Source organism: Gilliamella sp. B3127, from assembly GCF_026536935.1.
Taxonomy (GTDB): Bacteria; Pseudomonadota; Gammaproteobacteria; order Enterobacterales; family Orbaceae; genus Gilliamella; species Gilliamella apicola_E.
In genome coordinates this window covers 1-102,950 of record NZ_JAFNNI010000007.1, presented here as the reverse complement: position 1 = coordinate 102,950, position 102,950 = coordinate 1, and the positions used below count along the sequence as shown (strand labels likewise).

Below are 102,950 nucleotides of genomic sequence, written 5' to 3'. Positions count from 1 at the left end.
TATTACCCATGTGAGAGTAGGGTGCCGCCAGACTTTTAAATTAGAGCGAAAGCCCAGCAGCAATGCTGGGCTTTTTTGCATTCTACAAATAGTAAAAGTATATTCATGAATCATTTATTATTCAGATCCATTTGTCTAAGGAGTAAACAGTGGATAATTTAAACTTTTTATATCAATTTTTTGGTTCAGATTTTATTGAAAAATACACAACAGTTCCTCAACTAATTGGTATATTAGGTTATCTTGTCGGTGTTAGTGCCTTTTTGCAACGTAATGATAATGCATTCCGATGGCAATTAACGATTGTTAACGTCATTATGACGCTGCATTTTTATTTATTAGGTCCTGAATCCTATCCTGCTGCTATACTCAATATTGTAAATATTTTTAGGAATGTGACTTCTACTTATACTAAGAATTTTTTAGCAATGTTTTTCTTTATTGCATTGATGTGGATATTTTATTTTTTTACAACGCCGGATTGGAAGCAATTCATTAATTATTTCTCGGTTATAGGAACGACATTAGTAACCATTGCGCTATTTCGATTTGAACAACAAAAAATGCGATTACTTATATTATTGAGTAGTGCTTTATGGATCATTTATAGTTTATGGATAGGCTCTTTAGGAAGCTTAGCGATAGAGATTACATTTGCGCTAATTAATATTATTACTATTATTAAATTATCCCAAAAATCTCGCATATAATATTAGATTTAGACGATTAATATCATTTTTCTATTTATTTATTAGTGTATGTATGAAACAATTCAGCTATATAAAAAAATAAATTTTTGAGGTAGTCAGTGATCGATAATGATGGCTACCGTCCAAATGTAGGAATCGTTATTTGTAACAGGTATGGTCAAGTACTTTGGGCTCGACGTTATGGGCAAAACTCTTGGCAATTTCCTCAGGGCGGAATAAAACTAAACGAAACACCTGAACAAGCAATGTTTCGTGAACTTAATGAAGAAGTAGGATTACAACCCAAAGATGTAAGAATTTTGTCGGTTACCAATGGCTGGCTAAGGTATAAACTACCTAAACGAATGATTCGTTGGGATAATCAGCCTGTATGTATCGGCCAAAAGCAGAAGTGGTTTTTATTAGAATTAATTTCTGATACATCGGTAATAAACTTAAATATTTCACCAACGCCAGAATTTGATGATTGGAAGTGGGTAAGTTATTGGTATCCTATAAGGCAGGTTATTGCTTTTAAGCGTGATGTATATCGTAAGGCGATGAAAGAGTTTTCTTTGCCTGTTTTTACTATACAATCTGACATAGAAGATCCTATAACAAATCTTTCTAAGAAAAAACGATTTAACTTCTTTACTCATAAACGAAAAAATAAACAGCGTGTTAAAAAATGAATCAATTTTTACAATTCCCCAATTTTGATCCAATTGCTTTTTCAATCGGACCTATTTCCTTACATTGGTACGGTGCAATGTATTTATTTGGCATACTTGGCGCTTTATATTTAGCTAAGCGACGAGCTAACAAACCAAATAGTAATTGGACATCGCAACAAGTTGAAAATTTACTATTCTGGGGATTTTTAGGTCTCTTCATTGGTGGACGATTAGGCTATATATTATTTTATAACTTTGATGCTTTTATTGATGAGCCTGCAATCTTATTTCGAGTTTGGGAAGGCGGCATGTCTTTCCATGGTGGATTGATTGGTGCAATTTGCGTTATTGCTATATTTGCTAAAAAGACCCAAAAAACATTTATGCAAGTAGCCGATTTTGTTGCACCGTTAGTTCCGATCGGTTTGATGTTTGGCCGTTTTGGTAATTTTATCAACGGTGAACTTTGGGGACGTGTAACTAACTCATCAATTGGTATGTTATTTCCGACTTCGACTCATGCCGATTTTATGTTTGTACAATCACATCCCGAATGGTTTTCTTTATATAGCCAATTAAATGGTGTTTTACCAAGACACCCATCACAACTTTATGAAATGGTATTTGAAGGCATAGTCTTATTTATTATTTTGAACCTTTTTATCCGTAAACCACGTCCAACAGGTGCTGTGTCAGGGCTATTTTTGGTTTGCTATGGAATATTCAGATTCATCATAGAGTTCTTCAGACAACCAGATGAACAGTTAGGATTATTTTTGAATTTTATTAGTATGGGGCAAATTCTCTGTCTACCAATGATTATCGGTGGAATTTTGATCCTTTTATATGCATATAGATTTAACAATAAGGTTATCTCAAAATGAAACAATATTTAGCATTAATGCAAAAAATTTTAGATGAGGGAACACCTAAATCAGATCGAACAGGGACAGGTACATTGTCGATCTTTGGTCATCAAATGCGATTTAATTTGCAAGATGGCTTTCCGTTGGTAACAACAAAAAAATGTCATTTACGTTCAATTATCTATGAATTGCTTTGGTTTCTTAAAGGTGATACCAATATTAATTATTTAAAAGATAATAAAGTAACGATATGGGATGAATGGGCGGATGAAAATGGTGATCTTGGCCCAGTTTATGGTAAACAATGGCGTGCTTGGGGAGCCGCCGATGGTCGTCAGATAGATCAAATCTCTCAAGTAATTGAACAAATTAAACATGATCCTGATTCAAGACGAATGATCGTTTCTGCATGGAATGTTGGCGAACTTGATCAGATGGCATTAGCGCCATGTCATGCTTTTTTTCAGTTTTATGTTGCTCAAGGTAAACTATCGTGTCAACTCTACCAGCGTTCATGTGATGTATTTTTAGGATTACCATTTAACATTGCCAGTTATTCGTTAATCGTTCACATGATAGCTCAGCAGTGTGATTTAGAAGTCGGTGATTTTGTTTGGACTGGTGGAGACACACATCTTTATTCTAATCATATGGAACAGACCCATTTACAATTAAGTCGTGAGCCGAAACCATTGCCTAAACTGGTTATTAAACGTAAGCCACCTACAATTTTTGATTATGAGTTTGAAGATTTCGAAATTGTTGGCTATGACCCTTATCCTGCAATTAAAGCGCCAGTAGCTATTTAAAATTAAAAAAAGTTGAGGAGCGGCCTTTTTGAGCATGTTTCAATTTAACAATTACTAAAAATTATAGAATAGGGATTAATCAATTTAATCCCTAACATCTTTTTTAAAACATTATCTTTACAAAAAAATCTATTAATAAAATGATGTTCCATCATGCTTAATTATTTTATTTTTCTGCCGCTTAATTCAAGATTGGTATATAATAATTCACTTTGTTTAAATTGTTATTTAATCTTAATATGAGTCAAGAAATTCATCCTACTTTTACAAAACGGTTATTACATCCTCGTTACTGGTTAACGTGGTTTGGTATTAGTGTTTTATATCTAATCGTATTGTTGCCATATCCAATAATTTATCAAATAGGAAAAGGCTTGGGATTGATTTCAATGAAATTAATCGGTAAGCGTAAAGAAACCGCAAAACAGAACTTGAAACTATGTTTTCCTGAAAAAACCGATCAAGAACGCGATAAAATATTAAGAGATAATTTTATTTCAACTGGACTTGCTATATTTGAAACGGGTATGGCTTGGTTTTGGTCAGATAAAAGACTTGCTAAACACTCTTCAATTGTAGGTGATTCGCATATCACTCGCATACAACAATCTGGACAAGGTGTTCTATTAATTGGGATTCATTTTTTAACGTTAGAACTAGGTGCACGTATTTTAGGAATGAGTCATCCTGGTGTTGGTGTCTATCGACCAAACGATAATCCGGTTATGGATTATATTCAATTAAAAGGGCGTTTAAAATCAAACAAATATATGTTGGATCGCTATAATACTAAAGGCATGATTAGAGCACTAAAAAATGGTGAATTGTTATGGTATGCTCCTGATCACGATTATGGACCTAAAAATAGTGTATTTGCTCCACTTTTTGCTGTCGAAAAAGCCGCAACCACAATAGGGACTCGAATTTTAGTTAAATTAGGCCAACCAGCAATTATACCTTTCACCCCTAAACGTGAAACAAAAGGTCATTATACCGTTTATGTGACTCCTGAACTTAAGGGATATCCTATCGATGATGATGTTCAAGCAGCCACGTTTATGAATAAAGCAATTGAACAGGAAATTCTTAAAGCACCAGAACAATATATGTGGTTGCATCGACGATTTAAAACTCGTCCCAAAGGGGATGCACCTTTATATACTGATAAAGTTCAATCAGATTAATTTAACAAATTCGATTGTGAAAAACGATAAGATACGATATGCAAAAACTAAATAAAATAATTTTGTATTGCCGGCCTGGATTCGAAAAAGAATGTGCGGCAGAAATAACAGATAGGGCCGCACAAAAAGAGATATTTGGATTTGCGAAAGTTAAAGAAAATAGTGGTTATATAATATTTGAATGTTACCAAGATGGTGATGCTCAATTATTGATTAAAGAAATTTCATTTCGAACACTGATTTTTGCCAGACAAATGTTTGTTGCAGGTGATTTATTAGATAATTTACCAACAGAAGATCGTATCACTCCTATAATCGAGGCATTATCTGGTATTGTTGATAAAGCAGGTGATTTGCGTGTCGAAGTTGCTGATACGAATGAAGGTAAACAATTAGCAGGATTTTGTCGGAAATTTACAGTTCCTCTTCGACAAGCTTTACGAAATAAGCGCATCCTTTTAAAAGTTCAGAATCCATCACGGCCAGTAATTCATCTATTATTCATTAACAATAATAGTTGTTATGTAGGATATTCCTTAAGTCAAAATAATTCGCCTTTTTATATGGGAATACCAAGATTAAAATTTCCTGCTGATGCCCCAAGCCGTTCCACGTTAAAACTAGAAGAAGCTTTTCATATTTTTATTCCTTATGAAGAGTGGGATGAACGACTGAAAGGTGGTTTAAATGCAGTTGATTTAGGTGCGTGTCCTGGAGGATGGACTTATCAATTAGTCAAAAGAAGCATGATGGTATATGCTATAGATAATGGTCCGATGAATGAAAAACTTATGGAGTCAGGGCAAGTTAAACATTATCGTGAAGATGGCTTCAAATTTATACCTAAAAAGCATAATATTTATTGGCTAGTGTGTGATATGGTTGAAAAACCAGCCAAAGTAACAGAATTAATTGCCAAGTGGCTTATTAATGGTTGGTGCCGAGAGACAATTTTTAATCTCAAGTTGCCAATGAAAAAACGTTATGAAGAAGTAAAACAAAATTTACAATTACTAATAAAAGAACTAAATAATAATCAAATCAATGTACAAATTCAGGCTAAGCAGCTTTATCACGATCGTGAGGAAGTTACTGTTCATGTGCAACGAATTTGGGGATGAAAATTTATAAGAGAATGGGTATGAAATTAAAACAATCCTTTTATGCTATTGTTATGTTAGCATTATTTTCGCTTTTAATTGGCTGTAATCTCAGCTTATCGAAAAGTGGTAAATATGATGAGACTAAAGATTCCAATTATTATTTGTCGCAAGCTGAATCAAGTTCAGGAAATGCCAAAATCGATTGGCAATTGTTAGCTGTGCGGGCTTTAATAAATGAGAATAAATTGTCTCAAGCAAACAAATTATTATCTGAGCTTCCTGCGAATCTTAATGCTGAACAACAAAAAGACCAATTGTTATCTCAAGGCGAAATAGCGGTCAGAAAAGGACAGCCATTTAATCTTAATCAACTATCTGTTGATAAATTAAATGATTCACAATCATATCGTTATTATTCAATAAAATTAGCTTTAGATCGCAAAGCTAGAAATATAAATGAACAAGCTCATGATTATTTATCTTTACAAAAATTTGCCCCTGAGAAACATCAAAAGCAGATATTAAATAATACTTGGAAATTCTTTAGCAAACTATCTGCAAGTCAAATAAGTCAAATTTCTGCTGCTGATAATGAAGTAATATTAAGGGGTTGGATTGATTTAAGTTATACATATAAAAGTAATAATAAAAAAGCATTAGCTCAGTCAGGTGATAGTACTGATGTTGTTGATGCAACAAATAGTAGTCAAAGTGCACAATTAAAACAAGCTATTGAAGATTGGTCATCAAGATATCCAAATCATCCAGCCCAAGAGATTGTTTCGGCGCTAGTAGGTGGCCAAAAGCTTTCTGTTGATAATGTAAATACGAAAACAGTTGCTTTATTATTACCTTTAAATGGTTCTTCTCGTATATTTGGTAATACAATTCGTCAAGGTTATGTTGATGCAGTTAAATTTTATCCACAAGAACCGCAACAAAATGTTGTTGTTTTAGATACCACATCATTGCCAATGGAAAGCTTAATTGAACAAGCTCAAGCACAAAATGTTGAATTAATTGTTGGTCCATTGTTGAAAGAAGAAGTCATTAAAATAAAACAGTTAGCACCGTCTATTCCTGTTTTAGCATTAAATAAAGTGGATGATGGTACTGTTTCCTCTAATAAGATGTGTTTCTTCGCATTATCGCCAGAAGATGAAGCAAAAGATGCGGCTGACCATATTTTTGCTCAAAATAAGCAAAAACCACTGTTAATTGTTCCACAAACTGATTTAGGTAGACGAGTTGCTAAAAGTTTTGCTAAACAATGGTCACAAATTGCTAATGGTTCTCAAGCTTATGTCCAATATGTCGGTAGTATCGGTACTTTGAGGGGCAATATGAATCATAATAGTGGAATAAGTTTAACTGGCCGACCAGTCTCTTTTGATGATGGTAATGCTACAACATCATCAAGTTCCGCTGGTTTTGACGCGATTTATGTTTATGCCTCATATGACGAATTAACGTTAATAAAACCAATGCTTGATTTGGGAGCGGGCAAAACTATTGGTAATGGATCATCATCAGTTACGCTTTATTCTAGTTCTAAAAGCCATGTAGCAAGCGCTTCAAATGATTTTAATTATGATATGAATAAAACTGAGTATGCTGATATCCCATTGATTATCAATTCATCTGATAGAACGTCTTCCCTTATCCCTGGCAATATTCAAAAAGATTATTCTTTAACTCGATTATACGCTATGGGTATTGATGCATGGAGACTCGCTAATCGTTTCAATCAATTGGATTCTTATCAACCTAATTTTTTAGATGGTATGACCGGTAAATTGTCAACAAGTAATCAATGCGAAGTAACGCGATCACTTTCTTGGCAAGAATATGTTTATGAAGCATCTGATCAGTCCTCACAGCAAAGCGAATAGTAAAAAAATTGGTAAGTATTATGAACAATTAGCTTGCCAATTTTTAACCAAGCAAGGACTTGTATTATTGGAACAAAATAGCCTATACCAAATTGGTGAAATTGATTTAATTATGCGAGACAAAACCTGCTTGGTCTTTATTGAAGTTAGATATCGAAAAAATGCCCATTTTGGTGAAGCTGAAATGACAATATCGTTTAATAAACAATCTAAAATTAAACAAGCTGCACAACTTTGGATGTTAGAGAATAACTTTAATATTGAAGAAACAGAGTTTAGATTTGATGTTTTTGCCATAACGGGCAAAGATCAAAAATGGATAGTTAATGCGTTTTAATGGTTAGGTGAAAAACGTGCAAGATTTAATAAAAAATTATTTTACTGAAAGTATTCAAACTCAAATAGTGATGGCGGAATCACTAGGCTCTTCAATTGAAAAAGCAGCTAATATTATTGTTGGTGGATTACTTAATGGTAATAAAATTATGGGATGTGGTAATGGGGCTGCGGCAGCGAATGTACAAAGCTTTACTTCACGCTTAATTACAAGTCTTGACATTGAAAGGCCAAGTATTCCTGCTATTGCTTTAGTTTCGGATAATGTTTTGTTAAGTGCGATATCAAATCATGAAGAGATATATGCGCGGCAAATTCAAGCTTTAGGGCAACAAGGTGATATTTTGATTATATCCACTTGTGAAGGTAATAGTCGCTCAATTATTCGTGCCGTCCAAGAAGCTGTGATAAAAGATATGAAAATTGTTGCATTAACCGCATTTGATGGCGGTGAAGTAATCGGTTTGCTTGGTCAGAATGATATTGAAATCAGAATTCCATCTTACAAAAAGGTGATGGCCTACGAAATGCACACAATGATTTTGAACTGTTTATGCCAATTAATTGAAAATACTTTGTTTATTCACACAGAATAAGTTGAAATAAAAACAGTTTAGTTCTGCATTAATAGCTATTTTTGTGCTATAATTATAAGCTATTTTAAGATTTAAATTAATAAGAGAACATGGTGTTATGACCGAACTAGCCAAAGAAATAACTCCCGTCAATATTGAAGACGAATTAAAATCCTCTTATCTTGATTATGCAATGTCTGTTATCGTCGGGCGTGCTTTGCCTGATGTACGTGACGGACTAAAACCCGTCCACAGACGAGTTTTATTTGCTATGCATGAAGCTGGATACGACTGGAATAAACCTTACCGAAAATCTGCTCGTGTTGTCGGGGATGTAATCGGTAAATATCATCCACATGGTGATTTTGCTGTTTATGAGACTATCGTTCGTATGGCACAACCATTCTCATTACGTTATATGCTTGTTGATGGTCAAGGTAACTTTGGTTCTGTTGACGGTGACTCTGCTGCTGCAATGCGTTATACCGAAATTCGTATGCAAAAATTTGCAGGTGCATTGTTGACAGACCTTGATAAAGAAACCGTAGACTTCTCGCCAAACTATGATGGATCAGAAATGATCCCTGATGTCCTTCCAACTCGAATTCCTAATTTACTCATTAACGGTTCATCGGGTATTGCAGTTGGTATGGCAACTAATATTCCTCCTCATAATTTAGCTGAAGTGATTAATGGCTGCTTGGCATTCATTGAAGATGAAAATATCTCTGTCGATGGTTTAATGGAGTATATTAAAGGTCCAGATTTTCCTACCGCAGCATTAATTAATGGGCGTAAAGGTATTGAAAATGCCTATCGAACTGGTCGTGGTATCATTTATATTCGTTCTAAAGCAACGGTTGAAGTTGATGATCACACTGGTCGTGAAACGATTATTGTTAATGAAATTCCTTATCAAGTTAATAAGAAAAAATTAATCGAGAAGATTGCAGAGTTAGTCAAAGATAAAAAAATTGAAGGCATTTCAGCACTGCGTGATGAATCAGACAAAGATGGTATGCGTATTGTTATTGAGATTAAACGCGATGCCGTTGGTGAAGTTGTTCTAAATAATCTTTTTTCATTAACTCAACTACAAGTTTCTTTTGGTATTAATATGGTGGCTTTACATAAAGGCCAACCAAAACTATTAAATTTAAGAGAAATGATCGAAGCGTTTGTTCTTCACCGCCGTGAAGTGGTAACGCGTCGAACTATTTATGAACTTCGTAAAGCTCGTGAACGTGCGCATGTATTGGAAGGTTTAGCTATTGCATTAGCTAATATAGATCCTGTAATTGAATTAATCCGTGCCGCGGCTACGCCTTCGGAAGCTAAAGCTAAACTATTATCGCAAGCTTGGCAACTAGGTAATGTTGCTGCAATGCTTGAAAAAGCTGGTAATGATGCTGCTCGACCGGAAGATTTAGCGCCAGAGTTTGGTATTCGAGATGGCCATTATTATCTTTCAGAAGCTCAAGCTCAAGCTATCTTAGATCTTCGTTTACATCGATTAACCGGACTTGAACACGAAAAAATTCTTGATGAATATAAAGAGTTACTAATTCAAATTAGTGGTTTACTCCATATTCTTGCAAGCCCTGAAAGATTAATGGAAGTTATTCGTGAAGAGCTTGAAGCGGTTCGCGATCAATTCCAAGATGCAAGAAGAACAGAAATTACTGCAAGCAGCGCTGATATCAATATTGAAGACTTAATTGCTCAGGAAGATGTTGTAGTTACACTTTCTCATCAAGGTTATGTGAAATATCAACCGCTATCTGATTATGAAGCGCAACGTCGAGGTGGTAAAGGTAAATCGGCAACAAAAATTAAAGAAGAAGATTTTGTTGAGAAGTTATTAGTTGCTAATACTCACGATACTATACTTTGTTTCTCTAGCCGTGGCCGTTTATATTGGATGAAAGTGTATCAATTACCAGAAGCCAGCCGAGGTTCTCGAGGTCGTCCAATTATTAATTTATTACCGCTAGAAGCTGATGAACGCATTACAGCAATTCTACCTGTTCGTGAATTTGATGATGAACATTGTGTATTCATGGCAACAGCACAAGGTACGGTTAAGAAAACCTCTCTAATTGAATTTAGTCGTCCTCGAAGCGGTGGCATAATTGCTATTAACTTACGTGATGATGATGAACTTATTGGTGTTGATTTAACAAGTAATGAAACATCTGATATCGTTGATGATGAAGAACTAAACGATGATGTGGTTGTTGAAGAGACAGATAGTGATGATGAAGTCTCTGAAATCTCTAACACCGAAGACATTATGTTATTCTCTGCTAATGGTAAAGTGGTTCGATTCCCAGCGAATAAAGTTCGTTGCATGGGCCGAACAGCGACAGGTGTTCGAGGTATTAAATTAGAAGGTGATGATAAAGTTGTATCACTAATTGTTCCTCGAGGAAATGGTGCAATCTTAACTGCAACTCAAAATGGTTATGGAAAACGTACTGAACAAGAATTATATCCAACTAAATCACGCGCTACAAAAGGGGTTATCTCTATTAAAGTGAGTGAACGAAACGGTGCAGTAGTTGGTGCAGTACAAGTTGAAGAAACTGACCAAATCATGCTTATTACTGATGCTGGTACCTTAGTACGTACTCGTGTATCTGAAGTAAGCATAGTGGGCCGAAACACTCAAGGGGTAACCTTAATTCGAACAGCCGAAAACGAAAAAGTGGTCGGATTACAACGAATTGCTGAAACGGAAGATGATGATGAATCGGAATTGTCCCAAGAGGCTTATGATAGTGATGATTCCGCTCAAGAATCCGAAGAATAATTTTTAATTATAGAAAAGGATTAGCCACACAGACTAATCCTTTTTTGTTTTCGAAAACCACGACAAGGAATAGAATTACATGTCTTTCTCTATAAAAAAAGTTGTAACTAATCTTGCTTGGCAAATTTTAATTGCCTTGGTCTTAGGTGTAGTGGCTGGTGCTTTTCTATATGAATTAGCTGATCCTAATCATGAATTACATTCATATTATCAATTTGCAATTGTTAATATTTTCCAACCAGCAGGTGATATCTTTATCCGCTTAATCAAGATGATTGTATTACCAATTATTCTTAGTACGTTAACGTTAGGTATAGCAGGCATTGGTGGTTCAAAACGTTTAGGAATGCTTGGTTTTAAAACTATTCTTTATTTTGAAATTATTACTACTATTGCTATTTTGTTAGGTCTTTTTTGGGGAAATTTCTTTGCACCTGGCGCGGGAATTGATTCTTCAACGTTAGCCTCAGCAGATATTAGTAAATATACTAAAGCAGCTGAAGAACTTAGCGGTAAACCTCACGGTTTAATTGTTATGATTTTAGACATGATTCCAGCTAATATCTTTAAAGCAATGTCTGATGGTGCAGTTTTACCTGTTATCTTCTTCTGTGTCTTTTTTGGCTTAGGCTTAATGTCGCTACCGGATAAACAGCGTGATCCATTTTTATTCTTGTTAAAAGTGGTATCAGATACAATGTTTAAAGTCACTAATATGATTATGCGTTACGCACCTATTGGGGTATTTGCATTAATCACGGTAACTGTTGCCAAATATGGATTCGCTTCATTATTGCCATTACTGAAATTGATTTTAACCGTTTATTCAGCAATGATTATATTTACCTTGGTCATATTAGGTTTAGTTTGTAAATTGTGCCGATTTAATATTTTTACCTTATTAAAAATATTGAAAGAAGAACTCGTCATTGCGTTTTCAACTGCAAGCTCCGAAACAGCTTTGCCTAAGATCATTGAAAAAATGGAAGCTTATGGTGCACCGAAAGCAATTACGAGTTTTGTTATCCCTACTGGATATTCATTTAATCTTGATGGTTCAACACTATATCAAAGTATAACTGTTATTTTTCTCGCGCAATTATTTGATATGGATTTAAGCATTCTGGATCAAATTATCATTGTTATAACATTGATGATAGCATCAAAAGGGATAGCTGGTGTACCAGGTGCTTCAATTTTAGTGTTATCAGCTACACTTGGTAGTGTTGGTATCCCAATCGAGGGTATTGGTTATATTATGGGTGTTGAGCGTATTTTAGATATGGGTAGAACAGTAGTTAATGTTGTGGGTAATGCATTGGCTGCTATCGTTATAGCCCGCTGGGAACATGCTTTTGATGATAAAAAAGCAAGAGCATATGAGCAAGAATATTTAAAATAAGACATCATTTAATTTATAAGGCTTCAGTTGATGGAGCTTTTTTATTAATTTAATCTAATTATCACAATCATAGATATAAAAAAACCCAGCTAAGCTGGGTTTTTTATTTAAAAGTAAAATTATTTAATTTTAGCTTCTTTATAAACAACGTGCTGACGAACAACAGGATCGTATTTTTTGATCTCCATTTTTTCAGGCATTGTTCTTTTATTTTTGCTAGTGGTATAAAAATGACCGGTACCAGCAGAAGAAACTAATCTAATTTTCTCACGTACACCTTTAGCCATGATATGGTTTCCTTATTAGTACTTTTCACCACGGGCACGAAGTTCAGCTAAAACTGCATCAATACCCTTTTTATCGATAGTTCGCATACCTTTAGCAGATATACGTAATTTTACAAAACGTTTTTCACTCTCAACCCAAAAACGGTGAGTTTGAAGATTTGGTAGAAAACGACGTTTAGTAGCATTCATCGCATGAGAACGATTATTTCCCACTAAAGGACCTTTTCCTGTTACTTGGCATACTCGTGACATGTCAATAATTCTCCGAAATTTCTATGCTTAAGCCTTGGGCGTAATATGTTAATGGAATTAACCTCGTCAGGCTTTTAGTTTGCTGCAGTTCTATTTGAGAAGCAGTCTAACCTCTCACACTACACCCATAATAATGAGGTAGCGAAGTATACGCTTTTACAGGTAAATTCTCAAGCATTATCTTATCTAAGCTTAAAAATAAGTTTTTAATTGAAAAAGATTAATAATTCTAAATGCATTATTATGACGAAATAATTATCTCATAATTTAGATTGTTTTTGTTCAATATAAAACGATTTAATCTTATAATAACTGTGTTTTAATACTATGGATTTTAAATTTCATCTATTAGTCTGAATTTATTTACTTTCAAGGAGATAGTATGAGTCAGTTTACGCCATATAGCATCTATGGCATTATCGGTTATCCTTTGGGGCATAGTATGAGCCCACTTATTCATACTACATCTTTCCAAGATTATGGTATTCCTGCCGTACTTGTACCTTTTCCTACACCACCAGAGGAAATTGCGACACTTTTTAAATCAGTACGATTACTAAATATCCGTGGTTTGTGCGTTACGATCCCTCACAAACAAACTATTATTCCTTATTTAGATGAAGTCACTGAGCATGTTAAAAAAGCGGGTGCAGCTAATTTAGTTTATTGGGATGGTGATAAGCTTTGTGGCGATAACACCGATATTATTGGTTTTATGCAACCACTAGCGCAAAAAAAATTACCAGCTGAATATAAAAAAGTGTTAATACTTGGGGCAGGCGGTGCAGCACGTGCGGCGGTTGTTGGATTACAAGATCTTGGATATAGTGATATAACAGTTACCGATATTGTCACTGATTTACCCGAAGCATTAGCTAAAGAATTTAATCTTAAAACGGTAGCGTGGTCGGATAGAGATAAAGTTGAAGCACAAATTATTGTCAACTCTACTCCATTAGGTATGCAAGGTAAATTTGAAGATCAAACGCCTTATGAACAAGCATGGTTTAAAGGTAAAGGCATAGCTTACGATATTGTGTACACACCATATAACACGAAGTTTAGACAAGAAGCTGAAAAAGCAGGATGGGAATCGATTTCTGGACGTGAGATGTTTATTGGTCAAGCAAATGCTCAATTTAAAATTTGGACAGGAAAAGAGCTTTCAGATAGGGCAAAACAAGCTGTGATTGATGCTTTATCAGGTAAATAAAAGCTAAAAATTAACCATCTCATTCAATTGGGATGGTGACTGAATATTTAATCTTCATCTTAAAAATTTATTAAATCGACTAAGATTGTTAAAGTGATTAATAAATTTAAAATGTGATTAAAAGGGAGTATTTATGACTAATTTAGAGTTACAAGCATTTCGCCGTTTTCTGATGCTAAAAGTATCAGAGGCAAGTGAGTATATCGGTAAAACGGACGTAAAAACTTGGCATGATTGGGAAAACGGAGTTTTACCGGTTCCTGAAAATGTCGCAACTACAATGAAAGAATTAAAAAATCTTCGTAGTGAAAAAATAAAACTGATTATCAATAGTATTAATGATCGTGTTGGAAGTAATACCATTCGATATTTCATGACATACCAAGAGTTTAAAAAAGTGAATCCTGAATTAGATGTGATTCAATGGCGATTGCATCAATCGATTGCTACTGAACTTTATTTTAGAGGTTTAGAAAAGTTGTGTTGATTGTTATGCTCAACGCTAGATTATGTTTAAAGAATGCTAGGTAAATTGCATTAAATTATTTACACTTTTTTGGATATTATTATTCATTAAATCATATGGATAATAAAATCAAATTGTAAAAAAATATTGCAAAAATAAAAATGAATCACTAGCATACATAAATAACTTATTTTAAGATCTGTATATCAAGAAGGGCCCAAAATGAAAAAAATAATTTTTTTAGTTGGCGCAAGAGCTGCTGGCAAAACAACAATGGGTAAAATGTTAGCCAAAGAGTTATCATTTTCTTTTATCGATACAGATTGTCATTTACTTGAAACCACTCAAAAAACGGTTGCTGAGATTGTAGAAAAAGAAGGTTGGGAAGGTTTTCGTGCTAGAGAAAGCCAAGTCCTTATTGATACCGCTAAGCCAAATCGCGTTATTGCAACTGGTGGCGGTATGGTATTAGCTGAGAAAAATCGACAGTTTATGAAGCAAAATGGTGTCGTCATATTTCTATCTGCGCCTGCTGAAATATTAGCAGCTCGTTTGATGAAAGATCCTAATATTGCTCAACGACCATCATTAACGGGTTTATCAATTTCTGACGAAATGGAGAAAGTTCTTGCTGAACGTTTACCTTTATATCATGATGCTGCTCATCATATTGTAGATGTTGATCAAGATGAAAATTTAATTCTAAATCAAATAATTGAGAAACTGAAAAATCATTAACTCTACTTCTTTCATTTCCTTCCATTAACTATTCGCTAAGCTATTTTTATAAAATAGTTTTATCTATTTTACGTTCTTGAATTTTTCAAAAAAGACTTGCCATTGGATAAAAAATAAATAAAAATACAAAAAATATGAATAAATATTCATTTTGGATGGTGGTGCGATGAAAGAAAGAACAACTGAACTCGTTGATGGTTTAAGGCATTCAGTACCTTATATTAATGCACATCAAGGCAAAACATTCGTTATTTTATTAACTGGTGCAGTTTTAAAAAGTAATAATTATGCAAGTATCATTAGTGACATTGGTTTATTACATAGCTTGGGTATTAAACTGGTCATTGTTAATGGTGCGCGTAACCAAATAGATGAATCACTGAAAAATCATAATATTAAACCTAAATACCATAAAAATACTCGGATCACTGATGGCCCAACTCTAGATGTAGTTAAACAGGTAACAGGGTTATTACAACTTAATATTACCGCCAGCTTATCAATGAGCTTAAATAATACACCTTTGCAAGGCGCACATATTAATGTGGTTAGTGGTAATTTTGTTATAGCACAACCATTAGGTGTTGATGATGGTGTAGATTATTGCCATACAGGTAAAATACGTCGAATTAATAACGAAGCAATAGATGAGCAATTAAATCGTGGTTCGATTGTACTATTAGGTCCTGTAGGTGTGTCAGTTACAGGTGAAAGTTTTAATTTATCGTCAGAAGATGTTGCAGCCGAAGTAGCTATTCGACTTAAAGCCGATAAACTAATCAGTTTTTGTGCAGAACAAGGTGTACTTGATGAACAAAATCATGTAATAACTGATCTGTTCCCAGTGGATGCTGATAATTATGTTAATCGCAAAGAAGAATGTGGTAAACACCTATCTAGTGAGGCTCGTTTTTTGCGTGCGGCATCCAAAGCATGTCGTAATGGCGTCCGTCGTAGCCATTTAGTTAGCTATTTAGTAGATGGCTCTATTTTGCAAGAACTGTTTTCTCGTGATGGTATTGGTACACAAGTTGCTATGGAACATTCAGAGCAAGTTCGCTTGGCAACAATCAATGATATAGGTGGAATATTGGAGCTGATTCGACCACTTGAAGAGCAGGGTATCTTAGTTAAACGTTCACGAGAACAATTAGAGATGGAAATTGATAAATTCACTATTATTGAACGTGATAATATGACAATTGGCTGTGCTGCGCTTTACCCTTATCCAGAAGAAAAAATGGGTGAAATGGCTTGTTTGGCGATTCATCCACAATATAGAAACTCATCACGCGGTGATTTATTATTAGAAAAAATTTCAGAAAGTGCTAATAATTTAGGATTAGAAAAAATCTTTGTGCTTACCACTCGAAGCATTCATTGGTTTCGTGAAAAAGGTTTTAATCCAGCTGAAGTGGATGATCTGCCGATTAAAAAGAAACAACTCTATAATTATCAAAGAAATTCAAAAATATTAATGTTTGATTTAATTTAAATTTATCGAGAAAAAGTCCGTTATAGCAACGGACTTTTTGATTAACTAAATAGCTTAACAATAAATTCAGTGATTAACGATAAGGATGTGAAATCAGGATCAGCAAAGGTTACACCTTCAACACCTAAAAATTTAAAGAGAGGTAATGCGAGGGCTGGCAACACACATAAAAGTAAACCATTAACGAAAGAGGCAATAACCGCTCCTCTTGCTCCACCTGTTGAGTTACCAAATATTGCTGCTGTTCCACCAGTGATGAAGCTTGCCATAATTCCGGGAATGATAATAGGTAAACCAATAAAAGGGAAAACGACCACACAAGCTATTTCAGTAAAGAAACTCACAATAAAACCAACTAATACACAATTTGGTGCTTTATCAAATAACACCATTGGATCGACCGCCGGCACACAACCAGGTGCGACAACTTGGGCAAATCCTTTAAAAGCTGGGATGATTTCTTCAGTAAAAATAGCGACCCCTTTTTTGGCAATATAGAGGCCTCCGGCAAAAATAGCTGATTGTTCCAACGCAAAAATAATAAACGTATTGTTTTTAAGTATCTCTTTCAAATACTCAGCGGATGAAAAAGCACCGGATAAGCATAGTAAAACAAACATGGTAATAAAAGTCGCAACATCTGATTGCCTTAAAAAGCTAAAACGATCATTTATTTTAATCTTTTCGATATCATTTTTTTTATTTCCTAGCCATTTACCTAAATAGGAACCTAATAAGTATGAAACTGTACCAGCATGGGCAATACAATAATCATTGTTCCCTATTATTGTACGGCTAAATTTAGAGAGTAAAGTTGGAAATATCGCCATATAAAGGCCAATAATCATTGCGCCAGTTGCAACAATGATATAGCCATTATAGCCCATACCTTGTAAAACTGCGGTAAATGAAAATGCCATGAATAGCACTAAATGCAATGATAAATAAATCGATTTAAAGCGGGTAAATCTTGCTAATAGTAGATTAATTATCATCGCAAAAAAGAGGATAAAGGCGGCACTAGTACCAAGTGATTCCATCGTCAATGCGGTAATGGCTTCATTACTTGGTACGACCCCATGCATTCCAAATGCATGAGTAAACATGTTACTGAACATAATTAACACGCCACCTAAGATTTTTCCACCCGTTTTAATTAACACAAAACCAATGAATGAAAGTAGTGTGCCAGTAATAATTTTAGAAAGTTTTGCTCTCTGTAGTACCAATCCTATGAACGCAACTAATGCAATAATGATAGCAGGCTGACCAAATATATTTAAAAAAAGATCCATGTTTTTGCTCCAAATTTAATAACAAAACTAAAGATCATTATAATTAAAACAACGTTTCAAATTGTGTTTTGGATCACAAATTAACAAATGAAATATGCAAATAATCAATTGGTAGCAAATTATTGATCTTGATTATGAAGCATTAATTGAACTTTTTAGTTGATGATTTTCTGGGTTGATTGACGTTTATTTGTAAAAATAATTGAGGAGTCTATACCATTTCATTAAGTTTTAAGTTCTATATTGAATTACTTAATTTACATTGAACGCATAAAAATCATTTTAGAGGCGAGCTTTTAAAGTCAAAACAATTAATGAGAGATCACGTTGTGGTAAAAAGAAAAATTAAAAAACAGCATAATGAACAAAAGTGTGATGTCTTGCTTGCGCTTAGTCGATTTTGATTTCACGGAAATTAATGATAGATAATGCATTTTTTAGCGAAGATCAATGAAATATTCTGTAGTTCTTCAAGTAAATTTAATAAGACTATTTATTGCGTTAATTTTGAGTCAGAAATATAAGCGTTACCTGTTTTGTTTGTCGGTTTGACAGTTTCAATTGGTAACGCTCTAGTTTGTGAATTTTTTATTAGCTCAAATCTGAGCCACTAAATTACTATTTATGAGTAATATGACTTCCTTTTTCTTTAATAATATCTGCTCCTTTTTCTACATTAATTTTAGTGTGACTAAACTCAACTGATGCGTTACGAATTTTAAAACCATTTTCCGCTTCAATATTGATGTTTGAAAATCTAATATTATTGAATGGCTTTTCTGGTGTTCCAATAATAAAACCAGCGTAATTACTTTTACCTTTTACAGTAAGATTATTGAAGCTAATGTTATTGAAGTATGGGGTTTGTTTATGCTCTTTTGGTTGTTCAGTATCCGCAGGATAAATCTGATCGCCTAACATAAATCCACCAGCAAATTCACCTTCTTGTAACGCTTTAATTTTTGCATCTTTTGTTGTTGGGCCGCCTTTATAATAAGCTGACAAAACAATTGGCGTTTTTACATTGACCATTGTTGTATTGTTATACTCAATATCTTTAACTTCACCACCTTTGCCTCTTGGCGATTTGATTCGAATACCATACATCGCATCGGTAAAGGTATTATTTTCTGCCAGTAAATTGCTCACACCGCCATATGTTTCTGAACCAATAGATAATCCACGACCGAGCATAAAGTTATTATCTGCAATATAAAAATCATGGCTAAGGTTGTTTACAGTTGATTTAATGGCAACATGGTCATCACCCACACTTATTGTGTTTTTTGTAATACTGACTCTTCTACTATCCATTGGATCAATGGCATCCGTGTTTTGCCACCAAGCTGGAGCGGATATTGTTGTTTTATTAATTGTAATATCTTCCACATTTTTAAAAACAATATGAAAACTTGGCGAATTTTGTATTGTGACGCCTTCAACTAAAATATTGTTAGCGTTTTTAAATAAAAGTAGACGTGGGCGATTTGTTGGTCCCTTTTTTCCGGCTTGACGAGTCTCGGCGCGGTATTTTTCTAAAAGCGTTGAACCTTGCCCATCAATAATTCCTTCACCGGTGATAGCAATATTTTTTTCTTCTGCAATATTAATAAACCCAATCCATTGTTTTGTTAGTGGTAATGATTCATCTGATGATGACCATTTTTTTTGTTCTTCTGAAGGATGATATGCACTTTCCTCTGCTGAAGCTTGTACTACCGCCCCTTTTTCTAAATGAAATTCAATATTACTTTTTAAAAATAGAGGTTCAGATAGGTAATAACCCGCAGGAACAATAACTTTACCACCGCCATTTTGCGCACAATCATTAATAGCGGTTTGAAATGCTTTTGTATCATACCAAATACCTGTTGCTTCAGCGCCATAATCTCTAACATTACATTGTTTATTAGGAATATTAAGTTTGTCCAAAGTAACTGGAACAAATGGTGGTGAAGCTATAACAGCGAAACTAGCGGTAAGCGTGAGTAAACTAATAGATAATCCATTTTTTATAATTAAACGATACATGTTTTTTCCTTAATGAAGAATAAAAAAGATGAAGTATAAAAATGATTATCTAGGTTAATAGTCTAAGAATCTGTTAATAGAGTCACAAATTTAAAAAACAATTTATAAAAATTGAAATGACGTTTTAATTTACGCAAGTGTCAGCTTTTTTATGAGATCAATTAACTAATTGATTTGCCATTTCATCACTAATGACTAATACATCAATATAATTTGCATTTAATGCAGCGATTAAACTGTTAAGTTTTTCAGCGTCGCCACTTGCACATATTTTTAGAGGGATTTTTTTTAAATTTTCTAACGTCACGCCAATAATTTGATCATGGAATGGCGTTTGTAATTCTTTACCATTTTTGTCATAAAATCGCGATAAAATGTCGCCGACAATTTTTCTGTTAGTAATTTTTTGAAAAAGTTCACCATAAAAACCATACCAAATTGAGCTTTTGGATATAGCTGGACAACCAATACTAAATAAAGCAACTGTGATCTTATTCCACCAATCATTGAGTTCTTTCATGTGTTGAGTTTTTTCAATTTCAGTTTTTAAATTAGCGGTATCAACGATAGCGGGGTAATCAATTAATATTGCTTTACTTTTAAGTTTATCGGAAAGTTTACAAGCTATATTATTTACGTGGTATTTTGTTTCGATCTTGCCAGAAGGGCCACCAATCATTGGTACGATGGTAACATTTTCAAATGTAGCATTATCATTTTTTAAACTATTCACAATATAATTGATCGAGCGTCCCCAGGACACACCAATCACATCATTATCGGTAATATTTTTGAGTAGGACACTTGCTGCCACATTACAAACAATCTGATTTTTACTTTCATTGTCTATATCAGTGTTGACGGGTACAACAATGACTTGTTTTAAATGATATTTATTACAAATTTTTTCTTCTAACGCTATATCAGGTAACAGATTATAATTAATCGAAATTGAAACAATGCCTAGCTCGCGTATTGTTTTTAACATTCGACTAATGCTTGAGCGATGTATGTTAACTATTTTTGCTATTTCGGACTGTGTTTTATTCTCTTCATAATACAATTGAGCAATCTTAATTAACATCTTATGCTGTTCAAACTCGTCGTTGCTAAAATTTTGATTAATCATAGTAGCGTTATCTTATTATCTTTAGTTATTAAAAAACTCCATATTTTTATTCAAATCAAGATGTCACAAATAAATGTCATCTTGATTTGAATAAAGTATAAATCAAGAATCAATATCAGGAAAATAATTTAAAACATAATCTTCAGCTTCTTTTGACCAAATACCATTATTTTTAGAGAGTATTTTTTGTAAAGTGATATCATCCGCATTTTTATCTAATGATTCTATGCATTTAAGATCAAACTTTTTGTGGGTATAAACTAATTTTTTTCCACCTTTAATCTGATCCTGTATTTGAGTGACTTTACTTGCTTGGTCTATACCCATAATGTGAGTTACGATTTTTGCCACATCTACCGAACCTGATTCGATTAGTTTCACCGCTTCTCGCATATCATTAGTATTACCGCCTGAAGTGCCAACGATATGGGTAAAGTTATAATGAACATCGTAGAAATTAATTTCAGCCAAAAAGTTTTTATCTTGGGGTCCAGCAAAAAAGTTAAGGCAACCGTCAATCGCTAATAGTTGAGAGGCGAGTTGAATTAACTCTTGAGAAGGTAAGAAAACAAAAACATCATCAAAACTTCCTGTGGTGGATTTATCTTTTAATAATTTCGCTTGATCATCGACATTAGAAATATCTACAAATTCTAATTCAATACCATTACGAGATTGATAAAGGGTTTTTAGATGTTCTATTTTCTCTTTGCTACGCCCAGTTACGACAACCTTTTTAGGTGCGATGGGTCCCCCTAATGCATAATCTATTGCTAGCATACCCATAGGGCCCGTACCACCTAAAATAATCAGATTACCATTAGGCTTTATGCCCATAATATGTTCATAACTATTTGGCTTTAAATGAAAATTAGCATTGAATGCCCCAATGATACACGACAATGGTTCAATTAATGCACCTTCGAAATAAGTTTGTCCATCATAAGGAATCAAACAGTCTTGTTTTAGTACATCATGGTTAATTATCATGTAAGTTGCACAACCACCAGTATAAGGATAAGAATAACCTACGCAATATGGGCTATCAGAAAGTTGTAAATTGGCCTGAACGACATATTTTTGTCCTGGTTTGAATTTATGTTGCCATTTTTTACCCACTTGTATAATTTCACCGCAGCATTCGTGTCCAATAATAATGGGGTTATTTTTTAAGTCGGGTGGCGTTTTTTTATGATTTTCACCTTGATTGACTAATTTTAATGAAGACATACACATACTATCTACAATGACTGTAACTAGAATTTCATCATCAGTAATTTCAGGAAGTTGAAATGACTCCAATCGCAAATCATTTTTTCCATACAGTCTAACTGCTTGAGTTTTCATATATTCCTCTAATTCTCTAATTTGGTTAAATTTATTTAGGAAAAGGTTTAAAGCGTTTTTATTTTAAAAAATCAAATTACTATTAATAAAGTTCTCGGTAATTGCTTTAAACCTTTTTATTCATTTTCAACGATCAATTTTTTATTTCTTTAACGCTTTAACCTTAAGCAAGAATACCTAAACCATAGCCAATAATACCTACCGCAAATAATGCAAAGATTAAAATTATTGGACTGACTTTTTTCCTTAACAATTTCATCATCAAAAGTGTTAACGCTAATGGCAATAATCCTGGTACAAGGTCATTGAGAATGCCTTGTACTGTCATAATGACCTCTTCTCCATTCATGCCGGTCGTTTGGGATACAATAAGTGGGACATTTATGGAGGTCCATTTTGTGACTAAGACACCCATGATAAATAGGCCTAAAATTGTTGCGCCTTCTGTTAATTTTGGAAGAATATTACCTGAAAGATCTTTAACAATTCCGATTCCTTTAGATAATCCATACGTTAATCCATACCATTTCATGGCAAGTCGAATTAAGTTAAATAAGACAAAAAACAGTAATGGCCCAGCTATATTTCCGGTTAGTGCTAGTGATGCCCCAAGCGCTGCAGTTATTGGACGTAAGGTTCCCCAAACTAATGGATCACCCACTCCCGCTAACGGTCCCATTAAACCAACTTTTAAACTGTTAATTGTGCCATCAGAGATATCAGCACCATTTGCTCGAGCTTCTTCCATTGCCATGGTAACGCCTATAACGGGTCCACACATTGCTGGAGTCGTATTGAAAAACGTTAGATGTCTTTTTAATGCTTCACGTTGCTCCTCTTTGGTTTTGTATACTCGTTTGATTGTAGGAATCATATCCACACAAAAAGCTAAGGCATGAATTCGTTCATAGTTGAAAGATGCTTGTTGAAAATTAGATCGAATAAATGTACTAACAATATCTTTCTTTTGAATGGTATTTAACATTTCTTTCATAATAGAATCCTTATTTATTAATCGTCTAACTCGTCATCAGCAATGATTGAATTTGCCACAATACTTTTTTCGCTATTTTTAGTCGTGTTAAACTTTGAATTTAATTGGACATAAATGGTGGCAAAAATAACGCCTAAAATACCGAATGAGAGTAAACTGAAGTTTAAGTAACCTCCAAGAACAAAGCCTAAATAGAAGAAAGGTGCTAAATATTTAACCATCATCATGTTTAATACCATTGCATAACCAACTACCACAATAAATCCACCCGCAACAGCAAGACCACCAGTAACAATATCTGGCAACATGCTTAATAAGGTGTTAACGGTATTGGCATCAACATAAATGGCGACCAATGTTGCTGGTATTGCTACTCGTAAAGCTTGTACAAAAAGCGCGCTATAATGTAAAAGTTCTATTTTTTTGAATTGAACTTTTTCTGCGGCATTATCAGCTTCATGTTGGAAGACAACCGTGATTGTTCTTGCAAATACCGTTAGAACTTGACCCGCTGCTGCAACGGGGAGGGCGATTGCGATTCCAGTTTGAATATCTTGTTTACCTACTACAACTAATATCGCGGATATAACACTAGCCAGTGCTGAATCAGGTGATTGTGCCGCACCAATATTCATCCAGCCTAATGCAATCAATTCAAGCGTACCACCTAAAATGATACCTGTTTTTATATCACCTAATATTAAGCCTATGACGGTACAGGCAATTAATGGGCGATGAGTTTGAAACTCATCAAGCACACTTCCCATACCTGCTATACAAGAGAAGATGAATATTAATACAATTTGAAATAATGAAATTTCCATTTTTTGCCTCCTTGTTTATTCCTATTAATTAATAGGGAATTCTTGTTCAAGTAGCTTGATAAAATCGACGTTAGGATCGGTAATTACCACTTTTAAGCAAAGATCAACTCCCATCTCATGCATCTTTCTAAATGCCGATACATCGTTTTCATCCACTGACACCGCTTTAGTAATCTGCTTTTTACCTGCTTTGAAAGACATACCACCAATATTGATACTCTTAATTGGTACACCTTGTTCGATTAATCGCAGAATATCGGTTGGATTGGTAAAAAGATAAAACACGGTATCGTTTTCATATTTTGGGTTTTTATAAACCGCTGCCGCTTTTTCAATACTCACAACAGAAACTTTAATTCCAGGAGGTGCAGCTTGTTTAACTAACGTGGCTCGGATTTCGTCATTAGCAACTTCATCACTAACAACAATGATTCTTTCTGCTTTTGCTTCTTTGGTCCAAACTGTTGTGACTTGACCATGTATTAAACGGTCATCAATGCGTACTAAATTTATAATCATTTAAAGTTCCTCTTCTTCAGCGATATTTTTAGCTATTTTTTTGAAAGATTTGATGAAATCGGATTTCATGTCATTAAGTTGTTCAAAAGTTTCTTCAAGGCTAATTGAAGAGTAATCAAGATGTAATAACGCTAAACAAAGTGGTAAAGATAAACCACTGATGACTTCGATGTTTTCTGATTGCATTGCCAACATTGCCGCTGCGTTATAAGGGCTACCTGAAAAAATATCAGTAATAATGATGAATGGTTGCTCAGTTGATTGATTAATAATTTTTAGATATTTGTCTTTTAATGTCTCAATACCATCACCTAACTGAAAAGTGATAGCCCGTACATTTGGATACTCACCAGCTATCATTTCAATGCTATTTTTCATTTCCACGGCAATGTTTCCATGACCCGCTAATATAAAGTTCATCTCACACCTCTTTCACAAATTCTCTTGTTGCTTCACAAATGTTTAAATGAATTTATATGCACAAATGCTCAAAGTAAATCACTAATGTGCAAAAATGTGACGTAGATTTGATTTTCTTGCAAAATAAAAGAAATGGTTTTTTTCTTAACGAAAAAAGGAGTATTTTGTAAGGCTAAAAAAATAAGGGTGATCGAAATTAAATGATCATTTCTTCTTAACTTAAATGATCAATGGAATTCTGTAGGATTTGTGAAGTAAATGACTTTTTAAGATAGAACCCTCTTGGGCGAGTTAAAATAATCTCGCCATTTTCACCAATGGCTTCAGTTAAAGCTTTTCCATTGGCAGCTTTAGGTCTGATCTGTAAATAGGTGCCATAACGCGCGGTGATTTTTTCAACTTGACCAAGAGCTATCATATCCATTAATTCTTGCCAATCTTGCTTAAGTTGTTGCTCTTGTTCTAAAGTTGGTGTCCAAAGTATTGGTTTTCCAACTTTTCTTTCTGCAAGAGGTATACTTCTTTCCCCTTCAATAGGGATCCAAAGTACTTTGCTAAGCTTGTATTTAACATGGCTGGTTTCCCAAATCACACCGTGATTAGCCATTAAAGGAATAACACTAACAAAAGTAGTTTCTAATGGTTTACCTTCTTTATTGACTGGAATTGTTTTTAGTTCAATGCCTAAATTAGAAAAGTCTTGTTCTGCTTTACTGCCGGCATTCGCACCAAGATAAGTTTCAATCAGATTGCCTACCCATCCTTTTTGTTTATTAAGATTAGCAGGGATAGGAATATTGACATATTGAGCTATCTCAGCAAAGCTATAGCCAGCGGCCATTTCTGCTCGATTCAATAACTCTTGTTCATTAGAAGGATAAAAGTTTAGCATCTGTTTCGAATAAATTTAATAATATCCACAATCAATTATATTGGTTGTGGATATTAAAATAAATCATTATTAACTTAGCTGTTCAACCCATTTAGCATAACTTTCAATGATTGATGAAAGAAAAGACTTGGTTTTTTCGTTAATATTGCCACTTTTATCAAAAGCTGTACCAATATTACCGATATAAGCTTCCGGTTGTTGTAGGGTAGGCATATCAAGAAAAACTAAAGATTGTCGTAAATGATGATTAGCACCAAAGCCACCAATAGCGCCTTGTGATACTGAAACCACAGCGGCTGGCTTTTTAGACCAAACACTTTTACCATAAGGGCGTGATCCAACATCAAGTGCATTTTTTATGACAGCGGGTAATCCGCGATTGTATTCTGGTGTAACAAAAATCACACCATCACAATTGGCAATTTCTTGGCGAAAACGATTATAGGATTGTGGCGGTGTATCAGTATCAATATCTTCGTTGTATAAAGGTAAATCACCGATTTGGATGATATTTAGTGAAAGTGATGATGGCGCAATTTGTTGAAAAACTTTGGCTACTTTTAAGTTATAGGAATCTTTACGTAAACTACCAACAAGTACTGCAATTTTTTTACTCATTTTTGGTTCCTCTTAAATTGAAAATAAGAGACACCATGAATGTCTCTTATTTATGATAATTACAGAACTTCACAGAGCTTTAGTGTCCTGATGAGTCCATTCTACGACCTGTTTCAAATAGGAACCATGCGCGTCTTTCAGTTTGATCAATCCACTCTTCAATTAAACTAGCTGTTGCGGTATCGTTATATTTGTCACAGATATCATGTGCTACGCGCATACGTTCTGTAAGTTTGATGTTATCTTGACAAAGTTCAGCAAGCATATCTGATGGTTCAACAAAATCAGCATTGTTGTCTGAAATACTTTGTAATTTAGAAATATGACCAATTGAACGTAAAGTCGTTCCACCTAATTTACGTACACGTTCAGCAATTGGATCTGTCATTGCAAATAGTTCTTCACCATGGTCATCTAACATTAAATGGTAATCACGGAAATGTGGACCGCTGACATGCCAGTGGAAGTTTTTAGTTTTTAAATATAGAGCAAACACATCTGCTAATACAGAGTTCATTGCGCCAGAAATATCTTTTGAAGCTTTTTGGCCTAAATCAGTTGGAAATAAAATTGCAGATTGCTGTAATCTTTTGGCAGAACTTACATTTTTTAAAACTTTTGGAGCTGTTGATGATTTCGAAGCCGTTGTGCTTTTTTTTGTAGTACTTTTAGCCATGTAATATTCTCCTATAGGTGAATTAAATGATTATTTAACTAACACCAAATTACGCCAACTCTTTATTAAAGTCCAATCAAAATGAGCTATTTTTAACTATTACTGCTATATCAACTATCTATGAATGATTAATTACCCTATTTTTTTCTATTGTTTAAAATATTTCTTTCAAAATAAAAGAAAATGTTTCAAATTGTGATCTAGTTAAAGTTTTTTTTATTTCATAATTGTTAATATTTCTTTGCAATTTAAATCAATAGGAGAAAATATGATTGATACAATTTCATTTGGAGCCGAGTGGTTTATCGGTTTATTCCAAGAAGGCGGTAAAGTGTTAGTCGGGATGGTCACCTCGATTTTACCTTTATTAATTTCATTGTTAGTAGTTATGAATGCGGTCATTAAATTTATTGGACAAGACCGCATTGAACGTTTAGCTCAAGCTTGTGCGGGTAACCCTGTTTCACGTTATTTATTACTTCCTTTAATTGGTACATTTGTATTTTGTAATCCGATGACACTAAGCTTAGGCCGCTTTATGCCAGAGTTTTACAAACCTAGCTATTATGCAGCATCCTCTTATAGCTGCCACTCAATGAATGGTTTATTTCCACATGTAAATCCTGGCGAACTTTTTGTTTATTTAGGGGTTGCTGCTGGATTAACTACATTAAATTTACCATTAGGTCCATTAGCTGTTAGTTATTTCCTTGTCGGTTTAGTTACTAACTTCTTTAGAGGTTGGATTACTGACTTTTGTACAGCCATTTTTGAGAAAAAAATGGGAATTAAACTAGATAGAAAAGTTCATTTATAACAATTATCTATCACGATATAAGGAAAATAAAATGGCTAAATATATTCATATTGAAAAAGGTGAAGCAGGTTGGGGTGGTCCATTAGAGCTTCCAATCGTTGCTGGTAAAAAAATTGTTTACATTGCAGCTGGTACTAGACCAGCAATAGTCGATACTTTAGTTGAACTAACTGGTTGGGAAGCAATTGATGGTTTTAAAGAAGGTGAACCACCAAAAGACGAAATAGGCGTTGCTGTAATTGACTGTGGTGGTACTCTCCGTTGTGGTATTTATCCAAAAAATCGAATACCAACTATCAACATCCACGCAACTGGTAAATCAGGACCACTTGCACAATATATTGTCGAAGACATTTATGTTTCTGCTGTTAAGCCAAACAATATCAAACTAATTGAAAAGGAAGGTGATGTTGTAGGAGAAACAGCTCAAGCAAATACTAAAGCGTCAGAATTTAAAGATTATGACAGTAGTAAAAAAATCACTGAACAAAGTGATGGCTTATTAGCCAAAATTGGTATCGGTATGGGGTCTGGTGTAGCAGTTTTTTTCCAAGCTGGCCGAGATACTATTGATACTGTTCTCAAAACGATTTTACCTTTCATGGCATTTGTTTCAGCCTTAATCGGGATCATTATTGCATCTGGATTAGGTGACTTCATTGCCCATGGATTAGTCCCTTTAGCAGATAATCCACTTGGTTTAGTGATATTAGCATTAATTTGTTCTTTCCCATTACTTTCACCGTTCTTAGGTCCTGGCGCGGTAATCGCGCAAGTTATCGGTACATTAGTTGGCGTACAAATTGGGTTAGGTAATATTCCACCTCATTTAGCACTACCAGCATTGTTTGCCATAAATGCTCAAGCTGCATGTGACTTTATCCCTGTCGGTTTATCACTAGCAGAAGCAAAACAAGATACTGTTCGTGTAGGTGTTCCTTCGGTTCTAGTAAGTCGATTTTTAACTGGTGCACCAACCGTATTAATCGCTTGGGCAGTGTCATTATTTATCTATCAATAGACATATTTAAGTATTTAGGGATGAACATCATCCCTCTTTAGCAAACAGTGAAATTTGAAAATTTCGCTTCAACTAAAAATTAAAGAAGGTTAACGATGTCGAATGTTATCTATCAATCAAAAATTAATCAAATTGGTGAGTTTGCCCCAGATGCATTGGCTGATGGCATGCTAATACTATTTAAAAATGGCGCGCCATCAGACTTAGCTGATTACTGTTTTGTACATAGTCATGATGATTTAAAACAAGATCTACAAGTAGGGCAAGTATTTCAAATTGGCAAATATACTTTTCAAATTACCTCCGTTGGCGATGTTGCTAGCACTAATTTTCGTGAATTAGGGCATATCACATTAAGGTTTGACGGTAGTAGCCAAGCAGAATTACCGGGAACTATCCATGTAAAAGGTGACATTCCAAATCAACTTTTTGTGGGTGATGAAATTAAAATTTTAACTAATTAAGGAACAAAGAATGAAAAAAGTTGCAGTTGTTGTAGGTGGAGGACAAACTTTAGGTGAGTTTTTATGTAAAGGGATTGCTGATGCTGGTTATAATGTAGCTGTTGCTGATTTAAATATTGAAAATGCAAATAAAGTAGCAGATGCTATCAATCAGAAACATGGAGCCGGTACCGCAAAAGGCTTTGGTGTTGATGCAACAAATGAAGAGAGTGTGATTAAACTTGCACAAGATGTTGATAATACATTTAACCGAGCTGATTTAATGGTTTATAGTGCAGGTGTTGCTAAAGCAGCTCCTATTACAAACTTTGCTTTAAGCGATTTTCAATTATCAGTAAATGTTAATCTTACTGGTTACTTTTTGTGTGCTCGCGAGTTTGCTAAATTAATGCTCAAACATAAAACGGCTGGACGAATTATTCAAATAAATTCAAAATCAGGTAAAGTTGGTAGTAAACATAATTCTGGTTATAGTGCTGCTAAATTTGGTGGTGTTGGTTTAACTCAATCATTAGCACTTGATCTTGCAGATTATGGTATTACTGTAAATTCATTAATGTTGGGTAATTTATTAAAATCACCAATGTTCCAATCATTAATTCCTCAATACGCTAAAAAATTAGGTATTCCAGAAAACGAAGTTGAGCAAGTTTATATTGATAAAGTGCCACTTAAACGTGGTTGTGATTATCAAGATGTGCTTAATGTCTTATTATTTTATGCAAGTGATAAGGCTTCATATTGTACTGGACAATCAATTAATATTACTGGTGGTCAAGTAATGTTCTAATTAAAATAAAGTGCGAAAGTGTTTGTTATCACTTTCGCATTTTTATTTAGCCTAAATTATTAATGGAGATAGCCATGAACATGACGACAACTTTAATTATTTTTGCGCTTATGGCTTGGTGTGTCCAAATCGTATTTAGTTGGTTGCAAATTCGCCGATTTAATCAAGCCTTTTTAGCGATGAAAAAAGGGCGATATTTGGGGGTTGGTCGTAGCCAAACTAAATGGTTTAAGCCAAGAGTCTTAATTGCTATCTCATTAGATGAAAACCAAAATGTAATTGATTCAGTAAAAATGAAGGGCATTACAGTATTTGCATTACCTAAGACTATTCCTCAATTACATGGACTTAATGCAAAAGAGATTATACCTGAAACGATTTACCCAAACGATCCTGCTTCGCGAAGTGCATTATCAGTTGCGTTAACCGCGAGCAATAAATAGTATTTAACTTTTATTTTGAAAAGTATTTTCTTTTATATTGAAGTATACTATCTTGCAAAGTAAATGATCTTATTTACTGTGAAAATAATGGAATCTTGGCATGAAAGTTAAACAAAGGCAAACCGCAATTTTAGAATATTTACAAAATCATGGACAGGTTAGTGTAGATGAATTAGTCGCACATTTTCGGACTACTGGAACCACTATAAGGAAAGATCTTACTCAACTTAATGAGAGTGGATTAGTTTTAAGGACTTATGGTGGAGCAATGCTAAATCGAGAAATCGGTGACAGAGCTATTGATCATAAAACCTACATTAATACTGCTGCTAAAAAAGCGATTGCTCAAGAAGCCGCTAAATTGATCCATGAAGGTGATTCAATTATTTTCGATGCAGGCAGTACTGTCGCACAGATGATTCCAATGTTAGCCCAGTTTAATAATTTAACTATTATGACCAATAGTTTACATATGGTTAATGAACTGGTAGCTAATGATAACGATCAAACCATTATTTTAACAGGTGGCACTTTTCGCAGAAAATCAGCTTCCTTCCATAGTAATCATGCATCAGCAATTGCGGCCTTTGAATCTTATACTTTTGATAAATTATTTATGGGTGCTGATGGTGTTGATGTAGTTGGTGGTGTGACAACATTCAACGAAAGCTATCATGGTAGTGTGGCGATGAGTAAAGCTGCTGCAAAATTGATTTTACTCGTTGACTCAACCAAATTTGGTCGACGTAGCCCAAATGTCGTTTGTGATATAGAATCAGTTGATACGATTATTACAGACAACAATTTAGATGATAAATATTACGACGCATTAATTCAAAAAGGTATTAAAGTTATAAAAGTAAAACCTTTAGATAAGTAAAAAATATTAAAATCTAAAAAAAGTTGAGGAACGGGGTTTTTGACGTTAATAATGGTGGTAATTTTATCAAAATTGGTTTGATATTAACGATCTATCTGAAAAACTCGAATAATTTCTAAACCTAATATTATGCGTTCGGACATGGAAATAATTGCCCGAACGCCTTAGCAAAGTGGATTAGAACAATAATCTTGCTCGAATTGTACCAGCGACATTTTTTAGTTTAACTAATAACTCTTCTGCTTTATTTTGTTCTACTCTATCAATATCAATCACAACATAACCAATTTTAGAATCAGTCTGTAAATACTGAGCTGAAATGTTTAGACCTTGTTCTGCAAATAGCGTATTTATTGCAGTCAACACGCCGGGTTGATTGTGATGAATATTAATAAATCGACTAGATCCTTTTGCCGGAATCGGTAATGATGCTTCAGGGAAGTTAACCGCTGAAAGTGTTGCGCCTGTATCAGAATATTTTGCCAACTTGGTTGCAACTTCAATACCGATATTTTCTTGAGCTTCAGTAGTTGAACCGCCGATATGTGGGGTAATAATGACATTATCAAATTTACACAGTGGTGATTCGAATGGATCGCTATTAGTTGCCGGTTCACTAGGGAAAACGTCAATAGCAGCACCACTAAGTTTATTGTTTTCCAACGCTTGAGTTAAGGCTTCAATATCAATCACACTACCGCGAGAGGCATTAATCAATATAGAGCCTGATTTCATCATGTCGATTTCTGATTTGCCAATCATTTTAATTGTGGTTGAGTTTTCTGGAACATGCATACTTACAATATCACTCATGGCAAGTAATTCTTTCATGGATGAAATTTGTTTGGCATTGCCTAATGGTAATTTAGTTTCGATATCATAAAAATAAACATTCATGCCTAATGATTCAGCCAATACGCTTAATTGACTACCGATATGGCCATAACCAATGATACCTAAATTTTTACCACGCGCTTCATGAGAACCTGTGGCTAATTTATTCCATTTCCCCTGGTGAGCTTTGGCATTAGCTTCAGGTACTCGGCGAAGTAATAAAATCGCTTCAGCCAATACTAGCTCTGCAACAGAACGCGTATTAGAAAACGGTGCATTAAAAACAGGAATTCCTTTAACGGTTGCAGCATCAAGTTCAACTTGATTGGTTCCAATACAGAAACAACCAATTCCTGCAAGTTTTGGGGCAGCATCGATTATATCTTTTGTTAAATGTGTTCTTGAGCGAATACCAATAAATCTTGCATCTTTAATTGCCGCTTCAAGTTCGGATTTGGATAGCGCACCTTTATGATATTCAATGTTGTTAAAGCCTGCCGATTTAAGTGTTTCAATCGCGCTAGGGTGGACACCTTCAAGTAATAGAAACTTGTTTTCATCTTTGGTTAACGCTTGAACAACCATTTCTTCCTCTCTATCTTTAATATTTAAAACAATTTGTCATGCAAAGTTATCAATTAAAAAAGTAATTTATTATTTTTTTATTTCTTTCACACCAGAACTCGTGCCTACTAAAGCGATATCAGCGCCTTTATTAGCGAATAATCCTACTGTGACTACACCGGCAATACTATTAATCCTATCTTCTAATTCCATTGGTTTTGCAATTACAAGGTCGTGAACATCTAAAATAACATTGCCATTGTCAGTGACCACTCCTTGACGATAGATAGGTTTGCCGCCAAGTTTGAATAATTCTCGAGCAACATAAGAACGGGCCATCGGAATGACTTCTACTGGAAGTGGAAATTTCCCGAGAACATCGACCACTTTTGACTCATCAACGATACATATAAATTGTTTTGTCAGAGCCGATACTATTTTTTCACGTGTTAATGCGGCTCCTCCGCCTTTAATCATTTGCATATTATGATTAATTTCATCTGCTCCATCGACATAAATATCTAAGCTATCAACGTCATTACAGTCTAAAACTGGAATACCATAGCTTTTTAATTTTTGGGTTGACGCTTCTGAACTAGAGACAGTTCCTTTTATCTGATCTTTTATTGTTGCAAGAGCATCAATAAAGTGAGCCGCAGTAGAACCTGTGCCTACGCCTACTAATGAATCTGGTTTAACAAATTTAAGGGCTGACCAACCTACTGCTTTTTTTAGTTCATCTTGTGTCATGATATCACCGTGCGTAAATATAATTTTGATCAAAAAATTAAAATTTTAAAAGCAAAATTGTTTAAGATATGGCATAGTACCCAATTGGGAAGCAAAAATCATTAGTATTTTAAGAAAATCTATAAGGTTTTAGATCTATTTCAAATTTTTTGCAAAATTAAAATAGCTTGAATGACCAAGCGAAGATCAAATCATTAGTAAAGAGATTATGAAGCGTCCAGATTATAGAGCATTACAAGCATTAGATGCAGTGATAAAAGAACGAGGATTTGAACGAGCAGCTGACAAATTGTGTATTACGCAACCAGCAGTATCGCAACGCATTAAGCAATTAGAAAGCTTTTTTGGTCAGCAACTATTAGTAAGAACGATTCCTCCAAAAGCGACTAAACAAGGTGAACATCTTTTAGGATTATTGCATCAAGTTGAATTATTAGAACAACAATGGTTAGGTGACAATGAGCAAAATACTACGCCATTGTCATTATCAATTGCAATTAATGCTGACTCTTTAGCAACTTGGTTTTTACCCGCTTTAAAACCAGTTTTAGATAAAAATATTTTACGCTTTGATATTCAAGTCAAAGATGAAGAGCATACGTTAGAACTTCTACGCTTAGGTACTGTCGTTGCTGCAATTAGCATTCAACCCAATCCTTTACCGGGATGTTTATCTGATTTATTAGGTGCATTGGATTATATTTTTGTTGCTTCTCCCGAGTTTGCTAAAAAATACTTTCCTAATGGTGTTACTCGTTCATCGCTTTTAAAAGCGCCTGCAGTGGCATTTGACCATTTGGATGATATGCACCAAGCCTTTTTGCAAGAAAATTTTAGTCTTACACCAGGTAGTGTTATTTGCCATATTACTAGTTCATCTGAAGCTTTTGTCCAATTGGCTAAACAAGGTTCTGCATGTTGTATGATACCAATGTTACAAGTTGAACAAGAGTTAAAAAATGGTGAATTGGTTAATTTAACGGAAGGCTTATTTCAAAGACGTATGCTGTATTGGCATCGCTTTGCTCCAGAAAGTAGCGTGATGCAAAATATTTCTGAAACATTGATTTGTTACGCTCAACGTATATTGTCGCAGCCTCAAGATCGGAAATAATTGTCAAATTAGCTATTTTGAGCTAAATGTAGATCTGTACCATTTACCCTATCTCACAATTTATAGAGCTAAAAAGATGAGCCAATTGAAAAACGATCGTTATTTACGTGCATTACAATGTTTACCTGTGGATTACACGCCAATTTGGATGATGCGCCAAGCCGGTCGATACTTACCTGAATATCGGCAGCTTAGGGCTAAAGCTGGTGATTTTATGACGATGTGCCAAACACCAGAACTTGCCTGTGAAGCAACTTTACAACCCATTCGGCGATTTGATCTTGATGCTGCTATTATTTTTTCAGATATTTTAACCATTCCCGATGCAATGGGACTTGGTTTATATTTTGAAACAGGCGAAGGGCCTAAATTTAAAAAAACGATTTCTTGTTTAGATGATATTGCACAATTGCCTATACCAGATCCAGGACAATCTCTCAAATATGTAATGGATGCTATTGGGTTAACGAAAAAAGAGTTAGGTGGCAAAGTTCCATTAATTGGCTTTTCTGGTAGTCCATGGACTTTAGCAACTTATATGGTTGAAGGCGGTAGTAGTAAGACCTTTACTAAAATAAAAAAGATGCTTTATTGTGAACCTAAAGCATTACATTTGCTGCTAGAAAAATTAGCTAACAGTGTAATATTGTATTTAAATGCTCAAATTGAAGCTGGCGCCCAATCGATTATGATATTTGATACTTGGGGCGGGGTGCTTAGCCATGAAAGTTATCGAGCGTTTTCTTTGTATTATATGGAACTTATCTTATCTCAACTAAAAAGGGGTAAGAAAAGCCAGAATATCACTTCTTATGTTCCTGTGACGCTATTTACAAAAGGTGGTGGTTTATGGCTCGATACTATTTCTAAATCAGGGGCTGATGCCATCGGTGTTGATTGGACAGTGGATTTGAATCAGATAGAACAAAAAGGTAAGATTGCCATACAAGGTAATTTAGATCCTTCTATATTGTATGCCAATAAGGAAACGATTGAGTCTAACGTTGAGTCGGTTCTATGTGAATTTGGCTATCATAATGGTCATGTCTTTAATTTAGGACATGGTATTCACCAAGATATTCCCATTGAGCATGTACAATATTTAGTTGAATCAGTACACACACGGTCAAAAAGGTTTCATTCATGATTAAAAATCCTATTCAATTAAGAATAGCAAAATTGCCAGTTTGGAAGCAGCGTTTATTTATGGTTTGTCTATGCGAACGAATGTATCCAAACTTTATTTATTATTGCAATTTACAACAAGATGAACAATCAGCAGTAGGATATAAAAAAATTCTAGATCTTATTTGGGAATCACTATTGGTTGAGAATGTGAAAATTAATTTTGATTTACAACTTGAGAAACTTGAATCGTTAATTCCAGTCATCAAGGAAGATAGCCCATATATGGTTTACCCTGCTATTGATGCTTGTCAGGGTCTTAGTGAAATTCTACACTCTTATATAAGTGGTGAAATAGATGAACACTCAGCCAAAGTTAGCTCTATTTCCGCAACTACTGTAGCTGAATTTGAAATGACAAAAGATAATATTGAACTTTCAGAAGATGAACAAGTAACTTTGCCTAGTGTAATTGATGAATTTGATTTGCAGTGGGAAATTTTTCGCTTATTGAGTGATGAAAATAATGAAATGTTAGACTTGATTAAAGGCTTGAAAATGGACATTCGGTCTGCAGAAACTAGCAATATTGGTGTTTTTTTGAGCAATTAAATCGGTTAAAGCGTGATTTTTTTAATTTTTATTAAATTTTTCTTTAACATTAGGCAAATATAGACTACATTTAACAACAATGTAATCTAAATCAAGTTTACAGAAGCAAAGTTGGGTTTTAACTTTGTTTATTAATGTTAACTTTAACAATAAAATAAATATGTAAGGATATTCCATGAATAAAACAGAACTTGTAGATGCTATTGCTAGCAAAGCTAATATTACTAAAGTTGCAGCAAAAACTGCTTTAGAAGCAACTTTAGCTTCAATCACTGAATCATTAAAATCTGGTGAGCCAGTTCAATTAGTTGGTTTCGGTACATTTAAAGTTAATGCTCGTAAAGCTCGTACTGGTCGTAACCCAAAAACTGGTAAAGAAATCAAAATTGCAGCAAGCAAAGTACCAGCATTTGTTTCTGGTAAAAGCTTAAAAGAAGCAATCAAATAATTTTATTGCTTTCTATTAGAGAATTTTTTAAGGCCATAACTCATCGTTATGGCTTTATTTTTAACTCCAACTTTTTAATCTATTTTTTCTTGAGTTTTTAGAAATGATTTTACTTATTATCTAAACCGTTAATTTAGCAAATTTAGCATTTAATTGATCAGCTAAATCTTGTGGTGATATTTCGATTTCTAATCCTCTTTTACCCCCTGATACCATCATCATTGAATATTGTTTAGCACTATCATCAATGAGTGTTGGTAATAGCTTTTTTTGTCCGAGAGGACTTATCCCACCGACTAAATAACCTGTTGTTTTTTGTGCTAGATTCGGGTCAGCTAATGCTACTTTTTTGCAATCAAGAATTTTAGCGGCTTGTTTAAGATCCAATGTACAATCAACCGGTAATACACAGACTGCTAATGATTTATTGTCCCCATTTATGCATACAATCAGTGTTTTAAATATCTGACCTGAAACAACATTTAGTTCTAATCCAAGTTTATCCGCAGCTTCTTGTCCATAATGGGTTTGTTGTGCGTCATGTTGATATTGATGGATATTAAATTTAATTTTATGCTTTTTGAGCAATCTAATGGCTGGCGTCATAATAGTAAGAATTATTATAAGTGAGAATGATGATCCCTATTAATTGCCATTAATAGGGATTTTTAGGATTAAACTAAACTAAACTATACTACATAAAAAAATTAAGAGATGATTTGTTGATTGTTTTGATTATTATCATCTAGTTTCGGTAATTCAACATTATTAGATACGTTGTATAAGCGATAGAAGAAGCTATATACAAAGAAACTAATAAACATAGATACTATTGAAATAATAGTCGCTACAATAATATTATTACCCAATAAATAATTAATAAGCCCTAGAACGATAGTAATCCCAAAAGAAATTAATACCATTAGTAAAGGTGCTTTCCATTTTGTTACAGCTAATTTATGGCTTCCAGCAAATCTTTGAAAAAATCCTATTGAATCTGGAACTATTAATGAAGCACAAAAGTAATTCACAATGATGCTTAAGATAAGATATATAGCAAAACCTATCAATATAGTTAATAATACAACTAACTTTTGGGGTAATATCATTCCGATAATCCACATAATTAAAGAAAGCAAAATTCCTGCTATAATAAATATAATAAAATAAATAGCGGTAAATCCTGCAAGATTTAGAAAAGCAGGTAATATGCGTTGTGACACTAATTTCGTATCTAATTTGTCACTAGCAGTTAAATTATAAATAATACCAATTGCCACGGCACCAATAAAGATGAAGACAATTGTTAAAAGCAATAATCTTCCAAATAATGCACCAAGAACTTGAGCTGGATTTGAGTAATAGACCATGCTAGCTACAAGAGCAGCTGGATCAAAAATAAGATACGATAATAATGAACTAGCTAATGCAAGCACTACGCTTGCGATTGCGATTAGTGGGAATCTATTGCGAATAAAGTTAACTGTTTTTTCAAAAGTAACTAAAAATGATAAATTGTTTTGTGAGTCCATCGTTTTTCCTTATGGGTGGTAATACTAGTATTACCACGGTCTTTATATTTAATTCAAAAGTTATGATTGTAGTATAGAAATATCGGCAACCTTCAAAAATAAATTTTGTAATTTTTTCAAAAGAGCCAATCGGTTTAGTTTAATTTTTTCGTCATCAACCATTACCATTACTTTCTCAAAAAATGTATCAATAGGTGCTTTAAGTGATGCTAATTCAATTAAGGCATCTTGATATCGACCTTCAGTAAAGTAAGGTGCTAACTTATCTGTCAATATTGCTATTTGCATAGCTAATTCGCTTTCAGCTCCCGTTTCAAGAAGTGAAGCGTTAATATTTTCAGGGATAGCGTTTTCAGATTTAGACAAAATATTTGATACACGTTTATTTGCTTCTGCTAATGAAGAAGCTTCAGGTAACGTTCTAAAATGTGTTACCGCATTAACGCGGGTATCAAAATCTGCAGGCTTGGTTGGATTAATTGCCAAGACAGCCTGAATGGTATCTATCGCAAATCCTTTTTCTTGATACCATGCTCGGAATCGACCTTGCATAAAATTAACAATATCTATAACAACATTGTTGTTGGTTAATTTATTTCCATATAAAGATGTGGCAAAACTTGCTAGCTCAACTAAATCAAGAGGTAAGCTTTTTTCAACAATAATACGTAATACACCAATAGCTGCACGGCGAAGTGCAAATGGATCTTTATCACCTTTAGGATGTTGACCAATACCAAAAATACCGGCTAATGTATCCATTTTTTCGGCAATAGATACCGCACTAGACACAGGAGTACTTGGTAGTTCATCGCCTGAAAAACGAGGTTTATATTGTTCTTCAATAGCGGTAGCGACTTCAATACTTTCACCATCTTTAATCGCTATATATCGACCTATGATGCCTTGTGTTTCAGGAAATTCAAACACCGTGTTAGTAACTAAATCACATTTAGTTAATTTCCCTGCACGTTTGGCTTGTTCAGTGTTAGCACCAATTTTTTCAGCGATGAATCCAGATAAGGCCTCAATACGAAGTGCTTTATCTTTAACTGTACCAAGTTGTTGTTGAAATAAAACCGTCTCAAGGCGAGGAAGGCGATCTTCCAAACGTTGTTTTAAGTCTGTTCTATAGAAAAATTCGGCATCAGCTAAGCGTGGACGAACTACTTTTTCATTACCAGAAATAACAACTTGAGGATCTTTCGATTCAATATTGGCAACGAAAATAAAGTTTGGTAATAGTTTTCCTTGTTTATCATAGACAGGGAAATATTTTTGATCGCCTTTCATCGTATATACCAATGATTCAGCTGGAACTTCTAAAAATCTTTCTTCAAATTTTGCTGTTAATACTACAGGCCATTCAACCAATGATGAAACTTCCTCAAGTAAGCTTTCAGTTAAATCTGCTTTACCATTAAGTTTTTCAGCAGCTTCTTGAGCTTGCTGCTTAATGATTGATTTTCGCTTGTTATAGTCAGCAATAACTTTGCCTCGTTGTTCAAGGATTTCAGGATATTGGTCAGCATTATCAATGGTAAATTCTTGTTCACCCATAAAGCGGTGTCCGCGAATAATACGATCTGATTGAATGTCTAAAATGACGCCCGGTACGAGTTGATCACCATATAGCATAGTTACAGTATGGCTTGGTCTGATAAATTCAACTTGGCGAGCTGCCCAGCGCATAGGTTTAGGAATAGGTAATTTATTTAATGCATTTTTAACCATATCACATAATAAATTAACAACAGGCTGTCCTTTTTGATTATGAGTATAAGATAACCATTCGCCTTTATCTGTTTGAATGCGCTCTGCTTGAGAGATATCGATGCCACACCCTCTAGCCCAGCCTTCTGCTGCTTTTGTTGGTTTACCATTTGCATCAAATGCGGCACTTACCGCAGGACCGCGTTTAACAACTTGGCTATCTGGTTGAGTGTCATTTAAATTCAATACTTTTAAAGCTAAACGGCGCGGCGATGCAAACCAAAGTACCTCACCATGTTCTAAGTTAGCATTATCAAGTTGTTCAATAAAATTAGCTGCAAAGCTTTCAGCCAAAGTGCGGAGTGATTTCGGTGGTAACTCTTCAGTACCGATTTCTACTAGAAATGTTTTTTGCATAATATATCAATTCCTACTTTGATGCATTTTGGTTAGAACGTTTATTTTGGCACATTGGAAATCCAAGTGCTTCACGAGAGGCGTAATATGCTTCAGCAACCATTTTTGTTAATGTTCTGATACGCAATATGTAACGTTGTCGCTCAGTTACTGAAATAGCTTTGCGGGCATCAAGTAAATTGAAGCAGTGAGCTGCTTTTAAAATACGTTCATAAGCAGGTAGCGGTAGAGGTTTTTCTAATTCAAGTAACATTTTTGCTTCTTTTTCATGTTGTTCAAAACAATAAAATAAGAAATCAATATTAGCGTACTCGAAATTATAAGTGGATTGTTCAACTTCGTTTTGGTGAAAAACATCACCATAAGTGGTTTTACCAAATGCGCCATCACTCCAGATTAAATCATAAACGCTATCTACGCCTTGAATATACATAGCAAGGCGTTCTAAACCATAAGTAATCTCGCCAGTCACCGGTTTACACTCAAGACCACCAACTTGTTGGAAATAGGTAAATTGGGTCACTTCCATACCGTTTAACCAAACTTCCCAACCTAATCCCCATGCACCTAATGTTGGATTTTCCCAATTGTCTTCTACAAAACGGATATCGTTAACAGTTGGATCAAGACCAAGCTCTTTTAGTGATCCTAAGTAAAGTTCTTGGATATTATCTGGTGATGGTTTTAAGATAACTTGGAATTGGTAATAATGTTGTAACCTATTAGGATTTTCACCATAACGACCATCAGTAGGGCGACGAGAAGGTTGAACGTAAGCAGCATTAATCGGTTCAGGACCAAGTGCTCTTAAACAGGTCATTGGATGAGAAGTCCCTGCGCCGACTTCCATATCTAATGGCTGAATCACTGTACAACCTTGATTAGCCCAATAATCTTGTAACGTAAGTATTAAACCCTGAAAGGTTTTGACATTAAACTTTTGCATGATGTTATCTTTGTGGTTAAATTAATTTTTACTACAAATTAAATAGTGCTACATTTTATACTTTTTATTAGTGCTTGTGAAATGCCTAATTACTTTTATTAATAAAGTTACATAATATAGTTTTCATTTTGCATCTTTACACATTTGTAGGTATAGTAAAGTTATCTTTATTGCTTGGTAATAAATCATAAATAAAAAGGCCATGTCTATTTATCGTAATCTATTGATTATTTTATTTATTGGATTAATGAATACACATTTTGTGTATGCTGATGATAATCAACAATTAGAATCATTGCGTCGTTCAATTAAAGAGCATGAAAAGCGCCTAGCAGAACAAACAAAAGAACGGACTCAATTGGTCAATGATCTTAAAAACCAAGAAACTGAAATTGCTAATTTACTTACATCGATTGAAAAAAATGGTCTTACGCTAAAAAAATTAGATGGGGAAATTACTAATTTAATCAAGCAAATTGATGAATTAACCATTAAACAAAATCAACAACGAGATGAGTTATCCAAACAGCTAGAAAGCGCATTTAAATTAGGAAAAAATACCAATTTTAAGTTGATCTTTGCTAGCGAACAAAGTGAGCGTAATGAACGCCTTATTACTTATTTTCGTTATATTAATGAAGCAAGACAACAACAAATAAATAAGCTTCGTGAAACGCAATTACAACTCAATGAAAAGAAAAATGCTTTACAAAAAAAGCAAGCCATTCAAAAAACACTACATAACAAGCAAAAACAAGAGCAAATAGCCTTAGAAAAAAATCACCAAAAACGCCAAAAAACTATCAATTCTCTTGAATCATCAATGCAAAAAAATCAACAAAAATTAGCTCAACTTAAAGATAATGAAGCGAAATTACAGGCTAAGATTGCTCAAGCAGAAAGAGAAAACCGTCGAATTGCGGAAGAAGAAGCAAGACAAGCCAAAAATATCCAAGAAAAACAAAAGAATACAAATTATACACCTAATGCGGATGAACGTGCATTAATGGCTCGAGTTAGTGGTATTGGTAAACCACAGAATCAATTTCTTTGGCCTGTAAATGGTAGTATTGCTCATCGATTTGGTGAGGCTTTGCAAGGTGAACTTCGTTGGAAGGGAATGGTGATAAATGCCAAAGATGGCACACAAGTCAAAGCAATTACTGATGGTCGAGTTATCCTAGCCAGCTGGCTGCAAGGTTATGGTTTTGTGGTTGCGCTTGAGCACGGTAAAGGCGATATGAGTTTATATGGCTATAACCAACGTGTTTTAGTAGAAGTCGGTGATAATGTTAGGACAGATCAGCCGATTGCAATTGTTGGTTCAAGCGGAGGTCAAAATACTCCTGGGCTTTATTTTGAAATTCGCCGAGATGGTAAAGCATTAGATCCTAGTGGTTGGTTAAAATGATTAAACGTATATTATATATAGGGATATTATTATTAAATGTAAATAGTGCATATGCAGCGAAACTAGCGTTAGTTATTGATGATTTTGGTTATCGTCAACATAATGAAGAACAGATTATTTTATTTTCACCCAACATTACAATTGCTGTTTTACCACATTCACCAAATGCCAAACATATCGCAACCTTTGCTCATCAGCATGGTAATGATGTGATTATTCACTTACCTATGGCTCCTATGGGGAAACAACCTTTAGAGAAAGATACTCTATTTCCTTATATGGATGAAGCAGAAGTAAAAAGAATTGTTGATGATGCAGTATCCCTAGTTCCATATGCAATAGGTGTAAATAATCATATGGGCAGTTTGATGACATCAAATTTCAATGGTATGCACAATGTTATGAAAGCATTAAGTCATCACTCAATGTTTTTTTTGGATAGTAAAACGATAGGTAAAACTCAAGTAAAAAACGCCGCAACTGATTATAATATAACTGTAATTGGGCGTGATGTATTTTTAGATGATCAGCAGATAGAAAGAGCCATTAGTCAGCAGTTTGACCTGGCAGTTAAAATTGCGCAAAAAAATGGTTATGCTATCGCCATTGGCCATCCACATCCTCAAACCGTTAATGTTTTAAGAGCAAAATTAGCTAATTTGCCTGACAATATCGAATTAGTTAAAGTCAGTGAATTAATTAAACCGGCTAAACCTAAGCTAACTCTGAAAGATATTTTTGAAAAATATAAAAAACGATTTGAGGAGTTACCAAATTTTGAACTTTCAGAGTAGTAGTAATTATTTTTTTTCAAGTGTTCGATGACGAATTTGCACTTGTTTATTTTGCGCTTTAAAAAACCCGGCTAATTGTTCTGCAATAAAAACAGAACGGTGTTGCCCGCCTGTACAACCGATGGCTATCGTTAAATAGCTACGATTATTTTTTTCTAACATTGGTAACCACTGTTGTAAATAATTGGCTGTTTGATAAATGAAATTGGTAACTTCATCATGTTTTAGTAAGAAATTTTTAACAGGCTCATCTAAGCCAGTTAATGGACGTAATGATATATCCCAATGCGGGTTAGGTAAAAATCTTACATCAAATACGAAATCAGCATCGACAGGTAAACCATGTTTAAAGCCAAATGATTCAAAAATCATGGTTAATTCCCGTTCTTTTTTTCCTAAAATCCGTGAACGAAGAATATTAGATAACTCATGAACTGAAAGATTATCAGTATTAATAACTAAACTTGCGTGTGATTTTAAAGGCTCTAAATACTTCTCTTCAAGATCAATGGCTTCTTCTAAAGAGTATTTTTGATTGGTTAGTGGATGTATTCGTCTTGTTTCGCTATAACGTCGGATCAGAGTATTACGACTACAATCAAAAAAGATGATTTCAGGAGTAACAGAGGATGGTAATCGCTGAAAAATATCATGATCAAAATTAAAGTTAGCTGGTAAATTGCGAATATCGATACTAACCGCAACAGGTGTATTGTTATCTTTTAATGATTCTGCAAGTTGCGGTAATAATGCGACGGGAATATTATCAACGCAATAAAAACCCATATCTTCTAATGCGCGTAATGCAATTGATTTTCCTGAACCGGAACGGCCACTTACTATCAACAATATCACAATATCGACTCCAAAATAATTGGTGCACTAGTATATACTGTTTAGTTCAACATGTGCAATTCATGAAAAGAAACAATAAGCTAAATAAATTCTCTAATAATCTGTTTTTATTTTAGCTATTAACTGTTTTAAAGCCTGTCCACGATGAGAAATTTGGCTCTTATGTTCTTTAGTTAGCTCTGCTGCACTGCAATTAAGCTCAGGAATATAGAATAATGGATCATAACCAAAACCACCACTTCCATGAGGTTCATTCATAATTAATCCATTCCATTTCCCTAAACAGATGATTGGTGTAGGATCATTTTCGTGTCGCATAAAAGCGAGTGCACAATAAAAGTATGCTGTCCTTTTTTCTTTAGGCACATCTTTTAATTCAAGTAATAGCTTTTCATTATTGCTTTTGTCATTACCATGTTCTCCCGCATAACGAGCGGAATAGATACCAGGTTGCCCGTTTAGTGCTTGAACAACTAAACCTGAATCATCTGCTATCGCCGGTAGTTGAGTCACTTTTGCGGTATGTCTTGCTTTTAAGATGGCATTTTCAATAAATGTTAGGCCTGTTTCTTCTATATCAGGAACATTGAAGGTATTTTGGGCTATAACATCAAATCCAGCATCGGCTAAAAGCGTTTGTAATTCATTGACCTTTCCTTGGTTATTAGTGGCTAAAACAATTTTCTGCATTTAATGACTCCATGATAATAGTTTTATATCGTAATTAGTTAATCAAGTATAGCAAGTAGATGTACGCTTAAATTTTAAAAATCAGGTTCACAACGGAATGTCAGAGTTTCACCGGTTTTAGGATGATTTATTGTTAGATGTTGAGCATGTAACAATAACCTTTTTGACATTGAAAATGCTTCAGGATGAGCATAAAATTTATCGCCTAAAATAGGATGCCCTATAGCTTGCATATGCACTCTTAATTGATGAGAGCGCCCTGTAAATGGAAACAATGCCACCCGAGTTGTATTATCATTATTGCGTGAAATAACTTGATAATGTGTTAATGCATATTTGCCATTTTCATGATCTACCATCTGTCTTGGGCGATTAGGCCAATCACAAATTAATGGGAGTTCGACTTGGCCTGCGTCATCCTTAAGGTGACCGTGGACCACAGCAATATATGTTTTTTTAGGTATACGCTCTCTAAACTGCTTTTTAATTTCTCTATCTGCTAATTTAGATAAAGCAGCAACCATAATGCCACTCGTAGCCATATCTAGACGATGGACTGATTCAACATAACTATATTTTTGTTGTAAACGATGAATAATACTATCTATAAATTGTGGTTTATTTCCTGATACCGACAAAATACCAGGTTGTTTGTTAACCACAACAATATGATCATCTTGATATAAAATAGTTAACCAAGGATCAATGGGGGGATGATATTCCAAAAGCATTTAGTGTGATAATTTGTCAAATTAAATTGTCACACATTCTAACAAACTCGGTAAAAAGTGCCAGTTGAAATAAACTTATTTACTCCAGATTGACTTTTTATTAGCTGAAAACAATTGGCAAAATAGTATGATTAAACTAACAAAAAGATAGCAAGCAAAAATGATTATCATCCATTGCGACATTTCAATAGTTAAGAACGACCAAATTTTTTCTGAACAAGAACCATAAGCATTAAACATGCTTGGTAACCATTCATTTAATGGTAACCAAGAAGGGAATTGGACATTAATTGCACAGGTATCACTTAAATCCGGTTCGAACTGCAAATGGGCATGAAAAGTTGCTAATTCAAACCCCTTAAAAGCGCTAAATAGCCAGATTAATATGCCAGCTAGTCTAAATATTAATTTTTTGGGGTTGATAAGTCCAACGATGCTGCCAAACATAATACCGTAAATTGCACATCGCTGATAAATACATAAAGTACAAGGAGCTAGGCCTAAACCATGTTGAAAATAGAGAGCGGTCAATTCAAAAATAGCGGTGGAAAGAAACAATAAAAACCAAGCAAATCTTCCTCGAGAGTATTGGTTGAGTAAATACAACATACTATTTTATTCCTCCATATTCCGCTATAATCATTTTATATTAAGGTTATTAAAATTAACCAATCTTATTCTTATTACCATTAGTGTAGTTTATTTTTAAGTAATGTAAAACGACTTTTATTTATTAAGGGTGGATTAATCTTTTCTTATGGACTCAAACGTTCAACAAACAAAATTACAAGTCTCATTTGTCACAATCACTGAAGAAAATGTGACACAACGAATTGACAACTTTTTAATAACATACCTTAAGGGTGTGCCTAAAAGTATGATTTATCGCATACTTAGAAAAGGGGAAGTGCGTGTCAACAAAAAACGGATTAAGCCAGAATATAAATTAACCATTGGTGATGAGGTTCGAATTCCACCTATTCGTGTTTCAGAAAAAACAGTTCCTGAAATTTCAAAAAAACTGAATAAAGTTGCTGATTTAGAAAAATCAATTATTTATGAAGATGATGTGATTCTTGCGATTAATAAACCATCTGGCATTGCCGTACATGGTGGAAGTGGCTTAAGTTTTGGCGTTATTGAAGGATTAAGAGCATTAAGACCTGAAGCCAAATTTTTAGAATTAGTACATCGTATCGATCGTGAAACATCTGGTGTTTTACTTATTGCTAAGAAACGTTCTGCACTAAAAGCATTACATGAACAACTTCGTTTAAAACAGATGCAAAAAAATTATTTAGCTTTAGTGAAAGGTAATTGGCCTTCTGAATGTAAAGTTGTACAAGCACCACTATTAAAAAATGTACTCAAAAGTGGTGAACGTGTGGTTAAGGTAAATGCAGAAGGTAAGCCATCTGAAACACGATTCAAAGTGGAAGAACGCTTTGGTTTTGCAACATTAATAAAAGCTAGTCCCGTAACTGGACGAACGCATCAAATTCGTGTACACACTCAATATGTTAATCATCCAATAGCATTTGATGATCGTTACGGAGATAGCCAATTTGATGAATTATTAGCTAAAAGCAAACTTAATCGATTATTTTTACATGCAGCTAATGTGAAATTTATTCATCCAAAAACTTTACAAGAGATGCAATTACATGCCCCGATGGATAATATATTGCAAAACTGTTTAATCCAGATTAGAAATGATAAATATCAACAATGATTTAAATGAGAAGGTAATCAACAATAATGAAAGATCTTAATTTATATTTAATTAGACATGGTCAAACCGAATGGAATATTAAAGATCAAATGCAAGGATCGAAAAATTCGCCTTTGACAGAAAATGGTGTTTTAGGCGCTCAAATCACTGGAAAGCATCTGAAAAATATACCTTTTATACAAGCCTACTCAAGCCCACAACAACGGGCTAAAGAGACTCGAGATTATATCATTCATGAAAATGACAATGTCATTCCGACTTTTGAACTTGATAATCTAAGAGAAATGGATTTTGGTCTTTGGGAAGGCAAACATGTCCCTTCATTAAAAAAAGAAATACCTGAATTCACGACTTATTTAACCGATCCTGAAAACTTTGACTCATCTATTAACCAAGGTGAAAACTATCTTGATATACTTTCTCGAATGAAAGAAGCTTTAAATGTTATCGTAAAAAATGCACCGCAAGATGAAGGCAATATTTTGGTTGTATCACATGGTACGGTTTTAAGAATATTACTATGTGTTTTAAATGGTGGAGATTGGCGTAGACATCGTGATGAAGATTATTTCCCACGAGTGTTAAATACCAGTATAAGTGTAGTTAACTATAAGCAAACTGATGATAAGCCTGAGGGGGAATTTTCAGTTAAGTTTTATAATAATGTCGATCATTTAAATAATTAATTACCGTTAATTCTGTCATGTATACTCGGCTAATTAAGTTATTAGCCGAGTAATATTCAGACTACCTTCTGCTATAAGCAGCATAACGTTTTTGTAATTGTTTCAATTGATTAATTCTTGCGTCAATTTTTGAAATTAATGTTTGATTACCTTTAGCTTGAGCTCTAGCATTGGTTAATAATTGAATTGCTTCAGGGAAACGTCCTTCAAGCGCGATTGATTCTGCCCTTGCACTCATTTCTTGAGCTCTCGATTTTATTCCCCCATAAGCGGTAACCAGTAAATCCCAACCATTAGTATCATCATTGTGATCAAATGTATAACGATGTAATAAACTCACTGCTTGCTGATATTGGCCGTCTTTTATATAAGCATTAGCAAGATTTAATTGTAATACAGCATTATCCGGTGATCGTTTTAAGGCAGATTGTAAACGAGCTATGGCTTCTTTATTATTATTACTTTCTAAATTGATATCTGTCATTAAATCAATATACCAAATATTATCTGGATCATTATCTAATAACGGTTGCAATTGAATTTTTGCTTGAACAAGATTTTTACTTTTGTAATTACTTAGTGCGACGGCATAGGTTAGCGCCTTTTTACCCTGATCGGTATTCAATTTGCGATAATTATCAAGTAATAGTTTAGCGGTATTATTATTTCCCATAAGTATTGCTATTCGGGCCTTAGCTAAATAATAACTTAATGAGGAAGGTACATTTTTTTTAGAATATTGCAAAGAGCGATTGCGCATATCCGATAAACGGCTATTCGGTAATGGGTGAGTCATTAAAATTTCAGGCGGTTTACTACTGAAGCGACTTTGATCAGCCAGTTTTTGTAAAAATTCAGAAGATGCATGAGGATCAAATCCGGCTTTCGCTATGGTTCTAAGCCCAACTCTATCGGCTTCTTGTTCATTTGATTGAGTAAAACTAATCATACTCTGTGTCGAACTTGCCATGGTGGTTGTCATTGCCGCCATACCCGCTTCTGGATTAGCTAATGTTAATAGTAATGAACCTAAGGCTCCTCCCCAAACATAAGGACTATTTTTATTTTGAGCCTCCATAGCGCGAGCTAAATGGCGTTGAGTAACATGCCCAATTTCGTGAGCCATAACCGAAGCTAATTGGCTTTCATTATCAGTATCCATAATTATTCTTGAATGAATGACAACATTACCGCCAAAAAAAGCAAAGGCATTGAGCACATTACTTTTCATTATATAAAAATGGAAAGGGGTTTGAACTGATTCAGATTTAGAAACTAATTTTTTCCCTAAATTATTAATATATTGATTTAAGACAGGGTCATTGGCTATAGGAGCACTGCCTCGTAACAATCGCACATAATAATCACCCATCTCTTTTTCTTGCCCGATGCTTAATGTGGTTGCAGCTGCGGTTCCCATCTCAGGTAGTGTTATATTATCTGCTGCATAAACAATAGGTGTATTTTGTAAGAATAGTGATGTTGATAGTACCAATGCGATTGCTTTTTTTAACATATTTATGACTCATAAAAAAATTTGATTATGAAACATTTTAGCTTAAAAAAAAGACAATATCACTTTGAATTTTTTATCAAATTGAGCTATTTATTTGATAAAGACTATTTAGTTTATTAAATTAAATAATGAAATTATTCAAATACAGCATGGCGAATATATTCTACGTCAACGTTTTCAATGTATTTTCGTATGTTAGGATAAACATTGTAGTGATGACCAAATTCAGTTTGCATTAACTCATTAATTGCTTGAGATTTAGTCCAATTCTCAAAAACCAAACGGTACATAGCAATAGTGACGCCGGTACGATCACTGCCTTGCCAACAATGGATTAATATCGGTTTAGGAGAGGTATGAATCGCTTTCATTACTTGGATCATTTTCTCATCAGTAATATCACCTGCCCGCATTCGAATCCAAACTTCTGATATCTGTGCATTTTCGACTAACTCTCGATCGCTGTGAAATAGCCGTAAATTTATAATGGTTTTAAAGCCAAGTTTATCAAGCTGCGCTATCTGCTCTACAGTGGGTTGCTCAGAGCGATAGACATCATTAGAAACTTGATAAAAATTATCGGGGAGATGTAAAGAATTGATATTAGATTGGCAACCACTAATGATAAAGCACAAGTAACACAATAAGAAAATATTAGTTATTTTGGATATTTTATTACAGGCCATTTGTGCTCCAATATTAAAATCTAATTCTTAAATTTATTGTTGACGTTTTTTAATAAATTCAACGATATCATCAACTTTAATTAATTCTTTATCGCCACCCGCACGATGTTTGTATTCCACTTCACCATTATCAAGGTTACGTTCACCAATAACGATAGTATGAGGAATACCAATAAGTTCGGCATCTGCAAACATCACACCTGGACGCTCTTTGCGATCATCAAATAATACTTCAATACCCAGAGCTTGGAGATCGGCATAAAGTTTTTCAGCAGTAGCTTGTACTTTTTCTGATTTATGCATATTCATTGGAATAATGACAACACTAAATGGTGCAATCGCTTCTGGCCAAATAATCCCTCGATCGTCATGGCATTGTTCAATTGCAGCTGCAACAATTCGGCTAACCCCAATTCCATAACAGCCCATGATCATCACATGGTTTTGTCCATCTTCACCTTGGACAGTTGCTTTCATTGCTTCTGAATATTTAGTACCAAGTTGGAAAATATGCCCAACTTCAATACCACGTTTAATTTGTAATGTCCCTTTACCATCTGGGCTAATATCGCCTTCAACCACATTACGAATATCTTCAATGCGAGGTAAAGCGACATCTCTTTCCCAATTGATATTGAAATAATGTTTATGATCAATGTTGGCGCCAGCACTAAAATCACTCATTACTGCCACATCACGGTCAATGATGATTGGCATATTAAGGTTTACTGGTCCTAAAGAGCCAGGTCCTGCATTCACTACCGCGCGAATTTCTTCTTCAGTTGCAAATTCAAGCGGTGATGCCACAATATCAATTTTTTCCGCTTTGATTTCATTCAACGTGTGATCACCACGAACTAATAAAGCTACAAGTTGGTGCCCACTCTCTTTAGTCGCCTTGACCATGAGTGTTTTAACTGTTTTTTCAATCGGTAAATTGAATTGTGCAACTAATTCATCAATTGTTTTGGCATCAGGAGTATCAACCAGTTCCATTGCCTTAGTTGGTGCTGATCGGCTTTGCGTTGGTGCTAATGCTTGTGCCATCTCAATATTAGCAGCGTAATCAGATTCAGTTGAAAAGACAATATCATCTTCACCACTATCGGCTAATACTTGGAACTCATGCGACCAGTTGCCACCAATAGAACCCGTATCAGCACGCACAGCTCTAAAATTTAAGCCAGCACGAGTAAATACCGCACTGTAAGCCTTATACATATCATCATAGGTTTCTTGTAAAGATTCTTGTGAAGTATGAAACGAATAAGCATCTTTCATAATAAATTCACGCGAACGCATTACCCCAAATCGTGGGCGGACTTCGTCGCGGAATTTGGTTTGAATTTGATAAACATTAAGCGGTAATTGTTTATACGAACTGACTTCATTACGAAGTAAGTCAGTGATCACTTCCTCATGGGTTGGGCCTAATACAAAATCACGGTCACCACGGTCTTTGATACGTAATAGCTCTGGACCATATTGTTCCCAACGACCACTCTCTTGCCAAATATCAGCAGGTTGCACAACTGGCATTAACACTTCAATTGCCCCTGCTTTGTTCATCTCTTCCCGAACAATATTTTCAACTTTTTTAAGTACACGATAGCCAGTAGGTAGCCAAGTATATAATCCTGCGGCAACTTTACGGATCATGCCGGCACGTAACATTAATTGATGGCTTATCACTTCAGCATCAGCGGGTGTCTCTTTTAATGTAGATAGAAGATATTTACTGGTTCGCATAAATTTATCCTGAAAAAAATAATGTACTAATAATATACTAAAATGTGAGCTAGTTTAGCAGTACCTAACGTAACACTAAAGTAATTTTATTGGTTATTGTTGTTATGAGTAAAAATATAGAGTAAATTTAGATAATTATAAGATTAGAAAAATAATAAGGTTGAATATTTTTGAAATTTTTATCTCGTATTGCTCTTATTTTGTTCTGCATGATTCTACTTTACTATCCATTCAAAATCGCCAAATACCATTTAATGGATATGAGTTATGATGAAATTTCAAATGTCGGTTGGCGCTTTGATACTTGCAAAACTAAAGATGATGATTTAGTAAGCAGTGCTGATTGCCCGTGTGGTGGATTAATCGAACCGGATGATGATGTTTACATTAACAACGACGGATACATGTACTTTGGTAATAAACTCTATGGTAAGGTGACTTTGATAGAAAAACCAAGCTATTTTCAAATGGATCTTTTGACGGGGGGATTTTTAAAAATTGAACATATAGATACAGGGTTCATTTGTTACTACGACTCTGTTATGGATTAAAATAACGGGTATTATAAAATTGTTACTATGATTCTATATAATCATTTTGACATGTTTTTAAACCAAAATTAGGTGTCAAAAACCCCGCTCCTCAACTTTTTTTTAATTTATTTAAGGATAAAAATTTAATCTCAATTATTAGCTTGATTAGCTAATACTTATCACCATAATATAGCACTATATAAGTCATTTTTTATTCATAACTACGTGCATGTCAAAGATTATAAAAGGGATAAAATGGGTTCAGTTTTTGAGATATTTAAAATTGGTATAGGTCCTTCAAGTTCACATACAGTTGGTCCAATGCGAGCGGGTAAGGCGTTTATTGATCAACTGATTGATAATGGGCAAATGCCATTAGTGACAAAAATTGTGGCAGATGTTTATGGTTCTTTATCACTGACCGGCAAGGGGCATCATACTGATGTTGCAATTATTCTTGGATTATCTGGCGAAAAGCCTGATACCGTTAATATTGACCAAATTCCCCATTTTATTCAAACCATGAACCAATGTGGTAAATTACCGATATATAATGGTAAATACCAAATTGATTTTTCAAACGAAAGCATTATTTTTCATTCAACTTTTTTACCATTACATGAAAATGGTATGACGTTAAGCGCTTATCATGATAATGAACTCATCGTCCAGAAAACCTATTATTCAGTGGGTGGAGGAAAAATTGTTGAAGAGGAGCAGTTTGGACAACAACAGCAGAATTCTGTTGATGTGCCTTATCCTTTTTCAACAGCAGCGCAATTATTGAAGCATTGTGATGATAATTCGTTGTCGGTATCGAGTATTGTGTTAAAAAATGAGTTACAACTGCATAGTTATGATGATGTTGTAAATTATTTTTCTTTAGTTGGACAAACAATGCTTGATTGTATTAAACGCGGCATGAATACTGAAGGATTATTACCTGGTGCACTTAAGGTTCCACGTCGAGCAAATGCACTTTATCGCCAATTATTGACTAGCAAAAATAATAATGATCCAATGATTATTATTGATTGGATAAATATGTTTGCGTTAGCAGTCAGTGAAGAAAATGCCGCAGGGGGAAGGGTAGTGACGGCTCCTACCAATGGCGCTTGCGGCATAATACCAGCCGTTCTTGCCTATTATGATAAGTTTATCGATCCGGTCTCGCCCGATATTTTTATTCGCTATTTTTTAACTTGTGGAGCCATTGGTTTACTTTATCAAAAAAATGCATCTATTTCAGGTGCTGAAGTTGGTTGTCAGGGTGAGGTCGGTGTTGCTTGTTCAATGGCGGCTGCTGGTCTGGCTGAATTGTTGGGGGGTAATCCTCAGCAAGTTTGTATGGCAGCCGAAATTGGTATGGAACATAATTTAGGTTTAACCTGTGATCCTGTTGATGGTCAAGTACAAGTTCCTTGTATTGAACGTAATGCGATTGCTGCAGTTAAAGCAATTAATGCGACACGCATGGCATTAAGACGCACTACTGCAGCTATCGTTTCGCTTGATAAGGTGATTGAAACTATGTACGAAACCGGAAAGGATATGAATGCAAAATACCGAGAGACTTCGCGCGGTGGGTTAGCAATTACTGTTCACTGTAGTTAATAATAAAGAGCTAATTATTTGAGACTTCAGCTGTACAATGTAAGTAATCACTCACCGGCGTTAATTTAGTGAGTGATAAATGTTAAGTTATAAGTCTTACCGAGTCACTGTTAAAACATTACCACTATTGCTCGATGCCACTATTATGTGATTATAAATAAGAGTGGCATATCTAAGTATTACAATAATCTTTTTTGCATCTTTTAATATGCAGATGCATTTAGGAAAATTAATTATTTAGTGCGATTAATCGTTATGCATCTAATTGTTTTCTTAATTGTTGTTTTTTCAAGCTTTCTAAAATCTTGTTATGAATTCCACTAAAACCACCATTACTCATAATCAAAATGGCATCGGTTGGTTTGGCTGATTTTGTTATCATTTCAACTAATAAGTCAATATCAGCTGTCCAATAAGCCGGTTGGATACAGGCATCGACTACATCAGCAACTAACCAAGGTAGTTGTTCTGGTTGGAACATATATATTTCATCAGCGCGACCTAATGATGGAGCAAGTTCATCTTTTGAAATCCCTAACTTCATTGTGTTAGAACGAGGCTCTAATACTGCTAAAATTCGTCGATTTGCACCAATTTTGCTGCGTAATGCTTCTAATGTTGCTAAAATTGCCGTTGGATGATGAGCAAAATCATCATAAATTTCAATGTTATTGACCTCACCATATAGCTCCAAGCGTCTTTTAGCATTTAAAAATGATCCTAACGCTAAACAAGCATCTGCTGGATCTATACCAACATTGTGTGCAGCGGCAATTGCCATTAAGGCATTATGCATATTGTGTTCACCAACTAAAGAATAGTTAACTGTACCCATCTTTTTGTTGTTGTAATAAACATCAAACTGACTAGCATCATTAGCAATCTTTTTCGCTAACCAACCGTCTTCAGATTCGGTAAAAGATTGTTTACTCCAACAACCTTTTGCTAATACTTGTTTTAAATTGACATCTTCTTGAGGAGAAATTATCAATCCTTTACTTGGTACTAAACGAACTAGATGATGGAACTGTTTTTGGATAGAACTAAGATCATCAAAAATATCTGCATGATCGAACTCTAAATTATTCATAATCAGTGTTTTTGGACAATAATGCATGAATTTAGAGCGCTTATCAAAGAATGAACAGTCATACTCGTCTGCTTCAATAACAAAGAAGTTACCTTCACCTAATCTTGCTGATACTTCAAAATTACCCGGAACACCACCAATAACAAAACCCTGTTTATAGCCTTGTTTTTCTAAAATCCAGTTAACCATTCCAGCCGTTGTTGTTTTGCCGTGTGTACCTGCCACAGCAATAACCCAACGGTCTTTTAGTACATTATCATGTAACCATTGTGGTGCAGAGACGTAAGGAATGTTATTGTCCAAAATGTATTCAACACAAGGATTTCCTCTTGATAGAGCATTACCAATGATGACCAGATCAGGAGTTGGCGTTAATTGTGAAGGATCGTCTCCTTCAATAATATCAATATGCTCTTTTTGTAACAGCGTACTCATTGGTGGGTAAACATTTTTATCTGATCCTGTTACTTTGTGACCTAATGAACGAGCTATTAATGCAATACCGCCCATAAATGTGCCACAAATCCCAAGAATATGAATATGCATTTTTTGTCCTTAATGTTGTATAAAATGTACTAATGATAAAACTATTGTATTGCTAATTTTATTTTTATGATTAACTGATCTGATTTTACAGAATCTAGTAATTATAGTCGATCTTAATCGCTTATGCGATAGGCCAAATATGTCTTATCATTAATTTTAGGGTTTGATTTCCTCGAAACTCATTTACATCTAAGTGATAAACAATTTTTGCTTCTTTTATCGTTTGGTCTGGCCACTTTGTTAAATTAACATTAAAACAGATCCCTTCAATTATTGGTCCCCCATTTTTGGGTTCTAATACTAATTTAAGGTGTTTTTCAGCAAATATGCGTTGCTGATGAATAATAAATTCGCCATCAAATGTAGGTTCGATAAATCCTTCACCCCATGGACCAGAGTCTTTTAGTAGTTTTGCAATTGAATAATTAAAATCTCCGTTATTTATCTCGCCATCGGTTTCAATCGTTTGTTCAAGTACCTTCAAATCAAGTTGCTCAGTTATCACTGTTTCTAAAAGATCCCTAAATTTATCTAAATCTTTTTCTTGGATACTTAATCCAGCAGCCATGGCATGACCACCAAAGCTAACCAAAATATCTGGATATCTTTGATTCAATTCATAGAGTACATTTTGTAAGTGAATACCATCTATTGATCTTCCAGAACCTTTCAATAATCCATCTTCTGTCGAAGCGAAACATATCACAGGACGATAATATTTGTCTTTCAATCGTGCTGAGACTATACCAATAACACCTTGATGCCACTCAGGATGATGTACCACTATTGAATTAGGGAAAGAAGTTTTATGTATCTGTTCAACGTGGGATAAAGCTTCTTGATACATCGTTTGCTCAATTAATTTTCGATCACTATTAAGCGTATCAAGATCGGCTGCTTGATTGACTGCACTATCATAGTCTTCACATAGCAATAATTCTACGCTCAGAGACATATTATCCATTCGTCCAGCAGCATTTAGTCTTGGGGCTATATAATAAGCAAGATCTGTTGAGGTGAACGTAAGGGGATCTCGTCTGGAAATATTTAATAATGCTTTAATTCCTTCACAACAATAGCCTGCTCGGATACGGCTAACACCTTGATGGACTAGTATTCGGTTATTTAGGTCGAGTTTTACCACATCGGCAATAGTGCCAAGGGCAACTAAGTCTAATAAGCTAGCAATATTAAATTCTTCTAAATTATGTGTGGTGAACCAGTTTTCCTTGCGTAATTTTGACCGTAATGCCAGCATAAAATAAAAAGCTACACCAACACCTGCTAAATGTTTTGAAGGAAAAGTGCAATTTGGTAAATTAGGATTGATAATTGCATCCGCAGGAGGTAGTTTTTCTGGACATAAGTGGTGATCGGTAATAATGACGGTTAAATTCGACTGTTTTGCAAATTCAACCGCCTCAACAGCAGAAACACCGTTATCAACAGTAATAATAAGATCCGCTTTTTGTAGGATTGCTTTCTTTACGACATTAATACTTAAGCCATATCCATCATCAAAACGATTTGGAATAATATAATCGACAAATTGACACCCCATTTTTTTTAACGCTTTTACCGTTAATGCGGTACTGGTTGCGCCATCGGTATCAAAGTCTCCAACAATCATTATTCGCTCATTGTTCTTCATTGCAGAATAAAGAATGTCAACAGCTTTATTGGTCCCATCTAGATTGTCGTAGTTACATAGATTACGAGTGGTATAGTCTAGTTCTTGCATAGACGTTATTCCGCGCAATGCATATACTCGCTGCAACAATAACGGAATGTCATTTGATAATTCTGGTAGCGTTTCGGGTAACTTACGATGTATTAATTTATCTGCTTTCATATGATGAATGTTAGCGCGTATGCGCTAACAATTTTTTGTATTCTATAATTTAAAGGTTATAAATTATACAGTACTAGTTATTAGATTTCTTTTTTAAAATTTCGATTAATTTATCAGCCGGAACGTAACCAGAGACAAGTTGTCCATCAGGTAATACTATTGCTGGTGTTCCACTAATACCTAGTTTTTTACCAACGTTAAATTGCTGTGTTACATAAGGGATCATGCTATTAGCAGGTGAAATTTTATTACCTTTATATGCATTTTCAAAAGCGGCTTTGCGATCAACTACACTCCAAATGGATTGCATATTTTTACCTACTTCACTATCTGCTCCTGCTCGTGGAAAAGCAAAATAGTGAACTGAGATGCCTGCATTTAAATATTGCTCAATATTTTCGTGTAATAATTTACAGTAGTGGCATGTGTAATCGGTAAAAACTGAGATAACATATTGTTCGTTTGGAGCTTGATAAACAATGGCATCTTTTTCAATTGATTTCATTAATTTTAAGTTATTGCTGTTGGCAATATTTACTGGTTCACTGCCTTCAAGATTATAGATTGGCCCTTGAGTTAAGAATTTACCATCATCAGTGACATAAAAGATACCATCAGGTGTGGTAACACTTTTTAGCCCTTGTATTGGGTTATTTTCGATTGTAATTTCTTTGCTAGAAAAACCTAACTTTTCCATTGTTTTTGTAATATCGGCGTTAGAGGCTAATACTGAAGTTGAGATCAATGCTAAACCTAAACTGATTACTAATTTTTTCATTCAATTATCCTTAGTTTATTGAACCGCTATGCGCGAGGATGATGTTTGCTGTGCAACTGTTTTAATCTTTCTGTTGCAACATGTGTATAAATCTGTGTAGTTGATAAACTACTATGCCCAAGTAACATTTGTACAACACGCAAATCGGCACCATGATTAAGTAAATGCGTTGCAAAAGCGTGTCTAAGTACATGAGGCGAAAGGGCTTCTATATTAATGCCCGTTAGTATGGCATAATATTTTATCCTATGCCAGAAAGTCTGTCGTGTCATTTTTTTACCCAATCGACTTGGAAAAAGAACATCAACAGGGCCATTTTTTAAAAGATCGTTGCGCGCATATTTGAAATAGTATTCAAGCCAATAAATAGCCTCTTCTCCCAAAGGAACTAAACGCTCTTTATTTCCTTTACCAACGACTCTAACTACTCCTTGTCTAAGGCTTACATCGCTAATCTCTAGATTCACTAACTCCGAAACGCGTAGCCCTGTTGCATAAAGCACTTCTAACATCGCTTTATCTCGCAATTCTATTGGATCATCAATACTTGGTGATTCAAGAAGAGCATCAACCTGTAATTCTGTTAGATCTTTGGGTAACTTTTTGGGTAATTTGGGGGATGATAATATAGCTGATGGATCATCCGTACGATAATTTTCTTGATATAAATATTGAAAAAAACGTTTAGTCGCACTAAGTAAACGAGCTGAACTACTTGCTTTATAACCATCTTTAACGCGTTGCAATAAAAATTCCTGCAAATTAATTGATTGCGCAGTGATGAAATTAACTTGCTGTGATTGCAGTGATTGGCTTAAAGCAAACAGGTCGAGTTTATAAGATTCGATAGTATTTTCAGAAAGATTTCGTTCCAACCAAATTGAGTCTAAAAATTGTTCAATTAATATTTTATTTTGTGATGATATCTCTTTATCAGACATTAAAAGCCAACTCTTTTTTCGACGATTTTTCCTATTATATACTAACTGCTAATAACTATTCACTTTAGTTTATGTTGGAAGAATCTTTTGTATCTTTTCTTTAGCCTACGATATACTGCATTATCAGTTATTTTTTATAATAAGTTATGCTGAAACGAAATATTAATCTTTTTATTGTGCTATATGCTTTTTTGGTAATAGGTCTTGAAACTTATATTTATTGGCATACACGACTTCGGCCTTGGCAACCAGGAACACCTATCGGGAGAATGGTTTTTTATTACAGTTTTTTTACCGTGTTGTCTAATCTCATGTTGGCATTTAGCTGTTTGTGGTTAGCCTTTAATCCAAACTGTAATCGATATTTATTTAAAGTGATTCGATTAAATGGTTTAGTTGGAGTAATTATAACGGCTATTGTCTATAATCTAATATTAAGAAGTATTCATAAACCACCGAGTACATTATTACAATTTACTAATGAGAGTTTACATGTCGTTTTACCTATTGCTGGCGTATTAAGTTGGTTAATATGGGGGCCATTTCGACGCATTCATTTCAAGATTATCGTTGGCTCGTTTTTATCAATGCTAATTTATGGTATTTATATCTTCACAAGAGGTTATTTTACTAATCAATATCCCTATCCTTTTATTAATGTAGTGAAGGTTGGTTACGCTAAAGCGCTTTATTCCTCTGGATTGGTTTTTGTGCTGTTTTTAGTCTTGGCTTTTTTATTATGGGGCATTGATTGTTTTAGGAGACGAATATGAAATTATTTATTTATGAACACTGTCCTTTTTGTGTACGTGCAAGAATGATTTTTGGCTTGAAAAATATTCCGGTTGAGCAGCATGTTTTTCTAAGTAATGATACTAAATCACCAGAAAGCATGATTGGCGAAAAAATGGTACCCATCTTACAAAAAGAAGATGGTAGCTATATGCCAGAAAGTTTGGATATTGTTGCTTATATCGATAGCAATTATGGCGGTAGCCCTATTTTAACAGGACCTAAAAATCCAAAAATTGAGGCATTGATAAAACAACTTCAACAATATGACTATAAGTTAGAGTGTCCGCGTTATATAAAGCTTGGTTTAGCTGAATTTGCTACTCAAGATGCTATTGATAATTTTGTCACAAATAAGAGTAAAAAGATGGGATCGTTTGATGAATGCCTTGCTCAGACTGATTCGTTAATCGCTAAGGTAGCTGATTTATTCACTCAACTTGAATCTTTAATTACTTCACCTAATGCATGTAATGGCTTATTATCTTGGGATGATATTTGTTTGTTCCCAATATTACGCAATTTGACATGTGTTAAAGGACTTAAATTTCCAACTAAAATCAGAGAATATTTAGAATCCATGTCTGAAAAAAGTAAAGTAAATTTATTTTTTGATAAAGCTATCTAATTGGAGATATTTGCAGGAGTATCAAAAAGTAATCAGCTAATTAATTGCTAATTATAAGAGTACAAGTAGGAAGAAAACTTGTACTCTTTTTTGTATTAAATCTTCGTTATAAATTTTAAAAAATAATCAATTAATTGCTTAATACAGGATCAATAATTTCAATCTTATCTTTGCCACCATACACATCATACCAAGGTGTTGCGTATTGTTTTAAGATTTTGTTAAGGTGCTCAACATTTTCATGGCCAGTTGTATCTAGCCAACGTTTTAAGCCATCTTTACCGCCGTTAGCATATGCTGCCACGCCTTCAAACCAAGTTGCACGACCGCCTAAAATACCACTGTATTTAGCGCCATGTTCGCCAGCAAAAATAAGCTCTTCATGGAAAGTTTTGGTTGGTACACCCGCACTTAAGTAGATAAATGGGCGTGTAGCAGCGTCACTTGCTTGTTTAAAATATTCAGCCGCTTGTTTTTGGGAATATACCACAGGATTATTGTCGTTAAATCCTTCAACATTTTTAAATAGAACTGGCACTTCTACTTTTAAGATATCGATGTAATAGTGATCTTTAGTAAATTCCTCAATAGTTTTGATCACTTTTTGAGGTTTGATTTTGGCAAATTCAGGGCTTTTATCATCAGTCACCACATTATCATAGACAATTGGTTCGACAAATACCGGAATATCAGCGGCTCTCGCTTCATTGCCTAAACGTTCTAAAAAGGCATGTTTTTTATCTAAGATATCTTGAGGATCATCCGGATTATAATAAACAAGGACTTTTGCTGCATCAGCACCTTTTTTCAATAAACGTTGCAGTGAATCTTCAGGCAAAATATCGGGTAAACGACCGGGAGTATTGGCATCATAACCAGTTTTTTCATAGGACATGATTAAGCCAGCATTTTTATTTTTTGCCGCCATACCTTTGAAACCAAGTTCTTCATCAAGCAAAATGGCACTAACATATTTGGTTAATTCCTGAGAAACAAGCTCTTTAAATTCATAAACCATGTCAATGTGATAACGCTCTTGACCAACGGCATTTTGCATCATTTTTACCATTGAACCACGCTGATCGATTGCTAATGCTGCAATTACGCCATCTTGGTTAGATAATTGTTGCATACGGTTGAATTTTCCACGAGAAATGCGTTTTGTTGCCATTTTAGAACTCTCCATTTGTTAAGATTTTGTTATTGTAGGTATTTGTATGGCTAACTATTAATCATTTAGTGCTAGTTTTGATTTTTGTTTGCTTTTAGATATTTTCTTTTAAATAACAGTTAGTTCTTGTATAGTAGTACAATTTAATAGACTGATTGTAAACAATTATTTACAAGGATGATTATGTCAAATTCTGCAATTTCCCAAAATGGGAGAACATTAAATAATCAGGATTATAAAACCTTAGCGCTTTCAGCGTTAGGTGGCGCATTAGAGTTTTATGATTTTATTATTTTTGTTTTTTTCTCAATAACGATTAGCCATTTATTTTTTCCGATTAATATGCCTACATGGTTAAGTCAAGTTCAGACTTTTGGCATTTTTGCTGCCGGCTATTTGATTCGCCCTTTTGGTGGTATTGTGATGGCTCATTTTGGTGATATATTTGGCCGCAAAAGAATGTTTACACTTAGCATCCTATTAATGGCTTTACCAACATTATTTATTGGCTGTCTACCAACTTATGCCAATATCGGTATTTTTGCGCCATTATTACTGTTAATGATGCGATTATGCCAAGGACTTGCCGTTGGTGGTGAAGTTCCTGGCGCATGGACATTTGTTGCCGAACATGTTCCTAAAAATAAAATAGGTCTAGCGTGTGGTATTTTAACTAGTGGATTAAGTTTAGGTATCCTGCTTGGTTCACTGGTATCGACAATAATGAGTAAAAGTATCTCGGTAGAACAAATGAATGAGTGGGGATGGCGAATTCCATTTATTATCGGCGGTATTTTCGGTTTAATCGCTATGTATCTACGTCGTTGGCTAAAAGAAACGCCGATTTTTCTTGAAATTCAAAAGCGTAAAAATCAAGAATTATCAAGAAAGTTGCCAGTAATTACTGTGATTACCCAATATTTACCCCAAACAATTTTATCGATGCTACTTACTTGGGTGTTGTCAGCAGGTATTATGGTGATAATGTTAATGACGCCAATTTTGTTACAAAAGCAATTTGGTTATTCAGCAATTGAAGCTTTGCAAGGGAATATATTGGCTATCATCGGACTGATTATCAGTTGTACGTTTTACGGTATGATGATGGATCAGTTTTCGATGGGCAAAGTACTTGTTGTTGGTTGTATCGTGGCTGCTATCATGATTGCTATATTTTATCTATCACTCGATAATCCGAATCTTCTATTTATCACTTATTCATTAGCAGGTTTTAGTGTTGGAATTGTCGGTTCTTTTGCTTATTTTATGGTTAAAGTGTTTCCAACTCAGGTGCGTTATAGCGGTGTGTCGTTCTCATTTAATATGGCTTATGCCATAGCTGGTGGCTTAACGCCATTACTAATCTCATTTTTTAGTGATTTTGTCAGTAAAATGGCGCCCGCTATTTATGTTGTTGGATTATTTGTGTTAGGTGCATTGATCGGGCTATTTTTATTAGTCAATAATAATAGCCAAAAATATATAGCAAAAGATATCTCTTAACATTTAATAGATAATAAAAAAAAAGTTGAGGAGCGGGGTTTTTTAAGTTCCTCAACAATTATATTTAGCTTATTTTACTGCTTTTTCCCAGCTCAATAGTTCGAATGACTCCAGCTTTCACGCTTCGTTGTAACCCTGCGGCAAAATCACTATTATTTAGTTCATACAAACTATGCATTCCAACTCCGGCTGGCGAGTTATTAATATCAAGCAATTGTCTTGGATGTTTTTGACTTAATTGAAGCATTGAGGCTGCGCCGTGTAAATTTTCGATCGCAATGCGTTTGGCCATATCTCGGGGCAATCCAACTAAAACTCCAGCATCAACTAACGATTCATAAAAATAATAAATATAATTCGGTCCTGCAACGGCATAGCCAGTAAAAATATCAAGCAGTGATTCGTCAATATATTCAAGTTTACCAAAACTTTTGAAGAATTGGGTGACGGATTTTTGTTTTGCAACAGCCTGATCATTCTCATCGGTAGCAATACCTGAATAACCAAAACCTGTATCGGTAAGTGTATTTGGAATTGTTCTAATAACAGGAAGATCAACTTTTAAGGATTGTTTTATTTGGGCAATTGTTACTCCAGCAATGATTGAAATGATAACAGTCTCTTTAACATCCAATTGTTGAACTATCTTACTCCATGCATCTTGAGGTCTAACACCCAATACAATAATATCTGCATTGACGATTTTGCCAGTTGGGGTAACGCCATAAGTTGAATGTAAATAGTCTAAGCGAGATTTAACAATATCGTTCACTAATATATTTTGGGGTTGATATGTTTTATTATTTATTAAAGCGCTAATAATCGCTTCAGACATATGGCCACTACCTATAAATAAAATTGTACTCATACTTATCGTTCCTATTTATAATTGGCTAAAAATCATAACTACACCATATGTTTCACTGGCAGGTACGATAATCGTATCATTTTGTAAATTGTATTTAATTTTTCCTTTTTCTAGTGCTTGTTGGGTTTGCGCTAATGATTTTGTTGTGAAGCCTAAAGCAACTTTACGATCTTGGTCGTTATTCGCTTTACTTACTGACGAGCCAAAAAGATGCTGTATTGCACTTGGTGTAAGGTAATCAATAAATTTATCTTCAGCTTTTAGACGTACGCCTCCGTCAATTTCGATAATGTTTGCTGAAGGGAAAGTTTTTTCAAGCAAGTTAATTGAGGAACGGGGTTTTTGAGCTTCAATAATGACTTGATTAATATTTATTACACCATTTGGGTGCGTTTGCCACTCTTTACGCCAAACAAGTTCCGGAGTCAGTTGGTCGCAAAAAAAGATCTGTCCATTTGGTGTATAGGAAGGGTCTAATCTGACGGTTTTAAAACGCGCCTCTGGTTTAGTGCCATCATTTAATTCAACAGGTCTAAAAAAGGATTTAGGACCGTCACCCTCAACTTTTATACCTTGGCTAACAAGTTGTTGATAAAGTTTGTTGGCATCTTTGGTTTTGAAAACCAACCCAGTTAGTCCGTCAGCAAAACACCAGCTTTTATCTACTTTACCCGCATTTTGAGGTTCAAAACCTAAAAGTTCAAGATATGTGGTCGTAAATATCGCTAAATTGTTACTTGTTCCTAGTGAATGGTGGCCCCTTGGGGTTGTTGTGAATCCCAGTTTTTGATATTGAGAATTTGCTTGATCGAGCTGATCTGATACGGTGATTACAACATGATCAATTTGTGGACTAAGTGTTGTCATTATATTCACTCCTTAAATATGAATAGCGGGAGACATATCAATTAATCGATGTGGATTCCATCCTTTACCAGGAACCGCATCAAGTAGATCTTTGGTATAAGATGCTGTCGGATTTAGAAAGACTTGTGATGCGATACCTTGCTCGACGATTTTTCCTGATTTCATTACAATAATATGATCACAAATTTGTGCAGCAACTCGTAGGTCATGGGTGATAAATAGAACCGTTAAATCCAGCTTTTTTTGTAATTGCGTTAATAGTTCAAGGACTTGCGCCTGAACTGAAACATCAAGCGCCGATACAGGTTCATCAGCTATCAATATTTTCGGCTCTAATGCTAATGCTCGAGCAAGGCCTATTCGTTGCCTTTGTCCTCCTGAAAATTCATGAGGATAACGGTTTAATGCCTCGCTTTCCAATCCCACCATGTTGAATAACGCTTTTGCTCTTTTGATCGCTTCGTGTTTGTTTGTTCCGTGAAGTATTGGTCCAATCGTAACTTGATCGCCGACTTTTCGACGTGGATTTAATGACGCATAGGGATCTTGAAAGACCATCTGAATATGGCGTGAATATTGTTTGAGTTTTTTCCCTTTTAAATTGGCAATATCTACATCTTCAAAGTTGATTTGACCGCTGTCTATTTCCAATAATTTAATAATGCATCTGGCTAACGTTGATTTGCCTGAGCCGCTTTCTCCCACAACGCCTAAAGTACTCCCTTTATGTAACTTAAAGCTAACATTATTAACCGCATAGGTTGTACGTCGGTTTTGCTTAAAAAAGCTATGGTTGTGATACGTTTTTGATAGGTTGTTCACTTCAAGAATAATCTCTTTATTAATACGTTGAACATCTCCAGGAGTAAGAGGAGGGACAGCGGCTATTAACGCTTGTGTATACGGATGTGTTGGTGAATTTAACACGTCACTCGCTAAGCCTTGCTCAACAAGTTTTCCTTTCTGCATAACCGCAATACGAGTTGCAATATCAGCAACTACACCAAAATCATGAGTAATGAATAATACAGCGGTACCTTTACGTGATTGTAGTTCACGTATCAATTTCAATATGCATGCTTGAGTTGTGACATCTAAAGCTGTTGTTGGTTCATCAGCAATCAAAATAGCGGGTTCTAATGCTAATGCCATAGCAATCATGGCTCGTTGACGCTGGCCACCAGAAAGTTGATGTGGATAAGCTTTAGCAACAGACTGTGGATTGGGCATTTGCACATCCGTTAATAATTGGATAACTTTTTGGTTTATCTCTTGTTTAGTTAACTTAGTGTGGATAGTGAACATTTCACTAATTTGATTAGCGATGGTTTTTAATGGATTTAGCGCAGTCATCGGGTCTTGGAAAACCATACCAATATGCGCACCACGAATTTTACGCATTTGTTCATCATGGTAAGTGAGTAAGTTGTTTCCGTCGAAATCAATCTCACCTTGAGAAGCAATAATACCGTCAGGTAATAATCCCATGATTGCATTGGATAATAAAGATTTACCCGAACCACTTTCACCAACAATACATAGGATTTCGTTAGCATAAAGATTTAGTGATACATCATTAACCGCATATTTTCGATCCGAACCATGAGGCAAATCTAGGGTTAAATTTTTAATAGTTAGTCTTTTTTGATTCATCGTTTTTTTAACCTTGGATTGAGTGCATCATTTATACCTTGTCCAACTAATGATGCAGATAAAACGGTTAGCAATATTGCAATGCCAGGAATAGCTGAAACATACCATTGTTGACGTAATACTAGTCGTCCATTACCGACCAGATTCCCCCATGATGAGATATTGGGATCGGAAAGGCTCAAAAAAGCTAGGGCACTTTCCATTAATATCGCGGTTGATAAAATAACACTGGCATACATAATTACTGGCGGTAATGCGTTTGGTAAAATCTCTTTAAACATGAGTCTAGTTGAGCTCATGCCTATGGTTTTTCCCGCCTGTACAAATTCACGAGTGCGTAATGATAAAAATTCTGCTCGAGTTAACCTTGCAACGGGTGGCCAAGAAACAACACCAATTGCAATCACCACAATATTGATTGTTGAACCAAATACCGCAACAGCAACGAGTAATAGTAAAAAGTTAGGTAAAATCTGGAATGCTTCTGTAAGGCGCATCAGTATGTCGTCAACCCATCTTCCGTAGAATCCTGAGATGGCACCAATAACCACACCAATAATAATTGCTATGAATGTTGAGATAAGTCCGATAATCAGTGATACTTTTGCACCATGAAAAAGCTGGGCAGCGATATTTCTTCCTGCCTGATCTGTTCCCAGGATAAATTTAGGATTTGTAAAAGGCCATTGTAATGGGCGACCCGCTAAGCGAAGCGGATTGCCAGGAAAAAACCAATCTGCGCTTAATGCAATAATGATAATTAATAACAGTAAAATTGTACCAATTCTAGCAATTGGGCTACGGAAATAGTCTTTTAATATCGCCATCATTAATGTCCTGTAATGCGTGGATCGAGCTTTGCGTAAAGCATATCGACAATAAAATTAATAATGATAACGAGTATTGCTGAAACAAATACTACGCCAAGTAAAGTGTTTAGATCTCTTTGTACTACAGAATCATAGGCAAGTCGTCCTAATCCTGGAATAGCAAAAATGGTTTCAATAACCACCGAACCGCCTAACATGGTGCCTGCTTGTAGACCGATTAGCGTTATCATTGGTAACATGGCGTTACGTAGTATGTGATTAACCAGTATCTGGCGGCTACTTAATCCTTTTGCTTTAGCTGTTTTTACAAAGTCTAAGGTCGATACTTCAAGTAATGAAGCGCGCATAATGCGTAAATAGATTGCTAGATAAACTAAAGCTAGGGTGGTAGTTGGTAAGATTAAATACCATGCAATATCAAAAAATGCTGAAATACCCGTTAATGATTCGCCGATACTGCCAAACCCACTAGGTGGTAACCAATTCAAATAAATTGAGAAGAAGACAATTCCCATGAGAGCTAACCAAAATGAAGGTGTTGAATAAAAAATAAGTCCCAATATTGAAATTAATGTATCTTGCCAGCGGTTCACTTTTTGAGCGGATAAAATGCCAAGGATTGTACCGAAGGTAAACGCTAAGAACATTGCGCAAACCATCAATAGTAATGTAGCCGGTAAACGTTCTAAGATCATATGGCTAACTGGCTTATTATATATTGCTGATTGCCCCAAATCTAAATGAACTAATCGCCATAAATAATTGATTAATCTTGAACTTGTTGATTGGTCAAGTTCATAATGATGACGCATTTCATCAATAACGCTTGACTCGGCACCACCAATTTGGGCAAGTAAAGCATCCACTGTATCGCCAGGCGCCAATTGTAATAATAAAAATAGCGCAATTAGTATGATAACCAGTGCTGGAATCGTGGTTAATAATCGTCTAAGTGCTAAAGTCAGTATATGCGTCATCATTTCACCTTAACTTAGTGTTCTATCCATACATCAAACCAACTACTTGATGGCCAACGTGCTGTATTATGATGATTGTGTACTTTGTTATTAATCACTGAGATGAATTCACGTTCTGTTGCGAACCAGAGTGGTAGTTCAGTATTCACGACATCAACTAGTTGACCATAAAGTGCTTTACGTTTGACTGGATCTATTTCAGTTGCGGCACTATCGATTAATTGGTCGACAGCATCTGATTTCCAGCCATATTGATTTGTCCAAGGCGCTCCTTCAGGACTGCCAGAACGTAACCAAACAGTTGTCGAAACTGCTGGATCGCCTCTATATTGGTGCCACCCTGTAGCAATATCAAAATCGTGGAGTTTATAAACGGCATTTAAAGCGCCAGCAGTGTCGAGATTAACGATAACCACATTAATGCCGACTTCAGCTAAAGATTGTTGGATAAATGTTGCAAAAAGTGGAACATCTTCACCATTATTAATATGGACTAATTTTAAGGTAAAACGAGTGCCGTCAGCTTTTCGTGGATAACCCGCTTCATCTAATAATTGTTCAGCTTTTTCTCTATCAAAAGGGTAAACAATTTTACTGTCTTTAGGGTAAAAAACGTTTGATGATGGAATAATACCGGTTGCAGGCTTACCAAATCCGTATAAAAAGTCATCGATGAAGAAAGGAATATCGAGTGATTGAACAATTGCTTTGCGAACGTTTAGGTTAGCAATGATCGGATTGCGGAAGTTAAATTCTAAAGTATTATTGAAAATATTTGCTTGAGAACCTTTTGTTAAAACCTCAAATTTTGAGTTTTGTTTGAATCGATTAATATCAGCAAGGCTTAATTTTGAGTATGCACTTAAATCAATTTGTCCACTTTCAAGTGCAGCTGATGCTGAAGAGTTATCGTTAATAATGCGCCAGATTATTTTATCTAAATAAGGATATCCTTTTCGCCAATAATCAGGATTGCGTTCAACAATAATATGTTGTCCTCGTTGATATTCAACGAACTTGAATGGCCCAGTCCCTACGGGTGCGGTGTTATAAGGATTATTTAATACATCGGTACCTTCGTACAAATGTTTGGGAACAACATAGCCAAGATCAACTAATGCTCTTAATAGTAAATCTAATGGCATTGGACGAGAATAATTGAATACCACTGTATGGTCATCAGGTGTATCGACAGAGGTTAAATTAAGTTGTAATGCAGTTGAGAAATTTAATCTTTTTTTCCAAAATTCTAATGCGTTATATTTTACATCTTGTGATGTAAAGGGTTTACCATCGTGCCATTTAACACCTTCGCGTAATTTGAATGTTATTGTTTTTCCATCTGGTGAGGAAGTCCATGATGTAGCAAGAACAGGAACAATTTGGCCATCTGCATCGAGATCCACTAATGATTCAACTACTTTTCCTGATACTTCATATACCCCCGTTGACGCACGTAAAGCTGGGTTGAGAACTCTTTGTTCTCCAGAATAATGAACAACTAAGGTACCACCTCGTTGTGGTGTTTTTTCATCCGCCACCGAATAAAATGGCAACAAAATTGAGAGTAGTCCTATAATAAATGTTTGTTTGATATTGAATAATTTCATGTATGCTCCTTGTTGTCACCATATTTTCGGTATTTATAACAATGAAAATTTTTAGGATTTAACTATAAAAATTTTTAGTAAAGTTGAGAAATGCCGATATCGCATATTTATATTACTTTTAGTTATATATTTACTAGCGAGGCTAACTTGTAGAATTTTTATGATCACCAGTTTTTTAGATGTTTAGGATAAATATCGCATATACACAATAAATTAAAAATAATTCTCATTTTTATTGATAATTGTGAAATAGCGCATATTTTTTCTAAATAAATAGGCTAAAATAAAAGCAGTTATGTTTTTAAATTGTAATTATCTAGGAGAAACAAATGAAAGCTGCAGTTATTAGACAAGAGTGCGATGGTCAAGTTGAAATTAAAGATATCCCTGTACGTCCTTTAGAAGCGGGGGAAGCTTTAGTTGAGGTTGAATATTGTGGACTTTGTCATACCGATCTTCATGTTGCAGCTGGAGATTTCGGTAAAAAACCTGGTCGTGTAATTGGTCATGAAGGTGTCGGTATCGTGACTAAAATTGCGCCTGATGTAAAAAGCTTGAAAGTTGGTGATCGTGTCAGTATTGCATGGTTCCATGCAGGTTGTGGTACTTGTGAATATTGTATTTCCGGTAACGAAACATTTTGCCGTAGTGCATTAAATTCTGGTTATACTGTTGATGGCGGTATGGCTGAGCAATGTATTGTTAAAGCTGATTATGCGGTAAAAGTCCCTGATGGATTAGATCCAGCTCAAGCAACAAGTGTAACTTGTGCGGGGGTTACCACTTATAAAGGAATTAAGGTAGCTGATACTAAACCAGGTCAATGGCTCGCAGTATTTGGAATTGGTGGTCTTGGAACGTTGGCTATTGAATATGGTAAGAATGTTTTTAATAACAAAGTTGTTGCTATTAGTAACAGTGATAGCCAGTTAGAATTGTGCAAAAAACTTGGTGCTGATTTAGTTGTTAATCCTAAAAAGGTGGAAGATGTTGGTGCCTATATTAAAGAGCATACAGGTGGTGGTGTTCATGGTGCAGTTGTGACTTCAGTTACTAAAACTGCATTTAATCAGGCTATAGGTTCTGTTCGTCCATTAGGTCGTGTTGTTGCATTAGGTCTTCCTTCTGAAACAATGGATTTAAGTATTCCTAAGACAGTTTTAGATGGTATTCAAGTTTTAGGTTCGCTAGTTGGTACACGTGAAGATTTAGCCGAAGCATTTCGTTTTAGTGCTGAAGGTAAAGTTGTGCCAATAGTTGAAAAACGCCCATTTGAAGATATCAATAATATGATTGATGAAATGAAAGCGGGTAAAATTCGTGGTCGTATGGTTATCGATATGAAAATGAAGAAAAAATAATCATTATCATTGAATTGTTAAAAGTCAGCTTTATGCTGACTTTTTTATTAAACAGAAAGTTAACTATTTTATAACTTGTATGACTTTTTTTAGATTAAGAATAATCTTTCTTGTGTTTTATAAATAAAACCCTATCATAAGCCAATTTTGCTTGCTTAATTGATAGATTTAAGGGGTTGTTTATGTCTGAGCACAATTTAGAGAATAATTTGCGGAAAGATTTGGGTTTACTTTCTGCACTATCACTAGTTGTTGGAATGGTTTTAGGGGCTGGTGCCTTTATGAAACCGCCAGCGGTACTAGAAGTAGCTGGGGATTATAATTTTGCCTTGTTAGCTTGGATAATCGGTGGTGCTTTTTCTATTTGTGGTGGTTTAACACTCTGTGAATTGGGCGTTATGTTCCCGAAAACAGGTGGCATGTTGGTTTATTTAGAAAAGATTTATGGTGCAAAAGTTTCACATCTATATGGTTGGATGATAACCGTTTTATTCGCGCCATCATTAGTAGGCGCATTGGTAGGATATTTTAGCTCAGTTTGTTGTTTATTATTTGATATCAATGATTCTTATCGACTGGCGGTTAGTGCTGGGGTTTTGGGGTTCATTGCATGTATCAATTCAATAGGGGTTAAACAAGCTGGATATCTGCAAACCATCGCTACTTTTTGTAAACTCATTCCAATTTTGTTGTTAGCAATATTTGGATTATGGAAAGGTAATGGTCAAGTTGCATTATTTAGTTCAAGCGGCCAAGGAATTGAAACTACTGCGCCATTTGCAGTAGCAATATTGGCAACCTTGTTTGCTTATGATGGTTGGGCGCAAGTAGCGTCCGTTGCTGGTGAAATTCGTAATCCATCAAGAGTGTTACCCAAAGCCATTATTCTCGGCATTATATTTTTAGTAATAGTTTATGCATGTATTAATATTGCATTATTCAAAATATTTCCTGTAAAAGAAATGGTTACGCTTGGACATGATGCATCTGCGGTGGCTTCACAACGAATGTTTGGACATTTAGGTGGTAATTTAGTTGCAGTTGGCATTATGGTTTCAATTTTAGGCGGTATCAATGGTTATATCATGACGTTATCGCGAACTATGTTTAGTATGGCGGAACGAGGTACGATTATTGGAGCACGTTTTTTAAGTACTATTGATGAAGATAGCCGTTCTCCGGTTAATGCCATTATTGTTTTGGTCATTTTTTCGTTTTTGTATTCAATATTACTAGATGCTGATCGGTTATCTGAGATTTCAATGTTTGCGATTTGGGTATTTTATCTACTTACTTTTGTTGGCGTGATTATTGCCAGAAAAAAATATGCTGACGTGGCTAGGCCTTATAAAGTTATCGGTTATCCTATTATTCCCATTGTGGCTATAAGCGGAGCAGCTTATGTTATTTATGGTATGTTGATTTATCAAACTGTAAACGGTATTGCTTCAATCTGTTTGACATTGATAGGTTTACCTTTGTACTACTATTATTACAGAAAAAATCATAATAAAGAGCTTTCACTTGGTGAAATGAAAAGATATCGTGTCAAAACACAATACGTTATTGCTTGTGGAACTTTAATCGTTATAACTGCATTAATTGTGTATGGTTATATCATTAATTGAAATATATTCCTTAATAAATACATTCAATAAACCGACTATTGTCGGTTTATTTTTTTAAACTTAGATATAACTTGAAATTAAGCTATAAATATTTTGATCATAATAGTTGCCATTAAGATATTCTGCTTGTTTAAGTGTTCCTTCATAATCAAAACCACAACGCTGAGCAACTTGGTTGCTTTTTAAATTAGCTACTGAGCATTTTATTACAAAGCGTTTAATAAATTTTTTTTCAGCATAATAATGTGTTAGTGCTTGGACGGCTTGCGTAATAAAGCCTTTTCCTTGTGCTTTGCTATCTAGCCAATAGCCTATATAAGCTGTTTTAGGGGTCTGACGCTCAGTGGAACGAAAACTCACGTTAAGGGATTTTGGTCATGAGATTATCAAAAAGGATCTTCACCTAGATCCTTTTAAATTAAAAATGAAGTTTTAAATCAATCTAAAGTATATATGAGTAAACTTGGTCTGACAGTTACCAATGCTTAATCAGTGAGGCACCTATCTCAGCGATCTGTCTATTTCGTTCATCCATAGTTGCCTGACTCCCCGTCGTGTAGATAACTACGATACGGGAGGGCTTACCATCTGGCCCCAGTGCTGCAATGATACCGCGAGACCCACGCTCACCGGCTCCAGATTTATCAGCAATAAACCAGCCAGCCGGAAGGGCCGAGCGCAGAAGTGGTCCTGCAACTTTATCCGCCTCCATCCAGTCTATTAATTGTTGCCGGGAAGCTAGAGTAAGTAGTTCGCCAGTTAATAGTTTGCGCAACGTTGTTGCCATTGCTGCAGGCATCGTGGTGTCACGCTCGTCGTTTGGTATGGCTTCATTCAGCTCCGGTTCCCAACGATCAAGGCGAGTTACATGATCCCCCATGTTGTGCAAAAAAGCGGTTAGCTCCTTCGGTCCTCCGATCGTTGTCAGAAGTAAGTTGGCCGCAGTGTTATCACTCATGGTTATGGCAGCACTGCATAATTCTCTTACTGTCATGCCATCCGTAAGATGCTTTTCTGTGACTGGTGAGTACTCAACCAAGTCATTCTGAGAATAGTGTATGCGGCGACCGAGTTGCTCTTGCCCGGCGTCAACACGGGATAATACCGCACCACATAGCAGAACTTTAAAAGTGCTCATCATTGGAAAACGTTCTTCGGGGCGAAAACTCTCAAGGATCTTACCGCTGTTGAGATCCAGTTCGATGTAACCCACTCGTGCACCCAACTGATCTTCAGCATCTTTTACTTTCACCAGCGTTTCTGGGTGAGCAAAAACAGGAAGGCAAAATGCCGCAAAAAAGGGAATAAGGGCGACACGGAAATGTTGAATACTCATACTCTTCCTTTTTCAATATTATTGAAGCATTTATCAGGGTTATTGTCTCATGAGCGGATACATATTTGAATGTATTTAGAAAAATAAACAAATAGGGGTTCCGCGCACATTTCCCCGAAAAGTGCCACCTGACGTCTAAGAAACCATTATTATCATGACATTAACCTATAGTATCACGAGGCCCTTTCGTCTTCAAGAATTTTATAAACCGTGGAGCGGGCAATACTGAGCTGATGAGCAATTTCCGTTGCACCAGTGCCCTTCTGATGAAGCGTCAGCACGACGTTCCTGTCCACGGTACGCCTGCGGCCAAATTTGATTCCTTTCAGCTTTGCTTCCTGTCGGCCCTCATTCGTGCGCTCTAGGATCCTCCGGCGTTCAGCCTGTGCCACAGCCGACAGGATGGTGACCACCATTTGCCCCATATCACCGTCGGTACTGATCCCGTCATCAATGAACCGGACTGCCACGCCCTGAGCGTCAAATTCCTTTATCAGTTGGATCATATCGGCAGTGTCGCGGCCAAGACGGTCGAGCTTCTTAACCAGAATGACATCATCTTCCTCCACCTTCATCCTCAGCAAATCCAGCCCTTCCCGATCTGTTGAACTGCCGGATGCCTTATCGGTAAATATACGGTTTGCTTTCACACCTGCGTCTTTGAGTGCTCTGACCTGAAGATCAAGAGACTGCTGACTGGTTGAGACCCGAGCGTAACCAAAAAGTCGCATAAAAATGTACCTTAAATCGAATATCGGACAACTCATGTCTATTATTACAAATTTACGATTTAATAGACATATTAATGTAACAGTTTTACGATGTCCGATAATTTATAACATTTCGTACGGTTGCAAAAATGTTACTAAATGCCCGTCAGGCAGGGAGGCCGATATGCCCGTTGACTTTCTGACCACTGAGCAGACTGAAAGCTATGGCAGATTCACCGGTGAACCGGATGAGCTTCAGCTGGCACGATATTTTCACCTTGATGAAGCAGACAAGGAATTTATCGGAAAAAGCAGAGGTGATCACAACCGTCTGGGCATTGCCCTGCAAATTGGATGTGTCCGTTTTCTGGGCACCTTCCTCACCGATATGAATCATATTCCTTCCGGCGTCCGGCATTTTACCGCCAGACAGCTCGGGATTCGTGATATCACCGTTCTTGCAGAATACGGTCAGAGGGAAAATACCCGCCGTGAGCATGCAGCGCTGATACGTCAGCACTATCAGTATCGTGAATTTGCCTGGCCCTGGACATTTCGCCTTACCCGTCTTTTATATACCCGGAGCTGGATAAGCAACGAACGTCCTGGCCTGCTTTTCGATCTGGCGACAGGGTGGCTTATGCAACATCGTATTATTCTCCCCGGAGCCACTACGCTGACCCGGTTGATTTCAGAGGTAAGGGAAAAGGCGACGTTGCGCCTGTGGAACAAACTGGCACTGATACCGTCAGCCGAACAGCGTTCACAGCTGGAGATGCTGCTGGGGCCAACTGATTGCAGCCGCCTGTCTTTACTGGAATCACTGAAAAAGGGCCCTGTGACCATCAGTGGTCCGGCGTTTAATGAAGCAATTGAACGCTGGAAAACTCTGAACGATTTTGGCCTGCATGCTGAAAACCTGAGTACACTCCCGGCTGTGCGCCTGAAAAATCTCGCACGTTATGCTGGTATGACTTCGGTGTTCAATATTGCCAGGATGTCACCGCAGAAAAGGATGGCGGTTCTGGTTGCCTTTGTCCTTGCATGGGAAACGCTGGCGCTGGATGATGCATTGGACGTTCTGGACGCCATGCTGGCCGTTATCATCCGTGACGCCAGAAAGATTGGGCAGAAAAAACGGCTCCGCTCGCTGAAGGATCTGGATAAATCTGCATTGGCGCTCGCCAGCGCATGTTCGTACCTGCTGAAAGAAGAAACACCGGACGAATCGATTCGTGCTGAGGTGTTCAGCTACATCCCAAGGCAAAAGCTGGCTGAAATCATCACGCTTGTCCGTGAAATTGCCCGGCCCTCAGACGATAATTTTCATGAAGAAATGGTGGAGCAGTACGGGCGCGTTCGTCGTTTCCTGCCCCATCTGCTGAATACCGTTAAATTTTCATCCGCACCTGCCGGGGTTACCACTCTGAATGCCTGTGACTACCTCAGCCGGGAGTTCAGCTCACGGCGGCAGTTTTTTGACGACGCACCAACGGAAATTATCAGTCGGTCATGGAAACGGCTGGTGATTAACAAGGAAAAACATATCACCCGCAGGGGATACACGCTCTGCTTTCTCAGTAAACTGCAGGATAGTCTGAGGCGGAGGGATGTCTACGTTACCGGCAGTAACCGGTGGGGAGATCCTCGTGCAAGATTACTACAGGGTGCTGACTGGCAGGCAAACCGGATTAAGGTTTATCGTTCTTTGGGGCACCCGACAGACCCGCAGGAAGCAATAAAATCTCTGGGTCATCAGCTTGATAGTCGTTACAGACAGGTTGCTGCACGTCTTTGCGAAAATGAGGCTGTCGAACTCGATGTTTCTGGCCCGAAGCCCCGGTTGACAATTTCTCCCCTCGCCAGTCTTGATGAGCCGGACAGTCTGAAACGACTGAGCAAAATGATCAGTGATCTACTCCCTCCGGTGGATTTAACGGAGTTGCTGCTCGAAATTAACGCCCATACCGGATTTGCTGATGAGTTTTTCCATGCTAGTGAAGCCAGTGCCAGAGTTGATGATCTGCCCGTCAGCATCAGCGCCGTGCTGATGGCTGAAGCCTGCAATATCGGTCTGGAACCACTGATCAGATCAAATGTTCCTGCACTGACCCGACACCGGCTGAACTGGACAAAAGCGAACTATCTGCGGGCTGAAACTATCACCAGCGCTAATGCCAGACTGGTTGATTTTCAGGCAACGCTGCCACTGGCACAGATATGGGGTGGAGGAGAAGTGGCATCTGCAGATGGAATGCGCTTTGTTACGCCAGTCAGAACAATCAATGCCGGACCGAACCGCAAATACTTTGGTAATAACAGAGGGATCACCTGGTACAACTTTGTGTCCGATCAGTATTCCGGCTTTCATGGCATCGTTATACCGGGGACGCTGAGGGACTCTATCTTTGTGCTGGAAGGTCTTCTGGAACAGGAGACCGGGCTGAATCCAACCGAAATTATGACCGATACAGCAGGTGCCAGCGAACTTGTCTTTGGCCTTTTCTGGCTGCTGGGATACCAGTTTTCTCCACGCCTGGCTGATGCCGGTGCTTCGGTTTTCTGGCGAATGGACCATGATGCCGACTATGGCGTGCTGAATGATATTGCCAGAGGGCAATCAGATCCCCGAAAAATAGTCCTTCAGTGGGACGAAATGATCCGGACCGCTGGCTCCCTGAAGCTGGGCAAAGTACAGGCTTCAGTGCTGGTCCGTTCATTGCTGAAAAGTGAACGTCCTTCCGGACTGACTCAGGCAATCATTGAAGTGGGGCGCATCAACAAAACGCTGTATCTGCTTAATTATATTGATGATGAAGATTACCGCCGGCGCATTCTGACCCAGCTTAATCGGGGAGAAAGTCGCCATGCCGTTGCCAGAGCCATCTGTCACGGTCAAAAAGGTGAGATAAGAAAACGATATACCGACGGTCAGGAAGATCAACTGGGCGCACTGGGGCTGGTCACTAACGCCGTCGTGTTATGGAACACTATTTATATGCAGGCAGCCCTGGATCATCTCCGGGCGCAGGGTGAAACACTGAATGATGAAGATATCGCACGCCTCTCCCCGCTTTGCCACGGACATATCAATATGCTCGGCCATTATTCCTTCACGCTGGCAGAACTGGTGACCAAAGGACATCTGAGACCATTAAAAGAGGCGTCAGAGGCAGAAAACGTTGCTTAACGTGAGTTTTCGTTCCACTGAGCGTCAGACCCCTTTTATTGCTTTTATCAATATGGTTAAAGGAAAGTAATCCAACTGGTATGTTATTATTTAAAATAACATAGGTTTTAGTTTCATCTCGTTGATGTTTATTAAAACAATCTGCTAAAAAGTTAGCCGTATCTGACTCGCATTTGTTTGGCCATGCCATAAATTGACTGAACAAAATACGATTTGAACCAATAATGTGATATTAGCATAATAAGCCGTTGCGGTTTTTAGATAAATATCTTCAGTGACATAAATTCCATTTTGTTGGTTATCATTCATTTTTTATTCCTTTAAAAAACAACTATACAATGACTATTTCTATAAAATTGCCAGACTGATTAGTCTGGCAAATTAGATGGATTTTAATCTATACAATATTATCTATTAATCATTATGGGTATCGCTTTTCGGTTTAGCTACATAGTTATACACAACTAATAAAGCAAAGATACCAACAATAATCATCATGATAACATCTTTATTAAACCATTTTGCCATATTACCAAGTAAAATGCCTACACCACAAAAATCGACATCAGAAAACGTTGTATTGGCAAAACCAAGTGATCCTAACACAGGTAATAATACCACAGGTAAGAATGTCACTAATAAACCATTAGCAAATGCGCCAAGCATTGCGCCTCGACGTCCACCCATTGCATTACCAAATACGCCAGCAGTTGCACCACAGAAGAAATGTGGAACCACGCCCGGTAAAATGAGCACAGCGTTAAGTTGACCTAGAACAAATAATCCGACTAATCCACCTAAAAAGCTGAATAAAAAGCCAATTAATACGGCATTAGGGGCATAAGGGAAGACGACAGGACAATCTAAAGCTGGTTTTGCATTTGGGACTAACTTTTCAGAAAACCCTGTAAATGCCGGGACAATTTCAGCAAGTATTAAGCGCACACCTTGCAATATAATAAAGACGCCTGCGGCAAACGTAATTGCCTCAATAATGGCATAAACTAAATAATTATCACCACTACTAAGATTGCTTTCAACATAATTAGAACCGGCAAATACAGCTAAAATAAGGTAGATAATCATCATGGTTAACGAGATTGAAATTGAACTGTCACGTAAGAAGCTTAAGTTTTTTGGCAAATTCATCTCTTCGGTTGAACGAGATCCTTTACCAACTGCCATTCCAAGCCAACCAGCTAAGACATAACCTAGCGTACCAAAGTGACCAAATGCGACATCGTCATTACCAGTAATTTTGCGCATTTGTGGTTGAGCTAAAGCGGGAAAAAACGCCATAATAAGCCCTAAAACTAATGCACCTGTAAAGACCAATTGCCAATCTTTAAACCCTGAGACAGTTAAAATAATACTAATCATACAAGCCATATAAAAAGTATGATGGCCAGTTAGAAAGATGTATTTTAAACGAGTAAATCGGGCAACGATAATATTTGCAATCATGCCAAACGCCATAATTAAAGCAGTTGCTGTGCCATACTCATTTAATGCCATTGAAACAATAGCTTCATTGTTGGGAACAATTCCTTGTAGTTTAAATGCTTGTTCAAACATTAAGCCTAAAGGGGTAATGGCACTGATAAGCACTGTTGCACCACCGCCTAATACCAAAAAGCCTAAAATAGTTTTAATGGTTCCTTTAACCGTATCGGCAAACGATTTACGTTGAGCCAATAATCCTACCATTGCGATTAAACCAACAAGTACCGCTGGAACTTTTAGGATATCAACAATAAATTTTACTATTTCCTGAATCATAGTAACACCTCAAAGTTTGCTTAGTTTTTGGCAAAATGTTCAACGAGTTTCTTTTCCAAATCGTTGATATCAATAATATTATTTAATACTACTAATTTTTCAGTTGGAATTCCTGAGCTGGTAGCGAGATCTTTTGTCATCACGAACAAATCAGCTTGATCGGGTGTTGCTGACGCTAGATCAGCGTGAGTGACTTCTGCATCAATGTTTAGTTTTTTGAGTACTTTTTTGATATTCATTTCTACCATAAAACTACTACCAAGGCCTGAGCCACAAACTGCCATAATTTTCATATTGTTTATCCTTTTATTTGTTTAATTTGATTAATAACGATTAATTACAGACAAAATTTCATCGCTGCTTTTTGCATTGAAGATTGTCTGAATATCTTTTGTTTCGGCGAATAATGTTGCTAATTGAGTTAATAACTCGATATGACTAGTACTGTCATTAGCGGCTAATAAAGTGATTAAATAAACTGGATCATTTTCTGCTGAATTGAAATTAACGCCTTTTTTTACAAGCAACATAGATAAATCTAGCTTATTTACCCCTTGTTCTGGACGAGCATGTGGCATTGCAATACCTGGAGCTAATACATAGTAAGGGCCAATTGATTCATGTAGTTGAAAAATAGCATCAATATAGTTAGAAGAAATTGAATGGTTATTTAATAAAGGTTCTGCACAAATTTTTATTGCCTCTTTCCAATCTTGTACAGAATCAATAGTTTTGACGGTTTGATAATTTAGCCATTGATTTAACATTTTACCTCCGAAATAGATCTCTATATGTTTCTATTGAAAATTAACATATTGTCTAACTATAAAAATTTAAAAAAGATAAAAATGTGATAGCGCTATCATTTTTGGTGCGTTTTTTTTCGATTATGTGATTTAGGTAGCATTTTTGATATATTGCTAAAAGCTAATTGTTTTAACGTAATGATATTATATTAATAAGTGCATTTTATCTAACAAACTTTTCATATTACCTAAATGATATAATATATAAATAGTATGAATTAGATTTGTTCTTTTGAGATTAAGTATGCAGGATGTAAAAAAACGTAAGGGTACAGGCCAAACAACCTTGTTTGATGTGGCTAAATACGCAGGTGTTGGAGCCATGACAGTTTCGCGTGCTTTAAGAACTCCAGATAAGGTATCAGATAAACTTCGCCAAAAAATTCAATTAGCCGTCGATACATTAGGTTATAAACCAAATATTTCTGCCAGTTTGTTAGCTTCAGCTTCTGCCAATAAAGTTATTGCTGTTATAACTACAAAAATTTTCGAACATTCTATACAAATATCATTAAATTCGTTACAAACATATTTAGCTAAACAAGGTTATACAATCCTTATATTTGAATCTAATCTTTATTATAAGCGAGAATCTCAACTGCTAAATATTCTTTATAGTCATAATCTTGAAGCTATATTGCTTTTCTATTTTGAAGATGATGATTTCTTAAAACTTCTTACTAATAATAAAACAATTCCTATTTTTAATGTAGGTAAACATTATGATGAATGCTCAAACATTAAAATCGGATTAGATGATAGTCTAGCAATGTCAATGTTAACTGAACATGTAATTGACAAAGGATACAAAAATATAGGATTACTTTGTGCTAATCATCAATATCATATATTCCAACAAAGGTTACATGGCTGGCATAAAGTTATGTTAAGTAAACATTTACCCACACACAGAATTATTAATGCAGCCAAACCAGCCAATTTTACGACAGGAAGTGAGTTACTATCAGACATTCTATTGAATTGGCCAGAAATAGATGCATTAATCTGTACAACAGATGAATTAGCTTGTGGGGTTCTTTATGAATGCCAGCGGAGGCATATTCGTGTTCCATACCAGTTAGCTGTTTGTGGGTTTGGAGATAGCGAATTTAGTAAGGTGAGTTTTCCAACATTGACAACAGTTTCTTTGCCTTCAAATAATAAAGGGGAATATATTGCTCGTTTATTGCTGAATAACTTAATAAATAAAGAAGATGATTTAACCTCAGACATGCCATCATTAGAACCAATAATATGTTCAAGAGCGAGTTTATAGCTTTAAAAATTTAGGATAATAAGAAGGATTGTTGTAGTTAACTTGAAGTTAAATTTAAATAAGTTAGTTTTAAAAAAGCCTATTCGAGAACGGGCTTTTTTATGAAATTGGTTGGCGAGAGAGAATTCCTTGCATTTCATACTAACTCTTCTGGTTGTTGCTAAAGCAACGTTGTCTCGCTGCGCTCGGCTCTAACCTCCGTCGGTTCTCATCCTCTAGACTGAAGTGAATAATAAAAAAGCCTACTCAATGAGCAGGCTTTTTTATTTAAATTGGTCGGCGAGAGAGGATTCGAACCTCCGACCCACTGGTCCCAAACCAGTTGCGCTACCAAGCTGCGCTACTCGCCGTTAGGATGCGCATAATACTGCGCTAACCTCGATGTGTCAATAGTTACCCCTAAAAATTATAATGATAATTTTTATTTTGTGAAAGGAGCGGGGGTTTTTCCAATTCTTTGGTAAAACTCGACGACAAATGCTTCGTAACGTTGATTAGCAACCGCTTCACGAATTTCAGCCATTAAGCGTTGATAATAACGTAAATTATGGATGGTATTGAGTCTTGCCCCTAATATTTCTCCACATTTATCTAAATGATGAAGATACGATTTCGTGTAATTTTTACAGGTGTAACAATCACACTCAGGATCGAGTGGGGTCGTGTCATCTTTATATTTGGCATTACGTATTTTAATGACTCCATTAGTAACAAACAGATGCCCGTTACGTGCGTTACGAGTTGGCATCACGCAATCAAACATATCAATACCACGACGAACACCTTCAACTAAATCCTCAGGTTTACCTACACCCATTAGATAACGTGGTTTATCAGCTGGTAATTGTGGGCAAGTTCCTTCTAAGATACGATGCATATCGGCTTTCGGTTCACCCACCGCTAATCCACCAACGGCATAGCCGTCAAAACCAATTTCGGTTAATCCTTTAATCGAGATATCACGTAATTCTTGATGTATACCGCCTTGTACTATACCAAATAAGGCATTTTTATTGCCTAATTCGTCAAAACGTTGGCGACTACGTTTTGCCCAACGTAGAGACATTTCCATTGATTTTTTGACATAGTCCCACTCGGCAGGAAACGGCGCACATTCATCAAAAATCATGACGATATCAGAACCAAGATCATATTGGATTTCCATTGAAATTTCAGGTGATAAAAAGATTGAATCACCATTGATAGGGTTACGGAAATAGACGCCTTCTTCTTTAATTTTTCGAATATCACCAAGACTAAAAACTTGGAATCCTCCAGAGTCGGTTAAAATCGGGCCTGGCCACTGCATAAAATCATGCAAATCACCGTGTTTACGCATAATTTCTTGTCCAGGTCTTAACCATAAATGGAAAGTATTACCCAATAAAATTTGTGCACCTGTAGCAGCGACTTCTTCAGGGGTCATACCTTTGACGGTACCATAAGTGCCAACTGGCATAAATGCGGGTGTTTCAACTGTATATTCAACACCGCGACGATCGAACTTCATTCGTCCACGACGAGCTAAGCCGTCAGTATTATCTAGTTCAAATTTCATTTTTTTTGTTAACCTCTTGCGACCAAATAAACAGTTTGGCGCTAATTATTGATATAATACGTTATCGTATTATTTTTGCGGTGCGTAGTTTATCGTGCTAAACCTAAATAGACAATATCTATAAGGATCTTTGAGCTTTTGAAATATATTATTTTCTTATTTGTAGTAATGTTTGTTGGATGTCAAAATCAAATACAGCCAACTATCATTTCATCTGAACGAATTAAAACATTATCTGACACAGATATATTAGCTATTAGCCAACAAGCTTGCATTGAAAATGATAAGAAGGCAATTATTGCACCTGATTATCATTTTCTTAGTAAGAGGTTATCTAATCTTACCAATAATTTACCTAGAAAAATAAATAATATTGAATTAAGTTACAAAGTTTATCTTGATAGTGAACCTAATGCTTGGTCTACAGCTAATGGCTGTATTCGAATAAATAGTGGATTGATGAAATTACTTGAAGATGATGAGTTACAAGCAGTGATTGCTCATGAACAGGCTCATATTGCACTAAAACACGGAATAAGTTTATTTAGACAAGCCCCTTATATTGAGATTACTGATAAATCAAATGAAATAGTGATTATGGTAAAAGAAGAAATTTCCCATCAATATGAGGTTGAAGCAGATAATTATGCTTTTGATTTATTAGTTAAGGAAAAAATAGATCCCAAAGGATTGGTTAATATGCTAACAAAGATGCCAATTCATGCTAAAAATCAACCAACATCCCATCCAACTAATATAAATCGTATTAATAACATCACTAACAAGTTAAAGCATTATTAGTATTTTTATATTTTGCCAATTAAATTTAGGTAAAATTTAATTGGCTATAACTTATTTAGTAATTAGCATGGCATCACCATAACTAAAAAAGTGATATTTTTCGTTTACTGCATGTTGATAAGCTCGCATGGTATTTTCATAGCCAGCAAATGCAGAAACTAACATTATTAAAGTGGATTCAGGTAAATGAAAATTAGTAATAAGTGCATCGATTACTTTAAAATCAAAACCTGGATAAATAAATATCTGAGTATCTTCAAAAAAAGGTGCAATTTTGCCAGATTGTTTTGCTGCACTTTCCAACGCTCTGACTGATGTTGTACCGACAGCAATGACCTTATTTCCTCGGGCTTTGCATTCTAAAACTGCTTTCACAACTGATTCTGGTACTTCTGCATATTCAGCGTGCATGATATGCGTTTCAATATTTTCAACTCTTACTGGTTGAAATGTACCTGCACCGACATGCAACGTTACAAATTCCATTTCGACACCTTTGTTTTTAAGCTTTTCTAATAAAGGCTCATCGAAATGAAGACCTGCTGTTGGCGCAGCAACTGCACCAGGCACTTTACTATAAACAGTTTGGTATACCTCACGATCTTGAGCCTCATCAGGTCTATCTATGTAAGGTGGTAAAGGGATGTGTCCAATTTCATTTAAAATTTTAAGTACATCATCAGGAAATTGTAATTCGAATAAAGTATCATGGCGAGCAAGCATGGTAACGCTAATATTATTTTCCTCACCTAAAATGAGTTCAGCACCTGCTTTAGGTGATTTAGATGCTTTTATATGTGCAAGAGCTCGATTATCTTCTAATAAACGTTCAATCAATATTTCAATTTTTCCACCAGATGCTTTTTTTCCATATATTCGAGCCGGAATCACTTTTGTGTTATTAAAAATAAGTAAATCCCCTTGATTGATGTAATCAGTGATATCAGTAAATACTTTATCTTCAATATGACCTGTACGGCTGTTAAGTGATAATAATCGGCATGAACTTCTTGTTTCTGATGGGTATTTTGCAATCAGTTCTTTTGGTAGTGTAAAATCAAAATCTGACAGTTGCATATTTGTGTTCCTCAAAAAATGAGGCACTAGTCTAAAGTGCTAATAATGACTAAGCAAGTAATTATTTGTTGATTATTATTAAATTTGCGTTAAAATTCAAAAAATCTAGCTTTAAGTTAGAAAAAAGTAAAATTTGTTAATATAAGGAAAAGAATATGAAAAAACATCAAAAAACTTTGCTTGTTGCACTACCTTTAGTTGCAGCTATGTCGTTAGCTGGTTGTAAAAACATGAGTACTAACGATTTAACTAGTCTTGGCATGAAAGGTTTGAAAGCGGCAACACTCAGTGATAATGATGTGAAAGCATTAAGCCAAAAATCATGTGCACAAATGGATGCTCAATCAAAAATTGCTCCAGCTAAAAGTGCTTACGCTAAACGTTTAAATAAAATTGCCAAAGCTCTTGGTAATAATATAAACGGTACACCAGTTAACTATAAAGTATATATTACTAAAGATGTTAATGCATGGGCAATGGCTAACGGCTGTGTACGTGTTTACAGCGGTCTAATGGATATGATGAATGACAACGAAATCGAAGGTGTTTTAGGTCATGAATTAGGCCACGTAGCTTTAGGTCACAGTAAAAAAGCAATTCAAGTTGCTTATGCTACAGAAATTGCTCGTGATGCAGCAGCAGCATCAGGTAATGCAGCAGTTGCTAAATTATCTAAATCAAGTATTGGTAAATTAGCAGAAAAAGTGATCAATGCTCAATTCTCACAAGCTCAAGAACAAGATGCGGATAACTTCTCATTTGATTATTTAATCAAAAGAAAAATTAATCCAGCTGGTCTTGCAACAGCATTTGATAAATTAGGTGGCGGTGAATCATCAATTTTAAGTAGCCATCCATCTTCATCTAAACGTGCACAAAATATCCGTAATAAATTAGCTGAATTAAAAAGATAATTAATTCCCATTACTGGTTAAATAAAAAGCGCCAATTTTGGCGCTTTTTTTATTTGTATCTAATTATTGCTTATAACTAGATAGAAAGTTACCAAAGCGGTTAATGGCATCTTCAAGATCACCGGTATGTGGCAGTGCAACAATTCTTACATGATCGGGTTTGTGCCAATTAAAGCCACTGCCTTGCACTAACAATACTTTTTCTTGTAATAAAAAGTCTAATACTAACTTTTGGTCATTGTGAATATTAAACTTTTGTTGATCCAGCTTTGGAAACAGGTATAAAGCGCCTTGTGGTCTGGTGCATGAAACGCCCGGAATCTCATTTAACAACCGCCAAGCTAACATACATTGATCATATAAACGGCCACCGGGCACAATAAATTCATTTATGCTTTGATATCCGCCTAATGCACCTTGAATAGCATGTTGTAATGGCACATTAGCGCATAAACGCATCGAGGCGAGCATATTTAACCCTTCAATATAGCCTTTTACATGCTGTTTAGGCCCACAAAGCGCCATCCAACCTTGTCTAAAGCCAGCGACACGATAAGTTTTTGATAAGCCGCTCATGGTAACAACAAATAAGTCTGGAGCAAGGGCGGCAATCGAATGATGCACGGCATCATCGTATAAAATCTTATCGTAAATCTCGTCTGCAAAAATAAGCAAATTATGTTGGCGAGCAATTTCGGCAATCTCAAGTAACACTTCTTTGCTATAAACTGCACCGGTTGGATTATTAGGATTAATGATCACAATCCCTTTGGTTTTGGGGGTGATTTTTCGTTTTATATCCTGTAAATCCGGTGACCAGTTGGCCTCTTCGTCACATACATAGTGAACGGCATTGCCACCGGATAAACTAATTGCCGCTGTCCATAATGGGTAATCAGGCATAGGCACTAAAACTTCATCTCCGCTATTAAGCAGTGCTTGCATCGATTGCACAATCAGTTCAGAAACACCATTGCCGATATAGATATCTTCAATATCTAAATTGGTAATTCCTCTGGCTTGATAGTGTTGCATAATGGCTTTACGAGCTGAGTAAAGCCCCTTTGAATCGCAATATCCTTGCGCAGAAGGTAAATTACGAATGACATCAACCAATAATTCATCCGGGGCGGCAAAACCAAAAGGGGCGGGATTTCCAATGTTGAGTTTAAGGATAGTTTGACCTTCTTCTTCAAGTCGTTTTGCATGTTCTAAGATAGGTCCACGAATGTCGTAACAGACATGATCCAATTTATTGGATTTTTGGAAATTTATCATAACTTCGCCCTTTCAGTTTATTCTAATGATATTTTTATTTTTGTTGAAAAAAACAATCTACTCCTATTTCGATAATTTTTGAAGATGTTATTATAATCAACTCAATAAATATCTTTTAATTGTGTGAATTTTGTGCGGAGTATGTGATGAAAACGATTTTAACTGTCATTGGAAAAGACCAAACCGGAATAATTGCGGGAATTAGTCAAAAGCTGTTTGAATTAGATATTAATATCTTAGATGTGAGCCAAACGATTATGGATGAATATTTTACCATGATTATGTTGCTTGATTTATCCAAAATACAAGTCTCGTTCGATGAAGTTAAAACTTCGCTAACGCAAACAGGCGACAGACTCAAGGTAAAAGTAAATATTCAGCGAGAAGAGATTTTCGATGCTATGCATCGTTTGTAATTTCAATTCTAATTCTACATTTCTTACTTAAGGATAGGACTAATGGAAACAAAACAGATCCTCGAAACAATTAAAATGATTGAGGAAGAAAAACTTGATATCCGCACAATAACCATGGGTATTTCTCTCCTTGATTGTATCGATAGTAATGGTGAGAAAGCTCGCCAAAAAATTTATGACAAAATAACCACGTTAGCTAAAGATCTTGTCAAAGTTGGGGATCAAATCACTTCTGAATTTGGCATCCCTATTATCAATAAACGTATTTCCGTCACACCGATATCTTTAATTGCCGGCGCCAGTGATGATAAAGATTATGTTGCCTTTGCTAAAACCCTTGATAGTGCAGCTAAAGCCGTTGGTGTTAATTTTATTGGTGGGTTTTCTGCTTTAGTACAAAAGGGCTATCACAAAGGTGATGAGATTTTAATTAAATCCATACCGCAAGCGCTGGCTGAAACTGAGCGAGTGTGTGCATCGGTCAATGTTGGCTCAACTCAAACCGGTATCAATATGGATGCGGTTAAGCAAATGGGGCAAATTATCAAACAAGCGGCAGAGTTAACCGCTGATAATAACAGCATGGCATGTGCTAAATTAGTTGTATTTGCCAATGCAGTTGAAGACAACCCTTTTATGGCCGGCGCATTTCATGGTGTTGGTGAAGCCGATTGTGTGATTAATGTCGGCGTGAGTGGACCTGGCGTTGTTAAACGTGCGCTTGAGAAAGTAAAAGGTCAACCTTTTGATGTGGTTGCCGAAACGATTAAAAAAACTGCATTTAAAATTACCCGTATGGGGCAATTAGTTGGAAAAGAAGCATCAGAGCGCTTAGGTGTGAAATTTGGTATCGTAGATTTATCGCTCGCACCGACGCCGGCAATTGGTGATTCGGTTGCGCATATTTTAGAAGAAATGGGACTGGAAGTGGTCGGCACACATGGCACAACGGCAGCTTTGGCAATGTTAAATGATGCCGTTAAAAAAGGCGGCGTAATGGCGTGTGGTCATGTCGGTGGTTTAAGTGGCGCCTTTATACCCGTTTCCGAAGATGCTGGCATGATTGATGCGGTTAATTGCGGGGCACTTAATCTGGAAAAACTCGAAGCCATGACCTGTGTATGTTCAGTTGGTCTTGATATGATAGCCATACCGGGTGATACCTCCGCTGAAACGATTTCTGCTATTATTGCTGATGAAGCGGCAATCGGTGTCATTAACCACAAAACCACTGCTGTGCGGATTATTCCGGCTGTGGGATTAAAGGTGGGTGATAATATTGAGTTTGGTGGATTACTCGGTCATGCTCCTGTGATGCCGGTGAGTAAATTCTGTTCATTTGATTTCATTCATCGTGGTGGACGAATCCCGGCACCAATTCACTCTTTCAAAAATTAAATAACCTTCAATACTTATTGTGATTCTGTCTATTAAATTGCTAATAGCAGAATCACAATTGCCTAACTATCTAACTTGGTATAACTATTCTCAGATATTTCCCGCATTTTTCAAGCGATAACTTTTATCCCTATGATGTGCAATTTTATGGATATTTTTTGGTATCAAATCCAATAGTCTGCGCTGTTTTAATTTCCTAAAATCAATGACATCAAATAATTACTGTATGAGTTAGTCATCAAAATCAGCCCGATTTAAAAATGACTAACGACATAATGATGGAGGATGAAATGGAAAATGAATCTAATAACCAGCTGTTTTGTAACGATCTGATTGTGTTAGATAGAGACTTCCAAAATTCAAATCAATTTTTTGATTTTACTTTTTCAATTCTACAACGTGGTGGTTATGTTAATCCAACATTCTTAGAAGCGATTAAACACCGAGAGTCTTTATTTCCGACCGCTTTACCGACCAAACCTTATGTGGTGGCAATGCCACATACCGATATCGAACATGTTATTAGACCATTCATTTTCTTTACTCGAGTGAAAGGAACAATCCCTTGGTGTGAAATGGCAAATAATGATCATGTTTTAGATGCTAATTTTATCTTTCTATTGGGATTTAACCAAAAAGATGGACATATTGATTTATTACAAAAATTGATGTCCAGCTTGGTAAATTCATGTTTTTTAGAGGCACTATACCAGGCAAAAACAGAACATGAAGTTTTTAACTTATTGACGTCAAATATCCATTTATAAGGAGGCATTATGAAAAAGGTTATTGTTGCATGTGGGAGTGGAGTGGCCACATCACAAACGGTTGCAAGTAAAGTGACACGCTTATTAAAAGAGAGAAATCTTAATGATATTAAAGTGGAAGTTGTCGATCTTAAGTCGGTTGATTCTCACATTAAAAACAGTGCGGCATACATTGCCATTACCAAAATTGAGAAAACATATCCTATCCCGGTTATTAATGGCATTGCTTTTTTAACCGGAATAAATATGGATGCAGAACTGCAAAAAATTATCGATGCCTGCAAATAGGAGTGTAATTATGGACTTTCTTGGAACAGTTATAAATTATATTTTGAATTTAGGTGCACCGGTATTTGTGCCTATCATAATGCTCATTGCGGGCTTAATTGTCCATATGAAATTTCGAGACGGGGCATCGGCCGCTATTACGTTAGGTGTTGCGTTTGTTGGAATGAGTATGCTGATTGGTTTTATGGTCGGCGCAATAGGCGCTGCGGCACAAACCATGATGGAGCGAACCGGAATTGAACTCAGTATTGTTGACGGTGGTTGGACAACAATGGCAAATGTTTCGTGGGCTTGGCCATATGCTTTTTTAATGTTTCCACTGCAAGTAGGCGTCAATATCTTAATGTTGGTATTGAAAAAGACCGATACGTTTAATGCTGATTTATGGAATGTATGGGGTAAAATTTTTACTGCCTTTATTGTTGTTGCCGTAGCAACGCCACTTGTGGGCGGAATAATTGCGCTGATATTGGCTTTTGTTGTTGCAACGTTGCAAATTATTTTAGAACTCAATTCCGGTGATATTAATCAGCATCGAATCGAAAAGTTAACCGGTATTCCGGGTGTAACTTGTACGCACCGAATGCTATTTTTCAGTGCCATTTATTATCCTTTTGATCTTCTATTACGCAAAATCCCCGCTTTGAATAAGCCAATGGATGCAGCAACCTTGCGTTCTAAACTAGGGGTATTTGCTGAAAATCACGTAATCGGATTTTTATTAGGTGTCATTTTTGGGATTATTGCTGGTTATGATGTGGCGGCCATTTTAATGCTAGGAGTGCAAGCGGCGACCGCTTTAATGCTGTTCCCGATGATCTCAAAATTATTTATGCAGGCGCTATCCCCGATATCCGAAGCAATCAGCGATTATATGAATAAACGCTTTGCCGGTCGTAAACTGTTTGTGGGTCTTGATTGGCCGTTTATGGGGGGAGCAAGTGAAATCTGGTTTACTTTAATTGTCGCCATTCCTATCACCTTAATTTGGGCAGTAATTTTACCCGGCAATAAAATCTTACCATTTGCCGGCATTATTAATATCGCACTGGTTGTGCCAGCTTATATTTTAACCAAAGGCAATACATTAAGAATGGTGATTTTAGCTATCATCGGTGTGCCATTTTTTCTGTTTGTCGGAACGCAATTTGCGCCAATTATTACCGATTTAGGCTTAGCCACTAAGGCGATTGATATTCCAAACAACCAACTTATTTCTAACAGCTCTATTGATGCACCTGTCTTTACTTATGCATTTTCATTTATTTGGCAATGTTTACAAGGCTATTTTGTTCCATTGATATTGGCTATTTATTGGTGCACTGGCTATTTCTTTTATGCACGTGAGCTGAAAAAAGAGGCACAACAAGATAGTGTTGATCTGAAAATAGATGAGTAAAACTGGACTATTTGTAAACAGGTAATTAGTACAAACTGATGGTAATGCTCGTTATCATCAGATAACGAGCAAGAGGCTAATAATTATATGGTTGTTGATAAAAGAATTCATGCTGTTTTAAATGCATTAATTCAAAATCCAAGTGTCAGTGGCGTAGAGCTGCAAAATAAATTTGGGTTAACCCGTAAACAGCTTAGTTATACCTTAAAAAAGATTAATGATTTTCTTGAGTCATCAAATCTTGAATTAATTAAACGATTTAAAACCGGAAAATTTAGCATTCCTAAAGTCGTGATTGAAACCTTTAGAGACGAACCCGTCTCGCTTTCTATTGGTCGATATATCTATTCAGAAGATGAAAGAGTGCATCTACTGCTATTTTTTTTATTAACCAGAACTGAGCGCTTGTCATTAATTCATCTCTCCTCAGCGCTGACCGTTAGCCAAAATACGGTGATTAATGACATTAAAAAAGTGCAAACCCTGCTCGATCAATATCATATGCAGGTAACTTATGATCGTGAAAATGGTTATCGCATTGTTGGCACAGAAATTAATAAGCGCTATTTATTATTAAAGCTAATTCATCGCATCATTAATATGCCAATAGCCGATAAAATTTTTCGGCACAATAAGATTATTACTCAAGGCCGATTAGAACAAGTCGGACAAGTGTTTAGTGAAATTGAACGAAAATTAAAAATTGTTTTTACCGATGAACAACTGCAAGAATTAACCTATTTTATTGGTTTTATGCTACACCGAATTGAAACCAACAAAAAAATAGAGTTATTGCCGGAAAACTATACCGATGTAGCAAACAGTCGTGATTTTCAATTAATGAAAAAATTAATTGAACGCTTTGGCATTACCGATCTGAATGAGCAGATTTTTTTAACGGTATTGGTACAAAGTTCCAATATCCAAACATTATCAGACAAATATTTTCATCTCGATGCCGTGTTATTAGAGAGTGCAGTTGAAGTTATCGATAATTTTGAACAGATCAGCTGTATTACCTTTCAGGACAAAAGTGAATTAATTGAACGTATTTATCAACACTGGAAACCGGCCTATTATCGCATCCGTTACCATATCACCAACATCAACAGTGTTTACGATATTGTTTTGCAAGAGTTCGGTCATTTACATGAAATGGTACGTAAAGCCATAGCGCCGTTTGAAAAGATACTGCATTGTAATATGCCGGATGAGGAAGTGGCGTTTATTACCGTTTTATTAGGCGGCTGGTTAACACGAGAAGGGCTAATTAACCAAATTAAAACAAAGAAAATTGCCATAGTTGTTTGTGAAAATAGCGCCACAGTCTCTACTTACTTATATTTGACTTTACAGGTGTTGCTTCCGGAACTTCACTTTTCTGATGCCATGTCTAAACGAGAGTTTGAAAAGTATAAACACTATTATGACATTGTTTTTTCAACCTCACATTTATCCACCGATAAACTGCTCTTTGTTGTTAACCCTTCGTTGAATAATTTGCATAAAAATGCATTACGTAACCAAGTTATTGGCACATTACAAGGGATTGACCCAAGCATTATCCAAGTTGAAGAACTGATGTTAATTGTTGAAAAGTTCACCCATATAAAAGACAGAAAGGCGCTACAAAAAGAGCTTACCGCCTACCTGTATAATGATGAACTCAATGACAATCCGCTACGAATCAACCAACAAGAGATCCCTTCGCTGGCGGATTTAATGCAAAAAGAGCATATCTACCTTGCCCAAACAGCCGATATTTCATGGCAACAGGCACTGGAATTAGCGGCTAAACCACTATTAAACGGGCAATTTATTGAACGTTATTATCTGGAACGAATGATCAATAAAATCCAATTTGAACAGCCCTACATTATGCTGGTTGAAGGGTTAATTATTGCGCATGCCGGTATTGATGATGGTGTCAATCAAGTTGCCATGTCGCTACTTAGGTTACCCGACAAAATCGATATTGGTGGCTATATGCAAGCCGATTTAATTGTTGTGCTAGCGACCAACAATCCACAGAAACATCTTAAAGCATTGGCGCAATTAAATGAGCTATTAGAACTTCATGACGGTTCAACCCATTTACGCCAAGCCAAAAATAATCAAGAAATTTGGGAATTATTTGCCCGCTATCAATGAATATTTTGCCTAAAAAGGAGTGTTAAAATGTTAGAGATTCAAAAACAATATGTTGTCGATATGGCTAAGAAATCCAGTGAGTGGGGACTTTGTAAACATAAAGCAGGTAATTCAAGTGTCCGTGACAAACAGACCGGCTATGTGCTAGTTACCCCAACAACCATTGATAAACAACTATTAACCGCACGTGATATTGTAGTTATGGATCTAGATGCTAATGTGATTGAAGCGCAATCCGGATTAAGACCGACTAGTGAATGTTTGATGCATTTGGAAATTTATAAGGCTCGTCCGGATGTGTTTGCCGTTTCGCACACCCACTCAATTTTTGCAACGGCATTTGCGGTATTAGCAAAGCCCATTCCGGCAGTTGTTTATGAGTGTGCTATTTTGAATTTAAAAGACGGCGTGATTCCGGTTGCGCCATATGGTCGCCCTGGTACGCCGGAACTGTCAACTAGTGTTATTGAGCCAATTAAGCGAGCCGATGCCATTTTAATGGAAAAACATGGCGCCATTGCGGTGGATAAAGATCCTTATGAAGCGGTATTAAAAGCGGCCTACATTGAAGAAATGGCAGAGATTTATTATCACGCATTGTTGATTAATGGTGGTAAAGATCCGGGTGGATTCCCGCCGCAAGAGTTACAAAGTTGGGCATATCCTTCCCAAATAAAATTTAAACAATAGGGTAGGTGGATAATGAAAGAGAGGAAAAGTCACGCTTAAATGACAGAAACAAACAAGTTAATAAATCCGCCAACACTGTTAGCGGATTTATTTTTTTAAGACATCTGAATATATTCATTCATATATTTTAAAATATAAGCCATTGAAACAGCGCCCGGATCCATATGACCAATAGCACGTTCACCTAAGTTTTTAGCTCGACCAAATACCGCTATCATCTGTTTGGTTTGCTCTGCGCCTTCCATTGCTGATTGGGCAATTTTAGGTAACGCCTCTTTCAAGGGTAATTGGCATAATTCATTTGCGCTGGTTGCCGCAGCTGCTAAAGCATCAACCATGGTCTTATCACCCGGTTTAGCATTGCCTCGTTGATAGACAGCTTGCCAACCTTGATTAAGTAGTGTTGCTAATGTGCTGGTATTAAATTCTGCCTCACCAATAATACTTTTACCACCAGCTCTAAATAAAGTGCCAAATATTGCACCGGAAGCCCCGCCCATACTGGTCATTAATTTTGTACCAACTTGATTGAAAAAATCACCAATATCATTTGGCTTAAACTGATTGTCTTGTAACAGTACTATTAATGTCGCAAATCCTCGCTTCATACCAATACCATGATCGCCGTCGCCAACAATTTGATCTAAAGCGGTTAATGTTGGCTCACTTTCCACCATTTTTTCGGCGACAAATAACATCATTTTACGTAGTTGTGACAAGTTCATTCTATTTTCTCCATCCTAAGGTTTGGCAAGGTAGGTCATAAAGGTGTTGTAACTGCTGATCTAATTTCATTAAGGTGATCGAAAAGCCGGACATTTCCAATGAGGTACAAAAATGGCCAATGGCAATATCATGGCTGATTATGCCTCGTGAATCGAGTTCAATACCGACTTTTCGGGCAATGATTAAAAGTTCGGTATTACTCATCGCACCTAAATTATTAATCAGTACGCATACCCGATCGGCACGCACAAAAGGTAGATCGTCACACAATCTATCTATCATCTCTTTAACTACATCGTCGGTGGAGGTCATTGTTTGACGGCGTAAACCGGCTTCACCATGAATACCGATACCAATTTCAATTTCGTTATCTGCCAGTTCAAAGTTAAAGTTATTCGACTGAGGCAATGCGCAACCATTGAGCGCTACACCGATAGTACGTACGTTATTATTGGCTTTTGCTACGACTTGATAAAGCTGGTCAAGATCATATTTTTCCAATTGCGCCGCAGCGCCGGCTATTTTATAAAGAAACATAATACCGGCAACGCCCCGTCGATCTGAGATTTTAGAAAGTGGAGCAGAAGCAATATCATCGGTTGCGCGAATGGTTTTGGTGGTAATATTTTCTTCGGCTAAAATTTCGGCAGCAATATCAAAATTCATCCCGTCCCCGGAATAGTTACCATATAAAAATAGTGCGCCATGACCTTGATGTGTGGCTTTGGTCAATTCAATTATTTGATCAGGCGAGGGCGAGGTAAACACTTCGCCAAGTGCACAGCCGTCAATGCTACCTTCACCGATAAAGCCGGCAAAAGTTGGCTCGTGACCGCTACCGCCGCCGGAAATAACCACAACTTGATCATCTGTGATGTGATTGCCATAAACTGCAAAGTAGTTTGGAATTGCAGTGAGTTTGCCATTATATCCATATACTAAGCCTTGCATCACTTCTTGCCTGACATTGTTAGGATCGTTGAGTAATTTTTTAGGTTTGCGCATTTGCTTTTCCTCTTTATTAAGCATAATTAACCAGCTATATTTTAGGAAAAACAAATAATTGAAACGAATACAATTAATGACAAATAATATCCCACTGGTTGCGCATCATCGGGATGTACATTTAAAGTGCCTTGCAAAGCATATATTGCAACTTGAGTCCTTGAAAACGAATATATTGACATTATTTATATATAAATTAGTTAGCAAAGCAAATTATCTTTATTATTGGTAAACAAGTTTTTGGAGTGTTGGGTGTTTGACGATAAGCACCTTCGATAATCAATTATGAAATCAGAATCCTACTTTCAACGTTTTAGCGGTATTGCAAGGCTCTATGGTGAAGCAGCATTAACGCAATTTTCACAAGCTCATATTTGTGTCATTGGTATTGGTGGTGTTGGGTCATGGGTGGCCGAATCCCTTGCGCGTAGTGGTATTGGGCAAATTACCTTAATTGATATGGATGATGTGTGTATCACCAATACTAATCGGCAAATTCATGCGTTAAATACCAATATTGGTAAAGCTAAAACTGCTGTTATGGCTGAACGAATTTTACAGATCAATCCTCAATGCATCGTCAATGTCATCGATGATTTTATCAGTCCGGATAATGTTGCAAACTATTTAGGGTCGAAACAAAACCCTCGCTTCAACTTTATTATTGATGCCATTGACAGCGTGCGTGATAAAGCTGCGCTTTTAGCGCACTGCAAGCGAAACAAATTAAAAGTTATCACCATTGGTGGCGCAGGCGGGCAAAAAGATCCGACCAAAATTAAAATTGCTGATTTAGCCAAAACCGTTCAAGACCCGTTAGCGGCTAAATTGCGTGAGCGCTTAAAAAATGATTATAAACTCAATAAAGATAGCAAAGGTAAGTATGCCATTGCGTGCGTCTTTTCGACTGAGCAGTTAACTTATCCAGCTCAAAATGGTCAGGTTTGTTCCACTAAAAGCCAAGCTGAAGGTAGTAAGAAAATGGATTGTCAGTCCGGATTTGGCGCTATTACTACCGTGACAGCGACTTTTGGTTTTGTGGCGGTGAGTTATGTATTAGATAAGTTAATTAATGTTTGATTTTTAATTTAATTTAGCTAAAGAAACAATTTTGCTTCCTTTAGCTAATTAATTATATTTTTTTAAAATCTTCAAATTTAATTCGCTTAAAGTAATAATAAATTTTGTTCTTTTAAAGAACATTCATTTTTTGTTAAATATCTTATTGTATTAAGTAAAAAACTGATTTACGATATTCCACAATTTCGTTTTGCTATTATAAATATGTTCAAGGAAGACGCCAAACGATCCAAGTTTATTTTTTAATTTTCAAGGAGAAATCTATGGCAGTAACCAATATGAATGAGTTAAATGAGTTAATGACTCGAGTGAAAAAAGCTCAAGAAACTTATTCTACTTATACTCAAGAGCAAGTTGATAAAATCTTCGTAGCAGCAGCAACAGCTGCAGCCGCAGCTCGAATCCCTCTTGCACAGCAAGCTGTTGCTGAATCAGGAATGGGAATTGTTGAAGATAAAGTTATCAAAAACCTATTTGCTGCTGAGTATATTCTTAATAAATATCGCAATGATAAGACTTGTGGTGTTGTTGCTGAAAATGAGCCATATGGCACTATCACTGTAGCTGAACCATTAGGGATTATTTGTGGTATCGTTCCAACTACAAACCCAACATCAACAGCGATTTTTAAATCACTAATTAGTTTAAAAACTCGTAATGCTATCGTATTTTCACCTCATCCTCGCGCTAAAAAATCTACCATTGAAGCTGCTCGAATTGTGCTAAATGCTGCAATTAAAGCTGGTGCTCCAAAAGATATTATTGGTTGGATTGATGAACCATCTATCGAATTATCTAATGCATTGATGCATCATGATAATGTGTCTGCTATCTTAGCTACTGGTGGTCCTGGTATGGTTAAAGCAGCTTACAGTTCTGGTAAACCAGCATTAGGTGTTGGAGCAGGTAATACTCCTGTAATAATTGATGAAACAGCTGACTTAAAACGTGCCGTTGCATCAGTGTTGATGTCTAAAACATTTGATAACGGTATGATTTGTGCTTCAGAACAAGCTATTGTTGTTGTTGATTCTGTCTATGACGAAGTTCGTAATTTATTAAAACAATATGGCGCTTATATTTTAAATGCTAAGGAAACCAAAGCAGTACAAGGTATTATCTTAAATGATAAAGGAGCCTTAAATGCTAATATCGTTGGTCAACCAGCAACTAAAATTGCTGAATTAGCTGGATTTAAAGCGCCTGCAGGTGCAAAAGTGCTTGTTGGTGAAGTGAGTAAAGTTGACTTATCGGAACCATTTGCTCATGAAAAACTTTCTCCAACTTTAGCTATGTTTAAAGCAAAAGATTTCAATGAAGCAGTAGATAAAGCTGAAAAATTAGTTGAAATGGGCGGTATGGGTCATACCTCTGTGCTTTATACTGACCAAGATAGCAATCGTGATCGTATTGCTTACTTTGGTAGTAAAATGAAAACATGTCGTATTTTAATTAATCAACCAGCTGCTCATGGTGGTATTGGTGATTTATATAACTTTGATTTAGCGCCATCTTTAACACTAGGATGTGGTTCTTGGGGGGGTAACTCGGTCTCAGAAAATGTCGGTCCGAAACACTTAATCAACAAGAAAACAATCGCTAAGAGAGCAGAAAACATGTTATGGCACAAATTACCAAGTTCTATCTATTTTAAACGTGGCTCACTTCCAGTTGCTTTAAATGAAGTAATTGAACAAGGTGCCAAACGCGTATTTTTAGTAACCGATAAATTCTTATTTAACAATGGTTACTCTAAACAAATTACCGATCAACTTGAAGAACGTGGCGTAATTTGTGAAACTTTCTTTGATGTTGAAGCAGACCCAACATTAAGTGTTGTTCGTAAAGGTACTGACTCAATGATAGCATTCCAACCGGATACTGTTATTGCTTTAGGTGGTGGTTCTCCAATGGATGCCGCAAAAATTATGTGGGTACTTTATGAACATCCAGAAACAAAATTTGATGAATTAGCATTGCGCTTTATGGATATCCGTAAACGTACTTGTCATTTCCCTAATATGGGTAAAAAAGCCAAATTAATTTGTGTGACAACTACTTCTGGTACTGGTTCTGAAGTTACACCGTTTGCGGTAGTAACAGATGATGCAACTGGCCAAAAATATCCATTAGCTGATTATGCAATTACACCAAATATGGCAATTGTTGATGCTAACTTAGTAATGAATATGCCTAAATCACTTTGTGCTGCAGGTGGTTATGATGCGGTAACTCATGCCTTAGAAGCTTATGTGTCAATTATGGCAAGCGAGTTCTCTGATGGACAAGCATTACAAGCATTGAGTATATTGAAAGCATATCTACCTACAAGCTATAAAGACGGGGCTAAAAACCCAGTTGCTCGTGAAAAAGTGCATAGTGCTGCAACGTTAGCTGGTGTTGCATTTGCTCAAGCATTTTTAGGTGTTTGTCACTCTATGGCGCATAAAATTGGTGCTGCATTCCATATCCCTCATGGTGTGGCAAATGCAATGCTGATTAGTAATGTTGTTCGCTTCAATGCAACAGATAAACCAACTAAACAAGGTACATTTAGCCAATATGGTTATCCTCAAGCTGTTAGACGTTATGCTGAAATTGCTGACCACTTAGGCTTAACTGCTGCATCAGACAAAGACGAGAAGAAAGTTGAAAAATTAATTGGTTGGTTAGATCAATTAAGAAAAGATCTTGAAATTCCATTCTCTATTAAAGAGTTTGGTATTGATGAAAAAGCTTTCTTAGCTCAAGTTGACCAACTTGCAGTTGATGCATTTGATGATCAATGTACAGGTGCTAACCCTCGTTATCCTTTAATTGCAGAATTGAAACAAATTCTACTTGATACTTATTACGGTCGTGCATATCAAGATAAAGGTGATATCAGCGAAGATGTAGCAGTACATACAGCAGCTAAAGGTGTTGCTTCAACTAAGAAAAAAGCAACTACTAAAAAAGCGACAAAAAAGAAATAATTTAACACATTATTTTTGATTAAATAAAAACCTGAAATAGTCTATATTTCAGGTTTTTTTTATATTTTTGATTTTTTTTTAAGCAAACAATAAAAAAAATGTTTTTTTTGCTTGCAAGGTTAAATGTTCTAGTCCATAATGCGCAGCACTTAGGCCGGCTTAGCTCAGTAGGTAGAGCAACTGACTTGTAATCAGTAGGTCGCCAGTTCGATTCCGGCAGCCGGCACCATTTTCCTAAGTAAACAATTTATAATGATTCGGGGTGGGGTTCCCGAGCGGCCAAAGGGAGCAGACTGTAAATCTGCCGTGTCACACTTCGAAGGTTCGAATCCTTCCCCCACCACCATTATCTAACATTAGCAATTGCTAATTGAAGCATTTAGGTAGCCGAGTTTGAACATGCGGGCATCGTATAATGGCTATTACCTCAGCCTTCCAAGCTGATGATGCGGGTTCGATTCCCGCTGCCCGCTCCAATTGCTGATATAGCTCAGTTGGTAGAGCGCACCCTTGGTAAGGGTGAGGTCGGCAGTTCAAATCTGCCTATCAGCACCATTCTTGTTACTTTCCTAAACTTCTAAAAAAATTATATTTGATAGCTTTAAAGCTTGTCACTAGATGGCTTTATCTGTTATTATGCAAAGCTAATTTTAAATTAGTATTATGTTAAAACTAAATATGATACTTGGTTAATGTGGTGATTCACCACCGATTTGTATTACATTGAGGGACTATAAATGTCTAAAGAAAAATTTGAACGTACAAAACCCCACGTTAACGTTGGTACAATCGGCCACGTTGACCATGGTAAAACAACTTTAACAGCAGCTATTACTTCTGTACTTTCTAAAAAATACGGCGGTCAAGCTCGCGCATTCGATCAAATCGATAATGCACCAGAAGAAAAAGCACGTGGTATCACCATCAACACTTCACACGTTGAATACGATACACCAACTCGTCACTACGCACACGTAGACTGTCCGGGCCATGCTGACTATGTTAAAAACATGATCACTGGTGCGGCACAAATGGATGGTGCTATTTTAGTAGTAGCAGCAACTGATGGCCCTATGCCACAAACTCGTGAACACATCCTTTTAGGTCGTCAAGTAGGTGTTCCTTACATCATCGTATTCTTAAACAAATGCGATATGGTTGATGATGAAGAATTATTAGAATTAGTTGAAATGGAAGTACGTGAACTTCTATCTCAATACGATTTCCCAG

At 35.9% G+C, this 102,950-nt stretch carries 99 protein-coding genes, 5 tRNA genes and 1 other RNA gene; 54 read left to right on the top strand and 51 right to left on the bottom strand.

Annotated elements, in window-relative coordinates:
• Positions 1–149: 149 nt before the first annotated feature.
• From J3U00_RS10575 to gltP, 11 genes are all read left to right on the top strand, one after another.
• Positions 150–710, top strand: coding sequence for a YgjV family protein (locus J3U00_RS10575; RefSeq protein WP_065561971.1), 561 nt, complete (start codon positions 150–152; stop codon positions 708–710).
• A 98-nt stretch (positions 711–808) separates the two neighbouring features.
• Positions 809–1,381: an RNA pyrophosphohydrolase gene (gene rppH, locus J3U00_RS10570; RefSeq protein WP_065735008.1), complete on the top strand. Its 573-nt coding sequence runs from the start codon at positions 809–811 to the stop codon at positions 1,379–1,381.
• Positions 1,378–2,247, top strand: a complete 870-nt coding sequence (lgt, locus tag J3U00_RS10565; protein ID WP_267332364.1) for a prolipoprotein diacylglyceryl transferase — start codon at positions 1,378–1,380, stop codon at positions 2,245–2,247. The genes rppH and lgt overlap by 4 nt, the downstream gene beginning before the upstream one ends.
• A complete protein-coding gene (gene thyA, locus J3U00_RS10560; RefSeq protein WP_065735010.1) occupies positions 2,244–3,038 on the top strand; it encodes a thymidylate synthase in 795 nt (264 codons plus the stop codon). Before lgt ends, thyA begins: the two co-directional genes overlap by 4 nt.
• 239 nt (positions 3,039–3,277) lie before the next feature.
• Positions 3,278–4,222, top strand: a complete 945-nt coding sequence (gene lpxL / locus J3U00_RS10555) for an LpxL/LpxP family Kdo(2)-lipid IV(A) lauroyl/palmitoleoyl acyltransferase (RefSeq protein WP_267332363.1) — start codon at positions 3,278–3,280, stop codon at positions 4,220–4,222.
• Between the two features lie 38 nt (positions 4,223–4,260).
• Complete coding sequence (rlmM, locus tag J3U00_RS10550) at positions 4,261–5,343, top strand: 23S rRNA (cytidine(2498)-2'-O)-methyltransferase RlmM (protein WP_065735012.1); 1,083 nt, start codon at positions 4,261–4,263, stop codon at positions 5,341–5,343.
• A gap of 20 nt (positions 5,344–5,363) precedes the next feature.
• Positions 5,364–7,217: a penicillin-binding protein activator gene (locus J3U00_RS10545; protein ID WP_267332362.1), complete on the top strand. Its 1,854-nt coding sequence runs from the start codon at positions 5,364–5,366 to the stop codon at positions 7,215–7,217.
• The gene (locus J3U00_RS10540; protein WP_065735146.1) at positions 7,180–7,554 is read left to right on the top strand and encodes a YraN family protein; all 375 of its coding nucleotides are present in this window, start codon (positions 7,180–7,182) and stop codon (positions 7,552–7,554) included. The genes J3U00_RS10545 and J3U00_RS10540 overlap by 38 nt, the downstream gene beginning before the upstream one ends.
• Positions 7,555–7,570: 16 nt before the next feature.
• On the top strand, positions 7,571–8,149 hold the full coding sequence (locus tag J3U00_RS10535; RefSeq protein WP_065561979.1) for an SIS domain-containing protein: 579 nt from the start codon (positions 7,571–7,573) through the stop codon (positions 8,147–8,149).
• 97 nt (positions 8,150–8,246) lie between these two features.
• The gene (gene gyrA / locus J3U00_RS10530) at positions 8,247–10,940 is read left to right on the top strand and encodes a DNA topoisomerase (ATP-hydrolyzing) subunit A (protein WP_267332361.1); all 2,694 of its coding nucleotides are present in this window, start codon (positions 8,247–8,249) and stop codon (positions 10,938–10,940) included.
• A 91-nt stretch (positions 10,941–11,031) separates the two neighbouring features.
• On the top strand, positions 11,032–12,342 hold the full coding sequence (gltP, locus tag J3U00_RS10525) for a glutamate/aspartate:proton symporter GltP (protein ID WP_416380195.1): 1,311 nt from the start codon (positions 11,032–11,034) through the stop codon (positions 12,340–12,342).
• A 119-nt stretch (positions 12,343–12,461) separates the two neighbouring features.
• Here the strand turns inward: gltP and rpmG are convergent, their stop codons facing one another.
• Positions 12,462–12,629, bottom strand: a complete 168-nt coding sequence (rpmG, locus tag J3U00_RS10520; protein ID WP_034884348.1) for a 50S ribosomal protein L33 — start codon at positions 12,627–12,629, stop codon at positions 12,462–12,464.
• A 15-nt stretch (positions 12,630–12,644) separates the two neighbouring features.
• On the bottom strand, positions 12,645–12,881 hold the full coding sequence (gene rpmB, locus J3U00_RS10515) for a 50S ribosomal protein L28 (RefSeq protein WP_025314527.1): 237 nt from the start codon (positions 12,879–12,881) through the stop codon (positions 12,645–12,647).
• Positions 12,882–13,263: 382 nt separating this feature from the next.
• Here rpmB and aroE point away from each other — a divergent pair, with 382 nt between their 5' ends.
• The 4 genes from aroE (at position 13,264) to argA (ending at position 16,793) form a co-directional block, all read left to right on the top strand.
• Positions 13,264–14,094 (top strand): shikimate dehydrogenase, encoded by an 831-nt coding sequence (gene aroE / locus J3U00_RS10510; protein ID WP_267332359.1) that lies wholly within the window; start codon positions 13,264–13,266, stop codon positions 14,092–14,094.
• A gap of 133 nt (positions 14,095–14,227) precedes the next feature.
• A complete protein-coding gene (locus tag J3U00_RS10505; protein WP_065561983.1) occupies positions 14,228–14,581 on the top strand; it encodes a DUF1870 family protein in 354 nt (117 codons plus the stop codon).
• Between the two features lie 201 nt (positions 14,582–14,782).
• Positions 14,783–15,298 carry a shikimate kinase AroL gene (gene aroL / locus J3U00_RS10500; protein ID WP_267332358.1) on the top strand — a complete coding sequence of 172 codons (516 nt, stop codon included), beginning with the start codon at positions 14,783–14,785 and terminating at the stop codon, positions 15,296–15,298.
• A gap of 166 nt (positions 15,299–15,464) precedes the next feature.
• Complete coding sequence (argA, locus tag J3U00_RS10495; protein ID WP_065735021.1) at positions 15,465–16,793, top strand: amino-acid N-acetyltransferase; 1,329 nt, start codon at positions 15,465–15,467, stop codon at positions 16,791–16,793.
• 41 nt (positions 16,794–16,834) lie between these two features.
• Here argA and J3U00_RS10490 read toward each other — a convergent pair whose 3' ends face one another.
• From J3U00_RS10490 to J3U00_RS10440, 11 genes are all read right to left on the bottom strand, one after another.
• Positions 16,835–18,088: a PTS ascorbate transporter subunit IIC gene (locus tag J3U00_RS10490; protein ID WP_267332357.1), complete on the bottom strand. Its 1,254-nt coding sequence runs from the start codon at positions 18,086–18,088 to the stop codon at positions 16,835–16,837.
• Positions 18,089–18,706: 618 nt separating this feature from the next.
• Complete coding sequence (locus J3U00_RS10485; RefSeq protein WP_267332356.1) at positions 18,707–20,119, bottom strand: glycoside hydrolase family 28 protein; 1,413 nt, start codon at positions 20,117–20,119, stop codon at positions 18,707–18,709.
• Positions 20,120–20,276: 157 nt separating this feature from the next.
• Positions 20,277–21,248 (bottom strand): sugar-binding transcriptional regulator, encoded by a 972-nt coding sequence (locus J3U00_RS10480; protein ID WP_065561987.1) that lies wholly within the window; start codon positions 21,246–21,248, stop codon positions 20,277–20,279.
• 102 nt (positions 21,249–21,350) lie between these two features.
• Positions 21,351–22,595: a zinc-binding dehydrogenase gene (locus tag J3U00_RS10475; protein ID WP_267332355.1), complete on the bottom strand. Its 1,245-nt coding sequence runs from the start codon at positions 22,593–22,595 to the stop codon at positions 21,351–21,353.
• Between the two features lie 163 nt (positions 22,596–22,758).
• A complete protein-coding gene (locus tag J3U00_RS10470) occupies positions 22,759–23,589 on the bottom strand; it encodes a mannose/fructose/sorbose PTS transporter subunit IID (protein WP_255561360.1) in 831 nt (276 codons plus the stop codon).
• A gap of 17 nt (positions 23,590–23,606) precedes the next feature.
• Positions 23,607–24,413 (bottom strand): PTS mannose/fructose/sorbose transporter subunit IIC, encoded by an 807-nt coding sequence (locus tag J3U00_RS10465; protein WP_065561990.1) that lies wholly within the window; start codon positions 24,411–24,413, stop codon positions 23,607–23,609.
• A 24-nt stretch (positions 24,414–24,437) separates the two neighbouring features.
• Positions 24,438–24,932 (bottom strand): PTS system mannose/fructose/N-acetylgalactosamine-transporter subunit IIB, encoded by a 495-nt coding sequence (locus J3U00_RS10460; RefSeq protein WP_065561991.1) that lies wholly within the window; start codon positions 24,930–24,932, stop codon positions 24,438–24,440.
• A complete protein-coding gene (locus J3U00_RS10455; protein WP_065561992.1) occupies positions 24,933–25,352 on the bottom strand; it encodes a PTS sugar transporter subunit IIA in 420 nt (139 codons plus the stop codon).
• Between the two features lie 214 nt (positions 25,353–25,566).
• Positions 25,567–26,244: a DNA mismatch repair endonuclease MutH gene (gene mutH / locus J3U00_RS10450; RefSeq protein WP_176701504.1), complete on the bottom strand. Its 678-nt coding sequence runs from the start codon at positions 26,242–26,244 to the stop codon at positions 25,567–25,569.
• Between the two features lie 69 nt (positions 26,245–26,313).
• Positions 26,314–26,862 (bottom strand): NADPH-dependent FMN reductase, encoded by a 549-nt coding sequence (locus tag J3U00_RS10445; protein ID WP_267332354.1) that lies wholly within the window; start codon positions 26,860–26,862, stop codon positions 26,314–26,316.
• A 79-nt stretch (positions 26,863–26,941) separates the two neighbouring features.
• On the bottom strand, positions 26,942–27,538 hold the full coding sequence (locus J3U00_RS10440; RefSeq protein ID WP_081299444.1) for a Dps family protein: 597 nt from the start codon (positions 27,536–27,538) through the stop codon (positions 26,942–26,944).
• 268 nt (positions 27,539–27,806) lie between these two features.
• On the opposite strand from J3U00_RS10440, the gene srlA reads away from it, so the two are divergent.
• The 6 genes from srlA to srlR all read left to right on the top strand — a co-directional run bounded on the left by srlA (position 27,807) and on the right by srlR (position 31,953).
• On the top strand, positions 27,807–28,355 hold the full coding sequence (srlA, locus tag J3U00_RS10435; RefSeq protein ID WP_065561995.1) for a glucitol/sorbitol-specific PTS transporter subunit IIC: 549 nt from the start codon (positions 27,807–27,809) through the stop codon (positions 28,353–28,355).
• Between the two features lie 31 nt (positions 28,356–28,386).
• Positions 28,387–29,376 (top strand): PTS glucitol/sorbitol transporter subunit IIB, encoded by a 990-nt coding sequence (locus tag J3U00_RS10430; RefSeq protein WP_065561996.1) that lies wholly within the window; start codon positions 28,387–28,389, stop codon positions 29,374–29,376.
• 95 nt (positions 29,377–29,471) lie between these two features.
• Positions 29,472–29,840 (top strand): PTS glucitol/sorbitol transporter subunit IIA, encoded by a 369-nt coding sequence (locus J3U00_RS10425; protein WP_267330941.1) that lies wholly within the window; start codon positions 29,472–29,474, stop codon positions 29,838–29,840.
• Between the two features lie 10 nt (positions 29,841–29,850).
• Positions 29,851–30,630: a sorbitol-6-phosphate dehydrogenase gene (srlD, locus tag J3U00_RS10420; protein ID WP_065561998.1), complete on the top strand. Its 780-nt coding sequence runs from the start codon at positions 29,851–29,853 to the stop codon at positions 30,628–30,630.
• Between the two features lie 74 nt (positions 30,631–30,704).
• Positions 30,705–31,073 carry a transcriptional regulator GutM gene (locus J3U00_RS10415; RefSeq protein WP_267332353.1) on the top strand — a complete coding sequence of 123 codons (369 nt, stop codon included), beginning with the start codon at positions 30,705–30,707 and terminating at the stop codon, positions 31,071–31,073.
• A gap of 100 nt (positions 31,074–31,173) precedes the next feature.
• The gene (srlR, locus tag J3U00_RS10410; protein ID WP_065562000.1) at positions 31,174–31,953 is read left to right on the top strand and encodes a glucitol operon DNA-binding transcriptional repressor SrlR; all 780 of its coding nucleotides are present in this window, start codon (positions 31,174–31,176) and stop codon (positions 31,951–31,953) included.
• 177 nt (positions 31,954–32,130) lie between these two features.
• On the opposite strand, the gene serA is transcribed toward srlR, so the two are convergent.
• On the bottom strand, positions 32,131–33,372 hold the full coding sequence (serA, locus tag J3U00_RS10405; RefSeq protein WP_065562001.1) for a phosphoglycerate dehydrogenase: 1,242 nt from the start codon (positions 33,370–33,372) through the stop codon (positions 32,131–32,133).
• 69 nt (positions 33,373–33,441) lie between these two features.
• Entirely contained in the window at positions 33,442–34,101 is a 660-nt protein-coding gene (gene rpiA, locus J3U00_RS10400) for a ribose-5-phosphate isomerase RpiA (protein ID WP_267368948.1), read from the bottom strand.
• Positions 34,102–34,309: 208 nt separating this feature from the next.
• Between rpiA and J3U00_RS10395 the strand changes: the two genes are divergently transcribed.
• The 4 genes from J3U00_RS10395 (at position 34,310) to J3U00_RS10380 (ending at position 37,400) form a co-directional block, all read left to right on the top strand.
• Positions 34,310–35,215 carry a LysR family transcriptional regulator ArgP gene (locus tag J3U00_RS10395; RefSeq protein WP_220225573.1) on the top strand — a complete coding sequence of 302 codons (906 nt, stop codon included), beginning with the start codon at positions 34,310–34,312 and terminating at the stop codon, positions 35,213–35,215.
• Positions 35,216–35,291: 76 nt separating this feature from the next.
• Positions 35,292–36,362 carry a uroporphyrinogen decarboxylase gene (hemE, locus tag J3U00_RS10390; RefSeq protein WP_267332351.1) on the top strand — a complete coding sequence of 357 codons (1,071 nt, stop codon included), beginning with the start codon at positions 35,292–35,294 and terminating at the stop codon, positions 36,360–36,362.
• The gene (locus J3U00_RS10385; protein ID WP_220225575.1) at positions 36,359–36,952 is read left to right on the top strand and encodes a YjaG family protein; all 594 of its coding nucleotides are present in this window, start codon (positions 36,359–36,361) and stop codon (positions 36,950–36,952) included. The genes hemE and J3U00_RS10385 overlap by 4 nt, the downstream gene beginning before the upstream one ends.
• Positions 36,953–37,127: 175 nt before the next feature.
• Positions 37,128–37,400 carry an HU family DNA-binding protein gene (locus J3U00_RS10380; RefSeq protein ID WP_065562006.1) on the top strand — a complete coding sequence of 91 codons (273 nt, stop codon included), beginning with the start codon at positions 37,128–37,130 and terminating at the stop codon, positions 37,398–37,400.
• A 120-nt stretch (positions 37,401–37,520) separates the two neighbouring features.
• Here J3U00_RS10380 and ybaK read toward each other — a convergent pair whose 3' ends face one another.
• From ybaK to glyQ, 4 genes are all read right to left on the bottom strand, one after another.
• A complete protein-coding gene (gene ybaK / locus J3U00_RS10375; protein WP_255561361.1) occupies positions 37,521–38,006 on the bottom strand; it encodes a Cys-tRNA(Pro) deacylase in 486 nt (161 codons plus the stop codon).
• A 101-nt stretch (positions 38,007–38,107) separates the two neighbouring features.
• Positions 38,108–38,932, bottom strand: a complete 825-nt coding sequence (locus J3U00_RS10370; protein WP_267332350.1) for a hypothetical protein — start codon at positions 38,930–38,932, stop codon at positions 38,108–38,110.
• 60 nt (positions 38,933–38,992) lie between these two features.
• Positions 38,993–41,065 carry a glycine--tRNA ligase subunit beta gene (gene glyS, locus J3U00_RS10365; protein WP_416379917.1) on the bottom strand — a complete coding sequence of 691 codons (2,073 nt, stop codon included), beginning with the start codon at positions 41,063–41,065 and terminating at the stop codon, positions 38,993–38,995.
• A gap of 10 nt (positions 41,066–41,075) precedes the next feature.
• On the bottom strand, positions 41,076–42,008 hold the full coding sequence (gene glyQ, locus J3U00_RS10360; protein WP_065562010.1) for a glycine--tRNA ligase subunit alpha: 933 nt from the start codon (positions 42,006–42,008) through the stop codon (positions 41,076–41,078).
• A 202-nt stretch (positions 42,009–42,210) separates the two neighbouring features.
• Here glyQ and envC point away from each other — a divergent pair, with 202 nt between their 5' ends.
• Together envC and J3U00_RS10350 are read left to right on the top strand one after the other, a co-directional pair.
• Entirely contained in the window at positions 42,211–43,419 is a 1,209-nt protein-coding gene (envC, locus tag J3U00_RS10355) for a murein hydrolase activator EnvC (RefSeq protein ID WP_220225578.1), read from the top strand.
• Complete coding sequence (locus J3U00_RS10350) at positions 43,416–44,213, top strand: divergent polysaccharide deacetylase family protein (protein ID WP_065562012.1); 798 nt, start codon at positions 43,416–43,418, stop codon at positions 44,211–44,213. Before envC ends, J3U00_RS10350 begins: the two co-directional genes overlap by 4 nt.
• Positions 44,214–44,219: 6 nt before the next feature.
• Here the strand turns inward: J3U00_RS10350 and rapZ are convergent, their stop codons facing one another.
• The 4 genes from rapZ to dsbB all read right to left on the bottom strand — a co-directional run bounded on the left by rapZ (position 44,220) and on the right by dsbB (position 47,098).
• Complete coding sequence (rapZ, locus tag J3U00_RS10345; RefSeq protein WP_065735033.1) at positions 44,220–45,068, bottom strand: RNase adapter RapZ; 849 nt, start codon at positions 45,066–45,068, stop codon at positions 44,220–44,222.
• Positions 45,069–45,161: 93 nt separating this feature from the next.
• Positions 45,162–45,758 carry an XTP/dITP diphosphatase gene (locus J3U00_RS10340; protein ID WP_267330948.1) on the bottom strand — a complete coding sequence of 199 codons (597 nt, stop codon included), beginning with the start codon at positions 45,756–45,758 and terminating at the stop codon, positions 45,162–45,164.
• Positions 45,759–45,832: 74 nt separating this feature from the next.
• Positions 45,833–46,489 (bottom strand): bifunctional tRNA pseudouridine(32) synthase/23S rRNA pseudouridine(746) synthase RluA, encoded by a 657-nt coding sequence (gene rluA / locus J3U00_RS10335; RefSeq protein WP_065562015.1) that lies wholly within the window; start codon positions 46,487–46,489, stop codon positions 45,833–45,835.
• Positions 46,490–46,564: 75 nt separating this feature from the next.
• On the bottom strand, positions 46,565–47,098 hold the full coding sequence (gene dsbB, locus J3U00_RS10330) for a disulfide bond formation protein DsbB (RefSeq protein WP_065735035.1): 534 nt from the start codon (positions 47,096–47,098) through the stop codon (positions 46,565–46,567).
• A gap of 148 nt (positions 47,099–47,246) precedes the next feature.
• On the opposite strand from dsbB, the gene rluC reads away from it, so the two are divergent.
• Together rluC and J3U00_RS10320 are read left to right on the top strand one after the other, a co-directional pair.
• Entirely contained in the window at positions 47,247–48,221 is a 975-nt protein-coding gene (gene rluC / locus J3U00_RS10325) for a 23S rRNA pseudouridine(955/2504/2580) synthase RluC (protein ID WP_220225579.1), read from the top strand.
• Between the two features lie 26 nt (positions 48,222–48,247).
• Positions 48,248–48,907, top strand: coding sequence for a histidine phosphatase family protein (locus J3U00_RS10320; protein WP_220225580.1), 660 nt, complete (start codon positions 48,248–48,250; stop codon positions 48,905–48,907).
• Between the two features lie 61 nt (positions 48,908–48,968).
• Here the strand turns inward: J3U00_RS10320 and J3U00_RS10315 are convergent, their stop codons facing one another.
• The 3 genes from J3U00_RS10315 to proS form a co-directional block, all read right to left on the bottom strand.
• Positions 48,969–50,423: a M48 family metalloprotease gene (locus tag J3U00_RS10315; RefSeq protein WP_065562019.1), complete on the bottom strand. Its 1,455-nt coding sequence runs from the start codon at positions 50,421–50,423 to the stop codon at positions 48,969–48,971.
• A 134-nt stretch (positions 50,424–50,557) separates the two neighbouring features.
• The gene (locus tag J3U00_RS10310; protein ID WP_267332348.1) at positions 50,558–51,109 is read right to left on the bottom strand and encodes a fused DSP-PTPase phosphatase/NAD kinase-like protein; all 552 of its coding nucleotides are present in this window, start codon (positions 51,107–51,109) and stop codon (positions 50,558–50,560) included.
• Between the two features lie 33 nt (positions 51,110–51,142).
• Positions 51,143–52,858 carry a proline--tRNA ligase gene (gene proS / locus J3U00_RS10305; protein ID WP_065735039.1) on the bottom strand — a complete coding sequence of 572 codons (1,716 nt, stop codon included), beginning with the start codon at positions 52,856–52,858 and terminating at the stop codon, positions 51,143–51,145.
• Between the two features lie 170 nt (positions 52,859–53,028).
• Between proS and J3U00_RS10300 the strand changes: the two genes are divergently transcribed.
• A complete protein-coding gene (locus J3U00_RS10300; protein ID WP_065562022.1) occupies positions 53,029–53,409 on the top strand; it encodes a hypothetical protein in 381 nt (126 codons plus the stop codon).
• A gap of 237 nt (positions 53,410–53,646) precedes the next feature.
• On the top strand, positions 53,647–55,005 hold the full coding sequence (locus J3U00_RS10295; protein WP_267332347.1) for an L-serine ammonia-lyase: 1,359 nt from the start codon (positions 53,647–53,649) through the stop codon (positions 55,003–55,005).
• A 253-nt stretch (positions 55,006–55,258) separates the two neighbouring features.
• On the opposite strand, the gene mpl is transcribed toward J3U00_RS10295, so the two are convergent.
• From mpl to xerD, 4 genes are all read right to left on the bottom strand, one after another.
• On the bottom strand, positions 55,259–56,641 hold the full coding sequence (gene mpl, locus J3U00_RS10290; RefSeq protein ID WP_220225585.1) for a UDP-N-acetylmuramate:L-alanyl-gamma-D-glutamyl-meso-diaminopimelate ligase: 1,383 nt from the start codon (positions 56,639–56,641) through the stop codon (positions 55,259–55,261).
• Between the two features lie 121 nt (positions 56,642–56,762).
• On the bottom strand, positions 56,763–58,493 hold the full coding sequence (gene recJ / locus J3U00_RS10285; RefSeq protein WP_267332346.1) for a single-stranded-DNA-specific exonuclease RecJ: 1,731 nt from the start codon (positions 58,491–58,493) through the stop codon (positions 56,763–56,765).
• Positions 58,494–58,566: 73 nt separating this feature from the next.
• Complete coding sequence (gene dsbC, locus J3U00_RS10280; RefSeq protein ID WP_065735043.1) at positions 58,567–59,271, bottom strand: bifunctional protein-disulfide isomerase/oxidoreductase DsbC; 705 nt, start codon at positions 59,269–59,271, stop codon at positions 58,567–58,569.
• Positions 59,272–59,297: 26 nt separating this feature from the next.
• Positions 59,298–60,212: a site-specific tyrosine recombinase XerD gene (xerD, locus tag J3U00_RS10275; protein WP_065562027.1), complete on the bottom strand. Its 915-nt coding sequence runs from the start codon at positions 60,210–60,212 to the stop codon at positions 59,298–59,300.
• 146 nt (positions 60,213–60,358) lie between these two features.
• On the opposite strand from xerD, the gene J3U00_RS10270 reads away from it, so the two are divergent.
• Both J3U00_RS10270 and grxB read left to right on the top strand, forming a co-directional pair.
• A complete protein-coding gene (locus tag J3U00_RS10270; protein ID WP_267332345.1) occupies positions 60,359–60,985 on the top strand; it encodes a Pr6Pr family membrane protein in 627 nt (208 codons plus the stop codon).
• Positions 60,982–61,632 (top strand): glutaredoxin 2, encoded by a 651-nt coding sequence (gene grxB, locus J3U00_RS10265; RefSeq protein ID WP_267332344.1) that lies wholly within the window; start codon positions 60,982–60,984, stop codon positions 61,630–61,632. The genes J3U00_RS10270 and grxB overlap by 4 nt, the downstream gene beginning before the upstream one ends.
• A 130-nt stretch (positions 61,633–61,762) precedes the next feature.
• Here the strand turns inward: grxB and J3U00_RS10260 are convergent, their stop codons facing one another.
• On the bottom strand, positions 61,763–62,803 hold the full coding sequence (locus J3U00_RS10260; protein WP_267332343.1) for a tagatose 1,6-diphosphate aldolase: 1,041 nt from the start codon (positions 62,801–62,803) through the stop codon (positions 61,763–61,765).
• A gap of 183 nt (positions 62,804–62,986) precedes the next feature.
• Between J3U00_RS10260 and J3U00_RS10255 the strand changes: the two genes are divergently transcribed.
• A complete protein-coding gene (locus J3U00_RS10255) occupies positions 62,987–64,306 on the top strand; it encodes an MFS transporter (protein WP_267332342.1) in 1,320 nt (439 codons plus the stop codon).
• A gap of 64 nt (positions 64,307–64,370) precedes the next feature.
• Here J3U00_RS10255 and J3U00_RS10250 read toward each other — a convergent pair whose 3' ends face one another.
• Genes J3U00_RS10250 through J3U00_RS10225 form a run of 6 tightly spaced genes read right to left on the bottom strand, consistent with a single transcriptional unit; the run spans position 64,371 to position 71,111 of the window.
• Positions 64,371–65,174 (bottom strand): pyrroline-5-carboxylate reductase family protein, encoded by an 804-nt coding sequence (locus tag J3U00_RS10250; protein WP_267332341.1) that lies wholly within the window; start codon positions 65,172–65,174, stop codon positions 64,371–64,373.
• Positions 65,175–65,189: 15 nt separating this feature from the next.
• The gene (locus J3U00_RS10245; RefSeq protein WP_267332340.1) at positions 65,190–66,041 is read right to left on the bottom strand and encodes a VOC family protein; all 852 of its coding nucleotides are present in this window, start codon (positions 66,039–66,041) and stop codon (positions 65,190–65,192) included.
• 12 nt (positions 66,042–66,053) lie between these two features.
• Positions 66,054–67,694, bottom strand: coding sequence for an ABC transporter ATP-binding protein (locus tag J3U00_RS10240; RefSeq protein ID WP_267332339.1), 1,641 nt, complete (start codon positions 67,692–67,694; stop codon positions 66,054–66,056).
• Positions 67,691–68,521: an ABC transporter permease gene (locus J3U00_RS10235; RefSeq protein ID WP_267332338.1), complete on the bottom strand. Its 831-nt coding sequence runs from the start codon at positions 68,519–68,521 to the stop codon at positions 67,691–67,693. Before J3U00_RS10235 ends, J3U00_RS10240 begins: the two co-directional genes overlap by 4 nt.
• A gap of 2 nt (positions 68,522–68,523) precedes the next feature.
• Positions 68,524–69,501: an ABC transporter permease gene (locus J3U00_RS10230; RefSeq protein WP_065735052.1), complete on the bottom strand. Its 978-nt coding sequence runs from the start codon at positions 69,499–69,501 to the stop codon at positions 68,524–68,526.
• A 14-nt stretch (positions 69,502–69,515) separates the two neighbouring features.
• Positions 69,516–71,111, bottom strand: coding sequence for an ABC transporter substrate-binding protein (locus tag J3U00_RS10225; RefSeq protein ID WP_267332337.1), 1,596 nt, complete (start codon positions 71,109–71,111; stop codon positions 69,516–69,518).
• A gap of 329 nt (positions 71,112–71,440) precedes the next feature.
• Between J3U00_RS10225 and adhP the strand changes: the two genes are divergently transcribed.
• The gene (gene adhP / locus J3U00_RS10220) at positions 71,441–72,472 is read left to right on the top strand and encodes an alcohol dehydrogenase AdhP (protein WP_065735054.1); all 1,032 of its coding nucleotides are present in this window, start codon (positions 71,441–71,443) and stop codon (positions 72,470–72,472) included.
• A gap of 182 nt (positions 72,473–72,654) precedes the next feature.
• Positions 72,655–74,100: an APC family permease gene (locus J3U00_RS10215; protein ID WP_267332336.1), complete on the top strand. Its 1,446-nt coding sequence runs from the start codon at positions 72,655–72,657 to the stop codon at positions 74,098–74,100.
• Positions 74,101–74,160: 60 nt separating this feature from the next.
• On the opposite strand, the gene J3U00_RS10210 is transcribed toward J3U00_RS10215, so the two are convergent.
• The 3 genes from J3U00_RS10210 to J3U00_RS10200 form a co-directional block, all read right to left on the bottom strand.
• Positions 74,161–74,460, bottom strand: a complete 300-nt coding sequence (locus J3U00_RS10210; protein ID WP_267332335.1) for a GNAT family N-acetyltransferase — start codon at positions 74,458–74,460, stop codon at positions 74,161–74,163.
• A 115-nt stretch (positions 74,461–74,575) separates the two neighbouring features.
• Positions 74,576–75,436: a broad-spectrum class A beta-lactamase TEM-1 gene (locus J3U00_RS10205; RefSeq protein WP_000027057.1), complete on the bottom strand. Its 861-nt coding sequence runs from the start codon at positions 75,434–75,436 to the stop codon at positions 74,576–74,578.
• A 173-nt stretch (positions 75,437–75,609) separates the two neighbouring features.
• The gene (locus J3U00_RS10200; RefSeq protein WP_152953140.1) at positions 75,610–76,167 is read right to left on the bottom strand and encodes a recombinase family protein; all 558 of its coding nucleotides are present in this window, start codon (positions 76,165–76,167) and stop codon (positions 75,610–75,612) included.
• A 163-nt stretch (positions 76,168–76,330) separates the two neighbouring features.
• Between J3U00_RS10200 and J3U00_RS10195 the strand changes: the two genes are divergently transcribed.
• Positions 76,331–79,336: a Tn3-like element Tn3 family transposase gene (locus J3U00_RS10195; RefSeq protein WP_001143759.1), complete on the top strand. Its 3,006-nt coding sequence runs from the start codon at positions 76,331–76,333 to the stop codon at positions 79,334–79,336.
• A 144-nt stretch (positions 79,337–79,480) separates the two neighbouring features.
• Here J3U00_RS10195 and J3U00_RS10190 read toward each other — a convergent pair whose 3' ends face one another.
• From J3U00_RS10190 to J3U00_RS10175, 4 genes are all read right to left on the bottom strand, one after another.
• Positions 79,481–79,645, bottom strand: a complete 165-nt coding sequence (locus tag J3U00_RS10190) for a hypothetical protein (RefSeq protein WP_267332334.1) — start codon at positions 79,643–79,645, stop codon at positions 79,481–79,483.
• Between the two features lie 105 nt (positions 79,646–79,750).
• The gene (locus tag J3U00_RS10185) at positions 79,751–81,115 is read right to left on the bottom strand and encodes a PTS ascorbate transporter subunit IIC (protein ID WP_267332333.1); all 1,365 of its coding nucleotides are present in this window, start codon (positions 81,113–81,115) and stop codon (positions 79,751–79,753) included.
• Between the two features lie 20 nt (positions 81,116–81,135).
• Positions 81,136–81,408 (bottom strand): PTS sugar transporter subunit IIB, encoded by a 273-nt coding sequence (locus J3U00_RS10180; protein WP_065562042.1) that lies wholly within the window; start codon positions 81,406–81,408, stop codon positions 81,136–81,138.
• Between the two features lie 30 nt (positions 81,409–81,438).
• Positions 81,439–81,882, bottom strand: coding sequence for a PTS sugar transporter subunit IIA (locus tag J3U00_RS10175; RefSeq protein WP_267332332.1), 444 nt, complete (start codon positions 81,880–81,882; stop codon positions 81,439–81,441).
• Positions 81,883–82,165: 283 nt separating this feature from the next.
• Here J3U00_RS10175 and J3U00_RS10170 point away from each other — a divergent pair, with 283 nt between their 5' ends.
• A complete protein-coding gene (locus tag J3U00_RS10170; RefSeq protein ID WP_267332331.1) occupies positions 82,166–83,197 on the top strand; it encodes a LacI family DNA-binding transcriptional regulator in 1,032 nt (343 codons plus the stop codon).
• Between the two features lie 108 nt (positions 83,198–83,305).
• On the opposite strand, the gene J3U00_RS10165 is transcribed toward J3U00_RS10170, so the two are convergent.
• The 3 genes from J3U00_RS10165 to tgt all read right to left on the bottom strand — a co-directional run bounded on the left by J3U00_RS10165 (position 83,306) and on the right by tgt (position 84,755).
• Positions 83,306–83,430: non-coding RNA, RtT sRNA (locus tag J3U00_RS10165), on the bottom strand.
• Positions 83,431–83,470: 40 nt separating this feature from the next.
• Positions 83,471–83,547: transfer RNA gene (locus tag J3U00_RS10160), tRNA-Pro, on the bottom strand.
• Between the two features lie 71 nt (positions 83,548–83,618).
• Complete coding sequence (tgt, locus tag J3U00_RS10155; RefSeq protein WP_267332330.1) at positions 83,619–84,755, bottom strand: tRNA guanosine(34) transglycosylase Tgt; 1,137 nt, start codon at positions 84,753–84,755, stop codon at positions 83,619–83,621.
• A gap of 138 nt (positions 84,756–84,893) precedes the next feature.
• Between tgt and J3U00_RS10150 the strand changes: the two genes are divergently transcribed.
• A complete protein-coding gene (locus tag J3U00_RS10150) occupies positions 84,894–85,556 on the top strand; it encodes a M48 family metalloprotease (protein WP_267332329.1) in 663 nt (220 codons plus the stop codon).
• Between the two features lie 51 nt (positions 85,557–85,607).
• Here J3U00_RS10150 and queA read toward each other — a convergent pair whose 3' ends face one another.
• Positions 85,608–86,633, bottom strand: a complete 1,026-nt coding sequence (gene queA / locus J3U00_RS10145; protein ID WP_267332328.1) for a tRNA preQ1(34) S-adenosylmethionine ribosyltransferase-isomerase QueA — start codon at positions 86,631–86,633, stop codon at positions 85,608–85,610.
• A 155-nt stretch (positions 86,634–86,788) separates the two neighbouring features.
• On the opposite strand from queA, the gene J3U00_RS10140 reads away from it, so the two are divergent.
• A complete protein-coding gene (locus J3U00_RS10140) occupies positions 86,789–87,547 on the top strand; it encodes a M48 family metalloprotease (protein ID WP_065562048.1) in 759 nt (252 codons plus the stop codon).
• 63 nt (positions 87,548–87,610) lie between these two features.
• On the opposite strand, the gene J3U00_RS10135 is transcribed toward J3U00_RS10140, so the two are convergent.
• Positions 87,611–88,825: a pyridoxal phosphate-dependent aminotransferase gene (locus J3U00_RS10135; RefSeq protein WP_267332327.1), complete on the bottom strand. Its 1,215-nt coding sequence runs from the start codon at positions 88,823–88,825 to the stop codon at positions 87,611–87,613.
• Between the two features lie 146 nt (positions 88,826–88,971).
• Between J3U00_RS10135 and J3U00_RS10130 the strand changes: the two genes are divergently transcribed.
• The 7 genes from J3U00_RS10130 to J3U00_RS10100 all read left to right on the top strand — a co-directional run bounded on the left by J3U00_RS10130 (position 88,972) and on the right by J3U00_RS10100 (position 95,934).
• The gene (locus tag J3U00_RS10130; RefSeq protein WP_267332365.1) at positions 88,972–89,241 is read left to right on the top strand and encodes an ACT domain-containing protein; all 270 of its coding nucleotides are present in this window, start codon (positions 88,972–88,974) and stop codon (positions 89,239–89,241) included.
• Between the two features lie 42 nt (positions 89,242–89,283).
• Complete coding sequence (locus J3U00_RS10125) at positions 89,284–90,639, top strand: PFL family protein (RefSeq protein WP_267332326.1); 1,356 nt, start codon at positions 89,284–89,286, stop codon at positions 90,637–90,639.
• Positions 90,640–90,929: 290 nt separating this feature from the next.
• Positions 90,930–91,406: a PTS sugar transporter subunit IIA gene (locus tag J3U00_RS10120; protein WP_220225605.1), complete on the top strand. Its 477-nt coding sequence runs from the start codon at positions 90,930–90,932 to the stop codon at positions 91,404–91,406.
• A 9-nt stretch (positions 91,407–91,415) separates the two neighbouring features.
• On the top strand, positions 91,416–91,694 hold the full coding sequence (locus J3U00_RS10115) for a PTS sugar transporter subunit IIB (RefSeq protein ID WP_220218834.1): 279 nt from the start codon (positions 91,416–91,418) through the stop codon (positions 91,692–91,694).
• Between the two features lie 10 nt (positions 91,695–91,704).
• Positions 91,705–93,093, top strand: coding sequence for a PTS galactitol transporter subunit IIC (locus tag J3U00_RS10110; RefSeq protein ID WP_267332325.1), 1,389 nt, complete (start codon positions 91,705–91,707; stop codon positions 93,091–93,093).
• Positions 93,094–93,180: 87 nt separating this feature from the next.
• The gene (locus J3U00_RS10105; protein ID WP_267332324.1) at positions 93,181–95,244 is read left to right on the top strand and encodes a BglG family transcription antiterminator; all 2,064 of its coding nucleotides are present in this window, start codon (positions 93,181–93,183) and stop codon (positions 95,242–95,244) included.
• A 27-nt stretch (positions 95,245–95,271) separates the two neighbouring features.
• The gene (locus J3U00_RS10100; protein WP_065562056.1) at positions 95,272–95,934 is read left to right on the top strand and encodes a class II aldolase/adducin family protein; all 663 of its coding nucleotides are present in this window, start codon (positions 95,272–95,274) and stop codon (positions 95,932–95,934) included.
• Positions 95,935–96,029: 95 nt separating this feature from the next.
• On the opposite strand, the gene dhaL is transcribed toward J3U00_RS10100, so the two are convergent.
• Positions 96,030–96,659 carry a dihydroxyacetone kinase subunit DhaL gene (gene dhaL / locus J3U00_RS10095; RefSeq protein ID WP_267330979.1) on the bottom strand — a complete coding sequence of 210 codons (630 nt, stop codon included), beginning with the start codon at positions 96,657–96,659 and terminating at the stop codon, positions 96,030–96,032.
• Position 96,660: 1 nt separating this feature from the next.
• Positions 96,661–97,665: a dihydroxyacetone kinase subunit DhaK gene (locus J3U00_RS10090; RefSeq protein WP_267332323.1), complete on the bottom strand. Its 1,005-nt coding sequence runs from the start codon at positions 97,663–97,665 to the stop codon at positions 96,661–96,663.
• A gap of 285 nt (positions 97,666–97,950) precedes the next feature.
• On the opposite strand from J3U00_RS10090, the gene tcdA reads away from it, so the two are divergent.
• The 7 genes from tcdA to J3U00_RS10055 form a co-directional block, all read left to right on the top strand.
• A complete protein-coding gene (gene tcdA, locus J3U00_RS10085; protein ID WP_220225610.1) occupies positions 97,951–98,745 on the top strand; it encodes a tRNA cyclic N6-threonylcarbamoyladenosine(37) synthase TcdA in 795 nt (264 codons plus the stop codon).
• Positions 98,746–99,008: 263 nt separating this feature from the next.
• The gene (gene adhE, locus J3U00_RS10080) at positions 99,009–101,720 is read left to right on the top strand and encodes a bifunctional acetaldehyde-CoA/alcohol dehydrogenase (RefSeq protein ID WP_267332322.1); all 2,712 of its coding nucleotides are present in this window, start codon (positions 99,009–99,011) and stop codon (positions 101,718–101,720) included.
• A gap of 153 nt (positions 101,721–101,873) precedes the next feature.
• Positions 101,874–101,949 (top strand) — tRNA-Thr (locus J3U00_RS10075).
• Positions 101,950–101,981: 32 nt separating this feature from the next.
• Positions 101,982–102,066 (top strand) — tRNA-Tyr (locus J3U00_RS10070).
• 55 nt (positions 102,067–102,121) lie between these two features.
• Positions 102,122–102,196 (top strand) — tRNA-Gly (locus J3U00_RS10065).
• A 3-nt stretch (positions 102,197–102,199) separates the two neighbouring features.
• Positions 102,200–102,275 (top strand) — tRNA-Thr (locus tag J3U00_RS10060).
• A 182-nt stretch (positions 102,276–102,457) separates the two neighbouring features.
• On the top strand, positions 102,458–102,950 hold a 493-nt coding region (locus J3U00_RS10055; protein WP_267332321.1), incomplete at its 3' end, for a GTP-binding protein.

Coding starts and splice junctions, on each gene's coding strand:
- rlmM (WP_065735012.1), top strand. CDS start 4,261: ATGCAAAAACTAAATAAAATAATTTTGTATTGCCGGCCTGGATTCGAA.
- J3U00_RS10245 (WP_267332340.1), bottom strand. CDS start 66,041: ATGACAACACTTAGTCCACAAATTGATCATGTTGTAATCACCGTATCA.
- J3U00_RS10230 (WP_065735052.1), bottom strand. CDS start 69,501: ATGACGCATATACTGACTTTAGCACTTAGACGATTATTAACCACGATT.
- mutH (WP_176701504.1), bottom strand. CDS start 26,244: ATGCTAAACTTTTATCCTTCTAATGAACAAGAGTTATTGAATCGAGCA.
- thyA (WP_065735010.1), top strand. CDS start 2,244: ATGAAACAATATTTAGCATTAATGCAAAAAATTTTAGATGAGGGAACA.
- J3U00_RS10110 (WP_267332325.1), top strand. CDS start 91,705: ATGGACTTTCTTGGAACAGTTATAAATTATATTTTGAATTTAGGTGCA.
- lpxL (WP_267332363.1), top strand. CDS start 3,278: ATGAGTCAAGAAATTCATCCTACTTTTACAAAACGGTTATTACATCCT.
- J3U00_RS10215 (WP_267332336.1), top strand. CDS start 72,655: ATGTCTGAGCACAATTTAGAGAATAATTTGCGGAAAGATTTGGGTTTA.
- tgt (WP_267332330.1), bottom strand. CDS start 84,755: ATGAAATTTGAACTAGATAATACTGACGGCTTAGCTCGTCGTGGACGA.
- aroL (WP_267332358.1), top strand. CDS start 14,783: ATGAAAAAAATAATTTTTTTAGTTGGCGCAAGAGCTGCTGGCAAAACA.
- J3U00_RS10205 (WP_000027057.1), bottom strand. CDS start 75,436: ATGAGTATTCAACATTTCCGTGTCGCCCTTATTCCCTTTTTTGCGGCA.
- J3U00_RS10295 (WP_267332347.1), top strand. CDS start 53,647: ATGGGTTCAGTTTTTGAGATATTTAAAATTGGTATAGGTCCTTCAAGT.
- envC (WP_220225578.1), top strand. CDS start 42,211: ATGTCTATTTATCGTAATCTATTGATTATTTTATTTATTGGATTAATG.
- dsbB (WP_065735035.1), bottom strand. CDS start 47,098: ATGTTGTATTTACTCAACCAATACTCTCGAGGAAGATTTGCTTGGTTT.
- J3U00_RS10480 (WP_065561987.1), bottom strand. CDS start 21,248: ATGATTAATCAAAATTTTAGCAACGACGAGTTTGAACAGCATAAGATG.
- J3U00_RS10125 (WP_267332326.1), top strand. CDS start 89,284: ATGGAAACAAAACAGATCCTCGAAACAATTAAAATGATTGAGGAAGAA.
- J3U00_RS10175 (WP_267332332.1), bottom strand. CDS start 81,882: ATGTTAAATCAATGGCTAAATTATCAAACCGTCAAAACTATTGATTCT.
- xerD (WP_065562027.1), bottom strand. CDS start 60,212: ATGTCTGATAAAGAGATATCATCACAAAATAAAATATTAATTGAACAA.
- adhE (WP_267332322.1), top strand. CDS start 99,009: ATGGCAGTAACCAATATGAATGAGTTAAATGAGTTAATGACTCGAGTG.
- J3U00_RS10105 (WP_267332324.1), top strand. CDS start 93,181: ATGGTTGTTGATAAAAGAATTCATGCTGTTTTAAATGCATTAATTCAA.
- J3U00_RS10445 (WP_267332354.1), bottom strand. CDS start 26,862: ATGAGTAAAAAAATTGCAGTACTTGTTGGTAGTTTACGTAAAGATTCC.
- ybaK (WP_255561361.1), bottom strand. CDS start 38,006: ATGACGCCAGCCATTAGATTGCTCAAAAAGCATAAAATTAAATTTAAT.
- J3U00_RS10260 (WP_267332343.1), bottom strand. CDS start 62,803: ATGGCAACAAAACGCATTTCTCGTGGAAAATTCAACCGTATGCAACAA.
- J3U00_RS10425 (WP_267330941.1), top strand. CDS start 29,472: ATGTCGAATGTTATCTATCAATCAAAAATTAATCAAATTGGTGAGTTT.
- srlD (WP_065561998.1), top strand. CDS start 29,851: ATGAAAAAAGTTGCAGTTGTTGTAGGTGGAGGACAAACTTTAGGTGAG.
- J3U00_RS10130 (WP_267332365.1), top strand. CDS start 88,972: ATGAAAACGATTTTAACTGTCATTGGAAAAGACCAAACCGGAATAATT.
- J3U00_RS10460 (WP_065561991.1), bottom strand. CDS start 24,932: ATGATTATAAATTTAGTACGCATTGATGACCGTTTAATACATGGTCAA.
- J3U00_RS10455 (WP_065561992.1), bottom strand. CDS start 25,352: ATGAACTTTATATTAGCGGGTCATGGAAACATTGCCGTGGAAATGAAA.
- J3U00_RS10395 (WP_220225573.1), top strand. CDS start 34,310: ATGAAGCGTCCAGATTATAGAGCATTACAAGCATTAGATGCAGTGATA.
- rluC (WP_220225579.1), top strand. CDS start 47,247: ATGGACTCAAACGTTCAACAAACAAAATTACAAGTCTCATTTGTCACA.
- J3U00_RS10475 (WP_267332355.1), bottom strand. CDS start 22,595: ATGAAAACTCAAGCAGTTAGACTGTATGGAAAAAATGATTTGCGATTG.
- lgt (WP_267332364.1), top strand. CDS start 1,378: ATGAATCAATTTTTACAATTCCCCAATTTTGATCCAATTGCTTTTTCA.
- J3U00_RS10315 (WP_065562019.1), bottom strand. CDS start 50,423: ATGTTAAAAAAAGCAATCGCATTGGTACTATCAACATCACTATTCTTA.
- tcdA (WP_220225610.1), top strand. CDS start 97,951: ATGAAATCAGAATCCTACTTTCAACGTTTTAGCGGTATTGCAAGGCTC.
- J3U00_RS10310 (WP_267332348.1), bottom strand. CDS start 51,109: ATGGCCTGTAATAAAATATCCAAAATAACTAATATTTTCTTATTGTGT.
- srlR (WP_065562000.1), top strand. CDS start 31,174: ATGAAAGTTAAACAAAGGCAAACCGCAATTTTAGAATATTTACAAAAT.
- grxB (WP_267332344.1), top strand. CDS start 60,982: ATGAAATTATTTATTTATGAACACTGTCCTTTTTGTGTACGTGCAAGA.
- J3U00_RS10415 (WP_267332353.1), top strand. CDS start 30,705: ATGAACATGACGACAACTTTAATTATTTTTGCGCTTATGGCTTGGTGT.
- J3U00_RS10115 (WP_220218834.1), top strand. CDS start 91,416: ATGAAAAAGGTTATTGTTGCATGTGGGAGTGGAGTGGCCACATCACAA.
- J3U00_RS10090 (WP_267332323.1), bottom strand. CDS start 97,665: ATGCGCAAACCTAAAAAATTACTCAACGATCCTAACAATGTCAGGCAA.
- J3U00_RS10430 (WP_065561996.1), top strand. CDS start 28,387: ATGGCTAAATATATTCATATTGAAAAAGGTGAAGCAGGTTGGGGTGGT.
- J3U00_RS10380 (WP_065562006.1), top strand. CDS start 37,128: ATGAATAAAACAGAACTTGTAGATGCTATTGCTAGCAAAGCTAATATT.
- J3U00_RS10350 (WP_065562012.1), top strand. CDS start 43,416: ATGATTAAACGTATATTATATATAGGGATATTATTATTAAATGTAAAT.
- argA (WP_065735021.1), top strand. CDS start 15,465: ATGAAAGAAAGAACAACTGAACTCGTTGATGGTTTAAGGCATTCAGTA.
- dsbC (WP_065735043.1), bottom strand. CDS start 59,271: ATGAAAAAATTAGTAATCAGTTTAGGTTTAGCATTGATCTCAACTTCA.
- rpiA (WP_267368948.1), bottom strand. CDS start 34,101: ATGACACAAGATGAACTAAAAAAAGCAGTAGGTTGGTCAGCCCTTAAA.
- J3U00_RS10465 (WP_065561990.1), bottom strand. CDS start 24,413: ATGGAAATTTCATTATTTCAAATTGTATTAATATTCATCTTCTCTTGT.
- rpmB (WP_025314527.1), bottom strand. CDS start 12,881: ATGTCACGAGTATGCCAAGTAACAGGAAAAGGTCCTTTAGTGGGAAAT.
- hemE (WP_267332351.1), top strand. CDS start 35,292: ATGAGCCAATTGAAAAACGATCGTTATTTACGTGCATTACAATGTTTA.
- J3U00_RS10370 (WP_267332350.1), bottom strand. CDS start 38,932: ATGGACTCACAAAACAATTTATCATTTTTAGTTACTTTTGAAAAAACA.
- J3U00_RS10135 (WP_267332327.1), bottom strand. CDS start 88,825: ATGATAAATTTCCAAAAATCCAATAAATTGGATCATGTCTGTTACGAC.
- J3U00_RS10255 (WP_267332342.1), top strand. CDS start 62,987: ATGTCAAATTCTGCAATTTCCCAAAATGGGAGAACATTAAATAATCAG.
- proS (WP_065735039.1), bottom strand. CDS start 52,858: ATGCGAACCAGTAAATATCTTCTATCTACATTAAAAGAGACACCCGCT.
- J3U00_RS10320 (WP_220225580.1), top strand. CDS start 48,248: ATGAAAGATCTTAATTTATATTTAATTAGACATGGTCAAACCGAATGG.
- J3U00_RS10470 (WP_255561360.1), bottom strand. CDS start 23,589: ATGAAAGAAATGTTAAATACCATTCAAAAGAAAGATATTGTTAGTACA.
- glyQ (WP_065562010.1), bottom strand. CDS start 42,008: ATGCAAAAGTTTAATGTCAAAACCTTTCAGGGTTTAATACTTACGTTA.
- J3U00_RS10200 (WP_152953140.1), bottom strand. CDS start 76,167: ATGCGACTTTTTGGTTACGCTCGGGTCTCAACCAGTCAGCAGTCTCTT.
- J3U00_RS10540 (WP_065735146.1), top strand. CDS start 7,180: ATGAAGCATCTGATCAGTCCTCACAGCAAAGCGAATAGTAAAAAAATT.
- J3U00_RS10485 (WP_267332356.1), bottom strand. CDS start 20,119: ATGTATCGTTTAATTATAAAAAATGGATTATCTATTAGTTTACTCACG.
- dhaL (WP_267330979.1), bottom strand. CDS start 96,659: ATGAACTTGTCACAACTACGTAAAATGATGTTATTTGTCGCCGAAAAA.
- J3U00_RS10340 (WP_267330948.1), bottom strand. CDS start 45,758: ATGCAGAAAATTGTTTTAGCCACTAATAACCAAGGAAAGGTCAATGAA.
- J3U00_RS10545 (WP_267332362.1), top strand. CDS start 5,364: ATGAAATTAAAACAATCCTTTTATGCTATTGTTATGTTAGCATTATTT.
- srlA (WP_065561995.1), top strand. CDS start 27,807: ATGATTGATACAATTTCATTTGGAGCCGAGTGGTTTATCGGTTTATTC.
- recJ (WP_267332346.1), bottom strand. CDS start 58,493: ATGAAAGCAGATAAATTAATACATCGTAAGTTACCCGAAACGCTACCA.
- J3U00_RS10240 (WP_267332339.1), bottom strand. CDS start 67,694: ATGAATCAAAAAAGACTAACTATTAAAAATTTAACCCTAGATTTGCCT.
- J3U00_RS10140 (WP_065562048.1), top strand. CDS start 86,789: ATGAAAAAACATCAAAAAACTTTGCTTGTTGCACTACCTTTAGTTGCA.
- J3U00_RS10170 (WP_267332331.1), top strand. CDS start 82,166: ATGCAGGATGTAAAAAAACGTAAGGGTACAGGCCAAACAACCTTGTTT.
- J3U00_RS10100 (WP_065562056.1), top strand. CDS start 95,272: ATGTTAGAGATTCAAAAACAATATGTTGTCGATATGGCTAAGAAATCC.
- J3U00_RS10250 (WP_267332341.1), bottom strand. CDS start 65,174: ATGAGTACAATTTTATTTATAGGTAGTGGCCATATGTCTGAAGCGATT.
- J3U00_RS10235 (WP_267332338.1), bottom strand. CDS start 68,521: ATGGCGATATTAAAAGACTATTTCCGTAGCCCAATTGCTAGAATTGGT.
- rpmG (WP_034884348.1), bottom strand. CDS start 12,629: ATGGCTAAAGGTGTACGTGAGAAAATTAGATTAGTTTCTTCTGCTGGT.
- J3U00_RS10195 (WP_001143759.1), top strand. CDS start 76,331: ATGCCCGTTGACTTTCTGACCACTGAGCAGACTGAAAGCTATGGCAGA.
- J3U00_RS10120 (WP_220225605.1), top strand. CDS start 90,930: ATGGAAAATGAATCTAATAACCAGCTGTTTTGTAACGATCTGATTGTG.
- J3U00_RS10505 (WP_065561983.1), top strand. CDS start 14,228: ATGACTAATTTAGAGTTACAAGCATTTCGCCGTTTTCTGATGCTAAAA.
- J3U00_RS10490 (WP_267332357.1), bottom strand. CDS start 18,088: ATGGATCTTTTTTTAAATATATTTGGTCAGCCTGCTATCATTATTGCA.
- J3U00_RS10190 (WP_267332334.1), bottom strand. CDS start 79,645: ATGAATGATAACCAACAAAATGGAATTTATGTCACTGAAGATATTTAT.
- gyrA (WP_267332361.1), top strand. CDS start 8,247: ATGACCGAACTAGCCAAAGAAATAACTCCCGTCAATATTGAAGACGAA.
- mpl (WP_220225585.1), bottom strand. CDS start 56,641: ATGCATATTCATATTCTTGGGATTTGTGGCACATTTATGGGCGGTATT.
- rluA (WP_065562015.1), bottom strand. CDS start 46,489: ATGCTTTTGGAATATCATCCCCCCATTGATCCTTGGTTAACTATTTTA.
- J3U00_RS10180 (WP_065562042.1), bottom strand. CDS start 81,408: ATGAAAATTATGGCAGTTTGTGGCTCAGGCCTTGGTAGTAGTTTTATG.
- queA (WP_267332328.1), bottom strand. CDS start 86,633: ATGCAACTGTCAGATTTTGATTTTACACTACCAAAAGAACTGATTGCA.
- adhP (WP_065735054.1), top strand. CDS start 71,441: ATGAAAGCTGCAGTTATTAGACAAGAGTGCGATGGTCAAGTTGAAATT.
- J3U00_RS10225 (WP_267332337.1), bottom strand. CDS start 71,111: ATGAAATTATTCAATATCAAACAAACATTTATTATAGGACTACTCTCA.
- J3U00_RS10270 (WP_267332345.1), top strand. CDS start 60,359: ATGCTGAAACGAAATATTAATCTTTTTATTGTGCTATATGCTTTTTTG.
- J3U00_RS10440 (WP_081299444.1), bottom strand. CDS start 27,538: ATGGCTAAAAGTACTACAAAAAAAAGCACAACGGCTTCGAAATCATCA.
- serA (WP_065562001.1), bottom strand. CDS start 33,372: ATGGTTGTTCAAGCGTTAACCAAAGATGAAAACAAGTTTCTATTACTT.
- aroE (WP_267332359.1), top strand. CDS start 13,264: ATGAGTCAGTTTACGCCATATAGCATCTATGGCATTATCGGTTATCCT.
- J3U00_RS10385 (WP_220225575.1), top strand. CDS start 36,359: ATGATTAAAAATCCTATTCAATTAAGAATAGCAAAATTGCCAGTTTGG.
- J3U00_RS10185 (WP_267332333.1), bottom strand. CDS start 81,115: ATGATTCAGGAAATAGTAAAATTTATTGTTGATATCCTAAAAGTTCCA.